General features: G+C 73.9%; 97 protein-coding genes and 8 pseudogenes (1 of these 105 only partly in view). 50 read left to right on the top strand and 55 right to left on the bottom strand.

Annotation, left to right across the window (positions count from 1 at the left end; genetic code table 11):
- The 4 genes from E4N63_RS30340 to E4N63_RS30325 all read right to left on the bottom strand — a co-directional run.
- Positions 1–226: ABC-three component system middle component 2 (locus E4N63_RS30340; protein ID WP_374112854.1), on the bottom strand; the 226-nt coding region annotated here is incomplete at its 3' end.
- Positions 223–765: an ABC-three component system protein gene (locus E4N63_RS30335; protein ID WP_230242276.1), complete on the bottom strand. Its 543-nt coding sequence runs from the start codon at positions 763–765 to the stop codon at positions 223–225. The genes E4N63_RS30335 and E4N63_RS30340, both read right to left, overlap by 4 nt.
- The gene (locus E4N63_RS30330) at positions 702–1,406 is read right to left on the bottom strand and encodes a hypothetical protein (protein WP_230242275.1); all 705 of its coding nucleotides are present in this window, start codon (positions 1,404–1,406) and stop codon (positions 702–704) included. The genes E4N63_RS30335 and E4N63_RS30330 overlap by 64 nt, the downstream gene beginning before the upstream one ends.
- A gap of 372 nt (positions 1,407–1,778) precedes the next feature.
- Positions 1,779–2,372, bottom strand: a complete 594-nt coding sequence (locus E4N63_RS30325; RefSeq protein WP_230242274.1) for a hypothetical protein — start codon at positions 2,370–2,372, stop codon at positions 1,779–1,781.
- Positions 2,373–2,425: 53 nt separating this feature from the next.
- Between E4N63_RS30325 and E4N63_RS30855 the strand changes: the two genes are divergently transcribed.
- A complete protein-coding gene (locus E4N63_RS30855) occupies positions 2,426–3,406 on the top strand; it encodes a helix-turn-helix domain-containing protein (protein ID WP_268270946.1) in 981 nt (326 codons plus the stop codon).
- Between the two features lie 645 nt (positions 3,407–4,051).
- Here the strand turns inward: E4N63_RS30855 and E4N63_RS30310 are convergent.
- The 6 genes and pseudogenes from E4N63_RS30310 to E4N63_RS30285 all read right to left on the bottom strand — a co-directional run bounded on the left by E4N63_RS30310 (position 4,052) and on the right by E4N63_RS30285 (position 11,322).
- Positions 4,052–4,297 (bottom strand): hypothetical protein, encoded by a 246-nt coding sequence (locus E4N63_RS30310; RefSeq protein WP_230242734.1) that lies wholly within the window; start codon positions 4,295–4,297, stop codon positions 4,052–4,054.
- 259 nt (positions 4,298–4,556) lie between these two features.
- Positions 4,557–5,300, bottom strand: a complete 744-nt coding sequence (locus E4N63_RS30305; protein WP_230239587.1) for an ATP-binding protein — start codon at positions 5,298–5,300, stop codon at positions 4,557–4,559.
- Between the two features lie 85 nt (positions 5,301–5,385).
- A pseudogene (locus E4N63_RS30300) lies at positions 5,386–6,889 on the bottom strand (Mu transposase C-terminal domain-containing protein); the annotation flags it as partial.
- Positions 6,890–7,002: 113 nt separating this feature from the next.
- On the bottom strand, positions 7,003–8,199 hold the full coding sequence (locus tag E4N63_RS30295) for an ATP-binding protein (protein WP_230239589.1): 1,197 nt from the start codon (positions 8,197–8,199) through the stop codon (positions 7,003–7,005).
- Between the two features lie 868 nt (positions 8,200–9,067).
- Positions 9,068–9,601 carry a hypothetical protein gene (locus tag E4N63_RS30290; protein ID WP_125625712.1) on the bottom strand — a complete coding sequence of 178 codons (534 nt, stop codon included), beginning with the start codon at positions 9,599–9,601 and terminating at the stop codon, positions 9,068–9,070.
- A pseudogene (locus E4N63_RS30285) lies at positions 9,598–11,322 on the bottom strand (PHP domain-containing protein). The gene E4N63_RS30290 and the pseudogene E4N63_RS30285 overlap by 4 nt, the downstream one beginning before the upstream one ends.
- Before the next feature lie 1,023 nt (positions 11,323–12,345).
- Between E4N63_RS30285 and E4N63_RS30280 the strand changes: the two are divergent.
- Positions 12,346–12,495, top strand: coding sequence for a hypothetical protein (locus tag E4N63_RS30280; protein ID WP_230242272.1), 150 nt, complete (start codon positions 12,346–12,348; stop codon positions 12,493–12,495).
- A 162-nt stretch (positions 12,496–12,657) separates the two neighbouring features.
- A complete protein-coding gene (locus tag E4N63_RS30275; RefSeq protein ID WP_308188766.1) occupies positions 12,658–12,993 on the top strand; it encodes a hypothetical protein in 336 nt (111 codons plus the stop codon).
- Between the two features lie 333 nt (positions 12,994–13,326).
- Here the strand turns inward: E4N63_RS30275 and E4N63_RS30270 are convergent, their stop codons facing one another.
- Positions 13,327–14,280 (bottom strand): glycoside hydrolase family 5 protein, encoded by a 954-nt coding sequence (locus tag E4N63_RS30270; RefSeq protein ID WP_230242271.1) that lies wholly within the window; start codon positions 14,278–14,280, stop codon positions 13,327–13,329.
- A gap of 521 nt (positions 14,281–14,801) precedes the next feature.
- Here E4N63_RS30270 and E4N63_RS31330 point away from each other — a divergent pair.
- Positions 14,802–15,617 (top strand): DUF2382 domain-containing protein, encoded by an 816-nt coding sequence (locus E4N63_RS31330; protein WP_230242270.1) that lies wholly within the window; start codon positions 14,802–14,804, stop codon positions 15,615–15,617.
- A 189-nt stretch (positions 15,618–15,806) separates the two neighbouring features.
- A complete protein-coding gene (locus E4N63_RS30260; RefSeq protein WP_230242268.1) occupies positions 15,807–16,433 on the top strand; it encodes a TetR/AcrR family transcriptional regulator in 627 nt (208 codons plus the stop codon).
- On the opposite strand, the gene E4N63_RS30255 is transcribed toward E4N63_RS30260, so the two are convergent.
- Both E4N63_RS30255 and E4N63_RS30250 read right to left on the bottom strand, forming a co-directional pair.
- Complete coding sequence (locus E4N63_RS30255; protein ID WP_308188765.1) at positions 16,388–17,836, bottom strand: GH1 family beta-glucosidase; 1,449 nt, start codon at positions 17,834–17,836, stop codon at positions 16,388–16,390. The two genes, E4N63_RS30260 and E4N63_RS30255, sit on opposite strands and share 46 nt — an antisense overlap.
- A 21-nt stretch (positions 17,837–17,857) precedes the next feature.
- The gene (locus E4N63_RS30250) at positions 17,858–19,057 is read right to left on the bottom strand and encodes an MFS transporter (RefSeq protein WP_230242267.1); all 1,200 of its coding nucleotides are present in this window, start codon (positions 19,055–19,057) and stop codon (positions 17,858–17,860) included.
- A 466-nt stretch (positions 19,058–19,523) separates the two neighbouring features.
- Between E4N63_RS30250 and E4N63_RS30245 the strand changes: the two genes are divergently transcribed.
- Positions 19,524–20,144, top strand: a complete 621-nt coding sequence (locus tag E4N63_RS30245) for an L-threonylcarbamoyladenylate synthase (RefSeq protein WP_230242266.1) — start codon at positions 19,524–19,526, stop codon at positions 20,142–20,144.
- A 137-nt stretch (positions 20,145–20,281) separates the two neighbouring features.
- The gene (locus E4N63_RS30240) at positions 20,282–21,628 is read left to right on the top strand and encodes a jacalin-like lectin (RefSeq protein ID WP_230242265.1); all 1,347 of its coding nucleotides are present in this window, start codon (positions 20,282–20,284) and stop codon (positions 21,626–21,628) included.
- Between the two features lie 80 nt (positions 21,629–21,708).
- Here E4N63_RS30240 and E4N63_RS30235 read toward each other — a convergent pair whose 3' ends face one another.
- On the bottom strand, positions 21,709–21,885 hold the full coding sequence (locus tag E4N63_RS30235; protein WP_185831283.1) for a hypothetical protein: 177 nt from the start codon (positions 21,883–21,885) through the stop codon (positions 21,709–21,711).
- Positions 21,886–22,113: 228 nt separating this feature from the next.
- Positions 22,114–23,403, bottom strand: coding sequence for a transglycosylase family protein (locus E4N63_RS30230; protein WP_230242264.1), 1,290 nt, complete (start codon positions 23,401–23,403; stop codon positions 22,114–22,116).
- A 1,375-nt stretch (positions 23,404–24,778) separates the two neighbouring features.
- On the opposite strand from E4N63_RS30230, the gene E4N63_RS30225 reads away from it, so the two are divergent.
- Together E4N63_RS30225 and E4N63_RS30220 are read left to right on the top strand one after the other, a co-directional pair.
- The gene (locus E4N63_RS30225; RefSeq protein ID WP_230242263.1) at positions 24,779–26,080 is read left to right on the top strand and encodes a sensor histidine kinase; all 1,302 of its coding nucleotides are present in this window, start codon (positions 24,779–24,781) and stop codon (positions 26,078–26,080) included.
- Entirely contained in the window at positions 26,077–26,748 is a 672-nt protein-coding gene (locus E4N63_RS30220) for a response regulator transcription factor (RefSeq protein WP_308188764.1), read from the top strand. The genes E4N63_RS30225 and E4N63_RS30220 overlap by 4 nt, the downstream gene beginning before the upstream one ends.
- Positions 26,749–26,865: 117 nt before the next feature.
- Here E4N63_RS30220 and E4N63_RS30215 read toward each other — a convergent pair whose 3' ends face one another.
- From E4N63_RS30215 to E4N63_RS30175, 9 genes are all read right to left on the bottom strand, one after another.
- Positions 26,866–28,092 (bottom strand): serine hydrolase, encoded by a 1,227-nt coding sequence (locus E4N63_RS30215; protein ID WP_230242262.1) that lies wholly within the window; start codon positions 28,090–28,092, stop codon positions 26,866–26,868.
- A 315-nt stretch (positions 28,093–28,407) separates the two neighbouring features.
- Positions 28,408–28,767: a hypothetical protein gene (locus E4N63_RS30210; protein WP_230242260.1), complete on the bottom strand. Its 360-nt coding sequence runs from the start codon at positions 28,765–28,767 to the stop codon at positions 28,408–28,410.
- Between the two features lie 287 nt (positions 28,768–29,054).
- Positions 29,055–30,485 (bottom strand): GMC family oxidoreductase, encoded by a 1,431-nt coding sequence (locus tag E4N63_RS30205; protein ID WP_230242258.1) that lies wholly within the window; start codon positions 30,483–30,485, stop codon positions 29,055–29,057.
- 22 nt (positions 30,486–30,507) lie between these two features.
- The gene (locus E4N63_RS30200) at positions 30,508–30,927 is read right to left on the bottom strand and encodes a hypothetical protein (protein ID WP_230242256.1); all 420 of its coding nucleotides are present in this window, start codon (positions 30,925–30,927) and stop codon (positions 30,508–30,510) included.
- On the bottom strand, positions 30,924–32,459 hold the full coding sequence (locus E4N63_RS30195; RefSeq protein WP_230242254.1) for a hypothetical protein: 1,536 nt from the start codon (positions 32,457–32,459) through the stop codon (positions 30,924–30,926). The genes E4N63_RS30200 and E4N63_RS30195 overlap by 4 nt, the downstream gene beginning before the upstream one ends.
- Complete coding sequence (locus tag E4N63_RS30190; protein ID WP_230242253.1) at positions 32,456–33,145, bottom strand: FadR/GntR family transcriptional regulator; 690 nt, start codon at positions 33,143–33,145, stop codon at positions 32,456–32,458. Before E4N63_RS30190 ends, E4N63_RS30195 begins: the two co-directional genes overlap by 4 nt.
- Positions 33,146–33,342: 197 nt before the next feature.
- Positions 33,343–33,615, bottom strand: coding sequence for a FeoC-like transcriptional regulator (locus E4N63_RS30185; RefSeq protein WP_230242252.1), 273 nt, complete (start codon positions 33,613–33,615; stop codon positions 33,343–33,345).
- Positions 33,612–35,891 (bottom strand): ferrous iron transport protein B, encoded by a 2,280-nt coding sequence (gene feoB / locus E4N63_RS30180; protein WP_125626615.1) that lies wholly within the window; start codon positions 35,889–35,891, stop codon positions 33,612–33,614. The genes E4N63_RS30185 and feoB overlap by 4 nt, the downstream gene beginning before the upstream one ends.
- Entirely contained in the window at positions 35,888–36,115 is a 228-nt protein-coding gene (locus E4N63_RS30175) for a FeoA family protein (RefSeq protein ID WP_050363872.1), read from the bottom strand. Before E4N63_RS30175 ends, feoB begins: the two co-directional genes overlap by 4 nt.
- A gap of 575 nt (positions 36,116–36,690) precedes the next feature.
- Here E4N63_RS30175 and E4N63_RS30170 point away from each other — a divergent pair.
- The 13 genes and pseudogenes from E4N63_RS30170 (at position 36,691) to E4N63_RS30115 (ending at position 48,126) form a co-directional block, all read left to right on the top strand.
- Positions 36,691–36,849, top strand: a complete 159-nt coding sequence (locus tag E4N63_RS30170; protein WP_019707897.1) for a hypothetical protein — start codon at positions 36,691–36,693, stop codon at positions 36,847–36,849.
- Between the two features lie 101 nt (positions 36,850–36,950).
- Positions 36,951–37,283: pseudogene (locus E4N63_RS31630) on the top strand (methyltransferase domain-containing protein); the annotation flags it as partial.
- Positions 37,284–37,443: 160 nt separating this feature from the next.
- Positions 37,444–38,121, top strand: coding sequence for a hypothetical protein (locus tag E4N63_RS30165; protein WP_230242251.1), 678 nt, complete (start codon positions 37,444–37,446; stop codon positions 38,119–38,121).
- Positions 38,118–39,416, top strand: a complete 1,299-nt coding sequence (locus E4N63_RS30160) for an MFS transporter (protein ID WP_230242250.1) — start codon at positions 38,118–38,120, stop codon at positions 39,414–39,416. The genes E4N63_RS30165 and E4N63_RS30160 overlap by 4 nt, the downstream gene beginning before the upstream one ends.
- Positions 39,406–40,011, top strand: a complete 606-nt coding sequence (locus E4N63_RS30155) for a DUF6445 family protein (RefSeq protein ID WP_125625816.1) — start codon at positions 39,406–39,408, stop codon at positions 40,009–40,011. Before E4N63_RS30160 ends, E4N63_RS30155 begins: the two co-directional genes overlap by 11 nt.
- Positions 40,011–40,676: a DUF6445 family protein gene (locus E4N63_RS30150; RefSeq protein ID WP_230242249.1), complete on the top strand. Its 666-nt coding sequence runs from the start codon at positions 40,011–40,013 to the stop codon at positions 40,674–40,676. Before E4N63_RS30155 ends, E4N63_RS30150 begins: the two co-directional genes overlap by 1 nt.
- Positions 40,673–41,359, top strand: a complete 687-nt coding sequence (locus E4N63_RS30145; protein WP_125625814.1) for a DUF6445 family protein — start codon at positions 40,673–40,675, stop codon at positions 41,357–41,359. The genes E4N63_RS30150 and E4N63_RS30145 overlap by 4 nt, the downstream gene beginning before the upstream one ends.
- Positions 41,352–42,038, top strand: a complete 687-nt coding sequence (locus tag E4N63_RS30140; protein ID WP_228429632.1) for a pentapeptide repeat-containing protein — start codon at positions 41,352–41,354, stop codon at positions 42,036–42,038. The genes E4N63_RS30145 and E4N63_RS30140 overlap by 8 nt, the downstream gene beginning before the upstream one ends.
- Positions 42,039–42,050: 12 nt before the next feature.
- The gene (locus E4N63_RS30135; protein ID WP_230242248.1) at positions 42,051–43,961 is read left to right on the top strand and encodes a RiPP maturation radical SAM C-methyltransferase; all 1,911 of its coding nucleotides are present in this window, start codon (positions 42,051–42,053) and stop codon (positions 43,959–43,961) included.
- Complete coding sequence (locus E4N63_RS30130; protein WP_230242246.1) at positions 43,954–44,520, top strand: DUF5825 family protein; 567 nt, start codon at positions 43,954–43,956, stop codon at positions 44,518–44,520. The genes E4N63_RS30135 and E4N63_RS30130 overlap by 8 nt, the downstream gene beginning before the upstream one ends.
- 3 nt (positions 44,521–44,523) lie before the next feature.
- Positions 44,524–45,825 carry a pitrilysin family protein gene (locus E4N63_RS30125; RefSeq protein WP_230242244.1) on the top strand — a complete coding sequence of 434 codons (1,302 nt, stop codon included), beginning with the start codon at positions 44,524–44,526 and terminating at the stop codon, positions 45,823–45,825.
- The gene (locus E4N63_RS30120) at positions 45,822–47,261 is read left to right on the top strand and encodes a hypothetical protein (protein ID WP_230242243.1); all 1,440 of its coding nucleotides are present in this window, start codon (positions 45,822–45,824) and stop codon (positions 47,259–47,261) included. The genes E4N63_RS30125 and E4N63_RS30120 overlap by 4 nt, the downstream gene beginning before the upstream one ends.
- Positions 47,230–48,126 (top strand): CmcI family methyltransferase, encoded by an 897-nt coding sequence (locus E4N63_RS30115; RefSeq protein WP_230242242.1) that lies wholly within the window; start codon positions 47,230–47,232, stop codon positions 48,124–48,126. Before E4N63_RS30120 ends, E4N63_RS30115 begins: the two co-directional genes overlap by 32 nt.
- Positions 48,127–48,317: 191 nt before the next feature.
- On the opposite strand, the gene E4N63_RS30110 is transcribed toward E4N63_RS30115, so the two are convergent.
- Positions 48,318–48,494 carry a hypothetical protein gene (locus E4N63_RS30110; protein ID WP_185831325.1) on the bottom strand — a complete coding sequence of 59 codons (177 nt, stop codon included), beginning with the start codon at positions 48,492–48,494 and terminating at the stop codon, positions 48,318–48,320.
- A gap of 214 nt (positions 48,495–48,708) precedes the next feature.
- Here E4N63_RS30110 and E4N63_RS30105 point away from each other — a divergent pair, with 214 nt between their 5' ends.
- Positions 48,709–49,377 carry a potassium channel family protein gene (locus E4N63_RS30105; protein ID WP_125625808.1) on the top strand — a complete coding sequence of 223 codons (669 nt, stop codon included), beginning with the start codon at positions 48,709–48,711 and terminating at the stop codon, positions 49,375–49,377.
- Positions 49,378–49,684: 307 nt separating this feature from the next.
- On the opposite strand, the gene E4N63_RS30100 is transcribed toward E4N63_RS30105, so the two are convergent.
- Entirely contained in the window at positions 49,685–50,230 is a 546-nt protein-coding gene (locus tag E4N63_RS30100) for a hypothetical protein (protein WP_230242241.1), read from the bottom strand.
- Positions 50,231–50,432: 202 nt separating this feature from the next.
- Between E4N63_RS30100 and E4N63_RS30095 the strand changes: the two genes are divergently transcribed.
- Entirely contained in the window at positions 50,433–51,767 is a 1,335-nt protein-coding gene (locus tag E4N63_RS30095) for a BTAD domain-containing putative transcriptional regulator (protein ID WP_230242240.1), read from the top strand.
- 97 nt (positions 51,768–51,864) lie between these two features.
- Here the strand turns inward: E4N63_RS30095 and E4N63_RS30090 are convergent, their stop codons facing one another.
- The 3 genes from E4N63_RS30090 to E4N63_RS30080 all read right to left on the bottom strand — a co-directional run bounded on the left by E4N63_RS30090 (position 51,865) and on the right by E4N63_RS30080 (position 55,816).
- Complete coding sequence (locus E4N63_RS30090) at positions 51,865–52,977, bottom strand: CapA family protein (RefSeq protein WP_230242239.1); 1,113 nt, start codon at positions 52,975–52,977, stop codon at positions 51,865–51,867.
- A gap of 129 nt (positions 52,978–53,106) precedes the next feature.
- A complete protein-coding gene (locus E4N63_RS30085) occupies positions 53,107–54,084 on the bottom strand; it encodes an acetylxylan esterase (protein WP_230242238.1) in 978 nt (325 codons plus the stop codon).
- Positions 54,085–54,958: 874 nt separating this feature from the next.
- Positions 54,959–55,816 (bottom strand): universal stress protein, encoded by an 858-nt coding sequence (locus E4N63_RS30080; RefSeq protein ID WP_185831150.1) that lies wholly within the window; start codon positions 55,814–55,816, stop codon positions 54,959–54,961.
- Positions 55,817–56,205: 389 nt separating this feature from the next.
- On the opposite strand from E4N63_RS30080, the gene E4N63_RS30075 reads away from it, so the two are divergent.
- The 3 genes from E4N63_RS30075 (at position 56,206) to E4N63_RS30065 (ending at position 58,997) form a co-directional block, all read left to right on the top strand.
- Complete coding sequence (locus tag E4N63_RS30075; RefSeq protein WP_185831151.1) at positions 56,206–56,619, top strand: OsmC family protein; 414 nt, start codon at positions 56,206–56,208, stop codon at positions 56,617–56,619.
- Between the two features lie 219 nt (positions 56,620–56,838).
- Positions 56,839–57,426 carry a hypothetical protein gene (locus E4N63_RS30070; protein WP_230242235.1) on the top strand — a complete coding sequence of 196 codons (588 nt, stop codon included), beginning with the start codon at positions 56,839–56,841 and terminating at the stop codon, positions 57,424–57,426.
- Positions 57,363–58,997 carry an MMPL family transporter gene (locus tag E4N63_RS30065; protein ID WP_230242233.1) on the top strand — a complete coding sequence of 545 codons (1,635 nt, stop codon included), beginning with the start codon at positions 57,363–57,365 and terminating at the stop codon, positions 58,995–58,997. Before E4N63_RS30070 ends, E4N63_RS30065 begins: the two co-directional genes overlap by 64 nt.
- Before the next feature lie 149 nt (positions 58,998–59,146).
- Here E4N63_RS30065 and E4N63_RS30060 read toward each other — a convergent pair whose 3' ends face one another.
- Together E4N63_RS30060 and E4N63_RS30055 are read right to left on the bottom strand one after the other, a co-directional pair.
- Positions 59,147–60,292 carry a glutathione-independent formaldehyde dehydrogenase gene (locus E4N63_RS30060; RefSeq protein ID WP_125623213.1) on the bottom strand — a complete coding sequence of 382 codons (1,146 nt, stop codon included), beginning with the start codon at positions 60,290–60,292 and terminating at the stop codon, positions 59,147–59,149.
- Between the two features lie 106 nt (positions 60,293–60,398).
- Positions 60,399–61,175, bottom strand: coding sequence for a class I SAM-dependent methyltransferase (locus tag E4N63_RS30055; RefSeq protein ID WP_125623214.1), 777 nt, complete (start codon positions 61,173–61,175; stop codon positions 60,399–60,401).
- A gap of 310 nt (positions 61,176–61,485) precedes the next feature.
- Here E4N63_RS30055 and E4N63_RS30050 point away from each other — a divergent pair, with 310 nt between their 5' ends.
- The 4 genes from E4N63_RS30050 (at position 61,486) to E4N63_RS30035 (ending at position 65,934) form a co-directional block, all read left to right on the top strand.
- Positions 61,486–62,583: a sugar ABC transporter substrate-binding protein gene (locus E4N63_RS30050; RefSeq protein ID WP_125623215.1), complete on the top strand. Its 1,098-nt coding sequence runs from the start codon at positions 61,486–61,488 to the stop codon at positions 62,581–62,583.
- Between the two features lie 93 nt (positions 62,584–62,676).
- Positions 62,677–63,453, top strand: a complete 777-nt coding sequence (locus E4N63_RS30045) for an ATP-binding cassette domain-containing protein (protein WP_019707916.1) — start codon at positions 62,677–62,679, stop codon at positions 63,451–63,453.
- On the top strand, positions 63,450–64,724 hold the full coding sequence (locus E4N63_RS30040) for a sugar ABC transporter permease (RefSeq protein WP_125623216.1): 1,275 nt from the start codon (positions 63,450–63,452) through the stop codon (positions 64,722–64,724). Before E4N63_RS30045 ends, E4N63_RS30040 begins: the two co-directional genes overlap by 4 nt.
- A gap of 13 nt (positions 64,725–64,737) precedes the next feature.
- Positions 64,738–65,934 carry an ROK family transcriptional regulator gene (locus E4N63_RS30035; protein ID WP_125623217.1) on the top strand — a complete coding sequence of 399 codons (1,197 nt, stop codon included), beginning with the start codon at positions 64,738–64,740 and terminating at the stop codon, positions 65,932–65,934.
- A 21-nt stretch (positions 65,935–65,955) separates the two neighbouring features.
- Here E4N63_RS30035 and E4N63_RS30030 read toward each other — a convergent pair whose 3' ends face one another.
- The 4 genes from E4N63_RS30030 to E4N63_RS30015 all read right to left on the bottom strand — a co-directional run bounded on the left by E4N63_RS30030 (position 65,956) and on the right by E4N63_RS30015 (position 70,166).
- A complete protein-coding gene (locus tag E4N63_RS30030) occupies positions 65,956–66,540 on the bottom strand; it encodes a VanZ family protein (protein WP_185831152.1) in 585 nt (194 codons plus the stop codon).
- A gap of 290 nt (positions 66,541–66,830) precedes the next feature.
- Entirely contained in the window at positions 66,831–68,072 is a 1,242-nt protein-coding gene (locus E4N63_RS30025) for a cytochrome P450 (protein WP_230242230.1), read from the bottom strand.
- Complete coding sequence (locus E4N63_RS30020) at positions 68,069–69,166, bottom strand: type III polyketide synthase (protein WP_125623218.1); 1,098 nt, start codon at positions 69,164–69,166, stop codon at positions 68,069–68,071. The genes E4N63_RS30025 and E4N63_RS30020 overlap by 4 nt, the downstream gene beginning before the upstream one ends.
- 217 nt (positions 69,167–69,383) lie before the next feature.
- Positions 69,384–70,166 carry a hypothetical protein gene (locus E4N63_RS30015; protein ID WP_125623219.1) on the bottom strand — a complete coding sequence of 261 codons (783 nt, stop codon included), beginning with the start codon at positions 70,164–70,166 and terminating at the stop codon, positions 69,384–69,386.
- Between the two features lie 477 nt (positions 70,167–70,643).
- On the opposite strand from E4N63_RS30015, the gene E4N63_RS30010 reads away from it, so the two are divergent.
- The 3 genes and pseudogenes from E4N63_RS30010 to E4N63_RS31325 form a co-directional block, all read left to right on the top strand.
- A complete protein-coding gene (locus E4N63_RS30010; RefSeq protein WP_125623220.1) occupies positions 70,644–71,555 on the top strand; it encodes a helix-turn-helix transcriptional regulator in 912 nt (303 codons plus the stop codon).
- 237 nt (positions 71,556–71,792) lie between these two features.
- The gene (locus tag E4N63_RS30005; protein WP_125623221.1) at positions 71,793–72,167 is read left to right on the top strand and encodes a hypothetical protein; all 375 of its coding nucleotides are present in this window, start codon (positions 71,793–71,795) and stop codon (positions 72,165–72,167) included.
- Between the two features lie 484 nt (positions 72,168–72,651).
- Positions 72,652–72,759 (top strand): annotated as a pseudogene (locus E4N63_RS31325) (DUF397 domain-containing protein); the annotation flags it as partial.
- 151 nt (positions 72,760–72,910) lie between these two features.
- Here E4N63_RS31325 and ppk2 read toward each other — a convergent pair.
- A pseudogene (ppk2, locus tag E4N63_RS29995) lies at positions 72,911–73,762 on the bottom strand (polyphosphate kinase 2); the annotation flags it as partial.
- A 555-nt stretch (positions 73,763–74,317) separates the two neighbouring features.
- Here ppk2 and E4N63_RS29990 point away from each other — a divergent pair.
- Positions 74,318–74,908 (top strand): DUF4230 domain-containing protein, encoded by a 591-nt coding sequence (locus E4N63_RS29990; RefSeq protein WP_230242712.1) that lies wholly within the window; start codon positions 74,318–74,320, stop codon positions 74,906–74,908.
- A 168-nt stretch (positions 74,909–75,076) separates the two neighbouring features.
- Here the strand turns inward: E4N63_RS29990 and E4N63_RS29985 are convergent.
- The 3 genes and pseudogenes from E4N63_RS29985 to E4N63_RS29975 all read right to left on the bottom strand — a co-directional run.
- Positions 75,077–75,262, bottom strand: a pseudogene (locus tag E4N63_RS29985) (DUF4236 domain-containing protein); the annotation flags it as partial.
- A 114-nt stretch (positions 75,263–75,376) separates the two neighbouring features.
- Positions 75,377–75,814, bottom strand: a complete 438-nt coding sequence (locus tag E4N63_RS29980; protein WP_374112853.1) for an SRPBCC family protein — start codon at positions 75,812–75,814, stop codon at positions 75,377–75,379.
- A gap of 139 nt (positions 75,815–75,953) precedes the next feature.
- Entirely contained in the window at positions 75,954–76,835 is an 882-nt protein-coding gene (locus tag E4N63_RS29975) for a putative protein N(5)-glutamine methyltransferase (protein ID WP_125623227.1), read from the bottom strand.
- A 474-nt stretch (positions 76,836–77,309) separates the two neighbouring features.
- On the opposite strand from E4N63_RS29975, the gene E4N63_RS29970 reads away from it, so the two are divergent.
- Together E4N63_RS29970 and E4N63_RS29965 are read left to right on the top strand one after the other, a co-directional pair.
- Positions 77,310–77,879, top strand: coding sequence for a methanogen output domain 1-containing protein (locus E4N63_RS29970; RefSeq protein ID WP_125623228.1), 570 nt, complete (start codon positions 77,310–77,312; stop codon positions 77,877–77,879).
- Positions 77,876–79,534, top strand: coding sequence for a SpoIIE family protein phosphatase (locus tag E4N63_RS29965; RefSeq protein ID WP_230242228.1), 1,659 nt, complete (start codon positions 77,876–77,878; stop codon positions 79,532–79,534). Before E4N63_RS29970 ends, E4N63_RS29965 begins: the two co-directional genes overlap by 4 nt.
- 197 nt (positions 79,535–79,731) lie before the next feature.
- Here the strand turns inward: E4N63_RS29965 and E4N63_RS29960 are convergent, their stop codons facing one another.
- Positions 79,732–80,334: a DUF1360 domain-containing protein gene (locus E4N63_RS29960; protein WP_230242225.1), complete on the bottom strand. Its 603-nt coding sequence runs from the start codon at positions 80,332–80,334 to the stop codon at positions 79,732–79,734.
- A 52-nt stretch (positions 80,335–80,386) separates the two neighbouring features.
- Positions 80,387–80,647: a DUF5133 domain-containing protein gene (locus tag E4N63_RS29955; protein WP_125623231.1), complete on the bottom strand. Its 261-nt coding sequence runs from the start codon at positions 80,645–80,647 to the stop codon at positions 80,387–80,389.
- Between the two features lie 258 nt (positions 80,648–80,905).
- On the opposite strand from E4N63_RS29955, the gene E4N63_RS29950 reads away from it, so the two are divergent.
- The 5 genes and pseudogenes from E4N63_RS29950 (at position 80,906) to E4N63_RS29930 (ending at position 84,914) form a co-directional block, all read left to right on the top strand.
- On the top strand, positions 80,906–81,532 hold the full coding sequence (locus E4N63_RS29950) for an acetoacetate decarboxylase family protein (RefSeq protein ID WP_125623232.1): 627 nt from the start codon (positions 80,906–80,908) through the stop codon (positions 81,530–81,532).
- A gap of 320 nt (positions 81,533–81,852) precedes the next feature.
- Entirely contained in the window at positions 81,853–82,410 is a 558-nt protein-coding gene (locus E4N63_RS29945; RefSeq protein ID WP_125623233.1) for a hypothetical protein, read from the top strand.
- Between the two features lie 69 nt (positions 82,411–82,479).
- On the top strand, positions 82,480–83,016 hold the full coding sequence (locus E4N63_RS29940) for a toxin (RefSeq protein WP_227962484.1): 537 nt from the start codon (positions 82,480–82,482) through the stop codon (positions 83,014–83,016).
- A 62-nt stretch (positions 83,017–83,078) separates the two neighbouring features.
- The gene (locus E4N63_RS29935; RefSeq protein WP_230242711.1) at positions 83,079–84,281 is read left to right on the top strand and encodes an MAB_1171c family putative transporter; all 1,203 of its coding nucleotides are present in this window, start codon (positions 83,079–83,081) and stop codon (positions 84,279–84,281) included.
- 131 nt (positions 84,282–84,412) lie between these two features.
- A pseudogene (locus E4N63_RS29930) lies at positions 84,413–84,914 on the top strand (hypothetical protein).
- 52 nt (positions 84,915–84,966) lie between these two features.
- On the opposite strand, the gene E4N63_RS29925 reads toward E4N63_RS29930, so the two are convergent.
- The 7 genes from E4N63_RS29925 to E4N63_RS29895 form a co-directional block, all read right to left on the bottom strand.
- Positions 84,967–86,310, bottom strand: a complete 1,344-nt coding sequence (locus E4N63_RS29925; RefSeq protein WP_230242223.1) for a serine/threonine-protein kinase — start codon at positions 86,308–86,310, stop codon at positions 84,967–84,969.
- A gap of 358 nt (positions 86,311–86,668) precedes the next feature.
- A complete protein-coding gene (locus E4N63_RS29920) occupies positions 86,669–87,460 on the bottom strand; it encodes a slipin family protein (protein ID WP_043466936.1) in 792 nt (263 codons plus the stop codon).
- Between the two features lie 2 nt (positions 87,461–87,462).
- Positions 87,463–88,887, bottom strand: coding sequence for a nodulation protein NfeD (locus E4N63_RS29915; protein ID WP_230242221.1), 1,425 nt, complete (start codon positions 88,885–88,887; stop codon positions 87,463–87,465).
- 139 nt (positions 88,888–89,026) lie between these two features.
- Positions 89,027–89,827, bottom strand: coding sequence for a VOC family protein (locus E4N63_RS29910; RefSeq protein WP_125623237.1), 801 nt, complete (start codon positions 89,825–89,827; stop codon positions 89,027–89,029).
- Between the two features lie 506 nt (positions 89,828–90,333).
- The gene (locus E4N63_RS29905) at positions 90,334–90,555 is read right to left on the bottom strand and encodes a hypothetical protein (protein WP_039820693.1); all 222 of its coding nucleotides are present in this window, start codon (positions 90,553–90,555) and stop codon (positions 90,334–90,336) included.
- 156 nt (positions 90,556–90,711) lie between these two features.
- On the bottom strand, positions 90,712–91,134 hold the full coding sequence (locus E4N63_RS29900; RefSeq protein WP_125623238.1) for an SSI family serine proteinase inhibitor: 423 nt from the start codon (positions 91,132–91,134) through the stop codon (positions 90,712–90,714).
- A gap of 132 nt (positions 91,135–91,266) precedes the next feature.
- Entirely contained in the window at positions 91,267–92,283 is a 1,017-nt protein-coding gene (locus E4N63_RS29895; RefSeq protein ID WP_125623239.1) for a LacI family DNA-binding transcriptional regulator, read from the bottom strand.
- Positions 92,284–92,571: 288 nt separating this feature from the next.
- On the opposite strand from E4N63_RS29895, the gene E4N63_RS29890 reads away from it, so the two are divergent.
- The 4 genes from E4N63_RS29890 to E4N63_RS29875 all read left to right on the top strand — a co-directional run bounded on the left by E4N63_RS29890 (position 92,572) and on the right by E4N63_RS29875 (position 97,563).
- Entirely contained in the window at positions 92,572–93,876 is a 1,305-nt protein-coding gene (locus tag E4N63_RS29890; RefSeq protein ID WP_230242219.1) for an ABC transporter substrate-binding protein, read from the top strand.
- A 90-nt stretch (positions 93,877–93,966) separates the two neighbouring features.
- A complete protein-coding gene (locus tag E4N63_RS29885; protein ID WP_230242217.1) occupies positions 93,967–95,055 on the top strand; it encodes a carbohydrate ABC transporter permease in 1,089 nt (362 codons plus the stop codon).
- A gap of 19 nt (positions 95,056–95,074) precedes the next feature.
- Positions 95,075–96,001, top strand: a complete 927-nt coding sequence (locus E4N63_RS29880; protein ID WP_125627077.1) for a carbohydrate ABC transporter permease — start codon at positions 95,075–95,077, stop codon at positions 95,999–96,001.
- A gap of 101 nt (positions 96,002–96,102) precedes the next feature.
- Positions 96,103–97,563, top strand: coding sequence for a GH1 family beta-glucosidase (locus E4N63_RS29875; protein ID WP_230242215.1), 1,461 nt, complete (start codon positions 96,103–96,105; stop codon positions 97,561–97,563).
- Positions 97,564–97,680: 117 nt separating this feature from the next.
- On the opposite strand, the gene E4N63_RS29870 is transcribed toward E4N63_RS29875, so the two are convergent.
- The 3 genes from E4N63_RS29870 to E4N63_RS29860 form a co-directional block, all read right to left on the bottom strand.
- Positions 97,681–98,247, bottom strand: coding sequence for a rhodanese-like domain-containing protein (locus E4N63_RS29870; RefSeq protein ID WP_125626899.1), 567 nt, complete (start codon positions 98,245–98,247; stop codon positions 97,681–97,683).
- 315 nt (positions 98,248–98,562) lie between these two features.
- Positions 98,563–98,925, bottom strand: coding sequence for a rhodanese-like domain-containing protein (locus tag E4N63_RS29865; protein WP_125626900.1), 363 nt, complete (start codon positions 98,923–98,925; stop codon positions 98,563–98,565).
- 128 nt (positions 98,926–99,053) lie between these two features.
- Positions 99,054–100,412, bottom strand: a complete 1,359-nt coding sequence (locus E4N63_RS29860) for an MBL fold metallo-hydrolase (RefSeq protein WP_125626901.1) — start codon at positions 100,410–100,412, stop codon at positions 99,054–99,056.
- A 419-nt stretch (positions 100,413–100,831) separates the two neighbouring features.
- On the opposite strand from E4N63_RS29860, the gene E4N63_RS29855 reads away from it, so the two are divergent.
- Positions 100,832–101,098 carry a metal-sensitive transcriptional regulator gene (locus E4N63_RS29855; protein WP_019707948.1) on the top strand — a complete coding sequence of 89 codons (267 nt, stop codon included), beginning with the start codon at positions 100,832–100,834 and terminating at the stop codon, positions 101,096–101,098.
- A gap of 168 nt (positions 101,099–101,266) precedes the next feature.
- Here E4N63_RS29855 and E4N63_RS29850 read toward each other — a convergent pair whose 3' ends face one another.
- Positions 101,267–101,659, bottom strand: coding sequence for a DUF302 domain-containing protein (locus tag E4N63_RS29850; RefSeq protein ID WP_230242212.1), 393 nt, complete (start codon positions 101,657–101,659; stop codon positions 101,267–101,269).
- Between the two features lie 196 nt (positions 101,660–101,855).
- Here E4N63_RS29850 and E4N63_RS29845 point away from each other — a divergent pair, with 196 nt between their 5' ends.
- A complete protein-coding gene (locus E4N63_RS29845) occupies positions 101,856–102,764 on the top strand; it encodes a universal stress protein (RefSeq protein WP_230242210.1) in 909 nt (302 codons plus the stop codon).
- A 95-nt stretch (positions 102,765–102,859) separates the two neighbouring features.
- Here the strand turns inward: E4N63_RS29845 and E4N63_RS29840 are convergent, their stop codons facing one another.
- Positions 102,860–103,735, bottom strand: a complete 876-nt coding sequence (locus tag E4N63_RS29840; protein ID WP_230242208.1) for a hypothetical protein — start codon at positions 103,733–103,735, stop codon at positions 102,860–102,862.
- A 247-nt stretch (positions 103,736–103,982) separates the two neighbouring features.
- On the opposite strand from E4N63_RS29840, the gene E4N63_RS29835 reads away from it, so the two are divergent.
- Entirely contained in the window at positions 103,983–104,471 is a 489-nt protein-coding gene (locus E4N63_RS29835; protein WP_125626864.1) for a general stress protein, read from the top strand.
- 120 nt (positions 104,472–104,591) lie between these two features.
- Here the strand turns inward: E4N63_RS29835 and E4N63_RS29830 are convergent, their stop codons facing one another.
- Positions 104,592–105,065 (bottom strand): hypothetical protein, encoded by a 474-nt coding sequence (locus E4N63_RS29830; protein WP_125626863.1) that lies wholly within the window; start codon positions 105,063–105,065, stop codon positions 104,592–104,594.
- 66 nt (positions 105,066–105,131) lie between these two features.
- Positions 105,132–105,757: pseudogene (locus tag E4N63_RS29825) on the bottom strand (TIGR03086 family metal-binding protein).
- Between the two features lie 516 nt (positions 105,758–106,273).
- Here E4N63_RS29825 and E4N63_RS29820 point away from each other — a divergent pair.
- Positions 106,274–106,460, top strand: partial view of a Tat pathway signal sequence domain protein gene (locus E4N63_RS29820; RefSeq protein WP_308188762.1) — the 5' portion only. Its footprint extends 413 nt past the window's final position; 187 of the gene's 600 nt are visible here — the first part of the coding sequence; the start codon lies at positions 106,274–106,276; the stop codon falls past the right edge of the window.

Here is a 106,460-nt window from a genome sequence, read left to right as displayed (position 1 = left end):
CCATGAGGCCCTGCTCGATGAGGCGCCGGCAGGCCGAGGCTCTCGCCAGGGCTGGCGGGGAGGTCGGGGGTGGGAGACTCGCTGGGCCCTGGTCGAGGTCGCCGCTGCGGAGCATGGCGTGGTCCAGGTAGACGAGCTGGGCGACGTCCAGGCGGCGGGGGAAGGTCTCTGACAGGAGGATCAGAGCGCGCATCCCGGCCTCCACGGGGCTGTTGAGAGCGGTCACTGGGTCTCCTCTTTGCACCAGGTCAGCCGGTCGTCGTTGGCCAGGCGATGGCACATGCCCTTGAGGTCGATGACTTTCACCACGGGGGCGAGGATGTTCGCCGGGTTCGGTGTGTGAGCGACGGCCGCGTCGAGCACGGCTTCCAGGCGTGCGTAGCCGCTGGCATAGTCGCGGTCTTCGATCTCGATCACGGCGTCGTACAGGTCGGTCTCGATCGCGGTGTAGGTCGCTTCCGGGACGCTCTCCTGCGCGAAACGCCACAGCGACTCCGCGTGGAAGAAGGCGGCACGCTGGCGGAAAAGGTGGCCACTCACCTTCGCATGGTCGCGGGCCTCTTGCAGCGTCTCCAGGGCGAGGCCGTGCTTCGCGTTGTAGGCGTCCAGCAGCTTGCGGACGTAGACGGCTTCGTGGGGTGCCTGGTCGGGTGGGGCCGGGTCGGCGGCAGGGCGCGGCTTGAGCGGTTGCGGGAAGCGCCTCACATGGTGGGGGGTAGCAGCGTGCAGTTCGAGAATCTCTTCGAGGTTCCTGGCTTCGAACATCGAGAAGTCCGTCGCCTGCGCCAGCGCGCCCACGGCTGTACGCATCTCCGGGGTGAGCTTGGGCTTGGTCCCGAGCTTGAGTCCTTGTCGTCCCACGCCGCGAAGAACTCGTCCTTCAGCTGGGGCGGGTTGAGCAGGAGTCGTTCGAGTCCCGTGCCGATCTTTGGTGCGACGAAGACATAGCGTGTGGGCAGCTCGTACGTGCCGAGGATCTTCGCGACGAAGATCTTCACCATCTCTGGGAAGGCGTCTGATTGCCCGAGCGGCTTGAGGTAGTGCTTGCACTGGTAGCAGTGCCACTCACCTGCGGTGCCTTGCTCGGAGAGACAGGCTGCGACGTCCGCTCCGCGGTCGCCGGCCCCACCCATCCGCTGAACTCGGACGTAGGGACGGCCAGACCACGTACCGAACTGGTGGACCCACTCGACGGTGAAGTCCTCCCAGTCGTCAGCGTCGTAGATGTATTGCAGGTACACCTGAGGCGTGGGCAAGGGCGCGCTCTGGGTCGGCGGCGCAAGCACGACGACCTCTGGCGATTTGAGCTCCGGAAAGCCGTCGAATACCGGCCGGACTCCATCCCTCCCCGGCTCAAGCCTCCCTGCCACAGCCCACCCCCGGCCCCTACTGCCATGCACGATCACTCACGGTAGTGATATCACCCCGCATGGTCCGTCAGGAAGGCACCTGAGCAGCCTCACCCCCCTTGGAGTTGGAGTGGCCGATCACCCTGCGGCCGCGGCCGGGCCGCGCCGAACCTGGCAGCCACGTCCAGGCGCAGGGCCGGATACAGGTAGACCCCGCCGCGGTGTCGACGGACATGTGAGCGCTGATCTCCCCGACGAGGCTGGCTGGACGAGGGTGGTGTCGAGGACGTCGCACGCGCCCAGCCCGACCGTTGGTCGGCGTTTCGCAAGTCAGGGGTGCAACACGCTTCGGATGTTGCAGCGGATACCCAAGGGCCGGCTACCGGCGGCGCGGGATGGTCATCCTGGCCTCCGCCAAGACGACGCCGGTCACCGAGGGGCGCTCTGTGCGTCGACGCATGGCCCTTGGGCGCGGAAGCGCGCGCGGGTTTCCGGCCAGGGCGTCGCACTGTCGTGGCCGGAGCAGCCGGCGCCTCCGCAAAGGGAGCGTGAGCCGGGCATTGGCTTTCCGTTGTGCAGTGCCACCCGCCCGTACGCCTCGTAGCGCTCGCGGCCGTCCTCGCCGTCCACCAGCTCGTTGGCGAGCTCCTGCTTGGTCCAGCGTGCGAGATTCTCGCCCGGATAGCGCCACCTCCTGAGGATCATGGCAATGATCTCCGCCTTGGAGTGGTCGTCCATCAGAGCGTTCCTCCGCTGGACGAGTTTGTTACGGAGCTCGACTTCGGCTGGGGAAAGCGGCGTGACCGCGTTGCGGATGTACTCGGGGTCCGTGTCCGCTTCGAAGAGCATGACGCAGTGATCGTGCGGCACAGGGACGGCGATTTTGCCCGGAAACTTGGCCTGCGACTCGGCGGCATCACGTACCCAGTTGAGGGCTTCGTGGTAGCCGAGGTCTCTGCCCTGCTCGCGTGCGGTGCGCTGGAGTTCGCGGGCGCGCTGCTGCTCGGTGGTGCGCTTGGTCATGGACGGGTCCTCTCGGCACCGGGTTCTCGCCCCCACACGGCAACCCCGGCTCGATGGATCGTCAAGGTGTCCGTCGATCCCGGAAGACCTTTCACCAGTGGTCCGGGCAGTGTGGGTGTCCGGGTGCGGTGTGGGCGTCGGCGAAGCCCAGGGCGTCAGCCCCGCGGGCAGGATACCGGCTCGGCCGCCGGCTCTTCGCCCTCGCCGGAGATGCGGGCGACCAGGGCGGTGGCGCTGTCCGCGTACGGATCGATGGCTCATGTGCATACCGAAGGACAGCACCGGGACGCTGGCGACTCCGTCGTGACCCGTGCCGTCGGCTTGTCGCCGGTGCTCGTCCAAGGGCTCATATCTTGCGGCAGCCAGTGCTGTCCCGAGAATGCAAGAACGGGCAGGCAGAGGCAGGCGACGTGGAAAAACTGACACGACGGACTGCAGATGCCGGCCCTGGCGGCTGGCCGCTTCGAGAGGCGGATGTGGGACAGATCGAGCAGGGGTTGGAGCGCGCATTACGCACCCGGCCCGTTCCTGCAAGCACCGAGGCCCGCCTGCGGTTTCTGCTGGCATCACACGGTGGTTCCACTCGGCGGGTCGCCACCGTGCTGGGGGTGTCGCAGCGCACCGTGCAGCGGTGGATGACGAAGAAGCCAGGAGCGCGTCGTCCGCCGGGTCCGCTGCAGGTGCAGGCGATCGAGGAAACGGTCCTGGCCCGGTGGCAGCCCCGAATACGGGCCCGTCGACGCGCCCAGGCAGAGGCGGAGGGCTTCGTCTTCCATACCAGGGCGCGATTCGGATTTGCGGCTCCTGCAGGCTCCTCGGACGACCCGCGGGTGCGGTGGATCACCCAGGATCTGCCGGGAGAGGTAGCCCGGGAGCTGTTCGCCGCCCGGGACGCCGGCGCGGGCGAGCAGCAGCAGACGGTGATCCTCGCCCGCGCGCTGGGACACGCCTACTTCCGCGAATGGGGCCGCCGGGCCCACGGTCTGCACATCGCTTTCAGCGACGTCGAGTTCGTCGACTTCTCGATCGGCTGAGCCTGCCCCTTCGAGCGACCGCGACAGGGTGTTCAGCGTCGCGAGGGCCTGACGCGACTGGCCGGCATGGCTTCGTATCGCTCGGCTTCCCGCCGCTCGCGCCAATCCCACTCCACACGGCCGACCGGGCCTTTCCGGCGGGCTGTGGGCGGCTGGGGCGGGCGCAGCCTGGCCGTCTCCGCCACACGCAGCAGGTGCCCACGGTCACCTGGCGCGGCGAGCAGTTCCTGGTCCTCGCCGGAGACGAGACGGGTGAAGCAGACCGCGGCCCGCAGGAAGACGCCGGCCCAGGGTGGTACGGGGTGCGGCGCAGCCGTCGGTGTAGCGGGCGCGGTCGTGCAGGGCGAGCGTGGCCGCGGCAGTGTCGTAGTCGCGAGGGCGGGCGGTAGCGAGTTGCTGGAGGGAGGCACCGGTGAACAGCGCGGCGGCAAGGGCCGCGGCCAGGCGGGATGCGCGGTCGCCGCGTGCAGCCGGTGGGCGATTCGCTGGGCGGTGGACGCGGTCAGAGGCACGGGCGGTGGACGGTGCCGCCAGATGATCGGGGGCGGCGTGCACAGGTCGGCGCAGGGGCGGGGCTGTCGTAGGAGACGAGGCGTTCCAGTGCAGGCAGAGTGAGCCACCGACCTGTCGGCCCGGCGGGCTCGTCTACCGGCAGGGGTTCGGTGATAGGCGTGCCGTAGTAGTGGCGGCGGGGCGGCCTCGAAGTCGGCGGTGAGGGTAGTCGGCCGTCTGCAGGGCCTGGTGCAGGGCGGCGGGAAGGCGGGGGCGGTGGCAGACCAGGCTCAGGTGGACACCGGTGAGGGCACGCAGCTCCAGGAGGCGCATTGTGCGGCGGGTGGTGAGGCGGTGGGCGCGCAGGACGGTCAGCCGGGTGACGGGCAGGGCGGTCATCCAGGCGTTGGCGGCCCAGGCGGGCTGGCGCCCGGCGGAAGCGCCCGGTGAGCAGGGGCGGTTTGCCCAGGGCGGCGAGAAGGTCGTGGGCGAGGCCGGTCTCGCTGGTGGTGCCCGGGCCGGGGTGCAGGGTGATCCGGCCGGACGACGGGTGGTGGGCGGCCAGGGCAGTGCGGGTGTGGAGCACGTCGTCATGGCGGTCGATGACCACGGTGACGGGCGGCAGCGGCGGGGCCGGAGGCATGGGCTGTGTTGGTGGTCAGGCGAGGCGGCTGAAGGCCCAGCGCAGCAGTTCCTGGTCCACGCGGGGGCGGCCGGTGCGGGCCAGGGCGGTGCGGGTGTGGGCGGTCAGCTGGGCCCAGGCGCGGAAGTTGCCGTGTGCGGCGTGGCTGTCGGCGAACGTGATGTCGTCGGGGTCGGCGTCGGCCCAGATCGGGTGGAACAGCGGGATGACGTCGAGGACCTCGTCGGGGGTGAGGCGGGTGAAGTGCTGCCAGATGAAGATGCGGGAGGAGAGCATCGGTTCGCGGCGCAGCACGGTGTGGCAGCCCTCGCCGCCGACGAAGATGATCGCAAGCTGGGTGGAGGGCTCGTCCCACAGGTAGCGGAAGTACTCGAATGCCTCGCCGTTGAGCCACTGTGCTTCGTCGACGAGGAAGGTGCGGGGGCGCTCGGCCAGGGCGGTCTTCAGCAGACGGTCGAATTCGCTGGGGTGGCGCGGCGGCTCGCCGGCCAGGTCGAGCGCGGTGAACAGCTCGTAGCGCACCGCTCGGGCGGTGGGACGGGCCCGGAAGGTGATCTTGCGGACGTCCTCGCCGGGTTCGAGTTCACGCAGGCAGGTGTTGACGGCGAGCGTCTTGCCGAAGCCGGCGCCGCCGTGGATACACATCATCGCGCGGGCGGCGACCGTATCGCCGATGTTCTCCCGTGCGGTGAGCAGGGCGCGGGTGGTGACCACGGAGGCGTCGGGCAGGTCGACGTACTGGTAGGTGGCCGCGGTCACGAGGCGTCTCCGTCTTCAGTGGTCTGAGCGGTCGATCCGGGTACAGGCCCGGGGGCAGGTTCGGATGGGACAGGAGCAGGCCGGCCGGGCGCGGTCCGGGTGACGAGAGATGGCGGGGTGCGCCAGTCGGCTGGGGGCGCGGCGGGCGGGATGAGGTCCGGCATCGCCAGATCGGACAGGTCGGTGCCGGCGGCCTGGGCGAGCTCGGCCTCGGCCTGCGCGGTGGTCAGGGTGCCGAGCCGCTGGGGGGCCTCGGGCTGGTTCACGGCGGCGTAGCGCTCGCGCTGTGAACCCTCCAGGTCCTTCTTCAGGCGGCGGGCTCGGGCGGCCCGTGCCCGCCGTACAGCGCTGACCTGTTCCTCGGTGGCCTGGTCGGCCAGGTCCGCGGGACCGAGGTAGCGGCCGGTGAACGCGTGGTAGACCTCGATGCGGTGGTCGTGGTGGGGCATGAAGCGGATCCGGACCTGGAGCCCGGACTGACCGGTCATCCACGGCCCCACATAGTCGCGTTTCCTGAAGCGGATACCGCGGGTGGTCAGTGTGCGGGTGCCGGCGTCCTCCAGGGTGAACGTCCACAGATCCGCCGCGGCCACGTCCCGCAGCAGGGTGGGATCGTCCTGCCACGCCTCAAGCGGGGTCCTGCCCCGCAACGGCGCGGGCTGGTGTTCGGTGTTCCACCACGACGTCCAGGCGAGCAGCCGGGTGGTGAAGTCCTCGAAGCCGAGCAGCACCTCGCCCTTCGGGCGGGAAGAGCGTTTGCCGGGGCGCGGCTGGCGGGCGTATCCGGGCAGCGCGGCCAGGAACATGCTCTCCACCGCCCGGTTCAGACCCTCCACGGTGCCCTTGAGGTGCGGGGTGTAGGCGGGCAGGTCCTCCATGGTGACGTCCAGGAGATCGAACGCGGCGGTCACCGTCCTCGACAGGAAGTCCTTGCCGCGGTCGACACGTACCTTCTCGGGCAGGCCGCCGAACGGGCCGTAGGGGTCCTCGCGCAGGACCGCGGAGCGCAGCGCGGCCAGCACCGACTCCCGCGACGGATGCACCGGCGTCACCGCGACACCGGTGATCGCGTTGGTGGCGCAGTCGGTGAACCACGTGATCCACGGCCTTCGGGCCCTGCCCTCGACATCGACCAGGACGGGGGCCTGCATGTGGTCGGTCTCCCACACGTGGTTGCGCCAGCCCCGCGGCCGGGCCAGGAACACATCGTGTTTCCGCGCGGCCCGCTCACCACCCGCGAGCCCGGCCCGCTCCCCCGGCGTCAGATCCCGCTGGACCGCCCGGTGCAGCGTCGGGATCGAGGGAGGCGGATCCCCCTCGCCCCTGGCCGCGCGAGCGGTCAGCTCACGATGCACCGCTGCGACGTTTCCCTTCCACAAGGCCAGCAGACGGCGCACTTCGGGGGTGACGGAGAAGCGGTTTTTACTCTGGGCCCGTGCCCCGGGCTCCGCAGCCGCTGACTCGTCACGCTCGGCAGCGGCAAGCCACCGCCACACCGTGCGCTCGGTCACTTCCAACGACTGAGCCATCAGCCGCACATGCCGCGTAGTCAGTTGCTGGTCCTGCCGCAGGGCGAGCAGCCGGCGCACGGCAGGGCCTCGCAGCGCCGACAGGGAGGAGGAAGGCAGGCCTCCCCGCATGCCCGGGCCCGACCCGTGCGCGCCGGAGCGGGAAGCGTCCTCTCCCGGCTCGGCCGCGCCGGTCACAGCGGTCCCATGAGCCGTGCGCAGGCCCGCTCCAGCATCCGGCGGTCCACCACCGCCCGGCTCTTGCCATAGATTTCGGCGGTCAGGTGCGAGGTCAGCTTCGCCCAGGTCCGGAAGTTGCCGTGCCCCACGTGCTCGTCCACCCACGCGACATCGTCCGCGGTCACGTCCTGCCACAGCGGGTGGAAGGCAGCCATCACGGTGGCCAGCTCCCGCTGGCTGAGGCGCGGCACCAGCTCCCAAGTCAGCACCCGAGAGGCCAGCGCAGGTACCCGGCGCAGCGCCCGTTCGCTGCCCGCACCCGCGAGCACGAGTGCCGTATCCGTGTCCGGGTGGTCCCACAGCCCGCGCAGAAACTCCAGCGCCGGTCCCGGAAGGCGCTGTGCCTCGTCCAGGACCAGCACGCGGGGCTGCCGCAGCGCGTTCACCAGCGTAAGGTCGGCCTCCCCCGCCCCGCGCGGCAGACGCCTGCCCAGCTCCAGGGCGTCCGCGAGTACCCGACGCAGTTCGGGGACCGTCGGATGCACACCGACATGGACCCGGCGGACCCGGGCCGGGTGCGGCAGCTGGGAAAGGGCGTACTGCAGCGCGACGGTCTTGCCCTGACCGGCGTCGCCGTACAAGCACACCACCGCCCCCACCGCGGCCGCGTGGGCGACCGTCCGCAGCACCGACCGCACAGCGAGCGTGTGCACCACCTGTGCGCCCGGGACCAGGACCGGGACCTGCGCCAAATGCTTCTGCTCCCGCAGGAAGACCTGCCCGCCGGTGCCTTGGCCGGCCACGACGTTCAAGCCCAGCTCGCTGAGCGGATCCGGCCTGCTCGGCCCGGCCACCACGGGCTCCCGCTCGACCAGCAAAGCGCGCCCCGCCCGTCGGTCTCTGCGGATCACCCGGTGCAGCGTCGACGCCGACGGCACCGAGGCCCCGCCAGCCGCGGCCAGCCGGCGTCTCAGCTCAGCGACGTTCCCTCCGACCTCGCCCAGCAGCGCCCACACTTCGTCCGACACCGCATACCCCTGCCGGACCGGCGCCTCCACCAGCCCGGTCGCCTTCGCCTGCTCCAGCCAGCGCCACACCGTACGCTCCGAGACACCCACCGTCTCAGCGACCGCACGCACATGCCGCGTGGCCAGCTCCCCCGCCTGCTGCCGCTCCAGCAGACGACGCACCACCAGCCCCCTGGGCAGCACAGGCCCACGACCGGCCCTTACCTCTTGATCCACGCCCCGATCACACCGGCCGAGCCCACCTCACCGCATAAGAACTCTCGAATCTGAGACAACATCAGCTGCCATGCGATAAAGCCCCACGACAGCGATCCCACCCCTCAATCTCTCACCCCATGACAGCGACCCACCCGCCCACAAACACCCACTGACCAGCCTCGTAACACCCATCCCCGGACCAGCACGACCGACTCTCACCACTACCGACACCAACCCGAGAGATCGCACCGTGGAGCCGGATCGTGCGAGGCCCGGGACGTGTTCTCGGGCCTCGCCCTTCCGGTGTCGGGTTGCTCATCGTCGGCGGGAGCGCTCCGGTACGGGCTGGGGGCGTAGCGGGTGCTGTGCCGCTCACGGCCCGCCGCGGTCCGGGGGCTCCGTGGGTGTGCCCTTGCGCCGTGTGGTCTTGTGCGGCGTTTCCCCGGGCCGCCTCATGCGGGTGGTGAGCAGGGTGGTGGGGATCGTGGGGCTCGATGGTCAGGGGCGCCCGGTGTTCTGGTGGGGCGGGAAGAGGTGGTGTTTGTCGGAGGCGATGCGGTCGGCGGGATGCCGTGGTGGGTGGACCGCTTGTCCCGGAAGCGTGCCCGGGGCGGTGCTGGAGTGCTCGTGTCGGCGAGCAGTTGGTGCAGCGGGTCGGGCGGGCTCGGCGGGCCGCTTCCCGGATCCTGGGCGGGGAGGCGGTCCGCCCGCCGTGGGGGCCGCGGCTGCCGCTGCGGCTGCCGTCACTCTGCTCGTGCGGTTCTCGTGACGGTCGTACGAGCCGCACGTCGCCCCGGCCTTCTGGCCCGTCCCGCCCGGCTGCGGGGGCGTTTTCCCCCGGGTCGGGCCTTGGTCAGTGGTCCGCGCAGCACGGCGTGGGGTCGGGGTCCTCGAACGGCACCAGGGTGCCGCCCGCGGCGGGCATGGCGGCCAGGACGAGGCGGCCGTTGTGCCAGTGCGGGCGGACGTGTTCCCGGGTCACGAGCCGGGTGTGCGGGGGCGGTTCCTCCGGCGTGCCCACCACCGTCACCTGCTCGATCGCGGAGCGTGCGAGGACTTCCGCGAGCGTCAGCGTGCCGGTGAGGGCGCCCGCGCCGGGGTAGAGGACGGCGCGGCCGGCCTCGTCCGGGGTGCCGTCGCGGACTGCGTGCCCCTGGGCGGTGAGCCGGTCCCGGGCGGTGCGCAGGACCGGCTCCGCTCCGGCGGCGCCGGCCGTGAGGGACAGGGCGACGCGCGGGCGGCTGTCGCGCACCAGGTGTGTGCAGCCGAAGACGCTTTCGGGGAGGGAGAGTTCGGCTGCCAGCGCCTGGAGCAGGTGATCGGCCTGGCGCAGCGTCGCCGCGTCGGTGTCGATGGCGATGGCGTAGGGCGCGGAGGGTGGTGTCACGACGGCAGGATCCATACCGGGTTGGAGTAGAACCACAGGTCGCGCCACGGGTCGGCGTCGCCGACGACGTCGATGGCGGGGCCGGCCGGGTCGGCTTTCGCGCCCAGGGCGCCGACGGCGGACCGGTTGCCGTCGGTGCCGCGTGTGCGGAGGTAGAGGGGGTGGTCGACGCGGCCGAGGTCGTAGGTGAGGCGGACGGTGCCGGTGTCCTTGTTCACCTCGTAGGAGGTGACCACCCGGGCCGTCGGCGCGGTGAAGGTGTCCTTGTCGGTGGCGGGGCCGGTCACCTCGCCCCTGATGACGTCCACGCGGGCCAGTTTCGGGGTGAATCCGGCCCAGTTGGGGCCGCCGGCCAGGGCCACGTCCATCGACAGGGTGACCCGCGTGCCCTTGCGGACGTGCAGGGCGCCGCCGAGCGTGGCCCAGCGGCCGCCGCCGGAGACGCGGACGTCGAGGCCGCTGATGAGCCGGCCGTGGTCGACCCAGATACGGCCGGCGCGGATGCCGTCCATGACGGCGGCGTAGGTGAAGCCGTGGGAACCGACGTGGGTGCGGCTGTACTGGCCGGGCCAGAAGTCGCCCTGGGTGACGTCGATCCGCCCGGCGTAGAGGGGGTCGTCGTAGTGGCCGTTGGTGCCGAAGTCGCCGCCGCCGCGGGCGGCGGTGTCGGCGTACACCTGGTGGGAGTCGGAGTTGGCGGTGATCCACCACGGGCGGCCCTCGGCGAGGAGGCTGTCCCACAGGCCGCCGACGGTGGCGGTCATCCAGTCGAAGCCGCCCCAGGTGCGGTAGCTCTCCAGCGGGTAGCCGGGGAAGGAGTTGGCGCCCGGGCTGCCGTCGTAGATGCCGCGGGCGCGGCCCATGCCGAGCGGCTTGGGCAGGCCGGCCGCCTGGTGGCCGGGGCGCCCTCGAAGCCGACGGCGATCCGGTGGCGGTTGGGGGTGGCGTCGCGCCAGGCGCGGATCTCGTGCGGGGAGTCGATGCCTTTGCGCGCCGGGTGGTTGGCGAGCATCAGGGCGTCCTTGACCGTGCGCCGCTGCACCTGGTCGGCGAGGAAGGACAGGCCGGCGACGGCGAGGGCCTCGTTGGCGGGGTGGAGGCGCCGGCGTCCTTGACGCTGCCGTCGTAGTCGGTCTCGAATTGTTTGAGGACGGACACCTCGTTGCGGCCGGGGTGGACGAAGACCGTGCCGTGCTCGGCGGCCGGGATGTTCCACTCCAGGCCCTGGAAGACGAGGGTGTCCTGGTGGGCGTTGCGGGCCTCGCGGATGTCCGGGTTGACCTTCTCCACGCCGATCTTGGCGTGGGTGACGCTGCCGTGGTCGGTGATGACCATCCAGTCCATGCCGTGCCGGGCGCCCTGGCGGACCTGGTCGAGGACCCGGTACTTGCCGTCGCTGCTGTACTGGGTGTGGATGTGGTGGTCGCCGGCGAGCCAGAGGAAGCCCTTGGTGCGGCGGCCGTTGCCCGCGGCCTGTGCGGGGGCGGCGGTCGCGGTGGGGGTGAGGACGGTGCCGGCGGCCAGTCCGGCGCCGAGCAGGCCCGCGCGGCGCAGCAGGCCGCGGCGGGAGTGCTGTTCGGGGGTCAGGGCCTGGTCGGGGACGCTGGTGTCGAAGGCGGCGGGCAGGGCCTGCGGGCCTCGTGGCCGTGGGTGTGGGTGTGGTTGTGGGTGTGTGGGTGTGCGGGTGGGTGGTGGTGACCGTGTCCGTGACCGTGTCCCATGAAGGTCCTCCTGGGTACCGCCGCCGTGCGCGGCTCCGAGGAGCATCCAGGCAGAAGATGAATGTTTAACGACTCGGGGGTGAGTCCTGCCTGCCGTCCTGCCTGCCCCGGCATGAAACCTCAGGGCCCCGAGGGCCCCGAAGGCCCTGGGGGGAGGCGGCTCGTGTCCGGAGCGGGCCGCGCGGCCGGCCGCGCCCTCCACACCGGCCGCGCCCTCCACCCCGGCCGCGCCCTCCACCCCGGCGGGCAGGCCACCCGGCGGGCAGGCCACCCGTCTCCGCGCTCACCCCGGCATGCCGGGTGAGCGCGGCGGGCCTGTCCCACGCGCCGGGAGCCTCCAGGACCTGCGCGTCCGGGTCACGCTGCCGGCCGGCGGCAAGCCGATGGAGGGAGAAGGCCGCGGCGACGGCGGCGGCGGGCGGCCGGGCCGGGCCGGGAAGGGAGGGAGGGAGGGGAGGGAGGTACCGGCCGCCTTCGCGGGGTGCCTGCCGGGCGTGCGCCCTGCGCCGCCCCGGCCGTTACGCCGCGACCCGGGCCCCGCGCCGCCGCCCCCGTGGCCGGCCCACCCGCCCTGCGCCGCACCGCCGGGATCACCCGCGGGCGCTGCCCGCCCGCGGCCGCACCGGACCCGGCCTCGCCGACGCCCTACGCCCGGTGCGCAGCACCGTCCACGGCCGGTGCCCCCGGAGGAGCGCCCGGTGGCTTCGGCACCCCGCGCGACGTACAGGTCTCCGGGAGCGGAGGCGGGCGGGGCCCTGCAGTGGCGCTGGGGCACCGGCCGCGCGAGCGGCCCGGCGGAACGGTCAGCTCGGGGCGCGCCCCGTCGTGGGGCGGCGTCACGCCGGCGGCGCCCGGCCCGCCCGGAAGAAGGGAGCACGGAACCACCCGGGGGATCGCTCACCACACGCAACACAACCGGCCCCCGGGTCACCGTCCGCAGCGGCTCCCCCGCGCCTCAGGTACACCCCCCAGGCCTATCGATATTCGATAGATTACCATCGTGATTCGATCGAAGGAGCGGCCATGGGAAACCCGACAGTGCTTACGCCGCGCGCCGTACTCGCGGCGCTGCCGGCCGGTTCGCTGTTCATCCAGACGGTGATAGTGCCGCCGCCGGCCGCCGACCTGGAGGAGCTCGGCCCCGAGCCCCCACCTGCGCACCCCTCCTCGTGATCGTCTCCCCTGCCGCCGTGACGGCCCAGGTCACGGTCGCCTGCACGTGGCAGCTGGTGACCAAGGCACGGCGCAACACCATGTTCTCCCACACCGCCTTCCGATACGCACACACCGCGACCGGCACACTCCCAGCAACCGCACACCCCGCATCCACACGTCGTGACACAGCCCTGGGGATACGCGCCGCAAAGGCCGGGCGTGCTGACCCGGTTGTCCGCCGGCACGCTCTGCTACGGCCTGTACGCCAATCCCAAGAGCGGCAACCAGGGCAGCATCGCCCGTCATGGAACTGTCGACGGCTGGGACCTGCACCCGGGCGGAGGACCGCACGAGAACGACACCTCCGAGGAAGTACTGGCTTCGTACCTCTACCAACACAGCGCCGTGGCCTTCTCCTGCGCCTATGCAGGACTGCGTCCGGCCGACAGGCGTGCCGTGGTCGGACCTCCCGATGTGTGGGCCGAACCGCCCCGTCGCGACTACTGGAGTCACTGACTCGGACAGGCCATCGTCACCGTGCCTTCCCACCCATCACTCAGACTTCGATGACACGCGCCCACAGTTCGGTGACACAGGACAACCGTCCGCCGCGGCCGAACAACTGGAAGGCGCGAACAGTGCCAGGTGATAACAGAAACAGCCGCAGCAGGCGGTGCCCCGGACCTGACCCCGAACTCACCGCCTCCCGCCCGCGCCGCCCCGGCCGGAGACCCGTACCCCGGTAACCCTGCCCACATCACGGCTGCTGGTCGCCCCCCGGCCTCGCGCCCGGTGAGCGGTCGGCCGCCTCCGGGCCGCCGGCCGCCACCCGCCGCGGCGCGGGATCCGTCAGGCGATGCGGTCCCGGATCCACACGCCGGCATCCTTCAGAGTGCCGGGGTCGGCCCACGTCCCGCCGGAGCAGGTTCCCGGCCGGAAGACCGCGCCGCTGCGGAAGTCGTCGGAGTAGTTCCAGTTGGTCCAGCTGATCTTCTTCTCCGCCATCACATCGAGGTAGCGCTGGGCCATGGCGAAGTCGTCGGGGCCGTCGCCACTGTAGTCCTGAGTGCCGAACTCGGTGACGAACAGCGGGAGTTCAGCGGCCGCCCGGGACAGGGTCCGCAGGTACTCCTCCCGGTGCGAGGCGGCGTAGAAGTGGAAGGTGTACATCACGTTCTCCGCGTCCACCGGATCGGCCACGATCTCGGACTCGTCCGCGCCCTCCGAGACGCCCAGTGAGGACCATGCGCGGGTGCCCACCAGCACGACGGCGTCGGGGTCGCCGGCCCGCACGACGGGAATGACGTCCTCCGCGTAGCTTCTGATCGCCTCCCAGCTCACGCCGTTCGGTTCGTTGGCGATCTCGTAGAGGACATTGTCCTGGTGGCCGTGGCGCTCGGTGATATCGGCGAAGAAGCGGGCGGCCAGCTCCTTGTTGACGCGGGGATCGCCCGGGTCGAGCATGTGCCAGTCCACGATCACGTACATCCCGCGTTCCGTCGCCTGGTCGATGACGCGGCTCGCCAGGTCGGTGAAGCGGGCGGGGTCCGTCTCGTATCCGTCCTCCTGGACGTAGGTGGACACCCGCAGCACGTCCGCACCCCAGTCCCGGGCCAGGACGTCGAGGGAGGCGCCGGTCAGGCAGTGCTCGAACCACTGGGTGCCGTGGGAGCTCATCCCCCGCAGCTGCACCGGCCGGCCGTCCTCGCCGCACAGCGCCGTCCCGCACACCTGCAGCCGCCCGTGGTCCTGGAACGGTGTCGCCGCGTGCGCCCGCGCCGAGGCCGGAAGGGGTGCCGTCATCGCGGCACAGAGGGCCAGGAGACCGGCGGCCCGGGCCAGGGCCCACCGGTGACGCGACCTCGGTAAGCGGCGTAACACCATCACTGTCCTCTCCGGTGGTTCCCACGCACCCCCTGCTCCCCGGGGCTGCGACCCCTGCGCACGGTAAAGCCGGCCCCGGCGCCGGTCAATGCCGCAGAGGCGGGCTCGCTGCGCTGCCGTGCGCGGCGGATCGTGAAACGCCGGGCTGTCCCCCGGGGCGGCTGAGCCCTCATCCCCCCGTGGCCGTGCGGCCGCCCTGCCGAGCCGCACCCACCCCCCGAGGAATGCCCCTTTCATACGGTTCATGCATATATGCGCGGGTACCGCGTGACGAGGGAGGCAGGGGGCGCCCGCAGCCAGGCGGGGGGCCGCCCCGGTGGCCCGACGCGGACGCCGGCGGACACCGGCCCCGTCGCCGTCCGCCGGGGGCGCAACACCTCCCGCGCAACCACAGACCGACCGGCGTGCGCCGCACGTCCGCATGACCCAGGGAGAAACCAGTGATCTCGTACCAGGACCTCGACCGGGTCGCCGACAGCACCGCCGTGGGCACCGACGGCAAGCTCGGCAAGGTGAGCCAGGTGTACGTCGACGACCGGAGCAACCGCCCGGAGTGGGCCACCGTGCAGACCGGCATGTTCGGCACCAAGGAGTCCTTCGTCCCGCTGGCCGAGGCCAGGCTCGCCGACGGGTCCCTGGAGCTCCCGTACGACAAGGAGAAGGTCAAGAACGCTCCCCGTGTCGAAGCCGATCAGGGCCATGTCTCGGAGTCGGAGGAGTCAGAGCTCTACCGCTACTACGGCATCCCCCAGGGCGAGGCGCAGCGGCCCGAGGCCGCGGCGGGCCGCACCGGGGGCGAGCGGGGCAGGGGCTCGCCCGCCGGTGAGCAGCGGAGCCGCCCCGTCGGGCGGGACACCTCCGGGCCCACCACCGACGAAGCCATGACCCGCTCCGAGGAGCGGCTCCGCGTGGGGACCGAGTCCGTCGAGTCGGGCAAGGCCCATCTGCGCAAGCACGTCGTGACCGAGAACGTCACCCGCACCGTGCCGGTGAGTCACGAAGAGGTCCGTGTCGAGCGGGAGCCGATCACCGAGGCCAACCGCGACCGGGCCATGCGGGGGCCCGCCATCTCCGAGGAGGAGCACGAGGTGACCCTCCACGAGGAACGGCCGGTGGTGGAGAAGGAGACCGTGCCGGTCGAACGGGTCCGGCTCGACACCGAGACGGTCACCGAGCAGCAGGAGGTCTCCGAGCAGGTCCGCAAGGAGAGGATCGACTCGGACGCCGACGACACGCGGCGCCGGCACGGCCGTTGAGCCGCGGACGGCGGAGTGGACGGCGGTCGGGGTCCGGGGCACGTGCTCCGGACCCGGCCGCCGTCGGGCGTCCGGATCTGCCACACCGGTGCGGCCTCCTGCCCCGGCGGGCGGGGCGGCCGTCCCGGTGCGTCGGTGGCCCCGCCGCGAGGCGCCGGACGCGCCCTGTGGTCTCGGTAGGCTGGGCGGGTGCCGAAGCTGGTGGACCACGAGCGGCGGCGGGCGGAGCTGCTCGCGGCCACCTGGCGGGTGGTCCGCGCCCGCGGCGTGGAGGGCACCACCACCCGGGCCATCGCCGACGAGGCCGGATGCTCGCTGAGTGTCCTGGCCCATTTCCTCGGCGGCAAGGACGACATCCTCGTCGCGGCCCAGACGGCCGTCTACCAGCGCATCGTCACCCGCGCGTTCGGGCTCGGCGGTGACCTGTCCGGCCTCGCCGCACTGCGCGCCGCCCTGGACGCCGTGCTCCCCCTGGACGAGGAGCGGACCGCCGACGCCCACGTCAACGTGGCCTTCGCCGGGGCGGCGCTGTCCAGCCCCCGGCTGGCCGCGGCGCGGCGTGACTCCCACCGCGAGATCCGGGAGCTGCTGCGCGTGTGCCTGCGGGAGGCGCGTGAGGGCGGTGAGCTGCGTCCCGGTGTCGAGGACGACGACGTGATCGACGACTTCATCATCTTCGTCGAGGGCAGCACGCTGCTCAGCCTCGTCGACGGCTGGGCCGAGGAGGGCCGCGGCGAGCGTCTGTCGCGCCTGGCCACGGCCTTCGTCGGTCAGCTCGGGGCGCCCGGGCCGCCGGCGACGCCGCCGGTGGTCTGAGGCCGGTCCGGGGCCGTGGCCGGGGCCGGTGGCTGTGCGGCGATCACGTCGCGGTACCAGTACCAGGAGTCCTTGCGCGTCCGCCGCAGGGTCGCGCGGTCGACGTGGACGAGGCCGAACCGTTCGTCGTAGCCGGCGGCCCACTCGAAGTTGTCGAACGCCGACCACACGTAGTAGCCGCGCACGTCGACCCCGGCGGCCACCGCGTCGGCCACGGCCCGCAGGTGCCCGTCCAGATACGCGATCCGGCGGGGGTCGGCCACCCGTCCGCGGGCGTCGGGGGCGGCGTCGTGGAAGGAGGCACCGTTCTCGGTGACGACGGCGGGTGGCAGGGCCGGATAGCGGTCGCGCAGTTCCCGCAGGATGCCGGTGAGCGCGGACGGCACGATGGCCCAGCCGAAGTCGGTGCGCTCGGCGCCGGCGACCGGCACGGGTGAGAACGGCAGGCCCTCGGGGATGTCGACCTCCATCACCCCTCGGTAGTCCTTGCCCTCGCGCGGCGCCTCGATCACGGTGGGCTCGTAGTAGTTGACGCCGTAGAAGTCGAGCGGCGCGCTGATCAGTTCCAGGTCCTCGGTGAGTCGCGGTTCCGCGGTGCCGGTCGCGGACCGGATGAGTTCGCTGGGGTAGTCACCGCGCAGGATCGGGTCGGAGAAGGTCCAGTTCGTCAGGTCCGAGAAGAGCGCGGCCGCTTCGGTGTCGGCCGCGTCGTCGCCGGCCGGGGAGACCGGGAAGTGCTGGTTCGCCACACCGGTGCGGGCCGCCCCGTGGGCGCGCAGCGCCTGGACGGCGAGGCCGTGGGCGAGGAGCTGGTGGTGGGCGGCGGGCAGGGCGGCGAGGCCGAGTCCCCGGGCGGGCGCGTGGTCGGTCAGCGCGTAGCCGTAGAGGGTGTGGACGTTCATCTCGTTCATCGTGATCCAGTCGTGCACCCGGTCGCCGAGCCGCTCCGCCGCGGCGGTCGCGTAGCGGGCGAACGCGTGGGCGGTGGCGCGGTTCATCCAGCCGCCCGCGTCCTCCAGCGCCTGGGGCAGGTCCCAGTGGTAGAGGGTGGGCACCGGGCGGACGCCGGCTTGGAGCAGGCGGTCCACCAGGCGGTCGTAGAAGTCGAGTCCCCGGGGGTTGACGGCGCCGCCGTCGGGCATGACCCGGGGCCAGGAAAGGGAGAAGCGGTAGTCGTGGACGCCGGCCTCCGCGATGTGCGTGACGTCCTCCTCGTACCGGTGGTAGTGGTCGATGGCTGTGCGGGCGTCCTCGCCGTGGCGGACGGTGCCGGGGCGTGCGGTGAAGGTGTCCCAGATACTGGGTCCCTTGCCTTCGAGGTCGGCGGCGCCCTCGATCTGGTACGCCGAGGTCGCCATCCCGAAGCGGAAACCCGGCGGGAGCAGGGGCGGTGATGGGGGCACGGGCAGTCCTTCCGGGTGGGGTCAGTTTCCGGGCGTGGCCGGTTGCCGGGTGACGTCGCGCAGCCGCGGCAGGCAGGCGAGCGCGAGCAGGGCGACGGCCGCCGTCACGAGGTAGAGCGTCCGGTAGCCGCCGAGCCGGGTCACCAGGGGCGCGGCCAGGACGGGGGCGAGCAGCTGGGGCAGGGTGCCGGCGATGTTGGCGATGCCCAGCATGGTCGCGCGGCTCTCCGCGTCGGGCAGCACCTGCGTGATGACGGCCATGTCGACCGCGACGAAGAACCCCCAGCCGGCGCCGATGAGGACGGCGGCGGCCAGGACGGCCGGCACGGCCGGCAGCAGCGCCATCAGCACCGCGCCGCAGGCCAGGAGGCCCGCGCCGGCGGCGATGAAGGCGCGGCGCCGGCGCAGTCGGTCCGACAGCACACCTCCGGCGGCGGCGCACACCCCCGCGACGGTGACGTTGAGGAGGGTCACGGCCAGCACGAGCGTGCCGGGGTCGCCGGCGCCGACGGCGTCGTCGAGGTAGTAGTACAGGTAGAGCAGCACCAGTGCGTTGACCAGGTTCAGCAGGAAGCGGATCAGCCAGGCCCAGCCGAACTGCCCGCCCGGGCGGAGCAGAACCGCCCGCCGGGATCCGCGCGCCCGGAGCTCGGGCGGCGGGCCGGACGCGGCCGGTTCGCGGTGGACGAGGAGCAGGCTCACGGCGAGGGCCGGCACGGCGACGGCCAGCGCCGCGTACCCCAGGGCTCCCTCGCCCAGGGCCACCGCGACGGCCGTGCCGAGGACCACGCCCGCGATCTGCGCGACGCCGAAGAGGGCGCCGACCGTGCCGCGCTGCCCGTCGGGCACCCGGTCGCCGAGCAGGGCGGCGAGCGCGGCCAGGGGGCCGTTCAGGCCGACCTGCACCAGGATCCAGCCGGTCATCATGGCGGCGGCCGAGGTGGCGTCCGAGAGCACCAGCAGCCCGAGCACGCCGACGCCGGTACCGGCCACGAACACCGGCCTGCGCCGTCCCCAACGGCAGCGCAGCCGGTCCGAGACCGCGCCCCAGAGGGGATTGGCGGCCAGGGACGCCGCCGCCCCGTATCCGGTGACCAGGGCCAGCAGCGCTTCTTTGCCCTCCGGGCCCGCCAGGCGCCCGGCCTGGGCCGGCAGCAGGATCTGGATCGGGCCGAACCAGCCCGCCGCCACGCCGGCCATCGCCAGCACGTAGGCGGTCACCCACCTCCGTCCCACCCGGGGCGGTGCGGTCTCCTCGGCCGCGGGAGGCGCGACGGGGGTCCTGCGCGCGGCCTCTCCCGCGGGTCCTCCGCCGGAGGGCGACCCTCGCTTGACCATGCCCCCATCACCCGGCCGTCTCTTTGGTCGATCATATGATCCAGCAAAACGGCAGCGTAGGGCCGGGAGGCCGGGCTCGGCCAGTGAGCGGCACGGGTCTTTTCGACGAGGCAACCGCTTTTCCGCGCGGCGGCGTTGGCCGGGCCGCGGTGCACTCAACCGGTGCGGGACGGGACCGCGGACCGCGTACGCGCACGGCGGGGTCGGCGGGGGCGCCGGGGCCTCGGCCGCGCACCCGGACGGAGCCCGGCCTTCGCGGTCCTCCCTGCGCACCGGCCGGCCCCGCCGCCGCAAGCCCTCGAGCCACCGCCGGCCGGGCACGTGCGTTCTGATCACGTAGGGTCGGCGAATGGCGAAGTATTTCGATGTGCACCCCGAGAACCCCCAGCAGCGCACCATCGGCACGGTGGCCGACAGCATCCGCTCCGGTGCGCTCATCGCTTACCCGACGGACTCCTGTTTCGCGCTGGGATGCCAGTTGGGCAACCGTGACGGCATCAGCCGGATGCGGTCGATCCGCAACCTGGACGACCGTCACCACTTCACCCTGGTCTGCCGGGACTTCGCACAGCTGAGCCAGTTCGTGCGTGTCGACAACGACGTGTTCCGCGCGATCAAGGCGGCGACACCGGGCAGTTACACCTTCATCCTTCCCGCCACGAAGGAGGTGCCGCGCCTGCTGCTGCACCCGAAGAAGAAGACGGTCGGGGTCCGCATCCCCGACCACGTGGTGACGCAGGCCCTGGTCGCCGAACTCGGTGAGCCGCTGCTGTCGACCACCCTCCTCCTGCCCGAGGAGGAGGAGCCGCTGACGCAGGGCTGGGAGATCAAGGAACGGCTCGACCATGTCGTGGACGCCGTGGTCGACTCGGGCGACTGCGGCACCGAGCCGACCACGGTCATCGACTTCTCGGACGGCGGGGCCGAGATCGTACGCCGCGGGGCCGGCGACACCGCCCGCTTCGAGTAGCGGCCCGGCGCGGAAGCGGCGAGCCGCCCCTGCCGCGGGCATGGCCGGTCAGCCCCTCTTGTGCCGGGGCGCGTTGGCGTGGAAGGTGATCCTCCGTCCCCGCCCGGCCCCACCACCCCACGGGAGGGTCTCCCCTCATGCGCAGACTGCTCGGCACCCTCGCCGCCGGTGTGATCGCCCTGACCGGCCTCGCCGTCCCCGGACCCGCGCCCGCCGCGGCGGCCGGCCCGTCCGCGGTCCCCGGCACCGCCCCGGCCGACGGCTCCTTCACCGTCCTCACCTACAACATCGCCGGGTTGCCGCTCGGCCTGAGCGACAGCGACCCGGCGGCCAACACCCCGCTGATCGGGCAGCGGCTGGCGCCCTACGATCTCGTGAACGTCCAGGAGGACTTCAACTACCACGCCTCCCTCTACGCCCACGACACCCATCCCCACCGCACCCCCACCAGCGGCGGCGCCGGCCTCGGGGACGGCCTCAACACCCTCTCCGGCCACCCCTTCCAGGACTTCGAGCGGGTCCGCTGGAATGACTGCACCGGCACCGACTGCCTCACCCCGAAGGGCTTCTCCCTCGCCCGGGTCCGGCTCGCCGAAGGCGTCCACGTGGACCTCTACAACGTCCACACCAACGCCGACGTCACCGAGCCGGCCCTCGCCGCGCGCCGGGCCAACATCCGGCAGCTGTCGGACTTCATCCACACGCACTCCGCCGGCAACGCCGTCATCGTCATGGGTGACACCAACACCCGCTACACCCGCACCGGCGACACCATCCGCACCCTGACGGAGGCCAACGGCCTCACCGACGCCTGGGTGGAGCTGGTGCGCGACGGTGCCGCGCCCGCCCCCGGCGGCCCGGCACTGGTCTGCGACAAGGCGGCGCCCACCGACACCTGTGAAGTCGTCGACAAGATCCTCTACCGTTCCGGCCCGCTGGTGAACCTGACCGCCACCCGGTACGGCAACGCCTGGCGGCGGTTCCTCGACGCCGAGGGCGGGCATCTCTCCGACCACTACCCCCACAGCGCCGCCTTCGGCTGGTCGCTGCCCGCCGACCGACGCGCCGGCGACCTCTTCGGCGGTCCGCACGGCACCGCCTTCAACGACGCCGGCGCACTCCCCGCCGCGCCCCGGGTCCGTACCCTCACCCTGCGCGGCGGCGCCCGCCTGGACTCCGTCGTCCTCGCCCTCGGCGACGGCACGGTCCTCGCCCACGGGGGCACCGGCGGCACCGCCGCCTCCCTCACCCTGGCCGAGGGCGAGCACCTCACCTCGGTGACGCTGTCCCGCGGCCGCAAGGACGGCCGCACCCGGATCTTCTCCGCCGCCTTCACCACCGACGCCGGCCGCAGTCTCTCCGCCGGCACCGCCACATCGGACACCGCCACGTTCACCGCCCCCGCCGGCTGGCAGATCAGCGGCTTCACCGGACGGGCGGGCGACGAGATCGACAAGCTCGGCGTGATCTACACACCGCGGTAACCACGGCACGCGCGGATGCCGGACGGCCGCCTTCACGGCCTGCCCGGCATCCGCACCCGCTGTCAGCGCCCGCGCCGGCGTCAGCCTCTGCGGCCGCCCCGGCTCAGGCCGCCTCCAATGCCCGCCACGTGCAGGGCGAGCAGGCCCAGTCCGAGCAGCATGAGATTCGTGGACGAGAAGACGTCGTTCGTCGAGAGATCCGCGGCGTTGATGAGAAACGCGATGAAGAACAGAACCGCCGCTGCAATACCCAGCATGGTGCCTCCCCTGGAGATGTGGTGAACACCGTGTGCCCCCGGTTGCCGGCCGGACACCCCTACACCGGTGCGGGGCTCGTACCGCGCCCCGGGCGGCAGGTGCTCCGGGACCGGAGCACGGGAAGCCCCGGCCGGGTTCAGCCGCCGGTGCGAGCGGAGCGGGAAGGCCCCGGGAGGCGGCCGCAGCGCGCGGACGGCCGCCTCCCGGGAGTACGCGTGCCCCGTCCCTCAGCCCGTTCCGCCGGAGCGCAGCGGGCCCAGGGGGTCGGTGTCCGAGCCGTAGGAGGGGCTGGTCCGCACCTCGAAGTGCAGGTGCGGGCCGGTGGTGTTGCCGCTGGAGCCGGAGTGGGCGATCAGCTCGCCCACCCGGACGTGCCGGCCGCGGTGCACGGTCGTGGAGGCGAGGTGCGCGTACTGGGTGTAGAGGCCGTTGGTGTGCCGGATGACGACCTCGCGGCCGTACGCGCCGCTCCAGCCCGCCGACACCACGACCCCCGCGGCCGCCGCACGGACCGGGGTGCCGGCCGGGACCGCGTAGTCCACGCCGGTGTGGCGGCCGCTCGCCCACCACCGGCCCCGGGCCCCGTAGGGCGTGCTGACGGGAGCGCCGACCGGAGGCGCCCACAGGTTGCCGCCCGGCTTCCGGGCGCCGGAACGGGAACGGGTTCCGGGGCGGGAGTCCGCGCCGGAGCCGGAGCGGGCGGTCGCGCGCCGGGCGGCCGACCGCGACGCCTTGCCCGGCTTCTCCCGCCGCGGGGCCTCCGCGGACCGGCTCGCCCGGCCACCGGGGACGACCAGCCGCTGACCGGGCAGGATCAGGTCCGGGTCGGGGCCTATGGTGCGGCGGTTGGCCGCGTGGAGGCGCTTCCAGCCGCCGGCGCCCAGCCGCTGGGCGATGGCCGACAGGGTGTCCCCCGCGACCACGGTGTAGGCGGGCGTCCGCCGGCTGCCGGACCCGGCGCCACCGGGTGCGGCGGGGGCGGTGGGGCGTGAGCGGGGAGCCGCGGCGGAGCCGGCGGCCTTGCCGTCCCGGCCGCTCTTGCCCTTTTGGCCGCTCTTGCCCTCCCGGGCGTTCCCGCCGCGGCTGCTGCCGCCCGCCCCGGCCTCCCTGCCGGCTCCGGCCGCCGCCTCGCCGCCGCCGGAACGGGTCAGCCCGGCCCGACGCGAGCACACCGGCCAGGCGCCCGGGCCCTGGCCGGCCAGGACCGCCTCGGCCACGCTGATCTGCTGGGCCCTGGTGGCCAGGTCGGCCCGGGGTGCGTGGGCGGTGCCGCCGTAGGCCTCCCAGGTGCTCTGCGAGAACTGCAGCCCGCCGTAGTACCCGTTGCCGGTGTTGATGTCCCAGTCACCCCCGCTCTCGCACCGGGCGACCTTCTCCCACACCCCCGCCCCGGCGGCGGTGGCGACGCCGCTTCCGGGGAAGGACAGGACGGCGACGGCGCCTCCCACCGTCAGGGCGAGACACACCGGCAGGATCCGGCTGGGCAGACGACGGCGGTGAACTCCTCCAGCGGCCATGGGCCTTGGTCCTCTCCGCTACGCGTTCGGGGATCCCGTCCCCGGGTCGCTTCCCGGGGCGGACTGGTCCGAGTAGCGCAGCCGTGCCCGGCCGGTCACAAGGCGCACGGAGCCGCGTCGGGGGCCGTGCGCCGCCGTGCGCCGCCGGCCCGCTCCGTGATGCTCCGTCAGCGGGGAGGGGGGCGGGCGCACGGCCGTCGGCGCGGACGCACACGGCGCGGCGGTCGCGGCGGCAGCGCCGGTTTCCCGCGCTGTCAACCCCGTGGGCCGGCGGACCGGGACCGGACGTTCCGGGGGCTCGCGTGTGCCGCGGGCGCCATTCCCGGCGGAGTCCCGGAAGAGTCGGCGGTATTCGGGGGCACCGGCCGACCCGCGTCCCGCGGAACGGATTTCCCCGGAAAGGCCCGCGCCGCGGCGGACCGGCGGGCCGGGGCAATTGCGCCCGGTGCGGCGGTCTTTCGGAGGGACGGCCGGGGCCGCGGCAGCGGCCGTCGCATCGGGAAGACGGTGAACCGTGAACTTCTCCTTGTGATCCGGGCAGCCCCCGGAGTGCCGTGCCGGCCCGTCCCGCGAGGGCCCGGCGGGGGGTTCCCTCCTGCCCCGGCGGGGCCAAGAGCCTGAGCCGTTGCGGCCGTTCACCGCCCGGTACTCCCCCGGCGGTCCGTACGCGGCCGGCCCCGCCGTGCGCCCGGGTGCGGTCCTCACCGCCCATTCCGGCGGAAATGCGGGAACGCGGCGGCCCGCACCTCCGGGAACCGGGCAAATTTTCGATGCTCCGGCGCATGGCGGGATTCGGCCGGCCCGGACTATCCTGGAAGCTCCGCCGGTCCTTTCGCACGGCCGGAGTCCGCCCGCGGCAGCGGTAATGCCCGCGTTTTCCTTTCTCCTCGTCCCTCCCTTCTCCGGCGTGCCCGCACGCGATACCGGCGGCCGCCGCCCGGCCCTTCCCGCCGCTCCGCCCAAGCCGCCGGCCTGCTGAACGGGGTGGCCGTGCCGGGGGACCCGGCCGTCCCGCGGCCGGCGCGGCGCACCTACGCCGGGCGTCCGGGGCCGTGGACGCGGAACGGCGGGCACGGCCCCGGACGGCGGCATGCCCGGGCCGTGGACGGCCGCCCGCCGGGGGCGTACACCGTGCCGCCGTGCGCGAGGGAACGCCCTCCCGGGCAACAAGCTCTCCCCGATCCGGGGTCCGCTCCGGCCCTCCGCCTCCCACCGGGCCGCGCGGGCACCGGCGGAGCCCGGGCCGCCGGCTCGTCCCCGCCGCGTTGCCGGCTCCCTCCTCCTTTCGGATGAGCACCCCGCGGAGGAGGGAGGGCCCACGGGCTCAGCCCTGAGGCCCCGTCAGGCCGCCGGAGGGCGCGCTAACGTTCGGGCCATGGCGTTCATCGACGCGCTCGCACGGCGCCAGCTCTCCCCCGCCGGCCTCGACACCGCGCTGGCCGTGGTGTTCGCCGCCGGAGGACTCGCCGCCCGCGAGGACGCCCCGGCCGAGTACGTGAAGGAACCCGGGCTCGCCGGGATTCTGCTGATCCTGCTCTCCACCCTGCCGCTGGCGGCACACCACCGCCGCCCCCTGCCGGTCCTGCTCACCATCGCCGCGGCCGTGCTCGCCCTGCGGGAAATGGACTACGTCCGGCCGCTGGTCGGGCCCTGGGGCGGCCCGTCCGTCGGGTTCGTCCATCTGGCCCTGGCGGCCGGGGTGTTCCTCACCGCGCTGCGGTCCGGCGCCCGCACCGCGGCGTGGGCGGGTTTCGCCCTGATCCCGGCGGTGGCCGTGGCCGAAGCCCTGTTCATGCCCGCCTACCGGCTGCCGACCGCCGTGACCGTCACCGTGCTGCTGACGGGCGCCTGGGCGCTGGGCCGGCTGTTCATGGCGCGCCGTCTGGCGGCGCGGGAGACGCTGCTGCGGGCCGCGGCGGTCGAACGCGAGCAGGCGGCCAACGCCCGGGCGGCGCTCGCCCGCGAACGCACCCGCATCGCACGGGAGTTGCACGACATCGTCGCCCACAACGTGAGCCTGATGGTCGTCCAGACGATCGCCGCCGGCCGGGTGCGGGAGCGCGATCCCGGAACGACGCGGGACCTGCTCCGGACCGTGGAGGAGACCGGCCGGGCGACGGTGACGGAGCTGCGGCGGCTGCTGGAGGTCCTGCGGACGGACGACGAAGCGGACCGGGACCCCACCCGCGAACCGCCCCAGCCCTCCACCGAGGCCATCCCCGCCCTGGTGGAAGCCGTGCGGGCGGCCGGGCTGCGGGTCGACTTCAGCCGCACCGGCACCCCCGCGCCGCTGCCGGCCGGCTCGGAGCTGACGGCCTACCGCGTCGTCCAGGAGGCTCTGACGAACGCCCTCAAGCACGCCGGCCGGGCCCGCTGCCGGCTCGCCGTCGACTGGCAGGAGGCCCCCCGCCTGCTGCGGCTGCGCGTCTGCGACGACGGCGGGCGGCCGGGCGGCGGACCACCGCTCGCCGCGCCCGCGGCGCAGGGCGCCGGGCACGGCCTCACCGGCATGGCCGAGCGCATCGCGGCCGTGGAGGGGACCCTGCACACCGGGCCGCGGCCGGGCCGGGGGTTCTGCGTCCATGCGACGATCCCCGTGCCCGGTCCCGAGCCGGGCACCCCGCCGGGTACCCCGGCCGGTCCCGCGTCCGCCATCGCGCCGGGAGGCAGCCCGTGACGTCCCCGGTCCGTGTCCTGCTGGTCGACGACCAGCCCATGATCCGCACCGGTTTCCGGCTCATCCTGGAGGCCGAGCCGGACATCGTGGTGGCCGGCGAGGCCGCGGACGGTGCGGCCGCCGTCGAGGAGACCGCGAGGCTGCGGCCCGATGTCGTCCTCATGGACATCCGGATGCCCCGCCTGGACGGTGTCGGGGCGACCCGGCTCATCACCGGCTCCGGCGCCCGCAGCCGCGTGCTCGTGCTGACCACCTTCGACCTCGACGCCCATGTCGTCGACGCGCTGCGGGCGGGAGCGAGCGGTTTCCTGGTGAAGGACGGCCCCGCGGACTCGCTCGTGGAGGCCATCAGGACAGTGGCCGCCGGCGAGGCGGTGCTGTCGCCCCGGGTGACCCGCAGGCTCCTGGACCGCTTCGCGCGGCTGCCCGGCGACGAGCCCCCGCCGCCGCAGGGGCTGCAGGTCCTGACGGCGCGGCAGGTGGACGTCCTGCGGGCCGTCGCGCAGGGGCTGTCCAACGCCGAGATCGCCCAGCGGCTGTCCCTCAGCGAGACGACGGTCAAGACGCACATCGGGAAGATCTTCGACAAGTTCGCCCTCCGCAGCCGCGTCCAGGCGGTCATCCTCGCCTACGACACCGGTCTCGTCTCGCCCCGCGAGGATTGCTGAGCGGCGGCGGACGACGGGAGGGCGCGCGGACTCCGGTTCACGGGAACGGAGCGGGCCCGGCCCGGGTGCGGGACGGAGCGCCGGGGGCCGGCGTGGCGGCGGCCCCCGGCTCCGCGCTCACCCCGTGCCGCAGAGCGCGTGGTCGATCAGGTCGGCCGCCTCGTCCCCGGCCGGTGCGGGCACGCCCGGCTCCGGCACCATGCTCTGGGTGTTGACCGAGACCATGACGCTGCGGCTGCCGTCCCCGGTGACGCCGTTGCGCGTCTTGAAGCCGGGGATGTCGCCCCCGTGGAACCAGGCACCGCCGCAGGAGTTCGGCGCCCACATCAGGCCGAGGCCGTAGCGGACGCCCGGCCAGGCGCCGTCGAACCCCCCGGCGCGGACCGTCTTCTTCATCTCGGCCAGTTCGGTCGGCCGCAGGACCTCTCCGCCGAGAAGGGCCCGCAGAAAGCGGTTCCCGTCCTCGGTGGTGCTGATCATCTCGCCGGCGGCGCCGCCCCACGACGGGTTGCCGACGGTCACGTCGACGGGCTCGCCCCACCGGGGGTCGGCCGGGTCGGCCTCCAGGCCCTTCTCGGCGAACCGCTGGTAGCCGACGGCGTGCGGGCCGGGGATGAACGGGAAGGTGTCCGGGGCGTAGGTGTGGCGGAGCCCGAGCGGTTCGATGACGCGGGTGCGGACTTCGTGCTGCCAGCTGTGCCCGGTGGCCTTCTCCACGATCATCCCGGCCAGGATGTAGTTGGTGTTGGAGTAGCCCCAGTCGGTGCCGGGCGCGAAGACGGGGGGATTGCGCATGGCCAGCCGGACGGCCTGCTCCGGCCGCACCGTCCTGAACCGGTTGGGCCCGTACTCCTTCTCCAGGAAGATGTACGGCAGTTCCGGTATGTAGTCGCGCAGGCCGCTCGTCTGCCGCAGCAGCATCCGCACGGTGATCGCGCGTCCGTCGTTGCCCCGGCCGGAGACGAGACCGGGCAGCCAGTGGTCGACGGTGTCGTCCAGGGAGAGCTTGCCCTCGCCGACGAGCTGCAGCACGGTCGCGGCCACGAAGGTCTTGGTGAAACTCCCGATGCGGAATCTCGCTTTCCAGGGCACCGGCGTCCCGGCTTCGGTGTCGCCGAATCCGCTGCGCACCTTCACGGCGCCCCGCGGGGTGCGGAGATCGGCCAGCACGCCGGGAGCCCCGAGGCGGAGGAGTGCGTCCGCGTCGCGCTGGAGTGTCGCCGTGTCAGGGCGGTGACCCGCCTCGGCAGTGCCCCGGGTCGCCGTCTCCGGTGCCGCGGCCGCCTGCCCCGTGACGCCCAGCACCGCGGTCACGGCCATCAGAATTGCCAGTGGTTTCCTCATGCCGGGAACGCTATGCGGGGCGGCGGCACACGGCGTCCGCCCGGAAAACGATCTCCGGCGCCGTTCCGGGGGTACGAAAGGACCGCGCCGGGGCCGTCCCTCCCACCGGGGGATGACGTGCTCCGGTACCGCCGCCGGAACCGGCCCGCGGCGGCCGGGCGCGGGCGGGGCTCGGGGCCGGGCGCGGGGCGGCCGTCGGCGTCCGTGCCGGGGCCGGGCCCCGGCGGCGCTCGTGCGGCCGCCCCGTCCCGTGCCGGTCTCACAACGGGTCGGGCCCGGCTGCTCAGATCGCCGCCGGGGCCGTGAAATCCCGTATTACGGCGCCTCGTTGAGCCCGCAGGTGTCGAGGGCGTCCAGCCCCTGGGGTCGCTCGCCGCCCTCGCGGTCGATCGCCTGTCCGATGCGGTCGAGCACGGCGCCGCGCTTGTCCTCCAGCGGTCCCAGGATGGCGTTCTGCACGAAGTTGGGGCCGCCCTCGCCCTGCGAGCGGATCAGCCGTTCGTTCGCCTCCGCGATCTGCTGCTCCAGGCCCGCCAGTTCGCGGTCGACCTCGGCGCGGGCCTGTGCGGGGATCTCCGGCAGCCGGCCGTCCGCCGACGGGCAGCTGATGACCTGGGCGGCGGCCTGCCGCCCGTCCGGCGGGGCGCCCTCCTGCCCGGCGAACGCCCCGGTCACGGCCACTCCCCGGCCACCACCGCGGCCCCGCCAGCCCGAGGACCATCACCCGGTACTTTCGGTTCCTGCCCCTTGCTCGCGACATGCTCACCTCTCGGTCCTTCACTGACAGGAGACGGGAGCCTGCCCGCGGCCGGCCGTGCGTCCGTGGTCGGGGCCTCCCGGTGTGACGCCCGCGGCCGGAGCGGAGAGCCGGTCCGGACCAGACCGGAACCACGCCGCCGCGGTGTCACCCCCGTCCATACGGAGCGGAGGCGGCGAACGCTCATCCCGCCGTGCCCGGCCGCTCAGCCGCCGGCCGGCGCCCCGCCCGCGCCCCCGCGCTCCACGCAGGCCCGGGTGACGGCCAGCGCGGCCGCCATGATGCTCAGCTGCGGGTTCACCTCGGGGCAGCTCGGCAGGACCGACGCGTCCGCGACCAGCACACCCCGCACCCCTCGCAACCGGCCCACGTGATCCGCCGGGGAGCGCTGCGGATCGCTCCCGGCGGCGGCCGTACCGCTCGGGTGGAACGCCGACAGATGGAGCGCCCGCGGACCGCCGCGGGCCAGCGCCTCGTCGAGCCCGTCGAGGGAACGGGCCCGGGGGGCGGCCGGAAGGCCCGTCAGCACCTCCTCGGCGCCGGCCGCGAACAGCACCGCGCCCATCGCCCGTACGGCACGCATCAGCCGGTCCCCGTCGCGGCGGTCCAGGTCGTAGCGGACCAGGGCCCGTTCGCGGCCCAGAACCCGTCCCGACGGGCGGTCACCGATCATGGCGCCCAGCGTCGCCAGATGTCCGCTCTCCTCCAGCTCGCGCCGCAACTCCCGTCCCGCGCCCGGCAGGACGAAGCTCCCCATGCCCGGCGGCGCGGCAGTCGCCTCGATGAGGATGCCGTCCCCGCGCAGTTCCTCCACGCCCACGCTCTGCAGGACGCCGGGCCCGGCGGTGACGTCCTCCGCGAACCGTCCCGCGACGCTCGTCGCCGGGTGCACACTGAGGTTCCGGCCGAGCCGCGGATGCCCGCCCAGGCCCGAGCGCCGCAGCAGCAGCGGTGTCTGTACGGCTCCGGCGGCGACCACCACCAGCGGTGCCAGGATCTCCGCCTCCCCGCCGCCGCGCCGCCGTACGCGTACGCCCGCCGCGCGCGGACCGCCGGGGCCGTCGGGGTCCACCAGGATCCGCGACACCCGGGCTCCGGTGACGATCCGGGCCCCCGCGGCGCAGGCCTCGGGCAGCACGGACAGCTGCACGCTCTGTTTGGCACCGCTCGGGCAGCCCGCCACGCACGCGCGGGCGCCCCGGCAGCCGGGCGCGTTGCGGCGCAGCGGTGCCGCCCGCCAGCCGAGCCGCTCCGCCCCGGTGAGCGCCAGCCGGCCGTTGCCTCCCAGGACGTCCAGGGGCTGGCGGGCGACCCGCAGGGTGCGCTCGGCCTCGTCCAGGAAGGGGCCGAAGCCTTCGGCGAGACGGAACCCGAGGCCGTCGCTCCAGCGGCGCAGGACGTGGTCCGGGGTGCGGTAGCACGTGCCCGCGTTGACCACCGTGGTCCCGCCCACCGCGCGGCCCTGCGGCAGCAGCACCGGCGGAACGCCCACGGCGAAGGAGGAGCCGCCGTCGCGGTACAGCCGCGTGAACCGTTCCAGCGGCGGGCGGGCGGCGAACCAGCCGGTGGTGTGGTGCTCGCCCTCCTCCAGGACCACGACGGACATCCCCGCCCGTGCCAGGGTCCGCGCGGCCATGGCGCCCCGGCTCCGGAACCGATCACGAGGGCGTCGGCGGTGCTGCGGGCGGCCAGTGGGCGGCGGGGTGCAGTCCAGCGGGGGTCCCGCGGCGGCGGGCCGGGGCGGTGCCCGCCGGTCCGGGCCCGTGGTGGAGCATCCGTTCGGTGCCTCCGGCCAGGATGACGGGCATTTTCACCATGTCGAGCAGGGCCGTGAGCCCGGGGCGGGCGGCCAGCGGGGCGAGCACCGTCTCGCGCTCCCCGGCGGTGAGGGCGCCGAGCCGCCGCCCGGTGCGGGCCAGGGCGTAGCCGTCGGCGGCCGCGGCGGCGGCCCGCAGTCCGAGCCGGGCGTGGGCGGGCATGGCCGCGACGGCGGCTTCGAGCCGGTCCCCCACGCCCGCCGTCCAGGGTTCGGTGCCGTCGTCGGCGAGGAGGGCGGCGGCGAGCGCGTGCAGGCTCACCGGCTGCCCACCTCCGCGTGCGCGGTGCCCGCCAGCGTCCACTCCTTCTCCGGGCGCCAGTGGCCCCACCAGCGTTCCAGGAGGATGCGGGCGTCGGCGGTCTCGCTGTTGCGGCAGACGGAGAGGCTGCCGTCCGGGTCCCGGTACTCCAGCGCGAGGGTGCGCCCGGGCGGCTGGGTGACCTCGACGCGGATGCGGCGGAGCCCGGCACGGCCCGTCACCGTCCAGGTGGGCAGGCCGATTCGGGCCCGGAACCGGCCGGGGCCCGCCCAGCCCGCGGCGGAGCGCTCGGCCCGCCGGGGCCAGGTGCGGCCGCCGTGCCGGAGGCGCAGGAAGACCAGCGGGGGCAGGCGGCGCAGCCCCGGGCGGGTCGAGACGGCGGCGACGATCTCCAGCACGCCGTCCTTCCCGAGGTCCGCGTGGAGCCAGGCCCAGCGGCGGGCGTTGCCGTGCCCGTAGATGCGGGCGGAGGCGCCGGGGGCGGCGCGCACGGCGAGGGTGCGGCCCTCGTAGGAGAAGACGCCGTCGTAGGAGGCCCGTGCGGCGGGCAGCATCTGTGCCGCGGGGAGGAGGGGCGGCGCCAGGACCAGCGGGGAAGGTGAACAGGGTGGTTCCCCGGCCCGTTCGGCCAGGTCCCAGGAGAAGCCGCCCGCCCGGCCCGCCAGCCGGCCGGGTACGGCCAGGACGCCGCCGGCGGTGAAGCCGTCGTCCGGGGCGGGCCCGGGCCCGGCTCCGTCGGCGCTCTCCGCTTCCGGCTCCCGGACGGACCCGTCGGTGTTCTGGCCTGCGGTTTCGCCGACGGGTGACCGCCCGGGCCACGGTACGGGCCCGAAACGGGCGTGCCGTACGGGACCGTCCTGGGGGAACGCGGCCGCCCAGCCGTGCGCGTAGGGACGGGAGCCGTCGGTCGGGGCGGTCAGTTCGTGGTGGAGCCAGATCCCGGTGCCGGTCGCCGGGTCGGTCAGGGTGGTGTACCAGACCTCCGTGCGCCCGGCGGTGCCGTCCCACCGGGGGGCGAGGTGGCGGCCGTCCGCTTCCGGGCCGACCGGGGTCTGCCGGCTGTCCGGGGTCTGCGTGTTCCGCCGGCCCGCCGGGCGCGGGAAGCGGAAGCTCGCCAGGAACGGCAGGAGCCCGGTGGCCAGTGGGAAGCGCAGCGTGCCCTCGCCCACACGCGTCCCGTCCTCGTACAGCGTGAACGGCAGCCGGGTCATCGAGGTGAGGGGGCGGGCGGGCGTCACCGACTTCCAGCCGTCCAGGAGCAGCCGGCGGTCTCCGGCGGTGAACGGGAGGCGGTAGCGGATGCGCCGCCGGGCGAGCGGGGAGATCTCCAACTCGCCCGTGGCGTACGGGTCGTCGGCCAGGCCGCTGATCCGGACGCGGCCGGTGAGCCCGGCGCGGGTGGTGGCCCAGGGGCGCAGCACACCGTCGGCCCGGGCGTGCAGGTCGAGGCGTATGCGCCGCGGCGGCTCGCGGCCGTCGAGGTGGACGGTGCCGAGCATCGTCTCGCTGAAACGCGTCTCCCGCGGGCTCATGAGTCCTCTCCCGCCAGCATGATCCGTTCGGTGGCGGCGAGGTACTCGCCGGCCGCCGCGTGGGCGGCCCCGCCGTCGCCGGCCACGACCGCTTCGACGACCGGGGCCAGCCGGTCGTGGGCGGCCGCCGGGTCCCCGAAGGGCGCGGCCAGCGCGGAGCGGATGGGCAGATAGGCCTGGAAGAGGGTGTTGGTGAGGAGGACGTAGACGCGGTTGCCGGTCGCCCTGGCCAGGGCCCGGTGCACTTCGACGTCGGCGAGCTGCACGGCGTCCGCGCACTCGGCCGCGGCCACCGCCGCCAGCAGGGCACGGAGCCCGTCCCGCTGGGCCGCGGTGGCCCGGACGGCGGCGCGTTCGGCGATCAACGCGCCGACGGCGCGCCGTACTTCGAAGACCTCGCCGATCCAGCCGGAGCTGTGCCGCACGAGCATCGGCAGCAGGTCCGCCCCGCCCAGGCGGGCGTAGTCGCGGACGCGGGTGCCCACGCCGTGCCGGGTCTCCAGGAGCCCGGCCTGGACCAGCCGGCCGAAGGCGTGCTTGAGGGTGGTGCGGGTGACGCCGTAGCCGTGCGCCAGTTCGCGCTCGGGCGGCAGGTAGTCGCCCACCGGATGCCGGCCGGCGAGGATGTCCTCGCGCAGCCGGTCCTCCAGTACGTCGACGATGGTCTGACGAGGCAGCGCCTCCACGGCATCCCTCCCGGGAGCGTTGACCCGAGCCGGATTGGCTCAGTGGATGAGCCACTCAACCAACAGCCGCCGACTCGGTCAACCCTCCTGTTCGCCGACTCGTTCGACTCCTTGGCCCATGCCGCGATCCTCCACGGTCGGGATCCGCCGCGGCGGCACTCTCGCCCGAGGGGCGGCGGCCCCGTACGGGCCCGGCGTCAGGAGCGCAGCGGGCGGACACCGATGGTGATGAGGGCCGGGGCGCTGCCGGGGGTTCTCGTGGTGCAGCCGGACGCCATCGGGCAGCCGCCGCAGCCCCGGGGCGGGCAGCCGGGGGTGATCTCCTCGCGGGTCAGCCGTCCCCGGGACACCCAGTAGTCGAGCATCGCCGACGCCTCGTCCCGGGACACCCCGGCTTCCCGGGCCAGGTCGTCCAGGGTGCGGGCGCGGCCCTCCGTCACCGCCGTGAGCACCCGGCGCAGCGGGCTCATGTGATGAGCCTTCCCACCTGGAAGACGGCCACCGCCAGGAGCCATGCCATCGCCATCATCGTCACCATGCTCCAGAGCGTCAGACGGCGGCCGATCACCGAACTCTGCGCGGCAACCGTCGCCACGCACGGTGTGTAGGCCAGCAGGAAGACCATGAAGGCGAGGGCGGCGGCGGCGCCGTGGCCGCCGGAGGAGTGGTCGAAGGTGCGCCGCAGTTCCTCGCCGAGCGTTCCGGGTTTCCGGCCGTCGGCCGGCTCCTCCGTGCCGTAGGTCTGCGCCATCGTCGAGACCACGGCCTCCTTGGCGACGAAGCCGGGGATCAGGGCCGCGGAGGCGTGCCAGTCGCCGAAGCCCGCCGGGGCGAACACCGGGGCGACCGCCCGCGAGACCCCGCCGAAGGCGCTGTCCTCGACGGCGACCCGGCCGAAGCCCCTGTCTGCGCCCGCTCCGTCCTGGGCGGCGCCCAGCGGGATGGAGGACAGCAGCCACACGGCGGCGACCGTGGCGACGATGACGCCTCCCGCGGTCTTCAGGAAGGCGGCGAGCTTCTGCCGGGCCTGGGCCGCGACGACCCGCGGCAGGGGCAGGCGGTAGGGCGGCAGTTCGAGGACGAGGGCGTCGGCGCGCGCTCCCCCGAACAGCAGGGGACGCAGCAGCAGTCCGGCGCCGACCACCAGCAGCACCGACAGCACGTACAGGAAGAACACCACGGTCCCGGCACTGCTGCCGAAGAAGACGCCGGCGATCAGGATGTAGACCGTCAGCCGCGCGCTGCAGGTGACGAGGGGCAGCACCATGCCGAGCAGCAGCCGCTGCCGCCGGTCGCCGAGGATGCGGGCGGCCGAGAGCGCGGGGACGTTGCAGCCGAAGCCGACGATGATCGGCAGAAACGCCTTGCCGGGCAGGCCGATCGTCCGCATCAGGCGGTCGACGAGGAACGCGGCGCGCGCCATGTACCCGGAGTCCTCCAGCAGGCCGAGGAGGACGAACATGATGACGATCAGCGGTGCGAAGGACAGCAGTTGCCCGACGCCCGGAACGATCCCGTGGACGACGAGCCCCGCGAGCGGGTTGCCGTCCGGGTCCCCGGTGAGCCGTGCCGCGAAGGAGGCGACGGGCCCGGCGAAGAAGTCGGACAGCCCGGTCTGCAGCGGGGCGGCGAGGGTGGTGGTGGTCTGGAAGACGGCCCACATCGAGGCCAGGAAGACAGGCAGGCCGAAGAGGCGGGAGGTGAGCACCCGGTCGACGCGGTCGCTGCGGGTGGCGCGGGAGGTGCCGGCGTCCCCGCCGCGGTGCACGGCGGCCGCCATGACCCGGTGCACCCATGCGTAGCGGCCCTCGGCGAGGAGGGTCTGCACGTCCCAGTCCTCGTCGTACGTCTCGTCCCGCGCGCCCGCGCCGCCGCGGCCGTCCTCCCCGTTGCCCTCCTGTCCGGTGCCCTCCTGTCCGGTGCGGCCCTCCGCCGCGGACCGGGCCCCGGCGGCCAGCCGCTCCCCCAGCCGCGCCGCCAGTGCCGGCACCTCTTCCGGAACGCCGGGCACCCGCGCACCGCTGAGCAGCCGCAGCGCGACCCAGCGCGCGGGGCGGCGCTCGCCGGGAGCCTGCCGCGCCAGGACCCGGAGCAGGTCCCGTACGGCCGACTCGACCGGCTCGCCGAGGGCCGCCGGAGGCGGCGCCTCCCCGTGCCGGTGCGCCCGTTCGACCGCGGCCGCGAGTTCCGGCAGGCCGCGTCCCTCCCGGGCGGACACCGGTACCACCGGGGCGCCGATCCCGGCCGCGAGGGCGGCGTCGTCGATCCGCAGGCCCCGCTGCCCGGCGATGTCGGTCATGGTGAGCGCCACCACGAGCGGCACGCCGGTGTCCTTGAGCTGGGCGCAGAGATAGAGGTTCCGGGCCAGGTTGGCCGCGTCGAGGACCGCCACCACCACATCGGGCCGCTCGGCCGGGTCCGCGGAGACGAGAAGGTCCTGGGTCAGCTCCTCGTCCGGCGAGGCGGGGACGAGGCTGTACGTGCCGGGGAGGTCGGTGACCGACATGACGTGCGCCCCGGCTCCCCCGGTTCCCCGGGCCGCGGGCCGCCAGGTGCCGGAGGCGACCTCGACCGTCTTGCCCGGCCAGTTGCCGACCTTCCGGCGGGCGCCGGTGAGGGCGTTGAACAGGGTGGATTTCCCCGTGTTCGGGTTGCCGACGAGGACGACCCGGAGGGGCGCGTCGTCGCGGGCCACCGTCGCGCCGGGGGGCGCGGCCGCGCCGTGGGCCTCACAGCAGGGCTTCATTCCGGCGCTCCGTGGACGACGAGTGCCGCGGCCGTGCGGTTGTCGAGCGCGGTCCGGGTGTCACCGTGCGCGACCACGAGCCCGCCCGCGAGCCCCCGGGCGAGCACGCGCAGCTCGGTCCCGGGGACGAAGCCCAGTTCGAGGAGGCGCAGCCGCAGCTCGCGGTCGGCCGCGATCCGGCGCAGCCGGACGGGCTCGGAGGTCCGCCATTCGTACAGAGTCACGGTTCGCCCCTTCGTCCCGGCCGGGAGCCGTCCGGCAGGGGCGGAACACGGTCCGGCCCTGGCCTACCTGAACCGACCTGAGGTTAGGCATGCCTAATATACGTCCGTGCCGGGGGTGATCCGGCGGGACCAATGGCCCCGATGAGCGGGCCGGTCGGCCCTGCCCGGAGCCGGGCCCGGCGGCCGTGGGCGGGGCACGGCCGCCGGCACCTCCCGGGTGCGGCGCCCGGAGTGACGCGGTCCGGATGTGCGACGCGCCGGCGATCGCGCGGGTGGCCGGATCCAGCCGCCGGGCCACCGGAGCGAGTACCGCCTGCCGCTGTTCCGCCTTCCCACCCGGCACTGCCGCATCTGGAATCACACGTCCCGGTTCCCGGGTGTCCGATATCAAAGGAAAGGCCCCGCGCGTCCTGCGCTGCCCTGTGGCGGCGGCCTCTTGCCGATCGTCCGCGTCTTGGGCATGATTCGGCCAACCGTCTACGGAACGCCGAACTACCGTGTGTACCGAGGGAGTTGGGCAGTCCGGTGCCGGCGCAAGCGAGCGATGCGAGTTCCCTTTTCCGATAGGAGAGCACATGGCCGAGCACGCGCAGAACGACGAGCCCCTGTTCGAGGAGTTCGACCACGCGGTGTACTCCCGCTGTTCGAACAACAACATGCCGATGTTCGCGACCTTCGTCCCGCTGAGCGAGGACGAGCAGGCCGAGGTCGACGACGTGCTGGCACTGTCCTGACCTGCCCGCGTCCGCTACTCGCTCGGGGACCGCTGGTGCGAGCTCGCCTCGCGCGCCGGCGGTCCCCGACCGTGGCACCGTGACCGCCCGCTAGGAGTGGAATGTACAGCGCGTCCCCCCTGCTGCTGAGCACCTCGGCCACCCTGCTCGCCGGCGACCGGGTCTTCGTGGGCAACCAGCCCGACGACTTCGCGGTCGGCCCGCTGGCCGGCCCGGCGGACACGGTCTGTGTGCTGGGCCTGGGGTACGGCGGATCGCTCCGTCCCCTGCTCGCGGCGTCGCCCGGGAGCCGCGTCACGGCCGTGGACCTCGACCCGGACATGGTGACGGTGACGCGCGCGCTCTTCCGGCAGCACTTCCCCGGGACCGACTTCCGCACCGTGGTGGCCGACGCGTCCGCCTTCCTCGACGGGAGCGAGCGCTACGACCTCGTCGTGATCGACGTCTACGCGGGCGAGTCGTACCCGGACTTCCTGCTCACCGAGCCCTTTTGGCGCCGGGTGCGCGGCGCCGTCGCGCCGGGCGGCACGGCCCTGCTCAACGCCTGGGGACTGCCCGAACACCTGCGGCCCCTCGCCCCGCCGTCCCCAGCACGTGCTCGCCGGCCTGCTGGCCCCCCTCTGGCCGCACGCCGCCTACCTCTCCTGCCGCCGCAATATGACGGTCGTTCTCCGGGACACCCGGGAAGACGTCCCCTCCGAGACGGGCCGCGGCGCGGAGGCGGGCCGCGGCGCGCGGCTCTCCCGTACGGACGAGGCCGTGCTGGCGCTGCAACGGCTGCGGCTGGCCCGCGCGGCGGACTTCCGCGTGGCCGCGGACCCGCCCGAGGGCGACGCCGACCGGGCGGTACCCCGCACCCCGGAGCAGCTGGACGCCGAAATGGCCCGGCGCTGGCCGGAGATGCTGGCCGAGGTCCGGGCCCACGCCGAGGCCGCCGGTGCCGACGCCTCCGCCGTGGGGACCCGGGAGTTCTACCGGCGCCGGGAGGTGGCGGTCCCGACGACCCTGGAGCTCGCCCGGCGCGGGCACCCCGCCGCGGCCCTGCTGCCCACCGTCGCGGCCGCGCTCACGTTCGGCGGGGACACCTCGCTCGGGTGGTACGGCGACTGGATCGCGGAGGAGGCGGAGTCGCTGGCCGCGGAGCATCCCGAGTGGCTGACCAGGACCGCTCTCCCCCAGGCCCTCGCCATGGCCGCCAACCCGCTGGTGCCCGAGTGGTCCTGGACGAACCGCCTGCTGAAGCGGACGAGTGCCGTGACGGCCGCCTCATGAGCGCACCGGCTCCTCCCCGGAAGTCGTCGCTGCCGTCGCGGTTCTGGCTCTTCTGGTCCTGTTTGACGGCGGGCAGCCTCGCGGACGGGATGACGCTCATCGCGCTGACCTGGGCGGCGGCCACGGTCACCGACAACGCCTTCTCCATCGCGCTGGTCGCGATGGCGGAGCGACTGCCGTGGCTGCTGTTCGCGCTCCCCGTGGGCGCCCTCGTGGACCGGCTGCCCAGGGTCGGGCTGATGGCCGTCACCGGCGCCGCGCGGGCCGCCGCCATGCTGGTGCTGGGGGTGCTGCTCCTGGCCACCGACGTACCGGTGGCCGTGCTGGCGCTCTTCGCCCTGTTCTTCGGAGCGACCGAGGTGGCCTACGGCGTCGCCGCCGACACGGCGGTTCCCCTGCTCGTCCCCGGACAGAGCCTGGCACGGGCCAACGGCCACGTCCGGGCCAGCCAGATCCTCTCGAACGACTTCGTGGGCCGGCCGCTCGGCGGCCTGCTCCTCAAATCGGGGCTGGCCGTACCGTTCCTGGGCAACGCCCTGCTCAACGGTGCCTCCGCCGGGGCGCTCCTGCTGATGCGGCGCCGGGTGACCGACCCGCCGCCGCCCGCGCCCACCGAGAACGGCTCGGTCCGGGCGGAGCTGGGCGCCGGCCTGAAGCTGGTGTGGCGGGACCCGCTCCTGCGCGTCCTGGCGGCCAGCGCCGTGGTCCTCAACAGCTTCTACGCGACCATGCTCGCGGGCCAGGTGCTCTTCGTCCGCGAGACCCTCGGCCTCGACGCCCTCGGCTACGCGCTGCTGCTCTCCTGCGCGGCCCTCGGGGGCGTCGCCGGCAGCCAGTACGCGCGCCGGCTGCTGGACCGGTGGGGCGTGGAGCGTTCGCTGACGGCGGCGCTGTGGGTGATGGCTCTGTGCTTCCTCGGCGTCGGTCTGATGTCGACCGTGCCGGTCGTCGTCGGGCTGTACGCGCTCGCCTCCGCCGGCGTGGCGCTCTGGAGCGTCACCACGCTGACCGTACGGCAGCTGGCGGTGCCCGACGCGAAGCTCGGCCGGGTCAACGCCACCTTCCGCACGGTGACGTTCGGAATGAGCGCCGTTGGCATGCTCCTGGGCGGACTCCTCGTCGAGGCCGCCGCCGGACCACTCGGGTTGCGGGACGCCCTGCGGGTCCCCTACCTGGCAAGCGGCGCGGCGTATCTGCTGCTCGCCGGATTCCTCCGGCTCCGCCTCGGGGACGACCGCATCGTCACAGGGAAGAGAGGAGAGTCCGATCGACAAGACGCTTCAGGTGGTCGATGACTTCTACGCGGACCCGGACCGGGTGCGCGCCCTGGCCCTGGAAAGGGGGGACTGGTCACCGCAGAAGACCGACGAGGGCCGTACCTACGACGCCGAGACCTACAACTCCTTCGCCGGGCGCGGGGTCGCCGAGGCCTTCGGCGAGATCCTCGGCATCCGCGTGCGGTACGACCCGGCGGTGATGGGTTTCGGCGTGTTCGCCTTCACCGGGGAGTCCGCGAACGTCCCGCTGACCACCCACTACGACGACACCGACTGGGCGGGCATCGTCTACCTGGTCCCGCCCGGCCGGTGCGATGGCGGCCTGTCCTTCTTCCGGCACCGCGACAGCGGCCTCCTGGGCCCGCCGGACGACGCGAAGGCCGTGGAGCTCGGCTACGACGACCGCGAGCACTGGATGAAGGACGTCTATTTCCCGGACAAGGTGCGGCCGGAGGCATGGGAGGAGATGTCCCGCGTCAGCATGGTCTACAACCGCCTGGTCCTGCTGCGCGGCGGCACCCGCTTCCACCGGGCGAGTTCGGGCTTCGGCACCAGCCCGTCCGACGGACGCCTGACCCAGCGCTTCTTCTTCGACGAAGAGAGGGCCTCGTGATGCGCAGCAGACTGATCGTCGTCGACGACTTCTACGCCGACCCGGACAGCGTGCGGGCCGCCGCGCTCCGCTCCGACTTCAAGAGCGCGAGCCGGTACAACTACCCGGGCTGGCAGAGCAACAAGGCGCTCAGCACGGACGCGCTCCAGCGGGCGATCGAGCGGATCGTGGGGTCGGCGGTCCACGTGGACGGGGACCGGCTCACGTGGGGCGGCTTCCGGGTGATCACCGAGGAGACCGGGCGCGCCACCAAGGTGCACGCGGACACCGCGGTGGACTGGGCCGGCATGGTCTACCTCACCCCCGGCGCACCCGCCGCCGCGGGCACCGGGTTCTTCCGGCACCGGGAGACGGGGTTCAGCCGGCCGCCCAGCGACCGGGTGGCGAGGTCGCTCGGGTTCGCCGACGCCGACGCCTTCGAGGAGGGGGTCGCCCGGCGCGACATGGCCGACCTCGGCAAGTGGGAACTGACGGACTGGGTCGCCCCGGTCTACAACCGGCTGGTGCTCTTCCGCGGCTGCGAGCTCTACCACGCGCCGCTCGGCGGACTGGGGGACCGTCCGGCCAACGCGCGGATCACCCACAACTTCTTCTTCAACGAGGTCCGTTCCGTCCCCGGCGCGGTGCGCCGGATGCCGGCCCCGGCGGAAGCGGCGGTGCGGTGACCGCCCCCCGCGTCGAGCGCGCGCTCGGCGGTGACCTCCTGGTCGTCGACGGCTTCTACCAGGACCCGGACCGCGTCAGGGAACTGGCCCTCGCGGCCGAGTACCGCGGCTTCGGCGAGGCGGCGAACTTCCCCGGCCGGGAGAGCGTCAGGGCCTACGCCTCCGAGGGGCACGCCCGGCGCCTGGCGGAGATCGTCGGCACCCCCGTCTCCCACGACCCCCGGCAGCTGGTGTTCGGCAAGTTCCGGATCGCGACCCGGTCCGACTCCGGGCAGACCCGCGTGCACCTCGACTTCGTCGACTGGACGGCCGTGGTCTACCTCTCGCCGGCCGAACACGCCCGGGGCGGGCTGGGGTTCTACCGCCACCTCCCCACCGGCCTGGACCGGGTCCCGGCGGGCGGCGAGCTGGCCCGCTTCGGCTGCCGGAGCAGGGAGGAGTTCGACGAGCGGTACGTCCTGCGGGACACCGCCTCGGAGGACCGGTGGGAAACCCTCCACGAGGTGGAGCTGGCCTACAACCGGTGCGTCGTCTTCCGAGGGGGCCGCCTCTTCCACGGCATCACCGAGCTGTTCGGCGACGCCCCCGAGGAAGGCCGGCTCACCCAGAACTTCTTCTTCATGGAAGGCGAGCCCGCCCGGTCTCCCCGGACGGGTGACGAGAGGAGCAGAACCCGTGCATAGCCTGCTGGATGTGGTGCTGGCCGAGGTCGGCGACGACACGGCCGGCCCCGGCGGCTGCGGCCTGCTGCCGCTGGACGGCCGGCTGCGGGGGCCCGCCGGCACCGACCCGGTCCTTGCCTCTCCCCTGCCCGCCGCCGGAGTGCCCCTGGCGCGGACCGCGGCCGAGGTCGCCGCGGCCGGTCTGGGCATGCGGACCCTGGCCCTCGTCGTCAAGGAGGAGACCGGCCTGCGCACGCTGGCGCTCGTCGACGGCTGGCTCCTGCTCCGCGGCCACGGTGCCGGAACCGACCTGCGCGGCGCGGACCTGCGGGGCGCGGACCTGACGGGGGCCCGGCTGACCGGTGCGGACCTCTCCGGCGCCGACCTCTCGGGCAGCCGGCTGGAGAGCGCCGACCTGGCCCGCGCCGGCCTGCGCTCCGCCGATCTCTCGGGAGCGACGCTGCGCCGGGCCAGCCTCTTCGGCGCGGACCTCACCGAGGCCGACCTGCGGCGCACCGACCTCCGCCACTCCGACCTGCGCGAGTCCACCTGCCGGCGAGCGGCCTTCCGCGGAGCGGACTTCTGGTCCGCGTACGTCTGGGACGTGTCCTTCGACGAGGCGTTCACCGAGGGTGCGGACATCGAGCGCGCGGACTACCGGGGGACGCACCTGCCCAAGCCCGTCAACGCCCGCGTGTGAAGGAGCAGGCCCATGCCCACGACGGAGTTCCTCGGCCTCCCCGAAGCCCCGGAGCGGGGGCCCGTCCGCACGCTGCGGGTGGCGCTGGTGTGCATGCCCTGGGCGGCGCTCGACATGCCCTCGATGGCCATCAGCACCCTCGCGCCGGCCGCCAGCGCGCTGGAGGAGGTCGACGCGGTCGACACCGTCTATGCCAACATCCGCTGGGCCGACCACGTCCACGAGCGCACCGGGGGCGCCATCGGCAGCGCCGACTACGGGCGCATCGTCGACGGTTACTACGTGGCGACCGGTGAGTGGATCTTCTCGCCCGCCCTGTACGGCTTCGAGGAACCGGTCGGGTCGGCCTTCCACACCTCGGCGACCGGCAGTGGGGCCGATCTGCGGGCAGCGGTGGAGATGTACCGGCTCAGCTCCGGCTTCGTCGACGCGCTCGCCGGCGAACTGGCCGCCGGCGGGTACGACCTGGTCGGGATGACCAGCACCTTCGACCAGAACATGCCGAGTCTGGCCCTGGCCCGCGCCCTCAAGGAACGCGCTCCCCGGGTGGTCACGGTCATGGGCGGCGCCAACTGCGACGACGTGCAGGGCGAAGCGCTGCACCGGAACTTCCCCTTCCTGGACTATGTGGTGCGCGGCGAGGGGGAGTTGGTCTTCCCCGCGCTGCTGCGGCTGCTGGCCCGTACGGAGCCGGGCGCTGCCCCGGCGGCGGCACGGCTCGGCGCGGTCCCCGGACTGTGCTGGCGGGACGCCGGGGGCCGGGCGCGGGCCAACAGGCAGCCGGCGGCGGGGCTTCCCATCGACGCCGTTCCCGAGGCGGACCTCAGCGGCTATTTCGCCACCTTCCGGGCCGCCCGGGCGGTGGCGGACGTGGAGCCGAAGATCCAGCTCGAGGGCGGACGGGGCTGCTGGTGGGGCGAGAAGCACCACTGCACCTTCTGCGGACTGAACGGCTCCCTGATGGCCTTCCGGGCGAAGTCCTCCGACCGCGTCCTGGCCGAGATCGCCAACGCGGTCCGCGACCACCAGGTCCTCGACGTCGTCTTCGCGGACAACATCATGGACATGGGCTACCTCCGCGACCTGCTCCCGAAGCTCGCCGAGCAGCCCTGGGACCTGCGGCTCTTCTTCGAGATCAAGTCGAACCTCGGGATGGGCCAGCTCAAGGTGCTGGCCGATGCCGGGGTCACCCAGGTCCAGCCGGGCATCGAGAGCCTGAGCACCCATGTGCTCCAGTTGATGCGCAAGGGCGTCACCGGCTGGCAGAACGTACGCCTGCTGCGGGACAGCCGCACCGTCGCCGTCTTCCCCGGCTGGAACTTCCTCTACGGCTTCCCCGGGGAGACGGAGGCCGACTACGAGCAGATCATCGAGCAGCTGCCGGGGCTCTGGCACCTCACCCCGCCCGAGGGTGTCTACCGGGCCGTCCTCACCCGCTTCAGCCCTTTCTACAACGACCCCGGGCTGGGCCTGGAGAACCTCGGCCCCTCCGGGCTGTTGCAGAAGGTCTACCGGCTACCCGCCGAGGAGGTGGCCGACATCGGCTACGTGTTCGAGAGCAGACCCGCCGGCATCTCCGAGGAGGTCGCGGACCGCCTGCGGGCCGCCGTGGACACCTGGCGCGCCCACCACCGGGGCCGCCGGCTGGTGGCGCTCCCCGAGGGGGACACGCTGCGGATCGTCGACGAGCGCACCCCCACCCCGGTCCAGGAGGTGCTCCACACCCCGCTCGCCGTCGCGGTCTTCCGCGCCACCCTGAAGGGCCGCTCCGCCGCGGGCGTCACCCGCGAGGTGACCGCACAGGGACTCCCGGGGACCGAGGACCGGGTGACCGGGCTGCTGGAGGAGTGGCGGGAGCGGCGCTGGCTCTTCCACGAGGACGGCCGGTACGTGGCCCTGCCCACCGGACTCGGCCATGAGTGAACCGGCCCGGACCACCACCCGGTCTTCCCTCCTGGTGCCCTGCTCGCCCGAGGACGCCCCCGGCAGGGAGACGCTGGCGGCCTGGGCGCGCTCGGGCATGCGCGGCCTGGTGATCAACCGTCCCGTCCGCCTCTCCACCACTGACCCGGCCGCGACCGCGCGTTTCCTGCACCTGCTCACCGAGGCCGCGGGGACCGGCCTGCGGGTCTACTGGGAGGGCGGCACCGGGGACGTACCGGCAGAGCTGCTGCACCATCTGGACCCGCCGCGGGGCGACGCCGGACCGGCCTGGCCCGTCCCGCCCGCGCCCCTGCTGACCCTGCGGCGCGGACCGGGCTTCGTGGTCGTCGACGACCTGCGCGACGCACGGGCACCGCGCCGCCACACCGTCCCGGACCGGCCCTACGGGCACCTGCTGCGCGCGTACGCGGCCCCGGCCGCCCCGGACCCCGGCGACCGGCGTGCGCTGGCCCACCTCGCGAAGGAGCGCCTGGTGCTCGCGCTGGGCCCCGGCCACTGTCTGGCCCTGCCCGTGCGCTTCGCCTACGCCAGGGTGTGAGCGGTGGAATGGTACGACGCCCCGCACGGCCCGCTGTCCACCACGCGCCTGGCGAACGGGCTGACCGTGGTCGCCCAGCGGGACCCGGCCCTGCGCGGGCTCCACGTCCACCTGCGGTACGACGTCGGTTCCCGGGACGAGGCACCCGGCCACCACGGTCTCGCGCACTTCCTGGAGCACCTGATGTTCCTGGGCACCCGCCGGCACCCGGATTTCCTGGAGACCCTCCGGCGCGCCGGTGCCCGGGACGTCAACGCGTCCACCAGCCAGGACCGTTCGGCCTTCACCATGACCGTCCCCTCCGAACTGCTGCCGCAGGCCCTGGCCATGGAGGCCGACCGGATGACCGGCCTGGCGCGGGTGCTCGACGAGCGGGCCCTCGCCGACCATCTGACGCTGGTCCGGCGGGAGGAACGGGAGCGCTGCCGCGGGCCCTTCGGCGACGCGGCGCGGCTGCTCTTCGAACACGCGTACCCTCCCGGTCATCCCTACCGCCACCCGTCGATGGGCGACACGGACGCGCTGGGCCGCCTCTCCCCCGAGGAGGTCGCCCGCTTCCACCGCCGGCACTACCGGCCCGAGCGGGCCACCCTGGTCGTGGTCGGCGACCTGGACCCGGAGGCGGTGGCCGGCACGGCCGCCGCGACCCTCGGCGCCGCCCCCGGGGGCGGCGGCGTCCCGCCGCGCAGGGACGGGACCGGCGGACCGCTCCGCGGCTCGCCCGCCGTCGCCCGGGCCACCAGCCCCGCAGGCACCCCGCCCCGGGTGTACGCCCTGCTGCACACTCCGCCGTACGGCGCCCGGGAACACCCCGCGTACGCCGTGCTGGCGGCCGTTCTCGGCCTGGGCAGGGGCAGCCGGCTGTTCCGCTCGGCCGTACGCGGCGCCCGCATCGCCCGCCCGGCCGGGGAGTTGATGGCCTCGTGGGAGCTGGAGCGGGGCAGTTCGCTGCTCTACGGCGCGGTGACCGCCACGCCGGGCACCACCGGGGCACGCCTGCTGGACGGCGTGCGGACCGTTCTCGCCTCGGTGTCCGACGGCCTCACGCCCCGGGAACTCCAGCGGGCCGTACGGCTCGTCCGATGGCAGCGGCTCGCCGGGCTGGACGACCCGGCCCGGCGGGCGGAGGCGTTCGCCGTCCACACCCGCGTCACCGGCGGGGCGCACCACGCGTACACCGCGGCCGAGGCGGTCGCCGACGTCACCGAGCAGGCCGTCGTGCACGCCGCCGGGCGGAGCACGGCCGCCGCGACCTTCCTCGTCTGTGGCGATGCCGGCACCGTGGCCGCGGAGACCGCGCGGTGAGGGCGTCCCGCGCACGGACACCCCGGACCCGGCTGGTCCCCGTCCACCTGCCCGGCAGGCTGACGGCCTCCGCCTCCCTGCTCCTGCGGCACGGTGCGGGAGCGGACCCGCCGGGCCGGGAGGGCACCGGGTCCACCTGGGCGGTGCTCCTGCGCCGCGACAGCGGAGCCGGTGAGCGGGGAGCGCGGGAGTGCTTCGAGACCGGGCTGGAGGAGCTGGGCACGACCCTCACCCTCGGCCTGGGGTGGCAGGCGGTCCGGCTCACGCTCGACTCGACTCCGGACTGCCTGGCGGACGCCCTCGCCCTGCTGGCCCGGGCCCTCGGCGCGTTCTGCCCCAAGCCTCAGGAGGTGCGGGCGCTCGCGCAGCGCCGCGGCCGGGCCCTCGCCGCGGCCCGCCGGGCACCCGGCGGATCCGCGGGACCGCTGCTCGACGCGGCGCTGTTCCCGGGCAGCCGGTACGGACGCGGTATGGCCGGTGACGCCGACTCCGCCCCGCGCGTCGACGCCGACGCCGTGCGCGCCTTTCACCGGGGCCTGTTGAGCGCGCCCCGCGACCTCGTGGTCGCCGCCGACCTCGCGCGGGTGGACCTGCGCGCCCTCGTCCGGGCCTGCCCGTCTCCGGCGCCGGAGACGGCGGCCGAGACGCTGCACCGGGGATCTTCGGAGCCCGGGCAGCCGAGCCCGGCGGACGATCTCGCCGCCTCGGTGCGGCCCCTGACCCTGCGGCGACGCACCGGGGGCGGGGGGTGCGTGGTGATGCTCGGGGTTCGGGCCACGACCCGGGACGACGCCCCCTTGTTCCTGGAGATCGCCCGCCGCCTCCTTGTGGCGACCGCCTCGTCCCGGCTCTCCCGGGCCCTGCGGGACACGTCCGCCCTGGCCTACTCCGTGCACGGCGAGCTGTGGCGGGACGGCGGGGTCTGCTCGCTCCGGCTCCGTTTCGAGGTGGCCCGGGCTCTGGTGCCGCCGGCCACAGTGACCGCGCTCGGCGAGCTGTTCGGCCTCGCGGCAGGCGAGGTGGACGCGGACGACCTGCGCAGCACGGTCGAGGCGTACCAGCGGGACAGCGCCGCCACCACCGGCAGCCCCGCGGCCGTGGCGGCAGCCGGCACCGCGCCGTCGGCCGTACCGGCGGAGCCCCCGCCCACAGGCCTCACCCCGGCCGGGTTTCGCACCGGAGCAGCGGAGTTGCTCGGGCCGGAGCGGGTGGCGGTGGTGGTGGACGGCGCACTCCACGGGCCGGAGGAGATACGGCGAGCCGTCGTGGCCGCGGCCCGGCGGGGCCCGCCGGGCCGCGCGGACGCGCTCCTCGCCTACGCTCGCCGCGTCGCTGCCTCCGGCACGGAGTCGTCGGGCGACGGCATCGGTGACGACAGGGATGTCCAGCAGGAAGAAGAGATCGATGCAGGACGCACCACAAGCAGCCGGAACTGATGGGGAGTTCCCCCCGGACGCCGATGTGGCGTCGACCATCGCGGGGTCCCGCAGGGTGGTACAGAGGAAGGTGGCGGCGCAGAACGGCGTTCCCACGTTCTTCGACAACAGGATGCTGCTGCTCGCCGAGATCGCGCACTCCGCCCTCGACGGCGCACCGGACGCCCGCCGGTCGGAGCAATTCCACGCCGCAGTGGCGGAGTTGACCGACTTTCTCCGCCGGGCAGAAGCGCCGCGGTTCGCCGACCCCACGGAAAGACTCGGCAGATCGCTGCGGGAGGTGCACGCGGCGATGGCCGCCGACCAGCGCACCATCCATCGGAGTCAGGGCGTCATGTCGACCCTGACCTGGGCGGGTCTGCCGCTCGTCAAGTCGGTCTACGATGCCGCGATCATCCCCATGCTGATCTCCGAGCTGCGGCCGGCGAGCATCATCGAACTCGGCTCCGGCTCGGGGGCGAGCGCTGTCTGGATGGCGGACGTGGCCGCCTCGGCGGGGCTGGAGCCGGCCGTCCTCTCCGTCGACCGGAAGCCGGTGGCCGCGCGGGACGCACGCGTGACCTTCCTCCGGGGCGACCTCACCGAGATCGAGACGGTACTGGGCCGGGCCGAGTTGTCGGCCCTGGAACACCCGTGGCTGGTCGTCGAGGACGCCCACGTGAACGTCAGGGGCGTCCTCGCGCACTTCGACACCGTTGCGCGGCCGGGCGACTACCTCGTCATCGAGGACAGCATCGTCAAGCGGGCCGACCTGCTGGCCTTCCTCGAGTCGGCCGGGCAGCGATACGCCCTGGACACCCGCTACACGGACGCCTTCGGGGAGAATGTCACCAGCGCCGTCGACTCGGTCCTCATACGCCGGTAGGACGCCTCCCGCAGGCGGGGACGACCGCCAGGGGCTCCCCGCGAGCCACGTCACCGGCCCGGCGGCCGGGGCCGCCCGGCGCCGGTCCCCGTCTTCCGCCACGGAGCCGGCCACGGCCGAACCCGTGCGCCGGCCCCTCGGCATGCGAGCGCCCCACCGCGCACCGGGCGTGCGGGGTGGGGCGCCGCGCGTCAGCCCCGGCCGAAGAGCGACTTCCAGCCGGAGCCGCCGGCCTTGGCCTTGCCCGCCGCCGAGTCGCAGTCGCACCGCTTGGAGGCCGGGACGCCCGCCAGCACCTGGTCGACATGTCCACCGCATCCGGAGTAGGTGAACTTTCCGCAGGTACGGCAGGTAACACGCTGGCACATGGCATTTTCCCTTCGTTGGTCTCTTCCCTGCCGCCGACTATACCCCCTGGGGTATTAAAACCCCAAGGGGGTATCCCACCTACGGGTTCCCGGGGCCCGCGGGTGCGTCCGCCCGCCGGAACGGGCCGGTCCGTCCCTCCGCCCGGCGTCCGCTTCGCCCGTTCGCCCCGTGTCGCCCTCCGGGCCCTCCGGCCGGCCCCGTGATGCTGGGACGGTGGACGACGAGGATGCGGTACGGCGGTGGGAACACCGGGGTCAGCTGCCGCTGATCACGGCCTCCCTGCTCTACCTGGCGGCCTACACCCTCACGGTGCTGGACCAGGACGCCTCACCGGCCTGGCGGCTCGCCTGGGCCTGGACCATGTTCGTCACCTGGGCCCTGTTCGCCGCCGACTATCTGGTGCGGCTGGCGCTCAGCCGGCGCCGCTGGACGTTCGTGCGGGGGCACTGGCTGGACGTGATCGTCCTGGTTCTGCCCGCGCTCCGGCCGCTGGCGCTGGTCCGGTATCTGTACCGGCGCCGACCCCGGCGCCGGAGCCCGCTGCTGTCCCTGGAGGGACAGGTCATGGCGTACAGCGGCCTGACCGCGCTGCTGCTGGGCTTCGTCGGCGCCCTGTCCGTCTACCGCGCCGAGCGCGGTGCGCGGGAGGCGACCATCGAGAACTTCGGTGACGCCCTGTGGTGGGTCTGCGTCACGCTTTCCACCACCGGTTACGGGGACGTGGCGCCGGTGACCTTTCACGGCCGGCTCGTCGGCGTGCTCCTGATGAGCGTGGGCGTCGGGCTGATCGGTGCGGTGGTCGGCGTGTTCTCGTCCTGGCTGGTGCAGAGCTTCCGGCAGCGCGAGGAGGAGGACGCGGGCGGGGTCGGCGGCGGTCCGTGAGCCTTCTCCGGACGGGCGTGGCGGGCGCCGCCGCGGAGCTCCCGCGCCCGGCGGCGCACCGGTGGCGGGGGCCGGGGCCCGGGCCGCCCGGGGCCGGGGCCGGGAACCGCCCTGGTGCCGCGCACCGCTGTGCGGCCGGCCGGAGGCCCGGGCGGACAGCCTCCGCGGCCGCCGGAACCCCCGTTCCCGGCGGCCGCGGAAAGTGCGGGTCCGGCCCGGCGCCCCCATCGCCCGGGCCCGCCCCTCCGGCCCGGCGCTCCGGGACCCGGGCGTTCCGGGGTACCGGACTACGGCGGTGTCCCGCGCCTCAGCCGATACGCGCGCAGAGGTCGTCCGTCGTACCGGCCGCCATGGTGACGGTCTTGTAGCCGGTCGGGCCGATCTCCAGGGTGTAGGCGCCGTCGACGATGTAGAGGCCGCGCGCCAGATTGCCGCCGTTCTCGCCGACGCCCACCAGCACCGGGCCGAGCACCGTCCAGAACTGCGAGCCGTCGGTGCGGTACTCGACGACGGCGGTACCGCTCGCGTCGGCGTCGTACCAGGCGCCGGTCTCCTGGTTGGTGACCCGGATGACCAGGTCTCCCTTGTACGCGACCCGCTTCGCGGAGCCGTCGGGCCGGGTCTCCAGGACCCGCCGCACCACCTCGTCCACCACCGGCTCCCCGTGAACGGGGAAGTCGCAGCGGGCCCCGGCCGGAACGTCCCACGGCGCGGACGGCGCCGGCTCCCAGCGCGTGCCCTGCGCCGCGGAGGCCGCCGCGGCGGGCCCCGGACCGGAGGCGGCCGTGGCGGGCGGTGCGGTGCCGAGCAGTGCCGTGACGAGGACGGGCAGGACGAGAGTGGTGCGTCGCATGGCCGCTTCTCCTGAGGAAGGGGACGGGTCGGAAGGTGCTGGCCGTCAGCCTCTCCCCGGCCGCTCACCACACTCTCACCACCGGATGCCGGCGGCCCGGGGCAGGCACGGCCCCCACCCTCCCTCCGGACCGCGGCCGGCGGCCGGCTCCCCCGCACCCCGTGACGCGAGGCCCGGCCTCCCGGCTAGGGTCGGCCGGGTCATGGAGTTCCAACTGCTCGGTGCCTTCGGCGCCCGTCACGAGGGGCGGCCGGTCCTCGAGGGCGTCCGCCGCCAGGAGCGCTGCCTGCTGGCGGTCCTGCTGCTCTGCCCGGGGCGTGCCGTCACCACCGAGCGCCTCATCGACCTCCTCTGGGACGGCGCCGCCCCGGCCTCGGCGCGCGGCACCGTCCACACCTACGTCGGCCGGCTGCGGGCCGCCCTCCGGCCGTACGGGCCGCGGATCGGCACCCGGCACGACGGCTACGCCCTCGACCCCGCCGGGGCGGTGACCGACGCCGGGGAGTTCGTCCGCCTCGTGCGGGAGGCGGCCGCCGCGACGGATCCCGACGAACGCGTCCGGCTCCAGGACCGGGCCCTCGCGCTGTGGCGGGGGCCGCTGCTCGCGGGCACCGCCGGCGACCGGCTGCGCGACCGGCTCGGCGGCGAACTGGAGGAGCTGCGGCTCTCCGCGCTGGAGCAGCGGGCCGGGACGCAGCTCGACATGGGTCTCCACGAGCGGGTGGCGGCCGGTCTGGCCGCCCCGGCCCGGGAGCATCCGGAGCGGGAGGGGCTGGTCGCACGGCGGATGACGGCGCTGTACCGGAGCGGCCGGCAGTCCGAGGCGCTGGAGCTGTACCGGGAGACCCGCGGCGCCCTGGCGGAGAGGTTCGGCGTCGAGCCGGGCGAGGGGCTGCGCGGCCTGCACGAACGCGTCCTGCGCGGTGACCCCGGACTGGACCGGCCGCCGGCGCCCGTCCACGCCGTGCGGGTCCGCGGGGAGTGGCTGCCGTGGAACACCAGCGGCCACCCGGCCCTGGAGTTCTGCAACACCTACGCCGGCTGGGGCGGTCCGCGGCGGCCCGGCTCGGAGTGGCTGCGCGGTTACCGCACGCTCGCCGTCTGGGCCGGCCATCTGGACCTGACGGAGGATCATCTCGTCACCCGGCTGACCGGGCGGGCCCGGCAGCGGCCGGACGAGGCGGCGGCCGCGCTGGCGGAGGCCCGGGAGTTCCGCTCGGACCTCTACGCCTGCCTGACGGACCCCGGCGATGTGCGGGCCTTCAAGGCGGTGGCGGCCGTGGCCGAGGAGGCCGCCGGGCTCGCGGAGTTCGTGCGCGGCGAGGACGGGCTCGGACTCTGGCGCCTCTCCCCCGCCGCAGGTCTGCGGCTGCCCCTCCTCGCGGTCGCCCGCAGCGCAGCCGAACTCCTGGCCGACGCACGGCGGTTCACCGTACGCGCCTGCCCGGGCCCGGACTGCGGCTGGCTGTTCCCCGACCGGAGCGGACAGCGCCGCTGGTGCAGCCTCGGCACCTGCGGCAGCCACCGGCGGCAGTGACAGCGCGGCCGTCCTTCCGTGTCCCCTCGCGCGGACGCGTTCGGGGCGCCCCGCCGCGCACGCCGAGCCGGTGACTGAGGCGTCCTCGGGTGGGACGTCAGGCGCTCCGCAGCGTGAGTGCCCCGTGCGGATCCAGGTCCAGGCGGGTGCCGAGGTCGCGGCTCGCCCGGTCCAGGACGGTCCGCAGCCAGGCGGCGTCCTCCCGGGAGGCGTGCCGCAGCGTCATGCGCCGGGCCTGCAGGGGCACCATCCGCAGTCCCATCAGCCGGCCGGTGTCCGGCTCCAGCCGGGCGAGGTGGAGCAGCCGCAGATCGTCCCGGTAGCGCTCGTATCCGGTGATGCCCTCGTAGTCGTCGACGAGGTCTCCGCAGCCGTACAGGACGAGCTTGCCCCGATATGTCTCCAGGGGGCGGGGGTGGTGCGAGGAGTGGCCGTGGACGACGTCCGCCCCGCCGTCGACGAGCGCGTGCGCGAAGCGGATCTGCTGCCGGGCGACGCCGTAGCCCCAGTTGGAGCCCCAGTGGACGGAGACGACGACGAGGTCGCCCGGGCGCCGCGCCCGCCGGATTCGGCCGGTGATCGCGTGCGCGGCGGCCTCGGAGGGCTCGCTCACCACGGCGACTCCGGCCCGGTCCTCCGTCGCGGCCCAGTCGGGCGGCACTCCGCTGGACGGCATGGCGAGGGCGAGCACCAGGAGGCGGCCGCCGCCGCCGAGCGGTACCGCGGCGGGACGCCAGGCGGACCCGGCGTCGTGTCCGGCCCCGGCCGTGCGGAGCCCGGCGCCGGACAGGGTGCCGAGGGTCTCCTCCAGGCCGGGGCGGCCGAAGTCCAGGACGTGGTTGTTGGCGAGCACGCAGACGTCCGGGCGGACCGCCGCCAGCGCGGGGAGGTTGTCCGGGCTCATCCGGTAGTGGACCTCCTTGCCGGGGGCGAACGCGCCGCTCCGGGTGACGCTCGTCTCCAGGTTGATCACGCGGGCGTCGGGGGCGGCCTCCTCGGCCACGCGGAGGGCCTCGCCCCAGGGCCAGGAGAACGGGGCGGGGCGCGGGACGGGCCCGTTCGCGGCTTCCGCCAGCCCGACGTAGGCGCGGGCGTCCGGGGTGTACGTCTCCCGCAGCGCGGGATCTCCGGCGCCGGGGAGGATCTGGTCGACTCCGCGGCCGAGCATCACGTCGCCGGTGAGGAGGAGGGTGACCGGTGCCCTGGCCATGCCTCCAGGCTAGCCCCGCGCCGCCGGGCCGGCCTGTCCGGAGACGCGCCGGGGGATCGCGCGTGCGGAAGCGGGAGGAAGCGGGAAGCGGCGGGGAGACCGGCGGCCTGGCCGGGGTGGCCGCGCCGGTCAGCCCTTGGGCGCCAGCCCCCGGGCCCGCAGCCACAGCAGTTGCTCGCGCGCCTGCGCTCCGTAGCCGCCGCCGTGGTCCGCGCAGCGCCAGGCGCGGATCTCCCGCTGCCCGGCGTAGCGGTGGTAGGCGGCGTAGACGGTGGACGGCGGGCAGACCGGGTCCATCAGCCCGGCGCTGAAGAGCGCGGGAGCGGAGGCCCGGGAGGCGAAGTGCACCCCGTCGAAGTGGTCGAGGGTGGCGAAGGCGCTCTCGTACCGGTCGGGGCTGTGCTTGCGCAGATACCTGGCGATCTCGGTGTACGGCCCCTCGGAGGCCACGTCCACGCCCCGCCGGTAGTGGCACAGAAACGGTACGTCGATCAGCGCGCCCGCGATCTCGCCGGGCGCGAGGCCCGCGACGGCCAGGGCGAGGCCGCCGCCCTGGCTGCCCCCGGCGACGGCGACGCGCTCCGGGTCCGCCCGGGGCAGGGCGCGGACGGCGTCGACCGCGCGCACGCAGTCGGTCATCAGCCGCCGGTAGTAGTGGTGGCGCGGGTCCTCGATGCCGCGGGTCATGAAGCCCTCGGCCCACTGGGTGCCGGAGCCCTCGCCCCGGTCGGGGGTGTCGTGGCCCTGGCCGCGGCTGTCGACGACCAGGTGCGCGTAGCCCGCCGAGGAGTACAGCAGCCGGTCGGTGGGCAGACCCCGGCCTCCGGTGTAGCCCAGGAACTCGACGACGACGGGCAGCGGCCCGCCGGTACCCCGGGGCACCAGCAGCCAGGCCGCGACGGGCTCGCCGCGCCAGCCGGGGAAGCGGACGTCGTAGACGTCGGCGCTGGTGAGCAACGCGTCCCGGACCGGGGTGAGTTCGGGCTCCCCGGTGTGGGCGCGCGCCTCCCGCAGGGTGTCCGCCCAGAAGGCGTCGAAACCGGCCGGCTCGGGCAGTTCGGGCCGGTAGTCGGCGAGTGCGCCGGGGGGCAGATCGGTGAGCGGCACGGACGACCTCGTCTCGGTGGGCGGGCGGGGGCGCGCCCGACCGGCGGCGGACACGGGACGGACGGCGGACACGGCGGCAGGGACGGGCCCCGGTGGCACGACGGGCGGGGCGCGTCAGGACGGTGCGGGCACGGAGTCCGGGAGGCCGGGGACCCGGAGCCCGGACCCGGAGCCCGGGAAGCCCGGAGCGGACGGCCGCGCGGGCCGGGCACGGGTCCCGGCACCGTCGGCACGCCGGGCATCCCATCACCGCGCGGTTCCGGCGTCAAGACCGCTCCGGAGCGGGACGGTGAGCCGCCCCGGCGCCGGAAGGCCGCAGGCCGGGAGGGGTGGAGTCCGCCCGCCGGCTTCTCCGGTACGGGCCGCCGGCGCCCCTCTCGCCGGAGCGGCCGGGCACCCGGCCGGCCGTGTCACCGGGGAACGGCACCGTGTCACCCGGACCGCGCCTCCCGCCGCGGCGGGAGGCGTGGGACGGGGTGACACGGGATGATCCGGGACGCGGAACGGGCCGCCGCCCGGGCGCGGCCGCTTCCCGGCGGCCGGGGGCAGCCCCGGAGGGTCGCACGGCCGTTCGCAGCGCTTCGGTATCGTCCACATCTGCCCCCGGCGCGGCCCGCACGCCGCCCGGGCGCGGCACGCCCGCCGGTCTCGTCCGGAGGCACGGCCCGCCGCCGGAGCATACGCCCCGGCAGGCGAAGGCTTCCGGTGCCCGGCCCGACGGGACGGTCACCGGACGGGCCCGGACCCCCGCAGTCCGGGCCGGGCACGGCAGGCGGGCCGGTCACCTGGGGAGGTCACCGGCCCGCCTGTACCGGGGCCGGACCAAGGGCCGGGCGGCGGCGCACCCCGGCAGCGCGGGGACCGGCCGCGGGGCTCAGCCGTGCGGGACCACCGCGACCGGGCAGGGCGCGTGGTGCAGCACCGCGTGGGTGACGTGGCCGAGCGGTGAGGCGCGGCCCTTCCCGCGGACGCGGTGGCCGACGACCAGCAGATCGGTGCCGGCACCGGCGGTGATGAGACCGGGACCGGCACTGCCGCGGACGACCTCCTCGGTGATCCCGACCGCCGGGTACCTCTCCCGCCACGGGGCGACCGCATCGGCGAGATACCGTCTCGCCGGTCCCTCGTACTCGTCGAGCACCTCCATGTCCTGCGGGATCGTGGCCCAGCCGTAGGCGCGCTGGGCGTCCCAGACGTGGACGGCCTTGATCACGGCGCCCCGGGCGGCGGCGGCCTCGAAGGCGAACGCGACGGGCTCGTCCGCCTCGTGGTGGAGGTCGAAGCCGACGGCTACGGCCCCGTGCTCGGGCGCGCCGGCGTCGTACCCGGCCCGTACGAGGACCACGGGCCGCTCGGAGCGGCCGACGACGGCCAGACTCACCGAGCCCATGAGATGCCCGGCCACGCCGGTCAGCCCGCGGGAGCCGAGCACCAGCAGCTCGGCGTCCTGGCCGAGGATGCTCTGCACGGGAGGCCCGGACTCCCGCAGGATCTCTACCGGCAGATCCGGATGTCGCCCGCGGAGGCGCCGCTCGAGCTGCTCCAGCCGCTCGTCCGCCCAGGCGTACCCGTTCTGCGGGCCCAGGGCTTTCTCCACGTCGCTCGGCAGCGTCTCCCGGGCGCAGACGATGCGCAGTGGCCGGCCGCGGAGCACCGCCTCGCGCGCCGCCCAGTCCGCGGCGGTCAGGCTCTGCGGGGACCCGTCGACCCCCGCGACAACCGAATGCAGCAATGTCTCTCTCCTCCGCGGGCTGGCCGGCACGGGGAGGACCGGTGGCCGCGGGTGCGGTCCGGCGCGCGGGCGGTGCCGCCGCGCCGGTCGTGGCGCGGCCGCCGCGCCACGGCGCCGTGCCGCCGCCGGTGGCTCCCGGTCTCCACTGTGTCTCCGGTGCGGAGGGGCGGCAATCCGGCGTACGGCCGGATGCCCGTGGCGCACCCGCCGCGCTCCCGCCGCCGGCGCGTCCCGGCGCGGTGTACGGCCGTGCGCGTGGCCGTACGGTCCGTGGCCCCGGGCGTATCCGCTCCCTGTCGTCCCTGATCAGCGGGGTGGGTCCGGCTGCGGTCGCCGGTGTGGCCCGACCGGCCGAGACTGGAGGGAGGCATCCGGCGGAAGGAGCAGAGATGACGACCCAGCAGCGCGCGCTCTACACCACGGCGGTCGAGTCGCGGCCGGGGGTGACGGAGGTCCGTGTGAGCGGGGACGGGGGCCGGACGCTGCCCGTGGTGAACCCCACGGCGCCCGGTGGGCTCGACGAACGGTCCGGCTGGAGCCCCGAACAGCTGTACGCGGCGGCCGTGGCGACGTGCATGCACCAGGCTCTCGAACTGGCGGCCGGGGTCCGCGGCTCGGACGCGGCCGGCAGCAGCGTCACCGCCGAGGTGTCCCTGGAGCACGACGGCGCCCTGCGCTACTCCCTGGCCGCGGACGTCACCATCGAGCTGCCCGGGCTGGAAGGGGACGCCCGGTCGACCCTGATCGACGAGGCGATCCGCTTCTGCCCGCTGGCGGCGAACGTCCGGGTCAGCGGCGACTGAGCGGCACCGGCCGGTCCGGGAGACCACCGGCCGTACCCGCCTCCGGGCGGGCCGTCCGGCGTCCGTGTTCGGCTGTTCGGCTGTTCGGTGTGGTTCTCCGGGGTCCGTGCGGAGGAGCCCGCGTCCGCCTGCTGGTAGGCAGAGGTGATCCCCCCATAGCTGCAGGACCGGACGCCATCTCGCGGGAGCGCCGCCCGCCGGGGTGCGGAGGACGAGAACATGAGCTCCCTGCCACCGAACGCCGGACCCCTGCCGCCGGGTGTCGGCGTGGCCCACGGGCCGGGGCCGCTGGGCCGCCTGGGCGCCTGGGCCGCCGGCCACACCAAGCTCGTCCTCCTAACCTGGCTGGTGGCCGTGGCCGCCCTGGGCGTCTTCGCCCCACAGGTCAATTCGGCCCTGTCGGGCGCGGGCTGGCAGGCGAACGGCTCGGAGTCGGTCCGGGTCCGCGAGCTCGCCCGGGAGCACTTCGGCGGCAACGCCTCGTCCGCCCTGCAGGTGGTGGTCTCCGCGGACCGGCAGGTGACGGACCCCTCGGTACGGCGGGTCATCGCCGAGGTCGTCCGGGAACTGGAGGCCGACGACCGCGTCTCCGAGGTGATCCGGCCGCGCCCCGGGGCCACCGTCGGCCCCGACGGGCGCACCGCCATCGTGCTCGGCGGCGCCGCCGCGGACACCAACGACATGGTGCGGGCCGCCGACGACCTCAAGGACCCCTGGAGGACCTGTCGCGGAACGGCATCACCGTGCACGCCACCGGTTACTCGGTGCTGTGGAGCGACTTCAACGAGGCCAATCACGACGCGATGATCCGCGCGGAGGTGCTGTCCTGGCCGGTGACGCTCGCCGTCATGGTGCTGGCCTTCGGCTCACTCGTCGCCGCCGGGCTGCCGCTGCTGCTGACCCTGGCCGGGTTGGTCGCCTCGGCCGGCTGCCTGGTCCTGCTCAACGAGCTGACGCCGATCTCCGTCTGGGCGATGAACTTCGCGATGATGTTCGCCCTCGCGCTCGGCATCGACTACGCCCTGTTCCTGGTGATGCGCTTCCGCGGCGCCCTGAGCCGGGCGGACACGCCCGTCCGGGCGGTCACCGAGACCATGGACACCGCGGGCAAGGCCGTGCTGCTCTCCGGGATCACCGTCGTGATCAGCCTGTCCGCCGTGATGCTGGTGCCCGCCCCGGCCTTCCGGTCCATGGCCGGGGGGATCATGCTCGCGGTGCTCTTCGTGCTCGCCGCCACCCTGACCCTGCTCCCGGCCGTGCTGGGCGGGCTCGGCCACCGGGTGAACGCCGTGGCGCTGCCCTGGGTGAAGGCGGGCGAGCACCGTTCGCCCGTGTTCGCCGCCTGGGGCAAGCGCCTGTGGCGCCGTCCGCTGCTCTACGGCGCGGCGTCGCTGGCCGTCCTGGTGGCGCTGGCCGTCCCGGTGTTCGGGCTGCGCACCGCGATGCCGTCGATCACCGTGGTGGACGAGGACGCCTCGGCGCGGGCCGGTTACGCGGCCGTGAGCGAGGCGTTCGGTCCCGGTGCGCCGGGCACCCTCCAGGTGATCACTCCGAGCGTCCGGGCGGGAGACACCGCCGCCCTGCTGGAGCGGGCTCCCGGCCTCGCGGCCGTCATGCCCGCGCAGCCGGCCCCGGACGGCTCCGGCCTGTCGATGATCCAGGCCGTGCCGGAGGCGGGCCCCTCGGATCCGGCCCTGGGCGGGACGCTCGACGAACTGCGCGCCACCCTGCCCGAGGAGGCGCTGGTGGGCGGCGCCGCGGCGGAGAACCTCGACCTGCAGAAGCTGCTGAGCGACAAGGCCCCGCTGGTCATCGGCGTCGTCCTGGTCCTCGGTTTCGCTCTGCTCCTGCTGGCCCTGCAGGCGCCGCTGATCTCGGCGCTGGGCACCCTGGCCAGTCTGCTGTCGACCGGTGCCGCGTTCGGCGCCGCCCGGCTGATCTTCCAGGAGGGCTGGGGCGCCGGTCTGCTCGGCTTCACCTCGCAGGGCTTCCTGGACGCCTGGGCCCCGGTGTTCTTCTTCGCCATGATCTTCGCGATCGCCATGGACTACACCGTCTTCCTGCTGTCCTCCGCCAAGGAGCACTTCGAGCGGAGCGGCGACTCGCGCGACGCGATGGTCGGCTCGCTGGCGCACTCGGGCCGGGTGATCTTCGCGGCGGCCGGGGTGATGGTCGCCGTCTTCTTCACCTTCGCCCTCGCGAAGCCGCTGCCGCCCAAGGAGATGGGCATCGTCCTCGGCATCGCCGTCCTGCTGGACGCCTTGCTGGTACGGCTGGTGCTGCTGCCGGTGCTGCTGCGGCTGACCGGCCGGGCCGCCTGGTGGTCCCCCGCCTGGCTGCGCCGGATCCTGCCCGACGTCCGCTTCGCCCACGACTGATCCGGCCCCGGCGCCCCGGTGTCCGTCCCCGGCGGGCGCGGTTGCGCGGCACCACCGGAGGGCACCGCCGGAGCCGGCGGTGCCCTCCGGTTCGGCTCCGGTTCGGCTCAGGGCCCGGCCGTTCGGGACGCCGGCCGTTCCGGGCGCTCTCAGGCGGCGGCCCGTCCCGGTTTGAGCAGCACCTTGGTCCAGCCGTCCTCCCGCCGGTCGAAGCGCCGGTAGGCGTCCGGGGCGTCCTCCAGCGGCAGGCGGTGCGAGACGACGAAACCGGGCTCGGCCCGTCCGGCGATGATGAGGTCGCGCAGCTGCCGGTTGTACGCCTTGACGTTGGCCTGGCCGGTGGCCATCCGCAGGCCCTTCTCGAAGAACTTCCCGATGCGGAAGAGGAGTTCGCCCTTCTGGGCGTGCTCGCTCGGGCCGCCCGGGTCCTGCGGGACGTACAGGCCCACGACCCCCACCATCCCGGTCGGCCGGACCGCCTCGACCAGGGCGTTGAGGACGATGGCGGGCTGTTCCTCCCCCTCGCGCGCGGTCGCCTGATAGCCCACGGCGTCGATGCCCTTGTCGGTGCCCTCTCCCCCGGTCTGCTCCTTGATCTGCTCGGCCGCGTCGCCTTGGCTGAAGTCGACGGGGACCGCGCCGATCCGCTCGGCGAGGCGGAGCCGGTCCGGCTGCCGGTCGACGACGAAGACGCGGGAGGCGCCGCGGAGTTGCGCGGAGTACGCCGCCATCAGGCCCACCGGTCCGGCGCCGAAGACGCAGACGGTCTCGCCCGGCGAGACCCGGGCCAGCTCGGTGGCGTGGTAGCCGGTGGGGAAGATGTCGGCGAGCAGCGCGAAGTCGTCCTCGTGCTCGTCGCCGGGCGGCAGTTTCAGGCAGTTGAAGTCGGCGAAGGGGACCCGCAGGTATTCGGCCTGCCCGCCGCGGTAGGGGCCCATCGACACATAGCCGTACGCGCCGCCCGCGAAGCCCTTGTTGACGGTGAGGCAGAAGCCGGTGTTGCCGGCCAGGCAGTTCTTGCAGAAGCCGCAGGCCACGTTGAAGGGCAGAACGACCCGGTCGCCCTCGCGGATCCCGGCGACTCCGGGCCCGGTCTCCTGCACGACGCCCATGTTCTCGTGGCCGAAGACGATACCGGACTCGGCTCCGGTGCGGCCCTCGTACATGTGGAGGTCGGAGCCGCAGATCGCCGAGGTGGTCACCTTGATGACCACGTCGGTGGGGTCCTCGATCCGGGCGTCCTCGACGTCCTCCACCGCCACGTTGTACGGCTCCTGGTACACGACGGCTCTCACAGGGTTCCTCCTCCTCGGGCGGCGCCGGGGCACTCCCACGCCCCGTCGGCCCGGGATCGCCGCTCCCCGCGCCGCAATTCCGCCGGAGTTCCCCGTTGCGGCCCGTTCACACCCCCCGTACCGGGTTGTCCCGTTCCCGCGGGCCCTCCGGGGGCCGGCCCCGGCGGGCGACGACGAGGCGGCAGCGGGGGCTGCCGTCCGGCCGCCGGCCGAGCTCCTCCAGGGGCACCGTGCCCACCGCGAACCCGGCCGCGGTCAGCTCCCCGCGCGCGTCGGCGAGGCCGAGGGTCCGGTAGTACATGACGAAGCGGGGCCGCCAGAGCGCGTTGCGGACGCGCATCGCGGCGTCGAAGCCCCACAGGGCCCAGTAGGGCCGCGAACCGACCGGGGGCGGGGCCGGCAGCGGGAAGGCGAACACCCCGCCCGGCCGCAGCGCCGCGTGCACGTGGGCGAAGAGGGCGGGCCGCTCCTCCGGAAGGAAGTGCCCCAGGGCGCCGAAGCTGACGGCCAGGTCGAAGGCCCCGGTGAAGGGCAGCCGCCGGACGTCGGCCCGCACCCGGTCCACGGCCGGGCCGCCGGGCGCGGCGGGAACGGCGGAGCCGGCCACGGCGAGCATGCCCGCGCTGAAGTCGACGCCGACCACCCGCTCCCGGCACACCCGGCGCAGCACGCCCAGACCGGCTCCGGTGCCGCAGCAGAGGTCCAGTCCGGCCCCGAAGGGCCCCAGCGGCCGGAGCGCGGTGGTGACGGCGTCGAGTACGCGGTCGGGGGTGCGGTACGGCGTCCGGTCGAATTTGGGTGCGAGCAGGTCGTAGCCGTGCTCGACGGAGGAGAGGGCCTGGACGGCGAGTTCGCGGAGGGTCGGGCCCCGGTCGGAGAACATGACGGCCACCGTAACGAACGGCCCGTCACGGCCCCGGCCGTTCGGGCGGGCCCCGGCCCGTTCCCCGTCACCGCCGCGCACGCCCCGGTGACGGCCGCGTCACCTGATTGTTATAGCGGCCAACAAATTCTCCCGTCCCAGGGGTGGCGCCACCCCCGGCGGGGCCCATAAGTTCCCGCTCACAACATTCAGTCGGGTGGTTCCCCACCAACACCCGCGAACCGGTCGAGAGCGCGCTTCTCATCCCGTAAGCCTCCCGTAGAACCGTGCGGACGGTCGTCCCGTCGCACCCCCAGAAAGGACCCTGCTCATGCGCAAGGGACTCCTCCTCACCGTCGCCTCGGCGACCCTGCTCGCGTCCACTCTCACCGCCTGCGGCGACGAACCCTCGTCGGACGGGGCCGCCGGTTCGGACGGCAAGAAGCCGAAGATCGGCGTGATCCTCCCGGACAGCAAGTCCTCCGACCGCTGGGAGACCGCCGACCGGAAGTACCTGGCCGCGGCCTTCAAGAAGGCGGGGGTGGACTACGACATCCAGAACGCGCAGGGCGACAAGCAGACCTTCCAGACCATCGCGGACCAGATGATCACCAGCGGGGTCGGCGTCCTGGTCATCGTCAACCTGGACAGCGGCACCGGCAAGGCCGTCCTGGACAAGGCCAAGTCGCAGGGTGTCGCCACCATCGACTACGACCGGCTCACCCTCGGTGGCTCCGCCCAGTACTACGTCAGCTTCGACAACGTGGAAGTCGGCCGGCTGCAGGGCGAGGGCCTCGCGAAGTGCCTGGCCGAGAAGAAGGCCGAGAAGCCGATGGTCGCGGAGCTCAACGGCTCCCCCACCGACAACAACGCCAAGCTGTTCGCCGAGGGCTACGACGGCGTCCTCGACCCGAAGTACGCGTCGGGCGAGTACGTCAAGGGCCCCAACCAGTCCGTCCCGGACTGGGACAACGCGCAGGCCGGCACCATCTTCGAGCAGATGCTCACCAAGGAGCCGGGGATCGACGGGGTCCTGGCCGCCAACGACGGCCTGGGCAACGCGGCCATCGCCATCCTGCGCAAGCAGAACCGCAACGGCAAGGTCCCGGTGACCGGCCAGGACGCCACCGTCCAGGGCCTGCAGAACATCCTCGCCGGTGACCAGTGCATGACGGTCTACAAGGCCATCAAGAAGGAGGCGGACGCCACCGCCGAGCTCGCGATCTCCCTGGCCAAGGGCGAGAAGGCCGAGACCAACGCGACCGTCCACGACCCCGAGGGCAAGCGTGACGTTCCGGCGGTGCTGGAGACACCGGTGGCCATCTTCAAGGACAACGTCAAGGACGTCGTGGACGACGGCTACGTGACCAAGGCGGAGCTCTGCACCCAGAAGTACGCCGACCTCTGCGCCGAGGCCGGCGTCAAGTAACCCGGTCCGTCCGTCCCGCCGCGGGTCCCGGCCCGGCGCACCGCGCGCCGCGTGCCGGGCCCGCGGCGCCCGACCCCAAGGAGCCATCCCCCCATGACCGCCACCCCGATCCTGGAACTGCGCGGGATCGACAAGAGCTTCGGCCCGGTGCAGGTCCTGCACGACGTGAACTTCACCGCCCACCCGGGGGAGGTGACCGCGCTCGTCGGCGACAACGGAGCCGGCAAGTCCACCCTGGTCAAGTGCATCGGCGGCATCCACTCCTTCGACTCCGGCGAGTACCTCTTCGAGGGCCGGCCGGTACAGATGCACAGCCCGCGGGACGCCGCCGCCCTGGGCGTCGAGATCGTCTACCAGGACCTGGCGCTCTGCGACAACCTCGACATCGTCCAGAACATGTTCCTGGGCCGGGAGAAGCGCAGCGGGCTCATCCTGGACGAGGCCACGATGGAGGAGATGGCCGCCGAGACCCTCGCCGGGCTCTCCGTACGGACCGTCAAGTCGGTGCGCCAGCGCGTCGCCAGCCTCTCCGGCGGCCAGCGGCAGACCGTGGCCATCGCCAAGGCCGTGCTGTGGAACAGCAAGGTCGTCATCCTCGACGAGCCGACCGCCGCGCTGGGCGTCGCCCAGACCGCGCAGGTCCTGGAGCTGGTCCGGCGGCTGGCCGACAACGGCCTCACCGTCGTCCTCATCTCGCACAACCTCAACGACGTCTTCGCGGTCTCCGACCGGATCGCGGCCCTCTACCTGGGCCGGATGGCCGCCCAGGTCAGAACCACCGACGTCACCCACGCGCAGGTCGTGGAACTGATCACCGCCGGACGCAGCGGGGATCTGGGCCTCGCCACCACCAACGGAGCCACCGCATGACCACCGCCGTCCACCAGGACCCGCCGCAGCGCCGGCCGCAGCCCGCCAAGCAGCCGCCGGCCCCCGCGGCGCCCGGCCTGCGCACCACCGCCCGCGACTACGTCAACCGGCTGCGCGGTGGCGAACTGGGCGCCTTCCCCGCCGTACTCGGCCTGGTCGTGCTCTGCCTGGTCTTCGCGATCCTGCGGCCGGTCTTCCTCTCCAACCTCAACTTCGCCAACCTCCTCACCCAGGGCGCCGGCAGCATCGCCATCGCCATGGGCCTGGTCTTCGTCCTCCTCCTCGGCGAGATCGATCTGTCGGCCGGGTTCGCCAGCGGTGTCTGCGCCGCCGTGCTCGCCATCCTCCTCACCGACATGGGCTGGCCCTGGTACGGGGCCGTCCTCGCGGCCGTGCTCACCGGGGTCCTGATCGGCCTGGTGCTGGGACTGCTGGTGGCGAGGATCGGCATACCCTCCTTCGTGGTCACGCTGGCCGCCTTCCTCGCCTTCCAGGGCATCGTGCTGATGCTGCTGAAGGAGGGCACCAACGTCTCGATCCACGACAAGACGATCCTCGCCATCGCCAACGACAATCTCTCCCCCGCGCTGGGATGGGCCCTGCTGGCCGCCGGCGTCGGGGCGTTCGCCGTCATCCAGTTGCGGCAGGCCGCCCACCGCCGCCGCCGCGGGCTCACCTTCGCCCCGCCCTCGCTGCTCGCGGTCCGGATCGGCTCCCTCGCCGTCCTCGGCGGGATCGCCGTCCACCTGCTCAACCAGGAGCGCAGCCGCAACGTCCTGGTCGACTCGCTCAAGGGCGTGCCGATCGTGGTGCCGCTCATCGCGGTGCTCGTCGTCATCGGCACGTTCGTGCTCCGGCGGACCTCCTACGGCCTGCACATCTACGCGGTGGGGGGCAACGCCGAGGCCGCCCGCCGGGCCGGGATCAACGTCTCCGCGATCCGGATCTCCGCCTTCGTCATCTGCTCGACCCTGGCGGCGGTCGGCGGCATCATCGCCGCCTCCCGCGGCAACTCGGTGGACCCCAACACCGGCGGCAGCAACGTCCTGCTGCTGGCGGTCGGCGCGGCCGTCATCGGCGGCACGAGCCTCTTCGGCGGCCGCGGCCGGGTGGTGGACGCGGTGCTCGGCGGCATGGTGGTCGCCGTCATCCAGAACGGCATGGGTCTGATGGGGTACAGCTCGGGCGTCAAGTACGCTGTGACCGGCTCCGTCCTGCTCATCGCCGCCGGTGTGGACGCGGTGTCCCGCCGACGAGCCGTTCAACGATGAAGTCGGAGCACGCATGAAAGCCGGTCCCTCGCAGGAGGAGGTCCGCCGGCAGAACCTCAGCAGTCTGCTCCGCCACATCCACCTCGGGGGGCCCGCCTCCCGGGCGGCTCTGGCCGAGCGCATGGGGCTCAACCGCAGCACCATTCTGGCCCTGGTCAGCGAGCTGACCGCGGCCGGTCTGGTCCGTGAGGAACTCCCCCGCGACACCGGCCGGGCGGGCCGGCCCTCCCTGGTCGTCCGGCCCGAGACCGCCCGGGTGTACGTGCTGGCCTTCGATGTGGGCGTCGACTACCTCGCGGCCGCCCGCATCGGGCTGGGCGGTTCCTTCCTCGACCGCCGGGAGACCACCTATCCGAAGATCGGCATGCACCCGGGGGAAGCGGCCGGCCTCCTCGCCGGCCACGCGAAGCAGATGATGGCCGCCGCGCCCCCGGACGCCGTGTGCGTCGGCGCGGGCGCGGCCGTGCGCGGCATGGTCCGCCACCCCGACGGCCTCGTCCGTTCCGCCCCCAACATCGGGTGGACGGACGAGGACTTCGGCGGGGACCTCACGGGCCGGCTCGGCCTGGGCCTGCCGGTACTGCTGGACAACGAGTCCAACCTCGGCGCGCTGGCCGAACACCTCCGCGGCGCCGGGACGGGCCTCGACGATCTCATCTACCTCCACGGCGACATCGGCATCGGCGGCGGCGTGATCACCGGCGGCCGGCTGCTGCGCGGGAGCAGCGGCTACGGCGGCGAGGTCGGCCACATGATCGTCAATCCCCGGCACGGCAGGCGCTGCGGCTGCGGCGCCCGGGGCTGCCTGGAGGCCGAGGCCGGACAGAACGCCCTCCTCGACGCGGCCGGCCACGTCCCCGCCACCACCGGCCGCCAGGCGGTGCGCACCATCATCGAGGCCGCCGACCGCGGCGACGTCACCGCCCGGTCCGCCCTCCACACCGTGGGCGACTGGCTCGCCATCGGCATCGCCAACCTCGTCAACCTCTACAACCCGGCCGCGGTCATCTTCGGCGGCACCCTGCCCGACATCTACCTCGGCGCCGCGGCCCACATCCGCAGCAGCATCAACACCCACACCCTCGCCGCCGCCCGGGAGAACGTCCGCTTCCGCGTCTGCCGGCTCGGCAACGACACCGTCCTGGTGGGCGCCGCGGAACTGGCCTTCAGCCAGCTCTTCGACGACCCGCTCAACCACCGGGCGCCGTAGCGGACGGAGCGCCCGTCCGGTTCACGTGCGGGAGGTACGGGACGTGCGGGCGGGGCCGCCGGCCCAGCGGTGCCACCAGTGGTGGCGGCGCGGGTGCACGGCACGGCCCAGCCGGCGCCCGATGACCAGGTAACCGAGCAGCGCCCCGGCCGTGTTGAGGATGACGTCGTCGATGTCGAAGGCCCGGCCCCGGACCAGCGAACCCTGCACCAGCTCCACCAGCACCATCACCAGCGCCGTGACCACCGCGACGCGGAGCAGCCCCCGCGCCTTGGGCAGCAGCACCGGCAGCAGGATGCCGAAGGGGACCCCGAGCAGGATGTTCCCGCCGATCTGCTTGACGGTGTCCTGGAAAGCGGGCTGTTCCAGGTAGTTGCGGATGGAGTCGCCGGGCCGCAGGTTGCTGTGGATCAGGTCCTCGGAGGCCGCGGAGGGCTCCAGGGTCAGCCACGCCAGGACGACGGCGAACGCGACCATGGCGCCGAGGGCCACCAGGACCGCCACCGCCCGGACGAGGCCCGAGGGCCCGGCATGCCGCTCGTCCGGCGGCGGGGCCGCGCCGGCCCCGCCGCCGTCCTTCCGGTCCCTCGCAGCCTTGCGGAACATCACGCGGGCCACCGCGCCACCCCCAGGGTCGTCTCCATCCGTTGGCATCGGCTACCCGGGGTGGGGGAGCACATGCGGGACGCGCCGATAACCGGTGGAACGGTGACCGGGGTGCGGTGACCGTTCTCCTGCCTGTGGCTCGCATTCTGCGGACCGTCTCCCGGGGGAGCGCCGACAGGCCGCCCGGCGACGGCAGTTGGAACAGGATGCTGGAGACCCGCCGTCACCAGCGCGGGTCCCGGCACGTCGGCGGAGAGCCGTCCCGGCCGTTCTGACGGCCCGTCCGCCCCTCACCACGTCACGGGCAGGGCCTCGGGCCCGCGGATGAGCGCGCCGCGCTGCCAGCGGAGCTCCGTCACCGGGACGGCGAAGCGCAGCCGCGGAAAGCGGTCCAGGAAGGCCGAGACGAGGAGTTCGGTCTCCATCCGGGCGAGCAGGGCCCCTACGCAGTAGTGCGGTCCGTGGCCGAAGGCCACATGCGGATTCGGTCTGCGGGTGAGGTCGATCCGGCCGGGTTCCGGGAAGACGTCCGGGTCGCGGTTGGCGGCCACGTAGGAGACGTGGACGGGTTCCCCGGCGCGGATCCGGACCCCGCCGACGGTCACGTCCTCCAGCGCGATACGGGAGAGTCCCACCGCGTTGCGGTGCGGGATGTAGCGCAGCAGTTCGTCGATGGCCGAGGGGCGCAGGGCGGGTTCGCTCCGCAGACGGGCCAGGTGGCCGGGGTGGGTGAGGAGGATGTAGAGCATGTTGCCGCAGTTCTTGGTGACCGCCTCGCCGCCGATCTGGAGGAGCACCGCGAAACCGGCCGCCGCGGCCTCCGGGACCTCGCCCGCCGCCACCGCTCCGCCCAGCAGTCCGGTCACGTCCTCGCCGTCCCCGGCGGACCGCTCCCGCATCAGCCCGGTGAAGTAGCCGTGCATCTCCTGCTTGGCCCGCTCGCTGCTCTCCCCGTCCTCGGAGGCGAGGATGAGCGCCGTCCACCGGTGCACGTCGTCGCGGTCGGCGGCGGGCACACCCATCAGCTCGCAGATGACGGCGAGCGGGAACGGAGCCAGCAGCCGCTCCGTGAAGTCGGCGGGCGGGCCGTCCCGCAGCACGTCCGCGACGAGCCCGTCGAGCGTCTCCCGCGCCCGGTCCCGCAGCCGCTCCACACCCCGGGCGGTGAAGGCTGGGGCGACGGCACGGCGGATCCGGGTGTGGTCGGGCGGGTCCTGGAAGGCCACGGAGTCCTTCAGGGGGATGAAGTGCGGGGCCAGCCGGGTGATGTCCCGTCCCACGACCGCCTTCCGGCTGAAGCGGGGGTCGTTCGTCACCATCCGGACGTCCTCGTGGCGGGTGACCAGCCAGGCCCAGCCCTCGCCGTGCGGCAGCCGGATCCGGGTGACGGGGCCCTCCCGCATCAGTTCGGCCATGACGGGATCGAAGTCGACGCCGAAGTGGTCGAGCGCGGGCCAGAACCGGACGGGCGGCAGGGGCCCGTCGGGGGCGGATGTCCCGGTGGCTGCCCCGGCAGCCGTCTCGGCGGTCACCGGGCGGCCCCGCCCACGAGAAGGCGGCCGTGTTCCGGGCCGCCGTCCGCGGAGGTCCAGCGGCCGAGGGACATCTCGGCGGTGATGCCCGGCCCGAATCCGGCGAGCAGGCCGCGCGCGGAGTCGGGGAGGCCGCCCTCGTCGAAGAGCCGCCGCAGGGCGTCCAGAACGACGGCGCTGGCGATGTTGCCGTACTCGGTGAGCGTGGCCCGGCTGAAGCGGAAGGCGTCGGCGGGCACGTCGAGGAACTTGCCGAGGTCGTCCAGGATGCGCGGGCCGCCGGCGTGGACGATGTAGAAGTCGAGGGCGGAGGCGTCCCATCCGTGGTCCGCGGCCAGGTCGCGGAGTGCGGGGGCGAGGGGCTCCATGGTGCCGGGCACCCGCTTGTCGAGCTTGAAGTGGAAGCCGGTGGCGCGGACGTCGTAGGCGATCCAGTCCTCGGTGCCGGGGATGAGGTGGGAGCCGTTGCGTTCCAGGCTGATGCCGGTGCCGCCGCGGCCGCGGACGACGGCGGCCGCGACGCCGTCCCCGAACAGTCCGTTGGAGAGCAGATTGCCGATTCCGAGATCGTCCGGCTGGTAGCAGAGCGAGCAGAATTCACAGGCGACGATGAGGGCGTTGGCCCGGGGGTGCGCGGCGCAGAAGTCGTGGGCGAGGTTGACCGCCGCGCCGCCGGCCGCGCAGCCGAGCTGGGCGATGGGGAACTGGCGGGTGTCCTCGCGGAAGCCCATGGTGTTGATCAGCCAGGCCGTCAGCGACGGCATGGTGAAGCCGGTGCAGGAGACGAAGACGATCGCGTCGATGTCGGTGACGCGCACCTCCCCGGAGCGCAGCGCCTCCTGGATGACGTCCGGCACCCGCGCCTTGGCCTCGGCCTCGTAGACCGCGTTGCGCGCCTCGAAGCCGGGGTGCCGCAGGGTCTCCTCGATCGGCCGCACCAGATGACGCCGGCGCACCCCGGTGTTCTCGATCAGGCGGAGGGCGAGTCCGAGTCCGGGGTGGTCCGCGTGTCGCGACCGCGCCAGATCCAGGGTCTGTTCCAGCGTGATCACGTGCTCGGGCACGGACACCGCGGGTCTGCACAGCGTAGCCATGGTGGGGGCTCTTCTCTCCGGCTCGTGTTCAACACCTGTGCCGACTGTCCTTCCTCCCTCCAGTCCTTTTTCAACATAAATATGCCGGAAGGGTGGTATGGGATCGGTTCCGGCCGTCCCCGGTGACGCCGTACGGCGCAAGGCCGGCGGCCGGAGTGCGGCGCTCCGGCCGGGGCCGCCCCGGCGCGGGGAGTCACCGCACGCGCCGGGGTGCCGGTCACCTCACGTCGACATAGTCATCGGCGGAGTAGACCCAGGAGGTGCTCTCCGTACCGTTGTAGGCGAGCCACCACGAGCCGTCCGCGTCGGGGAGGACCGTGGTGAGCACCCAGCCGTTGGCGCCGGTCTCCAGGTCCTTGACGTACCGGTAGAGAGGGCTGGCCGGGGAGGCGAAGACGACCCGGACCGGATGCCCGGCGGAGCCGGTGTAGCCGCCGTTCCCCCAGTCCGCGAAACGCAGCGCGCCGAGGATGGCGAGCGGGCGGCCCGCCGCGACCGGCTCGGGGGCGGCGTCCATCGTGAGCCGGGACTTCCGTTTGATCCGCACGCTCGCGAAGCCGCTCCGGGTGACGAGCCCTTCCCCGGTGGCGGGATTCCAGTCGTTGGGGACCGCCAGCGCCCACAGCCGCCAGGTGCCGGCCCAGCTGTTGTCGATACGCGCGCTGCCGGTGTCCACGGTGACGGTGAAGCGGCAGGTCGAAGTGGTGGAGCTCACCGGCGCACAGACGGGCCGGGAGACCGGATCGGCCTGCAGCCGGTGCCCGTTGGGGCCGAGGAGGTTCACCTCGGCATGGTCCGCGCTGATCCCGGAGTCGTCCCGCGCGGTGAAGGACACCTCGAAGCTCGTCCGGGAGTCCGGGCCCAGAACGACATCGCGGCCGGAGTTGACGCTCCCGCCCGTGATCACGGCGGGGCTCGACAGGTCGGCCCGGGCGGCCGGCGCGCCCAGCACCGACAGGGCCATGGCGCCGGTCACGGCGGCGGCGATCCGTCTTCGCATGACAATCCCCCTCACTGGCCGGCGCCCGGTGTCCCGGTTCCCGGGGTGGGGCCGGTGCAGCACACCTTAGGGACACCACGGAGCGGCGGGTCGGATACGGGAGAGGCTTGGTACACGTTCATGACCGCACCGGGACCGCGCCGCGGCATACCGCGCCGCCCCGGGGAGTGGATAGGCCGGCCGACGGCTCGTCAACGAGGCTCTCCCCAGAGCGTCACACGGATGAGCATCACGCGAGCGTGACATCCCATGGCGTCAGATCCGGTACGGTGTCCCGCATCACAGCGCCGGTCCATCGGCGACACCGCATGCTGCGAGCTCGCACATCCGACCTGGCCAACTGAAGCCGGTCATTCCTGTCGACACACTGTGACCTCTGGGTATGTGAGTGCGCTCCACCGAAGGTGAGGCTTCTTTGCGAACTGCTGCAATCTGCTATATTGCACATAGGACCATCAGTATGCGGAGGTGGCCATCGTGAGCACACCAAGCGCCGCCGTTCAGCGTCTGAGACTGCGGACGGAACTCCGCAAGGCCCGATCCCGGGCCGGTCTGACCCAGCGCCAGGTGGCCGCCACGATGGAGTGGAGCCCCTCCAAGCTGATCAGGATCGAGGCCGGCGAAGTCGCCATCACGGTCAACGACCTCAAGGCGCTGCTGGCGGAGTACGCCATCACCGACCGCCGCAAGACCGAGGAACTGCTGCAACTGGCCCGCGGCAGCCGGAAGATGCCCTTCAGCGAGTACCGCGACGTCTTCGGCAGGGAGTTCCTGTCGTTCCTGGCCCTGGAGTCCTCCGCCTCGATCATCCGGGGATTTCACTTCTTCGTGATCCCCGGCCTCTTCCAGACGGAGGAGTACATCCGGGCCCTGTCCAAGGAGACCTCCCGGGGCATGTCCCAGGAGCGGCTCGACCGGCTCGTCGAGGCCCGCCTCGCCCGCCAGGAACTCCTGGAGGGGGACGAGGGCCCGCAGATTTTCATGGTCCTCGACGAATCGGTGATCCGCCGTCAGATCGGCGGGCCAGGGGTGATGCGCAACCAGCTGGAGCGCCTGGCCGACCTCGCCTCCCGCCCCCGGATCACCATCCAGATCCTCCCGTTCAGCGTCGGCGCCCACCAGGGTCTCCTGGGCCCGTACACGCTGTTCGAGTTCTCCGAGGACGGCATGCCCGACTCCGTCTATCTGGAGAACGCGCGCGGTGAGTCCTACGCGAGCAACGACCCGGAAATCACCGGAAAGTACCTGGAGGGCTTCTGGGCGTTGGAGGACCAGGCACTCAAGGAAGACATGAGCACCGTCCTGCGGCAGGTGGCGGCGCACTCCGGCGAGGTGAGCGAGGACCTCGTGGTCCGGACCGCGGACGGGGAGCAGCAGGCGGCGGGATGAACGGCATCGACGGACGACCGAGAGACGCAATACGACAGGTGTGACGGCCGAACCCCCGGGCCCGGAGACGGGTCACCGGCCGTACCGAGTCGACCTCGACGAGGCAAGGCGCTGCCCGCGGCCACGAGGCGGCCGCGGTTCCTGACGATTGATCACTGAGGTGACTGATGGACAGGCCGGGGATCTTCACCGGCGGCAGGAGCCGCCGGTACCGGGTACGGGGGCAGGTGCGCGGGCATGGGAGCACGTGACAAGCGCTCCGGTGTCGACACCTGGGTCCACATCTGCAACGAGATCATTCATCACGTACTGCCGTTCCGGGCGCGCACGGTGCACCTCCTGTGGGTGGTCACCATTCCGCCGATGGTGCTGGGCGGGTTCCTCGCCGTCGTCGTCCTGGTGCTGATCCCGAACCCCTACGGCTGGTTCGGTGTCGCCGGATGCGGGGCCGGCGTCGTGCTGACGGCCCGGCTGCGGACCTGGCTCAGACCGCCGCTCGGGGGCGGCTGGACCGCTACCGGAAGGAGCGCGGCCCCCGGTGCCGGCGAGGCGGCGGCGTCCGGCGAAGTGCCGGGAGAAGAGGAGGCGCCCACCAGCCCGCCGCCACCGTGACGGCAACCGCCGCCGCGGTGCCGGCCACGGCTCCGGCGGGCCGGGCCACGGCCCAGCCCGCGCCGAAGGCGAGGGCCCCGGCCAGGAGGACGTAGGCGCACCACCACATTCCGGCCACGGAGCGAGGCGAACGCGGAAGCGTCGAGCGAGTCATCGGCCGTCCCCCCTTGAGCCCGGCCTCCATCCTCCTCCCACCGGTCCTTGTGGCGGGAGACCGGATTCCGCCACCTGCGAGGACGGGGAATCGCGGCCACGATGCCGCACCCCTGCGCTCCTCGGCGGCCTTTTCTTATGACCATGGCGTAAAAGGCCATATCCGCCCCACCATGTGCCATTGATATTCTTGAATGGTTCGGCTTTTCTCCGCATGTGATCGATGTCTTCCGCGCGGTAAGCGACGGGAGTTGGGCCCCTCGCCGCCGGATCACGTGCTGCCGCGAGACGCCCGGCCGGGCCGTCCGCGCACCGGGCAGAGGAGGCGTGAGTGGTCGAGCCGTGGACGTGGCGCAAGAGCAGCTCCAGTGTGGGAGCCGACGACGACTGCGTCGAAGTCGCCTGGACCGGGGAGCGGGTCATGGTCCGGGACTCCAAGCGCCTTCGGGGCCCCGGTCTATGCTTCTCCCCCGCCGGATGGCAGGCGTTCCTCGGGCACACAGCGGCGGCCCCGGCTCCCCGACCCCGGCCGAGAGCACGCCCGGCCTCCCCTGACCGTTACGGCCGGCGCGCCTTTCCTCCGCGCCCGGCAGCGAGGCCGCGTGGTCCGGGACCCAGGTCTGGGTGTCCCGGGGCGGGCGCTCGTAACCGGTGGCCGGCGGGCGGGGCGGCAGGGTCAGCTCGGGCCGCGGCACCTCCTCGTACGGAACGGTCGAGAGGAGATGGGCGATCATGTTGATGCGGGCCCGGCGCTTGTCGTCCGCGTCGACGACGTACCAGGGGGAATCGGGAAGGTCGGTGTGGGCGAACATCTCGTCCTTGGCCCGTGAGTAGGCCTCCCAGCGGATACGGGACTCCAGGTCCACCGGCGAGAGCTTCCAGCGCCGCGTCGGGTCCGACATCCTGGACCGGAAGCGCCGCTCCTGCTCCTCGTCGCCGACCGAGAACCAGTACTTGCGCAGCAGGATGCCGTCCTCGATGAGCAGCCGCTCGAAGACCGGGCACTGCCCGAGGAAGCGCGCGTGCTCCTCCCCCGTGCAGAAGCCCATCACGCGCTCCACGCCGGCCCGGTTGTACCAGCTCCGGTCGAAGAGGGCGATCTCTCCGGCGGTGGGCAACTGCTCGGCATAACGCTGGAAGTACCACTGGCCGCGCTCGCGTTCGGTGGGCGCGGGCAGCGCGACGACCCGGGCCATTCGGGGGTTCAGATACTCGGTGACGCGCTTGATGGCGCCGCCCTTGCCGGCCGCGTCACGCCCCTCGAAGACCACGACGAGCCGTACGCCGCGTACGCGCACCCACTCCTGCATGACGACCAACTGCTCCTGCATGCGCAGCAGTTCGCGCTCATAGACCGGGCGGGGCAGCCGGGCGGGCCGGCTGCCGGGCGTGGTCTCGGGCGTGGTCTCGGCCGGGCGCCGGTCACGGGACTTGTCGGGCATGTGCGTTCCTCCGGGGGCGAGGCGGGGCGGTGTGGTGCGGGTCGGTCGCCGTGAGCGGCTGCCGTGTCCGGAACGGCCCGGGGCGGTTCCCGGGCCGTTCCGGACACGAGGAGGGCGGCCCGGGGACACTCTGCCGGGCCGCCCTCACACCCCCTTTCTACCCCCTCTTACCCCCTGGTAGGTACCGGCCCCCAAGGCCGTGGGACCATGCTGCCGACTCGCGGCGGCCCGGCACAGTGCCGAACGGGGAAGCGCATCGGGACCAATGGGCCCTGTTGCGCTCGGACTTGCCGGTGCGCGGTGGCGGGGCCGCCGGTCCGCGCGGTGGCGGGGCACGGAGGTGCGCCCGTGCTTCCGGTGCATCCGCCGGGTGCCGTTCCGGCGACTGGGTGTCCCCGCCGGGGCATACGGCCGTCAGGTCCGGAACAACTCCGCCCCCGGGAGGCTCACCGTGGTCGCACCCAGCGAGACCCAGCCCGCTCCCCGGCCCCGCCCGGCCCTCGCCGCCGTTTCCCGTGGTGGGCCAAGGCTGCCGCCGCCCTCGCCGCGCTCGCGCTGCTGTTCACCCTCGTCGCCCGGGCGGACATCGTCCCGGGCCTGGACGACCTCTTCGGGGAGGAGACGCACGACCGGTCCGGTCCGGCCCTGCTGGAGTCCATCCAGGACATGAGCCGCTACGAGGGCGCCTCCGGGAACTTCCAGGTCGTCGTCGACCTGGAGAAGGACACCAAGTACCTGCCGGACTCCATCCGGGGGACCAGGACGCTCTATGTCGGTACCGGCAGCGTGAGTTCGTACGTGGACCTCGGAGAACTGGACGAGCGCAGCGTCGTCGTCAACGAGGACCGAACGGCGGCCACCCTCCGGCTGCCCCACGCACGGCTGGGGAAGCCCGCCCTGGACGCCGACCGTTCGTACGCGGTGTCGAAGCAGCGCGGGCTGCTGAACCGGCTCGGTGACCTCTTCTCCGACAACCCCAACGACGAGCGCGCCGTGAACCGGCTCGCCGTCCGGCACATCGCCGAGGCCGCCGAGGAGAGCGAACTGGCCGAGCGGGCCGAGAAGAACACCGGCGCGATGCTCCGCGGCCTGCTGACCTCGCTCGGCTTCGAGAAGGTCACCATCCGGTACGGCGAGGAACGCTGACTCCGGGCCGGGAGAGCCCGTTCCCCGGCCCCGCTCCCCGGCCCGGCCCACCGCTCGCCCACCGGCCCCGGGATGTGACGTGCGGAAGGCCGGCGACCCGGTCCCCCGGGTCGCCGGCCTTCCGCCGTTCCGTCCTCCGCCCGCCCGCCCGGCACGCGGGTCAGTGCCCCGCCGGGTGCTCTTGCGGTAGCCGAAGGGGCCCGGCAGATCATGGCTCGTGGTGGTGCGCCCGCTCGTGCTGTACGTCCGCTTCGGGCCCTTCCCCGAACCGAACGTGACCGACATGGAACGGCGGTTGAGATTCAGCCGCACTCCGGGCAGGATGCGGAAGCTCTTGCGGAAGGTGACAGGCACGGTTCCCTCTCCTCACTGCCCTCCGGCGAGGGCTCGACGGTCCGGTTCCCTTCCTCTTGTGCCCCGGGAACGCCGGAGGGTGCCTGCCCGTCATCGCCGTCCGGTCAGCGGAGTTCAGCCGGCGGCCAGCAGCCGGGCGATGACGCGGCCGAAGAGGAGGCGGCCGGCCAGGGCCGTCGGGCGGTCGAGGAGCCGCGGCAGTCCGGTGACGCTCAGATCCTCGCTCCAGATCACCTCGGACCCGGTGCCGTGGGCACGGACCTCGATCCCGGCCCAGCCGGTCACCACCCGGCCGCGCTTCTCCATCCGGCAGCGGCCCGGCCGGCCGGCCCCGGGGGGCTCCCAGAGGACGACCTCCATGGGGTCCGCGAACGCGGCCCGCCCGACTCCGGTACGGGCGGTGAAGACGGTGCCGGGGCGGGTCGGCGCGGGCGGGGGCGGGCGACCGTGATCCGCGTCAGCGGTACGTGGTCCGCGTGCCGTTCCCAGTCGGTGACGCGCCGCTTCGCCGGCGGGCAGCGGCGTACGGCGCGTGATGCGGAAGAGGGCCACCGGACGACTATAGGCACCGGTGACGCCCGGCCCGCCGCTCCGGCCCCGCCTCCCGCGCGTCCCGGCCTCCCGCATGTCCCGCCCTTCCGCCGGACGTGCCCGCGGAAGGGCGGGAGCGGGAGCTCCCGGGGCGGCGCGGTCAGGGGACCGGGCCGCGGTGCGGCCGGGTGCCGGTGACGACGGTGGCGTCCAGGTCCTCGGAGTGGTCGACGCGGGGGATCAGCCCGGCGGCGGCGAAGACCCCGGCGGTGTCCGGCGCCTGGTGCCCGCCGGTCTCGATCAGCAGGCGTCCGCCGGGGGCCAGCCAGCGGGCGGCCCCGGCGGCCACGCGCCGCTGGATCTCCAGCCCGTCGGCGCCTCCGTCGAGCGCGATGAGCGGTTCGTGGTCGCGGGCCTCCGGCGGCAGCAGCGCGATGGCCCCGGTGGGCACGTAGGGCGCGTTGGCGACGAGGATGTCCACCCGGCCGCGGAGCCGGGCGGGCAGCGGCTCGTAGAGGTCGCCCTCGTGGACCCGGCCGCCGGCGGGGGCGAGGTTGCGGCGGGCACACCGCACCGCGGCCGGGTCGATGTCGACGGCGTGGAGCTCCACCCGCCCCAGCGCCTCCGCCAGGGCCGCGCCGACGGCGCCCGAGCCGCAGCACAGATCGGCGACGACGGGCGCCGGGCGCCCGGGGCCGGCCGGCGGGCCGCAGGCCGCGGCGCGGTGGACGAGGAACGCGGTCCGGGGGCGGGGGACGAAGACCCCGGGGTCCACGGTGACGCGCAGACCGCAGAACTCGGCCCAGCCGAGGACGTGTTCCAGGGGGAGCCCACCGGCGCGCCGGTCCACCAGGGCCGTGAGCCGGTCCGGGGTGGGCGCCGCGGAGATGAGCAGGCGCGCCTCGTCCTCGGCGAAGACACAGCCGGCGGCGCGCAGCCTGGCCACGACGGCGGCGGCGGCCGCGGAACGCCACGGAGCGCCGGAGGGCGGGAAAGAATCGGAAGAAGGCGAAGAAGGGGACGACGAGGGGAAAACCGGCATGGGAACCTTCCGGAAGCCGAAGGGCGCCCTCCCGGTCACCTATCCCGGACGGACCGTACGTCCACGAGAGGAGAGCACCCGGCCTGCGACAGCGGTAATGGGTCTCACCTCCTCGGTCGTGCACTGCTCGGATCCGCCACACTACCGCAGCCACGACCGCAACGTCCGTGGACTCCAAGGGGGTTCGGCTGCCCTCCCGGCCGGTCCGCCCGGCTTCCGGCCCGGTGTGCCCCGGTTGTACGAGGGTGCGTGGGGGCCGGCCGGAACGCTCCCGGGCGCGCGGTGCGCGCCGTCGGCGCGGCGCGGGCCGCTCCCGGGCCAGCATGGCGGGACGCATCGGGGGAAGGTAGGGCAGTGGCCGGAGCACAGCTGCGACCGGCCGGGGCGAGCGGTGCCGTATCGTCTCGTATGACCGGCTTCTCTTGGCAGTCGCGTGAGGATCCGGCGACAGTGCGAACAGCTGGGAGGACCCCCATGAACCAGGTTGTCGGCGCCGGGGTCGGCGTGGAACGTGATGTGTTCATGCGGACGCTGCTGCGGGAGCTGGCCACGTCCCTGGAGTCCGTGGTCGGGCTGCAGGAGGCGTCCGGTTACATCAGCCTGGTCGGGCAGTCGGTCGGTCTGCAGCTCAACGACACCTACACGCGGGCCCTGTCGCTGGACAAGCTCAGCCGCGAGCAGGTCGCCGACGTCATGGTCGACTTCAAGCAGCGCATCGGCGGCGACTTCCACCTCATCGAGCAGGACGAGGAGAAGATCGTCCTGGGGAGCCGCAGCTGCCCCTTCGGGGAGCAGGTGAAGGGCCGTGAGTCGATGTGCATGCTCACGTCCAACATGTTCGGCACGGTGGCGGCCCGCAACCTCGGCTATGCCCGTGTGGACCTGGAGGAGACGATCGCCCGAGGCGCCACCGGCTGCCGCGTCGTCGTGCATCTCGTGCCGCAGCCGGACGACTCCGGGGAGAGCTCGTCCCTGGGCCGGGAGTACTTCGACGACTCCGGCCTGGTCGGCCGTGTCCCCCCGCCGGGTCCGGTGACTGGATGAGCCTGGATCTCTTCCGGGCCATCACCAAGCTGCTGCCGCACCCCGTTCTGCTGGCCACGGCCGGCGGGCGGATCCTTGCGGTCAACACGGCCGCGACACGCTTGGTCCCGGAACTCCGGGCGGGTGCCGACCTGTTCGCCCTCGCCGACGAGAACACCAACGGTCTGCGGGGCCATCTCGGGCACTGGCTGCGCAGCGGGGACCCCCTGCCGGGTTCCCTGAAGATCAAGGACTCCCGCGGGGAACTCATCCCGTTCCGCTGCCACGGCGCCCGCGCGACGTGGTGGACCGGCCCGGAGCCCGCGATCCAGCTCCATCTGACGCGTCTCGACCACGCCGACCAGTTCGTGGCGCTGAGCCAGCAGGTGCGGGCGCTCAACAAGGAGATGGCCTTCCGGCGGGCCGCCGAGGCCGAGCGGGAGCATCTGCTCGTCGCCGAGCAGACGGGGCGCATCCGGCTGAACCGCCTGTACCGGCTCACCGCGGCTCTGGCGGCCGCGGCGACCCCGGCCGCCGTCGTCGACGCCGTGCACGACACCGCGCCCGCCGCGCTCGGCGCCCGGTCGGTCGGCCTGGCCCTGCACTCCGAGCGGCTCGTGCCGTCCCTCGGTCCCGCGGACAGCCTCCGCGCGGCGGCCGGCGACAGCTGGACCGACCTCGACCACGGCCATGCCCCCACCCTGCCGGAGCAGGGCCCCGGACCGGACGCCACCACGGGCCGCGCGGACGGGGTGGCCGGGGCGGACGCGGGCGGACGGGAGGCCGCCCCCGGCTCCCCCACCCGCGTACTCCGGCTGCCCCTGGAGGCGGACGGGCTGTCGCTGGGGGAACTCAGCATCGACCACGACGGCGGCCCCCCGCCGGACGAGGCCCACGTCACGGCCATCGCCCAGCAGATCGCGCAGGCCCTGCGGCGGGCCGGCCTCTACGAGCACGAGCACCGCCTCGCGGAGCGGCTGCAGCGCAGCCTGCTGCCCGTCCTGCCGGTCATCGACGGCCTCGACGTGGCCGGCCGCTACGCCCCCGGCAGCGATCTCGTCGACGTGGGCGGCGACTGGTACGACGTCCATGTGCTCGACGGCGACCACATCGGGCTCACCATCGGGGACGTCGCCGGCCACGGCCTGTCGGAGGCGACCGCCATGGGGCAGATCAGCGCCGCGCTCCGCGGCATCGTGCTGCGCCACGGGCGGCGGCCCGGCGCCGTCCTGGCCGAGCTGGACCACTTCCTGCGCGCCTACCATCCCGGCCGGATGGCCACCGCCTGCTATCTCGTGCTGCACCGGCCGTCGGGGACGCTGCACTACGCCCGCGCGGGCCATCTGCCGCCGCTGCTCATCCACGCCGACGGCAGCAGCAGCTTCCTGGACCGGGCGCTGGCGCCGCCGCTGGGCATGGTCAACGACGTGGCCTACACGGAGAGCGAGGCGCGGATCGCCGCCGGGGAGACGCTGCTGCTCTTCACCGACGGCCTCGTCGAGCGCCGCGGCGAGATCCTCGACGCCGGGCTGGAGCGGCTGACCGGACTCGCCCGCCGCACGGCCGGGCTGTCCGCCGACGAACTGTGCGAGGTCTTCCTCCACCACCAGCCCAGCGCCGACAAGCCCGACGACTGCGCGCTGCTGGCGCTGCGCGCGACCCGGCCGGGGGCCTGAGACGACGGGCGGCGGAGAAGCGGGGCGCCGAGGGGGCGGGCCGAAGGGGCGGCGAGTACGCCGGAGGCCGGGGCCGCCGGGGAGTGATCCCCGCTGCCCCGGCCTCGGCCGCGGTGCCGGTATCTCGGCGGGGTCTCGTCGTGGTGCGGTACTCGCCCCGGTGCCGCGAGCGGAACGCCGGCGGCACGGGCGCCGTCTCAGCCCTCGACCCGGTCCTGGGTGAAAGTCCAGGCGTACTGCAGCCAGTCGGAGAGGGCCACGGCCGTCAGCCCGGAGGCCACCAGCCGGGTCGGGCGCGGGGCGACGGCGTACGAGCAGACCAGCGCGCCGGAGATCCAGACGGAGAGGCAGAACGGGCAGGCCAGCAGGTCGCCCACGGCCCGCCGCGGACCGTGCCCCTGCGGTTCGTCCATGACCTCCCCGGCGCTCAGGTCCGCCGTGCGCCGGGTGAACGGCGCACGGACGAAGCCCGCGACCTTGCTCTTGCTGACCAGCCGGGACGCCTTGTAGACGGCCGTGCCCAGGACCAGCAGGTCCCAGGGCGGCACCCGCTCCGGCAGCCGGCGCCCGGACTTCCGCAGGCCGAGGGCGAAGAGGCCCACCCCGGTGGCGAAGCCGGTGGTCAGGGCGGCGTATCCGCCGAGGGGGACCTCGCGGTCCGGGGCGTACGCGCCGTCGTGCCGCCGGTCGTCCGCGGCCGTCCGTCCGGGTGCCGCGGGTGCTCGGCGGGTGGGGCCGGGTGGCCGGGGAGGGGAGGCATCGGTTCTCCGTACGTTGTCCGAGTGGGTCGCGCCGTCCACGCCGTGGCGCGGACGGCGCACCGGGCGGCGGCCGGGCGCACCGCCCGCGGGGTCAGCCGGCGGCGGCCGCCGTGCCGGAGAGAGCGTCCGGCACGGCGGGTCCGGCCGGGCCGGGGGCGGACGCCAGCCGCCGCCGCGCCTCGGCCAGGGCTCTGTCGACCGTGCGGGTACCGGTGGACACGCAGAGCGTGTACGCGGTGTCCTCCAGGCGCCGGCGCAGTTCCGGGCCCGGTTCGCCGCTTCCCGCCCGCGCCTGCAGGGTGGTGTAGCGGTCGACGAGTTCGCGCAGGACATCGGGGTGGGCTATCAGCACGGTGGTCCTCCAGCGGTGAGGGGGTGGTCCTTGCTTCGGCTGCCCCGCCCATCACTGCATATGCCGACAAAGTGGCGGCCCGCCGGTCCGCCGGTTCCGCCGCGGCACCGGGGGACAGGATGAGAGGGCGAACGGAGCCGGTGCCGGGCCTGACGCACCGCCACCCCGCCGGGTCGGCCCGGCGGTGGCGGCTCGGCGCCGGGGGTACGGCCCCGGCGAGCCCTCGGGGCGGCCCCGGAAGAAGGAGGAGAGCGAGCGATGCCCGATCCCACCGGAGGACAGCCGTCCCACCCGCCCGCGCCCTGGGTGTCCCGGGGCGAGATGTGGTTCGGCCTGCTGCCCGTCCGGCGCCCGCCGGACCTGCCGCCCGACCTCCGCCCGCTCGGGCCCCGCAACCGGATCGCCGTGGGCGTGGTGCGGTACCGCGAGGGGACCCTGCGCTACGACGAGCTGGCCCTCGGCCCGCTGGTCCGCCGGGGCCGCCGCGCGGGGCTGCTGATCCAGCGGATCTGGGTCGACGACGACGCGTCCGTGCGGGGCGGCCGCGCCATCTGGGGCCTCCCCAAGGAACCGGCCGAGTTCGCCTGGACCGGGGACTCCCTCCGGGTCGGCGACGACGGGGGGACGCTGGCCCGGATCACCTTCCGCCCCGGGCGCGGGCCGCTCTCCGCGATGCCGCCGCTGCCGGCGGTGCTCCCCGGATTCGGAGGGACGCCGGGGCGGCGCCTGTTCATCGCCGGACGGCTCGTCGGCAGACCGCGCCGGGAGGCCATGACCGTCACCGAGTGGTCGGACCGGCTGCCGCCGCTGCGCCACGGCCGCGCCCGGCCCTCCCTGGCCGTCCGGCCGTTCCGGATGACCGTGCCCGGGCCGGTGCGCTGCTGAGCGGGGCGCGGCACGGCGGCCGGGCGACCGCGCGGGCGGCGGAGGACGGCGGGGCGTGACGAGTCCGGGGGTCTGCACCCCCGTGTCAGACCCCCGGACTGTTTTTCCGAGTAAACAGTGACGCCGAAGGCGTGCGCAAGGGACAGCACTCCGGCGGTCCAACTCCGGCCGGAACCAAACGCGTTGGCCTCGACCCGGGGTGGGATACAGTGACCGACTGGACACCGGCGCGGACCGTTCCGGGTTCGCGCGTCGCGTTGCGCCGCCCCGGCCGTGAGCCGGCCGGGGAGCCGCCGGAGACGTGAAGTGGGGGCCGACCCATGAGTGGCTCAGCCGTACCTCCCGGGGACGAGCCCCGCACCCTCGCGGAGAAGATCACCTGGCTGCTGGAGAACGCCTTCCCGGCGGGCGGCGGCCCCGGCGGGAGCAGCGTCCCCTCGGACCGCCAGGTCGTCCAGGCCATCAACGAGCGCGCGGGCCGCCACGTCCTCGGCCACACCACCTTCTGGAAGCTCCGCACCGGGAAGACCAACCCCGAGACCGGCAGGCCCTACACCGCCTCCGACGACATCCTGCAGGGCATCGCGGAGTTCTTCGACGTGGACCCGCGGTTCTTCAAGACCCGCAGCGAGGTGGTCGGGCAGGTCGTGGAGTCGCTGCGCTTCCTCCGCTCGGTGCACAACGGCGACATCACCGGCATCGCCGGCCGCGGCATCGGCGACGAGGGCCTCTCCCGGGAGCTGCTGGCCTTCATGAACGAAGTGCTCGCCGACTTCCGCGACGGCACCGGAGCCGAAGCGGCACCGGGCCCGGGGACCGGAGGGACGGCGGGCACGGGAACCGGGAACTCGGGCCCCGGGCGGGAGCGTCCGCACTAGAATCGTCCGCCCACCGCACGGCCGCGCCCGCACTGCGTATCCCCGCCAGAGCCCCCACAGAGGCCGCCGATGTCCCTGCGCCGACTCCGGAGAAACTGCGAAGAACGCCTCGCCGACCTGCCCGTCCCCAGCCCCTTCTCCGTGCCCGCCCTCGTGCGGAACATGGAGGCGGTCAGCGGCCGCCGCATCATCCTCATGCCGCTGCCGGACCATATGCAGCACCCCGACACCGCCTGCGGTCTGCGGGTGAAGACCCCGCGCTGGAGCCTGGTCCTCTTCAAGCGGCGGGCCACCGAGAACCAGACCAACCACACGATCCTCCACGAGCTCGGCCACGAGTGGTTCGACCACGGCGGCACCCTCACCCCGGAGGACCTGCACCGTCAGATCCCCACCCTGGGGCCGCGCCTGATCGCCCGTTTCACCGGCGGGGTCGCCATCCAGGCCCGTGCGCACTACGACACCGTCGAGGAACGCGAGGCCGAGGTCTCCGCCTCCCTCATCCCCCTCATGGCCCGTGACCAGCCCGTCCGTGACGACGTGCTCGGCCGTCTGGACAGCTCCCTCTCCCGGCCCATCGCGAGCCGGCGCCGACGGCGCCCCTGACCCCTTGCTTCCGGAGGAAACGACCCGTGCTCGACTTATTCGGCTACGCCGTGGCCGGCATCATGACGGCCGTCGCCCTGTGGCGCCTCCCCTCCGCGCTCTGGGGCGACGCCCAGCGCCGGGCCCTGTGGGGCTGTTACGCGGGCTTCGCCGCCGCCCTCTGGCTGAAGACCAGGGCGGTGCGGCTGGGCCTGGACCACTCCCCCGTCACGGACCTCGACATCCTGCTCAAGCACTACGTCTCCACCGCGGCGATCCTCGCCATCCTCAGCTACATCGTCGCCATGTACGGCACCTCGCCCGGCGACGGCGGCGACGGCGCGGTACCCCGGCACGTCGCCGTCTCCCGGTGGGTGGCCCGCGTCGCCACCAAGGCGGCCCTCGGCGCGCTGGCCCTGATGACCGTGCTCTTCTTCACCGTCGTGGACCGCAGCCGGCCCAGCAACCACTTCCTCGCCGAGCACGCCGGACAGCCCGGCGCCACCGCCTATATGACGGTCTTCTACGCCTTCCTCACCGCCGCCACCGTGGTCTGCGCGTACCAGTGGACGAGCCAGACCCTGCGCGCCGAACGCCCGCTGCTCCGACTCGGCCTGGGCATGATGGCCGTCGCGATGTTCCTCGGCGTCGCCTATGTGACCAGCCGCGTCGCCTTCATCTGGGTCAGTGTCGCCGAACCGCCGGGGCGGGCGGTGGCCGACCGCTTCGAAGCCGTCACCGAGGCGGTGCAGCTGCTGGTCTTCGTGCTCTTCGCCCTCGGCGCCAGTGTCCCGAGCGCCGCGGCGGCCGTCCGCCGGTGGCGCCACTGGCGGGCGCTGGCCGCGCTGTACCCGCTGTGGCGCGATCTGATGGAGGCCTTTCCGGCCATCCCGTTCGACCCCCCGGCGGGCCGCCTGCGCGAGCTGACCCGCACCGACATGCCCGTCGGCGTCCGGCTCGACCGGTGGGTGCACGACATCGGCGACGCCGTCGACAAGCTGCGGCACCACGTCCCCGACGAGCTGCTGCCCGCCGCCCGCGCGGCCGCCGGGGCCGGTGCGCCCGCCGGCGAGGAACGGCCCACCGCCGAGGCCTACTGGATCAGGAGCGCACTGCGGATGAAGTCCGACGGGGCGCCGCCCGGCCCCGCTGCCGCCTTCGCGACCACGCCGGGCGCCGACATGGAGGAGGAGGTCTCCTGGCTGCTGCGCGTCCAGGCCGCCTACGCCCGGGTCACCGCCGAGCGGACGACCGCCGTTCTCCGGACCGTGGGACAGAGCGCATGACGACGACCGACACCACCGGCCCCGGATCCACTCCCCGTCCCGGCTCCGGACGCGGCTCCCGGTACGGGCACGCAGCCGCCGCCCGTGCCGTCACCGATCTCTTCCAGCCCCGGAACGTGCTGCTCGCGGGCATGACGGGGATCGGGTCGGCCGCGGCGGGCGGCTGGTGGGGTGCCCTGGGGGCTGCTGGGCGCCCTCTGCTCGGGGATCATCCCCGCCTGGTACGTGGAGTGGGAACGCCGGCGGGGCACCTGGGGCTGCCGGCACGTGGTGGACCGCACGCAGCGCGCGCCGATCTTCTTCGTCATTCTGGGCTCGATCGGGCTCGGGACCGCCGTGATGCTGCTCGGCGACGCGCCCGCGGGAGTCCTCACCGCGATGCTCGCGCTCTGGGCCATGACCGTGGGCCTGCTCGCGGTCAACACGGTCTGGAAGATCAGCGTGGACTGCGCGGTGGCCGCCTCGGTGGTCGCCATGCTCGGCGCCGTCCACTCCCCCTGGTGGCTCGCGGCCGTCCCGCTGGTGGTCGCCGTCTGCTGGTCCCGGGTCGCCCTGGGGTACCACACGGTCGCGCAGACCCTCGCGGGTTCCGCGCTCGGCGGAGCGACCGCGGGCGCCTTTCTGATCGGGTGAGACCGCGCCGCGCGGGCCCGGTGCCCGGGACGGGCGGAGCGGTACGGGCCCGTCAGCGCCGGTGCGCTCCGCCGCCGCCCAGGATCTTCACCTGCTTGCTCCGCGCCTTCCCGTGTCCGCCATTCCCGGACGACGCGGCGGCGCCGGCGGTGCGGAGCCCCTGGGCCCTCTCCGGTGCGGAGCGGGCGGAGGCCGCCGCCGGGACGGGTGTGCCGGGCCGGCCCCGGCCCTGCGGGTCCCGGGCGATCCGCCGCGGCGCGGAGCCGGACGCGGTGGAGGAACCGGACCGCTGGTCCGCCTGCCGGGCGGAGACCGCCTCCTCCTGCTCCGGCTTCTCCGGGGTTCCTCCGTCCTCCGCGGCCGGGGCCTGGGGCGCGGGCTGCTCGGTGCCGGTGCCGGCGGGCGGGGACGCGGACTGCTCGCCGCTGCCGGGGGCGTCGGCGGGAGCCGTCAGCGCGGTGCCGAGCAGGGCGGCGAGCACCGCCGTGCCCGTGGCCGCCAGCAGGCGGCGGCTCCGCACCGGCTGCCGGGGAACGCCCGGCAGGGTGTCACCGCCGGACCGTCCTCCGGCGGACGCCGGCCCGGCTGCCGCCGCGGCCGGAGCAGCGGGCGCGGTGCCGGCCGGGAAGCCGCCGGCCTGCTGGACAGCGGGCTCGCAGGCGGAGGGAACGGCGGTCCCGTCACCGCACAGGGCGGCCAGTGCGGTGCGGCAGTCGTGGGAGGCGGGCCGGGCTCCGGGGTCGAGGGCCGTCATCGCCCGGAGGAGGGCGGTCACGTCCTCCGGCAGGTCGCCGGGGAAGACCGGCGGGCGGTGCAGGCGGGCGATGGCCGCCTCCAGCGGGGCGCCGTGGTACTCCAGACCGCCCTTGAGGCACTCCAGCAGGACCAGGCCGAGAGCGTAGATGTCCGCGGGCGGTCCCGCCCCCTCACCCGTGACCTGCTCGGGCGCCATGTAGGCGGCGGTGCCGACCAGGGTGCCGGTGGAGGTGTGCGCGGTCGTGCCGACCATCTGCGAGATGCCGAAATCGGTCAGATACGGTTCGCCCCCGGTGTCCAGCAGGATGTTGGCGGGCTTCACGTCGCGGTGCACGATCTCCGCGTCGTGCACATGGGCCAGGGCGTCCGCCAGGGCGGCGCCGAGCCGGGTGACCTCCCGCAGCGGCAGGGGCGCGGTCGCACGGTCGCGCAGGGTCCGTCCCGGCACCAGTTGCATGACGAGGTAGGCGCTGCCGTCGTGCCGGCCCATGTCGTAGACGGTGACCAGTCCCGGGTGCCGCAGCCGGGCCAGAAGGAGGGCCTCCTGGGTGAACCGTTCCTCCATCTCCGGTTCCGTACCGGGCCGGAAGACCTTGACGGCCACCGGCCGCCCGAGGCGGAGGTCCACCCCCGCGTACACGTCCGCGACACCTCCCGAACCGAGGTGCCGGTCCAGACGGTACCGCCCGGATAGGGGGCCGGCGGAAGTCAGTGATCGCGGCGGTGACTGACAGTCCCACATGCGTACTCCCCACACCCCTGGAATCGGCGGGGCGGCACTTGACGACAACACGGACATCACACGCTGTGGCCGCGTCTACCCGGCTGGACCCGCCCCATCCGTCCGGAATCGGATCACTCGTCCGCAGGGAGCGGATATGACCCCGGGAGGGCCCGGCCGGGGAGGGCCGGACCGCTCACGGGCCGGGGGGTGCGGAACCGGCCCGGGGCGGTCCTCGCGCCGTGCCGTGTCGCGCCATGTCCCGCCATGTCGCGGATCACGCCCGCTCGACGTGGGGGCCCGACTGCCGGCCGCCCGCCCCGAGGGTGTCCACGAGCCGGAGGATCTCCATCGGCAGCGGGAAGATGAGGGTGGAGCTCCGCTCGTCGGTGACCTCGGCCATCGTGGAGAGGATCCGCAGCTGCATGGCCGCCGGGTGCTCCTCCAGCCGCTCCGCGGCGTCCGACAGCGTCTGCGCGGCCTCGAACTCGCCCTTGGCGTGGATGACCTTGGCGCGCCGGTCCCGTTCCGCCTCCGCCTGCCGCGCCATGGCGCGCCGCATGGGCTGGGGCAGTTCGACGTCCTTGACCTCGACGAGGGTGACCTTGACGCCCCAGGGATTGGTCACGTCGTCGATGATGCGCTGGAGCCGCTGGTTGATCTCGTCCCGGTTGATCAGCAGCTCGTCCAGGTCCACCTGGCCGAGGATGCTCCGCAGGGTGGTCTGGGCGATCTGCGAGGTGCCCTTGATGTGGTCCTCGATGGCCACCACGGACCGGTTGGGGTCGACGACGTTGAAGTACGTGACGGCGTTGACCCGGACGGTGACGTTGTCCTTGGTGATGATGTCCTGCGGCGGGATGTCCATGGTCACCGTGCGCAGGGAGACCCGGATCATCCGGTCCACCACGGGGATGATGACGAACAGCCCCGGGCCCTTGGCCCCGATGATGCGCCCGAGCCGGAAGACGACTCCGCGCTCGTACTCCGGGACGATCTTGATGGCGGCCATCGCCAGCAGGAGCAGGACTCCCACGGCGGCGAGGATGCCGACCAGTGCTCCGTTCATGGTCACTCCTTCTCGGAAGGCGGCCGGTCCCCACCGGGGCCGGCGTGTTCGACGACGAGTACGAGGTCCTGCCGGTCCACGACCCGGACGAGCTGCCCCTCCGCCAGGGGGGTGTCCCGGCCGAGGACGTCCCACCACGCGCCGTCGAGCAGCACCTGGCCGCGGTCGCCCTCGGCCCGGCTCACGACCACCTCGCGTCCGAGGAGGGCTTCCTCCCCGGTGGCCGGCGGACCGCTCCGGGCCCGCCAGGCCAGGCGGCCGGCGATCAGCGAGCCGCCTCCCACCACGAGGGCGGTGGGCCACAGCACGGCCGGATCGACCTCGGTCTCCCCGCGGAAGAGGAAGATCCCGGCGAACACCAGGGCGACGGTGCCGCCTCCGGCGAACGCCCCGATCCCGGGGGTGACCACCTCGCCCGCGAAGAGCGCGGCGGCGAGGAGGATCAGGAACAGCCCGGCCACATTGAAGGGCAGGACGCTCAGCGCGGTGAAGCCGAGCAGCAGCGCGATGGCACCGATGACCCCGCCGAAGCCCATGCCGGGGCTGGCGAGTTCGTAGATGACGGCCAGGGTGCCGATGGACAGGAAGAGGTACGCCAGTTCGGGGCTGGCCAGCATCTGCCGCAGCTCGCCGAAGAAGCCGAGGTCGTACTCCACGACGCGGGCGCCGGCCGTCCGCAGCACCACCTCGCGTCTCCGGTCCTCCGAGCCCACCTCGACCCGCCGGCCGTCGGCCGCGTCCAGCACGGCCCGGCGGGAGGGCTCCACCAGGTCGACCACGTTCTGCCGCAGCGCCGCGCGGTCGGAGATGGAGGTCCCCTCGCGCACCATGTCCTCGGCGAAGCCGGTGTTGCGCCCGCGCTGCTCGGCGATCGAGACGGCGAACGCGGCGGAGTCGTTGACGACCTTCTCGCTCGCCTCCTCCCCCTGGCCGCCGACCGGGGTGCCCGCGCCGATGTGGGTGCCCGGGGCCATGGCCGCGACATGCGCGGCCATGGTGATGTAGGCGCCCGCCGAGGCGGCACGCGCCCCGGAGGGCGAGACATGGACGATGACGGGGACCCGGGCGTTGAGGAAGGCGCGCACGATGCCCCGGGTGGACTCCAGCAGCCCGCCCGGGGTGTCCAGTTCGACCAGCAGCGCGGCGTGGTCCCCGGCCTCCGCCCGGCGCAGCCCGTCCTCGAGGTGGCCCTCCACGACCGGGGTGATGGTGCCGTCGACCCGGGTCGCCAGCACCGTCCGCTCCCCCGCCGGCGCGGCACCCGCCGCCGGCAGGGCCAGGAGCCCGGCCAGGACGGCGAGGAAGACCGAGGCGCACAGCCGGACGGGGAACGACGGCGCGCCGCCGGGACCGGGCGGCCGGTCCCGGCGCCGCCGGCGGGCCGGACCGGTCCGGCCGGGGTGCTCTGCTTCTGCTGCCCGCGCCATGGATGTCTCCTGAAAGGGGCCTCGCGCCGCGGTGACCGCACCCGGGACTCCACCCCTCGGGGGGCCGGCCGGGCGCGGACGCCGGGGCCGGGTTCCCCGTTCTCCGGATGCCAATCCGCCAACGCGCCCGATTCGGGCGTCAGTTGCCGGAAGGAGAGGGAGTGAGCACGACGAAGTCCGCCCCGAAGGGGTCGGCGCAGACGGCCATCCGGCCGACGCCCTCGGCGGTCTCCGGCCCCATCTGCACCGTGCCACCGTTCTCGGTGACCTTCGCGACCGTGGCGTCGCAGTCCTCGACCGCGAAGACCGGGTGCCAGTAGGGGCGCCCGCCGGTCTGCTCCAGATGCTCCGCCGGGAGTTCCATGATGCCGCCGTGCATCCGCTCCTCGCCCTTGCCGGCGGGTCCGATGAGGATGTAGGTGCCGCCTCCGCCGGGCATCTCCATGTCCTGCGTCTCCCAGCCGAGGAGGCCGCGGTAGAACTCCCGCGCGGCGGCCCCGTCGGTGGTGTACAGCTCGACCCAGCACAGGGCTCCCGGCGCGTCCACGGACTCCAGGCCCGGCTCCGCCCCGGGCTGCCAGAGTGCGAACTCTCCCCCGAGGGGGTCGGTGAGCTGGGCCATCCGGCCCTCACCGCCCATGTCGGACGGGGGCACCCGCACCGTGCCGCCGGCCCGCTCCACGGCCTGGGCCGCGGTGTCCGCGTCGGGGGTGAGGAAGTAGACCGTCCAGGCGGGGCGGGCGCCCTCCTCGGTGAGCGGACCGGCCGCGGCGACCACCCGGCCGTCCCGGCGGAACACGCCGTATCCCCCGGCCTCCGGGCCGGCGGACCGGAACTCCCAGTCGAAGACGGCGCCGTAGAAACCGGTCGCGGCGCCGACGTCGGGCACGCCGAGATCGATCCAGCAGGGGGAGCCGGTGACGAAGTCAGTGGTGATCACGGGGGTTCCTTTCGCGGGCCGTCCATCGTTGCCGTGGAATCAGCCTGCCACCGGCCACCGACAGCCGCCCGGCGGCCGTCCCCCGGCCGGCTCCGGCGGGGGGACGGGCGCGTCCGGGCGGGGCGCCGCGCGCCTACCGCTCCGGGGCGTCCCCGAAGTCGTCCTCCGCTCCGCTGATCGTCTCGTCGAAGACGGGAGTCAGGAAGGGGTTCGTGGCGGGGGGCCCGGAGGCCGCCGCCGTGGTGGTCCGCTCCGCTTCGACGGCGGAGAAGAGCGAGGTCGTCTGGTGGATGGGAGGTCTCCGGTTCAGAGGAAGGACGGCCGGTACGGCCGGACGGCGCCGTCTCGGGCACCGGTGGGGGCGGCCGCCCGGTCTCGGGCGCCGCCGTCCGGGGCCGCCGGCACGGGGACCACGGGGTGGCCGGGCCGTACCGGAAGCCTCGCGAGGTGGCCGGCGCGCCCTCGGAGCCGGCCCTCTGCGGGCCGGGCAACGGGCGGCCGGCGCCTCAGAGCTTGGTCATCTTGCTGTAGGGACTCTTGACGCGCGCGCGAAGGCCGCCGAAGTCCACCAGGACCGCGGTCTCGTCCTCCACACCGATGACCCGGCCGAGGCCGTGCTCGTCGTGAGTGACCCGGTTACCCACCGCGAACTGCTCGGGCGGCGGCACGACCGGGACTTTGAAGGGGCTGGAAGGCAGGTGGCGCCGGTATCCGGCTGACTTTGTCATTGGGTCCAGTATGCGCCAGCGGACCCCCGGGTGGGAGGTGTGGGGCCCATTACCGTGCGATCACGGTTCGGCCGGGGCCCGGGGCGGCCCCGGCACCGCCCGTTCCGGGGGCCGCGCCGCCGCGGGCCGGGATGCCCGGCGGAGCCGGCCGGCGGCTCAGAAGCGGAAGACACCCCCGGTCGCGGCGGCCGCGCAGCCGCGGTTGGAGTACCGCTCCGTGAAGGAGACCTCGCGGGCGCCCCAGGTGCCGTCGGCGGTGACGGTCACCGGTGCCCAGAGCCCCGTGCAGCCCGCGGAGCCGGGGGCGATCCGCTCGAAGTACCCGTCCGCCGCGGCCAGCGTCGCACAGGCCTCCTTCGGACGGGGGTGGGTGCCGCCCGGCGGATCGCACTCCAGGGTGACGGTGGTGCGCGGGCCGGACCCGGACGGCTGGTCCGGGGTGATGGTGAGGGTCAGCGAGGATCCGGGCGCGGCGGCCGGGGAGGCGGCCGCGGCCGGTCCGGCCGGGAGGACCGGCAGGGCGAGGGTGAGGCCCGTGGTGAGGGCCGCGGCTAAGCCCGGGACACGCTTTCTCCGCATGTGCTTCTCCTTCACGAGAGGTGCTCGGGAGGTGACGCGGCGAGGCTAGCAACGCGTACGGGAGGAGGACATGGCTCCGGCGGGACGGCGGGCCCGGGTCCGGGTCCGGCGGTGGCCGGGTGGCGCGGAGGATCAGCTGGAGTCGCGGACGACGAGCGAGGTGGGCAGCACCAGGGAGTGCTCCGCGCTCCCCGGCTCGTCGATCTCCTTCAGCAGCAACTCCGTTATGGTGCGGCCCAGTTCCTCGACGGGCTGGCGGACCGTGGTCAGCGGCGGGTCGGTGTGGCGGGCGATGATCGAGTCGTCGAAGCCGACCACCGCCACGTCCTCCGGGACCCGCCGCCCGAGCTTGCGCAGTTCGGCCAGGGCGCCCGCCGCCATCACGTCCGAGGCGGCGAACACGGCGTCCAGGCCGGGGTGCCGCTCCAGCAGGGTGCGGATCGCGGCGCGGCCGCCCTCCTCGGTGAAGTCGGCGGGCTCGGCCATGCTCTCGTCCGGTTCCAGGCCGCCGCGCCGCAGTTCGTCGCGCCAGCCCTGGAGCCGGCTGTGGCCGACGTCCATGTCGAGGGGACCGCTGATGGTCGCGATCCTGGTGCGTCCGCGCTCCAGCAGGTGGCGCACCGCCTCGGCGGCGCCGCCCAGGTTGTCGGAGTGGACGTGGGGCAGGACCTCGTCCGGCGACCGGCGGCCGGCGAGGACGGTCGGCAGGCCCATCTCCTCCAGCAGTCCGGGCAGCGGGTCGTCGCGGTGGACGGAGACCAGCAGCACGCCGTCGACGCGGCGGGCCGCGAGGAACCGGGTGAACTGGTCCAGTTCCCGCTGGTCGCGGACGAGTACGAGGAGCAACTGGATCTGGCTCTCGGCGAGTCCGGTGCTCACTCCGCGGATCACGGCGGAGAAGTACGGTTCGGAGCCGAGCCGGCTCTCGGACTCGGGGATCACCAGCGCGATGGAGTCGGCCCGGCTCGTGACGAGGCTCCGGGCCACCGAGTTGGGGACGTAGTTGAGTTCGCTGATCGCCGCCTCGACGGCGGCCTTGGCCGCGTCGCTGACCAGGGGGGAACCGTTGAGGACGCGGGAGACCGTGGTGCGGCCGACCCCGGCTCGCGCGGCCACGGTTTTAATAGTTGGCCGTTGACTGGCGCCCATGGGCTGCCGTCTCTCCTCTCCTGCACGGCGCCGCGGACGGCGCCTAGCAGCGCATTGTGCCAGACGGCGGCCCGCCCGCCTCCCGGCCGTCGGGGACCGGGACACGTTCTCGTAACGGAGACGACTTCTCTTCTTGACGCCATCCGTTTTCGGTCACACAGTCATCAGCAACCCCGGTGGGATCGTTCCCACCCGGCGATGGGAACGGTCCCACCCTAGCCCAGCTCGGGGGGACAGCCTCGAAGAGCCAAGGCTCCGGCGCTCCGGCGCCGCCACTAGGAGGACGTCATGGGCAGTGTCCGCAAGGCAGTTGGTACAAGAGTCGTAGCCGCCGTCTCGGCCGCTCTCTCCCTCGCGCTCGTCGCGGGCTGCGGGGGCGGGGACGGTGAGAGCGGGAAGACGGACGACGGCAAGACCAAGATCACCATGGGGCTCTTCGGAGTGATGGGCTTCAAGGAGACCGAACTCCTGAAGCGCTACATGAAGGAGAACCCGGACGTCGTCGTCGAAGCCGACGTGGCCGGCGACGAGCAGACGTACTACACGGCCCTGCAGACGCGGCTGGCGGCCGGGAGCGGCCTGAAGGACATCCAGGGCATCGAGATCGGCCGGGCCAAGGAGCTCGTCGACACCCAGGCCGACAAGTTCGCGGACCTGTCGGACGTGGAGGGCATCGACCACTTCCTCCCCTGGAAGCTCAGCCAGGTGACCACCCCCAAGGACAAGATCATCGGCCTGGGCACGGACATCGGCCCGATGGCCGTCTGCTACCGCAAGGACCTCTTCGAGAAGGCCGGCCTGCCCGGCGACCGCGAGGAGGTGGCCAAGCTCTGGGAGAACGACTGGTCCGAGTACGTCGAGACCGGCAAGAAGTTCAAGAAGGGCCTCAAGGACGACAAGGCCGCCTATCTGGACAGCGCCTCGGGTCTTTTCAACGCCATGATCTACGGCAACTCCGAGCAGTTCTATGACAAGAACGGCGAACTGATCCACACGTCGAACCCCGCCGTCCAGGAGGCCTGGGACCTGGCCTCGGAGACCGCGACGGCCGGACTGACCGCCAAGCTGCGGCAGTTCCAGCCCGGCTGGGACCCGGGACTGGCGAACAGCACCTTCGCCACCACCGTCTGCCCGGCCTGGATGCTCGCCCACATCAGCGAGAAGGCCGGCCCGGAGAACAAGGGCAAGTGGGACGTGGCCGAGGCTCCGAAGGGCGCCAACTGGGGCGGTTCCTTCCTCGGTGTCATGGACAGCAGCCCGGTGAAGGAGGAGGCCAAGAAGCTGGTCGCCTGGCTGACCGCGCCGGAGCAGCAGGCGTACCTCTTCCAGGAGCTGGGCAACTTCCCGTCCTCCGAGGAGGCGCTGAAGGACCCGGCGGTCTCCGGGGCGAAGTCGGAGTACTTCAACGACGCGCCGATCGGTGAGATCTTCGGCGCCGCCGCCAAGGACATCCCCGAGGAGCAGGTCCTGGGCCGCAAGGACGGCACCATCAAGGACATCTTCTCCCAGGGCCTCCAGCTGATCGAGCAGGGCAAGAGCCCCTCCGAGGCGCGGAAGACCACCAACGAGCGCATCGAGAAGGCCGTCGGCTGACCCACCCCGTGACGCCCGGTGGCCGCCCCGCCCGCGGCGGCCACCGGGCTCCGCCCGCCCCGCCCACGACTTGACGGAAGGAAGCCCTCCGTGGCCACCTCCACCTCGGTACCCCCGGCCGACGGGCCACAGGACGCCCCGGCCGACGCCCCCGGAGGGCCCGGCTCCGGCGGCTCCAAGGACACCCGGCAGCGCCGGCGCAACCTCTTCCACCGGCTGGACGTGGGAGCCGCGCCCTACACGTTCATCGCCCCGTTCTTCGTGATCTTCGCGGCGTTCAGCTTCTACCCGCTGCTCTACACGTCCTGGATCTCCCTCCACGACGTGGAACTCGCCACCATGGACGTGATGGTGTGGCAGGGGCTGCAGAACTACACCGAGCTCCTGCAGGACGAGCGGTTCTGGAACGCGGTCGCCAACACCGCCACCATCGGCGTGATCTCCGCCGTCCCGCAGCTGCTGATGGCCCTGGGCCTGGCCCATCTGCTGAACTACCGGATGCGGGGCTCGGCCTTCTTCCGGGTCGCGGCCCTCACCCCGTACGCGACGTCCGTCGGCGCCGCCGCGCTCGTCTTCACCATGCTGTTCGAGCGCGACTTCGGCATGATCAACTGGTTTCTGAGCCTCTTCGGCTTCGACAACGTCGACTGGGAGAGCCAGAAGTGGCCCGCCCAGTTCGCCATCTCCTCCATCGTGATCTGGCGGTGGACCGGCTACAACGCCCTGCTGTACCTGGCGGCGATGCAGGCCATCCCCAAGGACCGGTACGAGGCCGCGGCCATCGACGGCGCCACGCGCTGGCAGCAGTTCCGCACGGTGACCATCCCCGGCATCCGTCCCACGATCGTCTTCACCATCGTGCTCTCCACCATCGGTTCCACCCAGCTCTTCGGCGAACCGCTGATCTTCGGCCAGGGCCCGAACGGCATCACGGGCGGCGTGAACAACCAGTACCAGACCCTCGGGCTGCTGCTGTACGAGGAGGGCTGGAAGAACTACCAGATGGGGCGGGCGGCCACGGTCGCGTGGACGATGTTCCTGCTGCTCATCCTGGTCTTCGTGGCGCAGCGCCTCATCAAGCGCCTGATGGCGTCCCGGCAGGCCGCGGCCCGGCCCGCGCCGGCCGCGCCGCCACCCGCCTCCCCGTCCGCGTCGTCCTTGTCCTCGTCCTCGTCCTGACCAGGGAGCGGTAACCACCATGACCACCGAAACCGTCCCCGGCCGGGCGGCCAACCCCCGCAAGTCCCCTCCGAGTTCGGCGCCGTTCCCGGCCCGCAACCGGCTGCGGCTGCGCCCCCGGGCGGGCCGCCAGCACCACGCCGGCCCGCTCTCCTACGCCCTGCTGATCCTGGCCGCCCTCCTCTCCATCTTCCCGCTGTACTGGACGATGGTGGCGGCCTCGACCGACAACACCCGGGTCAGCCAGACCCCTCCGCCCTTCCTGCCGGGCCCGAACCTCTTCAAGAACCTGGCGGCGGCCTGGGAGGACGCCGCGATGGGGCAGGCCCTGATCAACAGCACCATCGTGGCCGGGACGATCGCCCTGTCCACGGTGCTCTTCGCCACCCTGGCCGGCTTCGCCTTCGCCAAGCTGCGCTTCAAGGGCCGCAACGTCCTGATGACGCTGGTCATCGGCACGATGATGGTGCCGCCCCAGCTCGGCGTCGTGCCGCTGTTCATGATGATGAGCGAGCTGGGCTGGGGCCAGAAGCTGCCCGCCGTCATCTTCCCGACCCTGGTCAGCGCGGTCGGTGTGTTCTTCATGCGGCAGTACCTCAGCGAGGCGCTGCCGGACGAGCTCATCGAGGCCGGCCGGGTCGACGGCGCGCACTCGCTGCGGATCTTCTGGAGCATCGTGCTGCCCGTCGCGCGCCCGGCGATGGCCGTCATCTTCATGATCACGTTCGTGCACGCCTGGAACGACTTCTTCTGGCCGTTCATCGCGCTGGACATGAGCAACCCCACGATCCCGGTCGCCCTGACCCAGCTCAGCGCGGGTTATGTGCGGGACCAGTCGGTCATCATGGCCGGCGCTCTGCTCGGCACGCTGCCGCTGCTGCTGATGTTCGTGGTCTTCGGCCGCCAGATCGTCGGCGGGATCATGCAGGGCGCGGTCAAGGGCTGACGGCCCGTCCCTCCCTCCTCCCCCACCGGGCAGCCTCCGGTCCACCCCGGCTGCCCTTCTCCTCCCTCCCTCCGTACCACCGCACCGTGGAAGGACCCCTCGTGTCCTCAGCAACCCGTACGACCGCCCCCGCCGCGGAGTCCACCGGCGGCCGCGCCTTCCCGCCCGGCTTCCTCTGGGGCACCGCCACCGCCGCCTACCAGATCGAGGGCGCCGCCGACATCGACGGCCGCACCCCCTCCATCTGGGACACCTTCTCCCGCACGCCCGGGAAGGTGCGCAACGGCGACACCGGGGACATCGCCACCGACCACTACCACCGCTGGCGCGAGGACGTCGCGATCATGGCGGATCTGGGGGTGGGGGCCTACCGGTTCTCCATCTCCTGGCCGCGCGTCCAGCCCACCGGGCGCGGTCCGGCCCTGCAGAAGGGCCTGGACTTCTACCGCCGGCTCACCGACGAACTGCTGGAGAAGGGCATCCAGCCGGTCGCCACCCTCTACCACTGGGACCTCCCCCAGGATCTGGAGGACGCCGGCGGCTGGCCGCAGCGGGAGACCTCCCACCGTTTCGCCGACTACGCGGCCCTGGCCGCCGAGGCGCTCGGCGACCGGGTGCGGACCTGGACCACCCTCAACGAGCCCTGGTGCAGCGCCTTCCTCGGCTACGGATCCGGGGTGCACGCCCCGGGCCGCACCGACCAGGTGGCGGCGCTCCGCGCGGCGCACCACCTCAACCTCGGGCACGGGCTGGCCGTCCAGGCGCTGCGCTCCGGAACGCCCGCCGGCACCAAGGTGTCCGTCACCCTCAACCTGCACCACGTACGGCCGCTGACGGACAGCGCCGAGGACGCGGACGCGGTCCGCCGGATCGACGGCGTCGCCAACCGGGTCTTCACCGGGCCCATGCTGCAGGGCGCGTACCCGGCCGACACCCTGGCCGACACCGCGCATCTGACGGACTGGTCGTTCGTCCGGGACGGCGACACCGCCGAGATCAGGCAGCCGCTGGACTTCCTGGGCGTCAACTACTACACGCCGACCCTCGTCTCGGCCGCCGCCGAGGCCGGAGCGCACCGCTCGGACGGGCACGGCGCCAGCCCGTACAGCCCCTGGCCGGGCGGCGACCGGGTCGCCTTCCATCTGCCGCCCGGCGACACCACGGCCATGGGGTGGGCCGTCGACCCGAGCGGGCTGTACGACCTGCTGCTCCGGGTCCGGGACGACGTTCCCGGGCTGCCGCTGATGATCACGGAGAACGGCGCGGCCTTCGACGACTACGCCGGTCCGGAGGGCGAGGTGCGCGACCCGGGCCGGATCGGCTACCTCCACGGCCATCTCGACGCCGTGCACCGGGCGATCGCGGCCGGGGTGGACGTCCGCGGCTACTTCCTCTGGTCGCTGCTCGACAACTTCGAGTGGGGCTACGGCTACAGCAAGCGGTTCGGCGCGGTGTACGTGGACTACCCGACCGGCACGCGCATTCCGAAGTCGAGCGCCCGCTGGTACGCGGGGGTGGCGCGGAGCAACGTCCTGCCGCCGGCCGCGGACGGCACGAGCTGACGGACCTCCGGAGCCCGGCCGGGATCACGGGGTCCGGCCGGCTCCGGACACCGCGCCGCCCCGGGTGCGCCCCCGCTTCCTGCGGTGGGGAAGCGCACCGGGGGCGGCGCCGTGCCGTCAGCCGCGGAGTTCCGCCAGGGTGGTGTCCAGGTCGGCGCCGCCGCGCGGCCGGTTGTTGTACGGCAGCTTGCCCAGCATGACGGCCATGCCGCAGGTGTTGGTGAGGGCGGAGAAGACCAGTCCGCCGGCGATGAACGCCGAGATCCACCGCGCCATGGGGAAGAAGAGGCCGAGGACCAGGCCGAGCAGGACCAGGGAGCCGGCCACCAGCCGGACCTGCCGGTCCATCGCCCAGGCCGGGCGGCCGCTCCCGGGCCGGTCGAGCGGATGGCCGTGCTCCGCCCAGGCGTCGGTGCCGCCGACGAGGGTCGCGGCGGGGACACCGGCCGCGGTGAGCTCCTCGCACGCCTGCTGCGAGCGGGAGCCGGAGGCGCAGACCACGGCGAGCTCGCCGCGCCCGGCCGCTTCCCGCAGCTCGGGCAGGGCGCGCCGGAGCTGGTCGAGCGGGATGTTGAGGGCACCGGGGATGTGGCCGCCCGCGTACTCACCGGGGGTGCGCACGTCTATGACGGTGAGGTGGTCCAGGCGGGGGTGCAGTTGCTGGGGGGTCAGAGCCGAGCTCATGGATTCCGGGTCCTTACTCGTCGCGCATACGGGTTCGGGGCCTGCTGGGGGTGCCTGCCGGTGGGGGCCGGGCGCGGCAACGTACCCGGTCGGTCAGGGTACGTCCTGGGCGAGCGGCGGCTTCCCCGCCGTCCGGTGGACGGACGGGAGGAACCGGCGGCGGCCCACACCATACCCGCAGGGGCATCCTCAGGTGTCGCGGTCCGGCCATCGGCCCCGCGGCCCCGGCGCCCCTTGTGCTTTCCGTCTCCCGGCAGCGCGATCGCCCCGGCCGGACGGCCGGGGCGATCGGGTGGGTCGCGGAGGCGGGGCGGGTCAGAGGACCTGGCCGGGGCCGCCGCCCGCCGTGCGGACCGGCAGCCCGGCCTGCTCCCAGGCGCGCATACCGCCCGCGACGTTGACGGTGTCGATGCCGCGGCCGTTCAGGATCTCGGTCGCCTGCCGGGAGCGGTTGCCCGAGCGGCAGAGGGCCAGCACCGGGCGTCCCCGCGCCTCGGCCGGGAGGTCCGCGCCGGCGGCCAGCGCGGAGAGCGGCAGGAAGACGGCGTCCGGGGCGTGCCCGGCCGTGAACTCGGGGGTCTCCCGGACGTCGAGCAGGACGGCGTGGCCGCTCCGGGCTCGCTCGACGGCCTCGGTCACGGTGATCTCGGGGGTGCGGGGGCGGTGCGGAAGGGTCATGGAATCTCCGGGTGACTGCACGAACAGCGGGACGGGGAGAGGACCAGAGGGACGGATCGGACGATGGGGGCGGTGGCCCGCGGCCGGGTCCTCGGCGGCCGCGGGCCACCGGTTCCGGGGGCGGAGGGTCAGCCGTTCTCGACGAGGCCCTCTTCGCGGGCGTTGTCGAAGCCGTCGTCCACGGCCACCACCTCGCGGCCCATGGCGTCCAGCATCGACGCGGCGATCCCGGCGCGCATACCGCCGGCGCAGTGCACCCACACCGTGCCCTCCGGTATCTCGCCGAGCCGGCCGTGCAGCTCGTGGATGGGGATGTGGACGGATCCGCGGATCCGGGCGCCGGCCCGCTCGGAGTCGCGCCGGACGTCCAGGACGACCGTCTCCGCGCCGCGCCCGATCTCCTTCGCCAGCGTGGCGAAGTCCGAGCGGCGGAAGGAGCGCAGCGCGTCCGGGTTCTCCACCCACTCGGCGGGGGTGCCGGTGGCGGCGGCCGCCGGGCGGTCGATGCCGACCCGGACCAGTTCGCGCTGCGCGGCGGTGATCTGCTCGGGGGTCTCGGCGAGCAGGGTCACCGGCTTGCCCCACGGGATCAGCCAGGCCAGGTAGGTGGCGAGCTGTCCTTCGAGCTCGAAGTTGAACGCGCCGGCGACGTGGCCCTCCGCGAAGGCGACGCGGTTGCGCAGGTCCACGACCCACTCCCCGGCGGCCAGTCGTGCCGCGATCTCGGCGGCATCGGCCCGGCGGGGCGCGGTCAGGTCGACCGGGCCGGGGCCCTCGGCGTTGGCCGGGCCCATGTGCGTGTAGTAGGCGGGGACGGCGTCCAGGCCGGCCAGCATGTCGGCGACGAAGGTGTCGACGTCCTTGGTCAGGGCGTCGTTGCCGGTCTTCTCGCGGCCAATGGTGGTGGACTCGCCCTCGGCCTGCGAGGAGGAGCAGAAGCTCCCGAAGCCGTGGGTGGGCAGGACCTTCACCTCGTCGGGGAGCTCGGCCAGCCGGTGCGCGGAGGCGTGCTGCGCGCGGGCCAGCTCCTCGGTCAGCCGCGGCTCGACGAGGTCGGGGCGGCCGACGGTGCCGATCAGCAGGGAGCCGCCGGTGAAGGCGGCCACCGGCACTCCGCCGTCCTCCAGGACGTAGGAGGTGTGGTGGGGGGTGTGGCCGGGGGTGGCGACCGCCCGTACGGCGACGCCCTCCTCCAGCTCCGCCGTGTCGCCGTCGGCGACGGGGACGCGGGAGAACGAGACGTTCGCTCCGGCGGGCACCAGGTAGCGGGCTCCGGTGAGGCGGGCGAGCTGCAGGCCGCCGGTCACGTAGTCGTTGTGGATGTGGGTCTCCACGACGTGGGTGATGCGCACTCCGCGGCGGGTGGCCGCGGCGAGAACCTGGTCGATGTCGCGGGGCGGGTCCACGGCCACGGCGGCGGTCCGCCCGCCGGCCAGGTAGCTGCGGTTACCCAGACCTTCCAGGGCCAGAGTCTCGACGAAGTACATGCGCTCCTCCTGCTTCCTCAAATACCTAGGGGGGTATGTCCGCCACAACACCCTATACCCCCGCCCGTATTTCCCGGGACGCGGAGGGGCCCCGCCGAGCCCCTCCCCGGGGACATCCGGCGACCCGCTCCGGAGCCGCGGCACCACAGCCCGGGAGGCCCGCCGGGGGCGGCGGGCACCCTGCCGGCACCGCCCGCGGGCAGGCCGGGGAATGTTCCGGCACGAGACCGCGTTCCCCATACCCGATGGGGTATGCGAGGGCGGCTACGGTACGCCATCGGCACCGGTGGCAGGAAGCCCGCCCCGGCCCGGAGTCACTTCCCTCCCCGCCCGGGTGCCGCCGTCCGGCAGCCGGACACCGCGCCCGGACCCATACCAGCCCGGGTACCATGAACAACCGGTATGAAGGAGGCGTCCGAATGCAGGTGGACGAGGAAGCTGTCGGCGCGGTGCTCAACCGTCTGCGCCGCGCCCAGGGACAGCTGGCAGGCGTGATCGCCATGATCGAGGCCGGGCGTGACTGCAAGGATGTCGTGACCCAGCTCGCCGCCGTGTCCCGCGCACTGGACCGGGCCGGATTCAAGATCGTGGCCAGCGGTATGCGGCAGTGCATGGCGGCGGCCGACGAGGACACGCCCCCGATGAGCGAGCAGGAACTGGAGAAGCTCTTCCTCGCTCTCGCCTGACCCGGCCCCCTCGGCGGACGGCCCACGGCGCCCCGCGCACAGCGGAACCGGCCGGGGTCCCGGAGAGACCGTTCTCTCCGGGACCCCGGCCGGTTCCATGCCCGGGAGACCCGGTCGTCCGGCCGCGCGCCCGGCGCGCCGGATCAGCCCGCCGGGCCGTTCGGGCCGTCAGCCCGCCAGGGCGTCCAGAGCGGCCTGGATGCGCCGGCCGGCCTCCTCCGCCACCGGCTCCATCTCCGACCGGCCCGGCACACTGACCATGACCCCCGGGTCCAGCGCCTGGACCAGGGTCGTCCCGTCCCCCGCGGCGCGCACCACGACGTTGCAGGGCAGCAGCAGGCCGATCTCCCGCTCGATGTCCAGGGCCCGGTGGGCGAGGTGCGGGTTGCAGGCCCCCAGGATGACGTAGTCCTCGATGTCCTCGCCGATCTTGTTCTTCAGCGTCGCGCGGACGTCGATCTCGGTGAGCGTGCCGAACCCCTGCTCCGCGAACGCCTCCTTCACCCGGGGAACGGCCTGGTCGTAGGGGAGGTCCAGGGTGATGGTGCGGGCGTACTCCATTGCTCTTCTCCTCAGCGGTGCCGCGATGTTCCGGGGACAGTCGGAGCCCTTCCCGGTGTCCCGGCCCGCACACCCGCCCCGGACGGCCCGCGGGCCCCGCGTTTACGGAGCGGGTGCCGGGGATACCGGTACGGCGTCCGCCGGCGGGCCGCGCAGCCCCCGGCCGGGCGCCACCCGTTCGCGCGAGGGAGCCGCCATGGTGGAGCAGGATCCGGCACCCGGGGACACCGGGCCGGGCCCCGTCCTCGTGGGCGTCGACGACGCGCACGACCAGCAGATCGTGGTGCGGCACGCGGCGGCGGAGGCGGCGCGCCGGGGCCTGCCGCTGCACATCCTGCACGCCGTGGAGTGGCCGCTGCCGGCCGGCGCGGCCGAGATCTACCGGGAGGTCTCCGCCCCGCAGGCGCAGGCCGCGGCCGTGCTGGCGCCCTTCACCGCGCAGGCGCACGCCGAGCACCCGGGGCTGAACGTGGTGGCGGAGCCGTTCGCGGGACGCCCGGCCGCGGCGCTGGTCGACCGCTCCGCGCGGGTGTCGCTGGTGGTCGTCGGGCACCGGGGCACCGGCGGCTTCCCCCGGCTGCCGCTGGGCTCGGTGAGCTGGCAGGTGGCGACGCACGCCGAGTGCCCGGTGATCGTCGTACGGCCGGGACGGACCACGGCCCGTCCCCCGCACCGCGTCGTCGTCGGCGTGGACACGGCCGACCTGCCGGCCGAACCGCTGCGCTTCGCCTTCGCGGAGGCCGCGCTGCGGGGGACGGAGCTGACCCTGCTGGGCGCGGGCCCCCGGCCGCAGCCGTCGGCCGCGGAACCCGCCGCGCCGGCCGGGGAGGGCCGGGAGGCCCTCGACCGGACACCGGGCGGCCTGGAGGACCTGGCCACGGCCTGGCGGCACGAGTACCCCAACGTCACGGTCACCACGCGCCATGTCGCCGGGCGGCCCGCCACCGCGCTGACGGAGGCGTCGCACGACGCGGAGCTGGTGGTCGTCGGCTCCCACGGCCGTACCGGGGTGCGGCGGGCGCTGCTGGGTTCCGTGAGCGCGGAGGTGCTGCACACCGCCGCCTGCCCGGTCGCCGTCGTACCGGTCCGGCCGGCCGGCGACTGAGCCGGGCGCCGGGGCGGAGTTGCGGCAACCGGTGACAACGCGGCGAGGCGTGGTACCGGACCCCGCCGAGCCCGGCCCGGTCCGGACGAGAGGCCCTACGCCGCGGGGCCGCCCCGCCCCACGGCACCGGTGGGCTCCGCCTGCCCCGTGGCGGCCAGCCGGTGCAGGGAGTTCTTGAGCGCGGCGACGAAGCGCTCGCAGGTGTCCTCGTCGACCAGGTCCAGGGAGAGATACGGGTTGAGGTCCTCCAGTTCGACGAGCAGCAGCTCCCCGTCCGCGGTGCGGCAGGCGTCGACCCGCTGGACGCCGTGGTCCGCGGGGTTCCACTCCACGAAGCGGCGGGCGAACCGCAGGTCCTCCGGGCCCGCCTCGTAGGGCTTCAGCCGCCAGCGCTCCTCGGGGCGGGGCCCGTACAGGGCGTACTGGAAGACGCGGTCGACGAAGTAGAAGGACACCTCGTACCGGAAGCGGATGCGCGGCTGGACCAGGACGTCACCGAAGCGGACCTCCCCCAGCCGGTCCGGGGTGAGGAAGACCAGGCCGTGCGAATCGGCGCCGCGCAGCGGCTTGACGGCGTACTCGTCCGCCGCGGGCAGCGCCGCCAGGTCCTCGCGGCGGGCCGCGGTCGGGATCACGGGGTATCCGGCGGCGCTCAGCTCGGCCAGATACCCCTTGCCCGCCATGTCCCCCCGGCCGGTCAGCGACGGCTGGACGCGCACACCGCCGGCCAGGGCCCGGTCGCGGAAGGCGTCGAAGGCGGCCTGGTAGTGGGTGACGGGTCCGCTGTTGCGGATCAGTACAACATCGAAGGCGGCCATGAGGTCCGCCGCGTCCAGCGGGTGGCACAGGGCGACGGTGAAGTCCTCGCGGAGCCGCGCGGAGAGGGCGAGGTCCTCGTCGCCGTAGCGGCGGCCGCGCGCGGGATAGGCGGGGTCGGTGACGTAGAGCAGGCGCGGGCGGTCGGACGGCATGGCGGGGCGGCTCTCCTGGGGTGCGGGTGCCGGTCAACATACCCGCGCCGGCCGGGTGCGCGGCAGCCCGGGCCTCCTTCCGGCTCACCGTGCGCCCGCGCACCGCGCCCCGGCCCGGCCGTCCGCCGGAGGCACGGGGACACGCCGTGTACCGGCCGGGCGTGCGGTGCGTAGTCCCCGGCCCGCCGGGCACCCGGAGCGTGACCTCACCCCTGTACCGAAACCTCTGTACCGAAAGGGGGTCGTGATGTCCGAGACCGATGCGCGGCCGCTGGACCCGATCAGCGCCGCATGGAACACGGTGGCGAGTTACGACGCGTACGAGGAGGCCCAGGCCGCGGTCGACCGGCTCTCCGACGAGAAGTTCCCCGTGGAGCACATCGACATCGTCGGGTCGGGGCTGCGTCTGGTGGAGCACGTCACCGGCCGCCTCACCAAGGGGCGCGCGGCGGCCGCGGGAGCGGCGGGCGGTGCCTGGTTCGGTCTGCTGATCGGGCTGCTCGTGGGGCTCTTCACCACCGGGCCGGTCTGGCTCGGGCTGATCCTGGGCGGTGTCCTCATCGGCGCGGCCTGGGGTGCCGTCTTCGGTTTCGTCGGGCACGCCGCGACCGGCGGGCGCCGTGACTTCGCGTCCACCCGGCGGCTGGTCGCCTCCCGCTACGACGTCGTCGTGCGGGGCGGGAAGGCGGAGGAGGCCCGGGCCATCCTCCAGCGGGCCGGGCTCACCGGCACCTGACGGCTCTCGCCGGCCCTCCGTGTACCGCGGGACGGGCCCGGTCCGGGACATCCCCCGGGCCGGGCCCGTCCCGCGTCCTCCGGCTCCCGCCCGCCCTCCGGTGTCGGGGCTCCCGGACCCTCAGGGACCGTCCGGGTCCATCGCCTCCAGAGCAGCGCCGGTGACATAGCCGTAGAGGAGGTGCGGGACGAGGTCGCTCACCCAGTCCGGGGCCGACCAGGAGCGGGGGTCACTGGTCACACCGAGCCGGGCCATCGGCAGGTCGGTGGCCGCCATGGCCAGCACCCCGGCGGCGGCCCCGCCGAGCCACAGCGGGAGCCGCAGCCCGGCCCGGCGCAGCACGCCGAGCGCGGCGCCGGTCCCGACGCCCACCGCGATCCCGGAGAGGGCGCCCAGCCCGGAGAGCCGGTTGTCCCGGTCCTCGCCCCGGCCCGGGACCGGGTGGCCGGCCCGCTTCGCGAGGTCGTCGACGGCGTGTTCCGGCACCGAGCTCGCGGGACGGGCCCGCAGGACCATGTCCCCGTAGGTGGCGGCGTTCAGGGCGGTTGTTCCGGCGGCGCCGGCCAGGGCGCCTTTCAGCAGTCCGCTCATCATGGCGGTGCGGGTGTCCCTTCCGGAGGCGCGTCAAACCGCTCCGCCACCGGCCGGCGCCGCTGCCCGTCACCCGGTGGCCGGCGGGGTCCAGGAGGGTGAGCGGCCGCTGAGGCCGACGGCGCGGTCCAGCGCCGGGGCCCCGTCCGGGACCTCGACCACCGGCCCGAAGAGGCCCTCGGTTCCCGAGGGATCGGACGGTGCCATCAGTTCGATACAGGCCCGGACGCTCTCCTCGTCGGCCGTGTACTCCTGGCCGGTGGCGCGCGCCAGGTCCCAGCCGTGGATGACGAGTTCGTTCAGCGCGACGACGCCCGCCACCTGCCCGGGAAGCGTGACGCCGCCCGCCATCGTCGTCCCCTCCCAGGCCTCCGGCCGGTGCCAGGCCGTGACGAGGTCGCCGAGCTGCCGGGGCAGCAGGCTCCGCCAGTCCTCGGCCAGCGGGCCGGGCGGGGCGGAGCCCGGGTCGGTCGAGGTGGCCGGGCCGGGCTTCTTCCGCGCGGCGTCGCGGAAGGCGGCGGTCAGGCCGACCAGGTGCTGGAGGAGGTCGCGGACGGCGTACTCGGGGCAGGGGTGGGGCCGGGGAGGTGGTCGTCGGTGATGGCGTCCAGGAGCCGGGCGACGCGGCGCGCCGCCGGGCCGAGGTCGGGGACGGCCGGGTCGGTGGTCGTTCCGGATTCGGTTTCCGCATGCATGTCCATGCTGTCCCTGACCGCCCGGGGTGCCGAAACTCATCGGCCGGGGATCCGACCCGGCCGGATGCGTCCGGCACGATCCCGTCCCCGGCCCGCCGCCCCTGCCCGCCCCCGGGTGCCGCCGCCGGTGAACTGCCCCCGGGCCGGGGCGTTGCCCGAAGGGCCCGGAGCCGCCGCCGTAACGCGCAAAGAGGGGAACGGCACTGAACCCCGCTCGCCGTCACGGCGTCCTCCTGCCCAGTCGCGCACTTCAGGCGCGAGTGGAGACTTACGGGGATGGGGAGCACGAGTGGGGACGTTGATGCACCGCCGGGTGGGGAAGTTGTTGGCGGGTGCGGCCATCGCGGTGAGCGGTACGGCGATCGCGGTCGCCGTGACGCTGCCGGGCAGCGCGGGGCCTCCGACGGCGCGGAGACCAGCGCCGGCGCGGAGGAGAGGCCCGGCGGGGAGAACGGTGACCGGGCGGCGGACGCGGCCGCCCGGCAGCCGGCGGGTGTGGTCGAGGAGGAGCCGCCCGTGGGCAAGCGGGGCGTGGGCCGGGACGGGCTGACGACGGACGAGCTGCGGCGCGTGGAGCATCTGGCCCTCACGCCGGGGCTCCGCTCGGGCAGCGAGGACGTGGAGGGCGACCGGGGCCCGGAGGTGCTCGGCACGGATCTCGTCGAGCTGAAGCCGTCGGAGGTGGACGACGCGGCACCGCCGC

The sequence above is a fragment of the Streptomyces sp. MNU89 genome, from assembly GCF_020982505.1.
GTDB lineage: Bacteria > Actinomycetota > Actinomycetes > Streptomycetales > Streptomycetaceae > Streptomyces > Streptomyces xinghaiensis.
Note: the sequence above shows the minus strand (reverse complement) of the source record. Positions and strands in the feature narration are given on the sequence as shown.

Bases quoted from the DNA above. Each gene is read 5' to 3' on its own strand.
- E4N63_RS30335 (WP_230242276.1), bottom strand. From the start codon at position 765: ATGTTCGAAGCCAGGAACCTCGAAGAGATTCTCGAACTGCACGCTGCT.
- E4N63_RS30325 (WP_230242274.1), bottom strand. From the start codon at position 2,372: ATGACCAAGCGCACCACCGAGCAGCAGCGCGCCCGCGAACTCCAGCGC.
- E4N63_RS30855 (WP_268270946.1), top strand. From the start codon at position 2,426: ATGGATCGTCAAGGTGTCCGTCGATCCCGGAAGACCTTTCACCAGTGG.
- E4N63_RS30310 (WP_230242734.1), bottom strand. From the start codon at position 4,297: ATGACCGCCCTGCCCGTCACCCGGCTGACCGTCCTGCGCGCCCACCGC.
- E4N63_RS30280 (WP_230242272.1), top strand. From the start codon at position 12,346: ATGGGAAACCCGACAGTGCTTACGCCGCGCGCCGTACTCGCGGCGCTG.
- E4N63_RS30270 (WP_230242271.1), bottom strand. From the start codon at position 14,280: ATGACGGCACCCCTTCCGGCCTCGGCGCGGGCGCACGCGGCGACACCG.
- E4N63_RS30245 (WP_230242266.1), top strand. From the start codon at position 19,524: ATGGCGAAGTATTTCGATGTGCACCCCGAGAACCCCCAGCAGCGCACC.
- E4N63_RS30240 (WP_230242265.1), top strand. From the start codon at position 20,282: ATGCGCAGACTGCTCGGCACCCTCGCCGCCGGTGTGATCGCCCTGACC.
- E4N63_RS30235 (WP_185831283.1), bottom strand. From the start codon at position 21,885: ATGCTGGGTATTGCAGCGGCGGTTCTGTTCTTCATCGCGTTTCTCATC.
- E4N63_RS30230 (WP_230242264.1), bottom strand. From the start codon at position 23,403: ATGGCCGCTGGAGGAGTTCACCGCCGTCGTCTGCCCAGCCGGATCCTG.
- E4N63_RS30225 (WP_230242263.1), top strand. From the start codon at position 24,779: ATGGCGTTCATCGACGCGCTCGCACGGCGCCAGCTCTCCCCCGCCGGC.
- E4N63_RS30215 (WP_230242262.1), bottom strand. From the start codon at position 28,092: ATGAGGAAACCACTGGCAATTCTGATGGCCGTGACCGCGGTGCTGGGC.
- E4N63_RS30205 (WP_230242258.1), bottom strand. From the start codon at position 30,485: ATGGCCGCGCGGACCCTGGCACGGGCGGGGATGTCCGTCGTGGTCCTG.
- E4N63_RS30195 (WP_230242254.1), bottom strand. From the start codon at position 32,459: ATGAGCCCGCGGGAGACGCGTTTCAGCGAGACGATGCTCGGCACCGTC.
- E4N63_RS30185 (WP_230242252.1), bottom strand. From the start codon at position 33,615: ATGAGCCCGCTGCGCCGGGTGCTCACGGCGGTGACGGAGGGCCGCGCC.
- feoB (WP_125626615.1), bottom strand. From the start codon at position 35,891: ATGAAGCCCTGCTGTGAGGCCCACGGCGCGGCCGCGCCCCCCGGCGCG.
- E4N63_RS30170 (WP_019707897.1), top strand. From the start codon at position 36,691: ATGGCCGAGCACGCGCAGAACGACGAGCCCCTGTTCGAGGAGTTCGAC.
- E4N63_RS30160 (WP_230242250.1), top strand. From the start codon at position 38,118: ATGAGCGCACCGGCTCCTCCCCGGAAGTCGTCGCTGCCGTCGCGGTTC.
- E4N63_RS30150 (WP_230242249.1), top strand. From the start codon at position 40,011: ATGCGCAGCAGACTGATCGTCGTCGACGACTTCTACGCCGACCCGGAC.
- E4N63_RS30135 (WP_230242248.1), top strand. From the start codon at position 42,051: ATGCCCACGACGGAGTTCCTCGGCCTCCCCGAAGCCCCGGAGCGGGGG.
- E4N63_RS30130 (WP_230242246.1), top strand. From the start codon at position 43,954: ATGAGTGAACCGGCCCGGACCACCACCCGGTCTTCCCTCCTGGTGCCC.
- E4N63_RS30115 (WP_230242242.1), top strand. From the start codon at position 47,230: ATGCAGGACGCACCACAAGCAGCCGGAACTGATGGGGAGTTCCCCCCG.
- E4N63_RS30110 (WP_185831325.1), bottom strand. From the start codon at position 48,494: ATGTGCCAGCGTGTTACCTGCCGTACCTGCGGAAAGTTCACCTACTCC.
- E4N63_RS30100 (WP_230242241.1), bottom strand. From the start codon at position 50,230: ATGCGACGCACCACTCTCGTCCTGCCCGTCCTCGTCACGGCACTGCTC.
- E4N63_RS30095 (WP_230242240.1), top strand. From the start codon at position 50,433: ATGGAGTTCCAACTGCTCGGTGCCTTCGGCGCCCGTCACGAGGGGCGG.
- E4N63_RS30090 (WP_230242239.1), bottom strand. From the start codon at position 52,977: ATGGCCAGGGCACCGGTCACCCTCCTCCTCACCGGCGACGTGATGCTC.
- E4N63_RS30075 (WP_185831151.1), top strand. From the start codon at position 56,206: ATGACGACCCAGCAGCGCGCGCTCTACACCACGGCGGTCGAGTCGCGG.
- E4N63_RS30070 (WP_230242235.1), top strand. From the start codon at position 56,839: ATGAGCTCCCTGCCACCGAACGCCGGACCCCTGCCGCCGGGTGTCGGC.
- E4N63_RS30055 (WP_125623214.1), bottom strand. From the start codon at position 61,175: ATGTTCTCCGACCGGGGCCCGACCCTCCGCGAACTCGCCGTCCAGGCC.
- E4N63_RS30050 (WP_125623215.1), top strand. From the start codon at position 61,486: ATGCGCAAGGGACTCCTCCTCACCGTCGCCTCGGCGACCCTGCTCGCG.
- E4N63_RS30045 (WP_019707916.1), top strand. From the start codon at position 62,677: ATGACCGCCACCCCGATCCTGGAACTGCGCGGGATCGACAAGAGCTTC.
- E4N63_RS30040 (WP_125623216.1), top strand. From the start codon at position 63,450: ATGACCACCGCCGTCCACCAGGACCCGCCGCAGCGCCGGCCGCAGCCC.
- E4N63_RS30035 (WP_125623217.1), top strand. From the start codon at position 64,738: ATGAAAGCCGGTCCCTCGCAGGAGGAGGTCCGCCGGCAGAACCTCAGC.
- E4N63_RS30030 (WP_185831152.1), bottom strand. From the start codon at position 66,540: ATGTTCCGCAAGGCTGCGAGGGACCGGAAGGACGGCGGCGGGGCCGGC.
- E4N63_RS30020 (WP_125623218.1), bottom strand. From the start codon at position 69,166: ATGGCTACGCTGTGCAGACCCGCGGTGTCCGTGCCCGAGCACGTGATC.
- E4N63_RS30015 (WP_125623219.1), bottom strand. From the start codon at position 70,166: ATGCGAAGACGGATCGCCGCCGCCGTGACCGGCGCCATGGCCCTGTCG.
- E4N63_RS30005 (WP_125623221.1), top strand. From the start codon at position 71,793: ATGGGAGCACGTGACAAGCGCTCCGGTGTCGACACCTGGGTCCACATC.
- E4N63_RS29975 (WP_125623227.1), bottom strand. From the start codon at position 76,835: ATGCCGGTTTTCCCCTCGTCGTCCCCTTCTTCGCCTTCTTCCGATTCT.
- E4N63_RS29970 (WP_125623228.1), top strand. From the start codon at position 77,310: ATGAACCAGGTTGTCGGCGCCGGGGTCGGCGTGGAACGTGATGTGTTC.
- E4N63_RS29965 (WP_230242228.1), top strand. From the start codon at position 77,876: ATGAGCCTGGATCTCTTCCGGGCCATCACCAAGCTGCTGCCGCACCCC.
- E4N63_RS29950 (WP_125623232.1), top strand. From the start codon at position 80,906: ATGCCCGATCCCACCGGAGGACAGCCGTCCCACCCGCCCGCGCCCTGG.
- E4N63_RS29945 (WP_125623233.1), top strand. From the start codon at position 81,853: ATGAGTGGCTCAGCCGTACCTCCCGGGGACGAGCCCCGCACCCTCGCG.
- E4N63_RS29940 (WP_227962484.1), top strand. From the start codon at position 82,480: ATGTCCCTGCGCCGACTCCGGAGAAACTGCGAAGAACGCCTCGCCGAC.
- E4N63_RS29935 (WP_230242711.1), top strand. From the start codon at position 83,079: ATGACGGCCGTCGCCCTGTGGCGCCTCCCCTCCGCGCTCTGGGGCGAC.
- E4N63_RS29920 (WP_043466936.1), bottom strand. From the start codon at position 87,460: ATGAACGGAGCACTGGTCGGCATCCTCGCCGCCGTGGGAGTCCTGCTC.
- E4N63_RS29915 (WP_230242221.1), bottom strand. From the start codon at position 88,887: ATGGCGCGGGCAGCAGAAGCAGAGCACCCCGGCCGGACCGGTCCGGCC.
- E4N63_RS29905 (WP_039820693.1), bottom strand. From the start codon at position 90,555: ATGACAAAGTCAGCCGGATACCGGCGCCACCTGCCTTCCAGCCCCTTC.
- E4N63_RS29900 (WP_125623238.1), bottom strand. From the start codon at position 91,134: ATGCGGAGAAAGCGTGTCCCGGGCTTAGCCGCGGCCCTCACCACGGGC.
- E4N63_RS29895 (WP_125623239.1), bottom strand. From the start codon at position 92,283: ATGGGCGCCAGTCAACGGCCAACTATTAAAACCGTGGCCGCGCGAGCC.
- E4N63_RS29890 (WP_230242219.1), top strand. From the start codon at position 92,572: ATGGGCAGTGTCCGCAAGGCAGTTGGTACAAGAGTCGTAGCCGCCGTC.
- E4N63_RS29880 (WP_125627077.1), top strand. From the start codon at position 95,075: ATGACCACCGAAACCGTCCCCGGCCGGGCGGCCAACCCCCGCAAGTCC.
- E4N63_RS29870 (WP_125626899.1), bottom strand. From the start codon at position 98,247: ATGAGCTCGGCTCTGACCCCCCAGCAACTGCACCCCCGCCTGGACCAC.
- E4N63_RS29865 (WP_125626900.1), bottom strand. From the start codon at position 98,925: ATGACCCTTCCGCACCGCCCCCGCACCCCCGAGATCACCGTGACCGAG.
- E4N63_RS29860 (WP_125626901.1), bottom strand. From the start codon at position 100,412: ATGTACTTCGTCGAGACTCTGGCCCTGGAAGGTCTGGGTAACCGCAGC.
- E4N63_RS29855 (WP_019707948.1), top strand. From the start codon at position 100,832: ATGCAGGTGGACGAGGAAGCTGTCGGCGCGGTGCTCAACCGTCTGCGC.
- E4N63_RS29850 (WP_230242212.1), bottom strand. From the start codon at position 101,659: ATGGAGTACGCCCGCACCATCACCCTGGACCTCCCCTACGACCAGGCC.
- E4N63_RS29845 (WP_230242210.1), top strand. From the start codon at position 101,856: ATGGTGGAGCAGGATCCGGCACCCGGGGACACCGGGCCGGGCCCCGTC.
- E4N63_RS29840 (WP_230242208.1), bottom strand. From the start codon at position 103,735: ATGCCGTCCGACCGCCCGCGCCTGCTCTACGTCACCGACCCCGCCTAT.
- E4N63_RS29835 (WP_125626864.1), top strand. From the start codon at position 103,983: ATGTCCGAGACCGATGCGCGGCCGCTGGACCCGATCAGCGCCGCATGG.
- E4N63_RS29830 (WP_125626863.1), bottom strand. From the start codon at position 105,065: ATGATGAGCGGACTGCTGAAAGGCGCCCTGGCCGGCGCCGCCGGAACA.